A 115,343-nucleotide genomic window follows, 5' to 3' on the forward strand; every position below is an offset into this window, starting at 1 on the left:
GGGCATGTCCATTGCAGCCATGAAAACCGGCTGGACATGTCCCACTGCGCAGGCCAACACTGGGCATATTGGTGTTATGTCCATTCCTCGGACCAGCACTGAGCATGTCCCTTGCAGGGCTGGATGGCCGCTGGACATGTCCCTCGGCGCGGGCCAGGGATGGGCATGTTGGGTTATGTCCATTTCTTGTGGCCAACACCGGGCATGTCCCTCGGCAGCCAGCGAGCCCACGAGCCCCTACCAGCCTGCCGCCCTGCCGTCCGGCCGCACCGGCCCGCGGCCCCTCTCGCGGCGCTGAGTCGCACGAGCATCAACCTTCGTGGCAGAATTGGTTCTCGTGCCACAGGTCAAGCCCGGCACGGTCCGCTCTGGTGTAATGGCAGCACCCCGGCCTTTGGAGCCGTGGAGTATAGGTTCGAGTCCTATGGGCGGAACTGGCGAGACACACTGCGCAACCAAGCAAGGAGAGCCAATACGTGAACCCCGAGAACACTGGCCCAGCCGCCGTGATTGTCCTAGCTGCAGGGGCCGGTACCCGGATGAAGTCCCGTACCCCAAAAATTCTCCATGAGATCGGCGGCCGCTCCCTGGTCGGCCACGCGCTCCAGGCGGCCCGCAGTATCCACCCCCGCGAGCTGGCCCTCGTGGTCCGGCATGAACGCGACCTCGTGGCCGCCCACGTCACCGCCCTCGATCCGCAAGCCCTGATCGTTGACCAGGATGATGTGCCCGGCACCGGCCGCGCGGTCGAAGCCGCACTGGAAGCCCTCGACGCCGAAGGTCCGCTGAGCGGAACAGTCGTTGTCACCTATGGCGACGTCCCCCTGCTCACCGGCGGGCTCCTCGCCGAGCTCGTCGCCACTCACGAGGCCGAGGGCAACGCCGTCACTGTCCTCACCGCCGTGCTCGGCGACGCTGCCGGCTACGGCCGCATCCTCCGGGCAGACGACGGAACTGTCACGGGAATCCGCGAGCACAAGGACGCCACCAGCACCGAACGCGAAATCCGTGAGGTCAACTCCGGCATCTACGCTTTCGACGCCGCCGTGCTGCGCGACGCGCTGGTCCACGTCACCACGGACAACGCCCAGGGCGAAAAGTACCTCACGGATGTCCTCGCCCTGGCCCGCGCCGCGGGCGGGCGCGTCGCGGCCGTCATCACCGAAGACCGCTGGCAGGTGGAGGGCGCCAACGATCGCGTCCAGCTCTCGGCGCTCGGAGCCGAACATAACCGCCGCATCGTCGAAGCATGGATGCGCGCCGGCGTGACCGTCGTGGATCCCGCCACCACGTGGATCGACGCCACGGTGACGCTCGACGAGGACGTCCGCCTCCTGCCCAACACGCAGCTGTACGGTGCCACCACGGTGGCGCGCGACGCCGTCGTCGGTCCTGACACCACGCTGACCGACGTCACGGTGGGGGCGGGCGCGAAGGTGATCCGCACCCACGGCTCCGGCTCCACGATCGGTCCGCGCGCCAGCGTGGGCCCCTTCACCTACCTGCGCCCCGGCACCGTTCTGGGCGAGACCGGCAAGATCGGCGCGTTCTACGAAACCAAGAACGTCACGATCGGCCGCGGCTCCAAGCTGTCCCACCTCGGCTACGCCGGGGACGCGGAAATCGGCGAGGACACCAACATCGGCTGCGGCAACATCACGGCCAACTACGACGGCGAAAAGAAGCACCGCACGGTGATCGGATCGGGTGTGCGCACCGGTTCCAATACGGTGTTCGTCGCTCCCGTCCGCGTGGGCGACGGCGCCTACAGCGGTGCCGGCGCGATCATCCGCCAGGACGTCCCTGCCGGCGCCCTCGCCGTCTCCCTGGCCAAGCAGCGGAACTCCGATGGCTGGGTAGCGACCAACCGCCCCGGTTCCGTCTCCGCCGCCCTGGCCGAGTCCGCCCTGGCCGAGTCCACCAGCGGCGCGGGCCTCGCCCCAACATCCTCCACTACTCCGGCACCGACAGAAGAGGGCTAGCAATCATGAGCGAAATTACGGCACACGGCGAGAAGAAGCTGGTGCTGGCCGCGGGGCGTGCGCACCCTGAACTGGCCAAGGAGATCGCCAAGGAGCTGGGCACCGAACTGCTGCCCCTGGACGCCTACGACTTCGCCAACGGCGAGATCTACGTGCGGGCCGGCGAGAGCGTCCGAGGCACAGACGCCTTCGTGATCCAGGCCCACCCGGCCCCGTTGAACAACTGGCTCATGGAACAGCTGATCATGATCGATTCGCTCAAGCGGGCCTCCGCCAAGCGCATCACCGTCGTGTCCCCGTTCTACCCCTACGCCCGCCAGGACAAGAAGGGCCGCGGGCGCGAGCCGATCTCGGCACGCCTCGTCGCCGATCTGTACAAGACCGCCGGCGCCGACCGCATCATGAGCGTGGATCTGCACACTTCCCAGATCCAGGGTTTCTTCGACGGCCCCGTGGACCACCTCATGGCCATCCCGCTCCTGGCTGACTACATCCGCACCCGGGTCGGCTCGGACAAGGTCACGGTCGTCTCGCCGGACACCGGCCGCGTCCGCGTCGCCGAGCAGTGGGCCGAGCGCCTCGGCGGCGCGCCGCTGGCCTTCGTGCACAAGAGCCGGGACCTCACCGTGCCCAACCAGGCCGTCTCCAAGACGGTCGTCGGCCAGATCGAAGGCCGCACCTGCGTCCTGATCGACGACATGATCGATACCGGCGGAACCATCTCCGGCGCCGTCCAGGTGCTCAAGAACGCCGGCGCCAAGGATGTCATCATCGCTGCGACCCACGCGGTGTTCTCCGATCCGGCAGCCCGCCGGCTGTCCGAGTCCGGCGCCCGCGAGGTAGTGGTCACCAACACCCTGCCGATCACCCCGGACAAGCGCTTCCCGCAGCTAACCGTGCTCTCCATCGCACCGCTGATCGCCCGCGCCATCCGTGAAGTGTTCGACGACGGCTCCGTCACCAGCCTGTTCGACGGCCAGGCCTGAGCCCTGCCTCAGCCGGTCGGTGGCCGGCCCGGTTTTAGAAACCGGGCCCGCCGCTGGTAACCTTGTACCGAAACCTTGGCGAGGGAGAGCACCGGTAGGCCGTATTGATGGAAATTAATCGGCAAACCGGACTGCTGGTCTCCGTTATCGACTGGGTCTGAATCTCCTTCTGAAGGTCAGCTGCACGGCAGCCCGGCGTTGAAGGTCGCAAACAGACCTCCGCCCTTGCTGAACACCGTTTACACAGCTTGAATCCACTAGGAGATATCCATGTCTGAGCAGAAGCTCGCAGCAGAAGTACGCACCGAATTCGGCAAGGGCTTCGCCCGCCGCGCCCGCATGGCCAACCTGATCCCGGCTGTCATCTACGGCCACGGCGCCGAGCCGATCCACATCACCCTGCCGGCCAAGGCCACCACCCTGGCAGTACGCACCGCCAACGCCCTGCTGACCCTGGACATCAACGGCGAGCAGCACCTGGCCCTCGTCAAAGACATCCAGCGCAACCCGATCAAGCAGATCATCGAGCACCTCGACCTGCTGACCGTCCGCACCGGCGAGAAGGTCACCGTTGACGTCCCCGTTCACCTGACCGGCGAACTGGCTCCGGGCAACGTCCACAACCTCGAAATGACTGTCGTTTCCGTCGAGGCCGAGGCGACCCACCTGCCGACCGCCATCGAGGTCAGCATCGAAGGCCGCGGCGCCGGCGAGCACATCCACGCTTCCGATCTCGTCCTGCCGAAGGGCTCCACCCTGCTGGCCGACCCCGAAGCACTCGTTGTCAACATCTCCGAGGCCATCGAAATCCCCGAAGAGGGCGAAGAAGTCGCAGAGGCTGCCCCGGCAGCCGAAGCGGCAACCGAAGAAGCAGCAGCCGAGTAATTCCGGCGGTTTCAGCGGTGGCCGGGTCCCTCAGGGGCCCGGCCGCCGTCGTCTCCGGTGCTGTGCGCCCGGAGCCGGCTTCCCTGCCTGACACGTCCCGCCTGACCGTCCCACCCTGCCGCGTCCCACCGAAGGACTGATCCATGACCGACACCTGGCTGATCGTAGGCCTTGGCAACCCCGGACCCGAGTACAGCCACAACCGGCACAATGTCGGCCAAATGGTCCTGGACGAACTCGGCTCGCGCGTCGGCGGCGGCTTCAAGTCGCACAAGTCGCGCGCCCAGGTCCTGGAAGGGCGTCTGGGCATCGGCGGGCCCCGGATTGTGCTGGCCAAGCCGCTGTCCTACATGAACGTCTCCGGTGGCCCCGTCTCGGCCCTGGCCCAGTTCTACGGCATCGATCCCGCGCACGTCATTGCCGTCCACGACGAGATCGACATCCCCTTCGACACCGTACGGCTCAAGATCGGCGGTGGCGAAGGCGGCCACAACGGACTCAGGGACATCTCCAAGGCCCTGGCCACCAAGGACTACCTGCGCGTGCGGGTGGGCGTCGGGCGTCCGCCCGGCCGTATGGAGACTGCGGACTTCGTCCTGCGCGATTTTTCCGCCCCGGAGAAGAAGGAACTGCCTTTCCTCATCGACTCAGCGGCCGACGCCGTCGAAGTCCTGGTCCGGGACGGTCTGCTCGCCGCCCAACAGAAGTTCCACCCGGCCAAGGCCACCTAAACGCGACACGAACTTAACGCAACCAAAAAGCGCCCCCAACGTTGCCGTCCCGGCTCCGCGGCAGGCGCCGGGCGGTTTAGTTGCATGCGCATTACGTGTTTCCTTTCCAAGCTTTCTGCATTCCAGCTATGATCTGTCTACTCTCACGTCGGGGGATAGGGATACGCTACTTCTAAGTGGGCAGTCTGGGGTTGCTGTCTGCAAAGCGGTACGAAGGAAACTACATGTCGAGGGATTCGCTGGGCTGGGGAAATGTTTCCACTACATTGGCACCCGCCGAAGAAGAACATGCTGCCGGTCCGGTCGCGAGGCACGGCTGGTCCGGTTTGGCGCGGCACGGTGATGCCGAGCGTGTCCGGAAGGAACTGCTGGCGCAGGACCGGATGGGCGTTGTCATCACGGGTGACCGCGGTGTAGGCAAGACGCTTGTAGGCCGGACTGCCCTCGCGGGATTTGGCCCCGAGGTGTACACCATCCAGCTCCGCAGCACGGGGCCGGGTTCGGCAACCCCGTACGGTTGCCTCGCCTTCACCCTCGCGCGGCTCCCGCAGAGTTCCCTGGGCTCGCCGACCGCCATCCTGCACGGTATTACCTCGCTGATCCGCGACGACGCCGCCGGCCGCCAGTGCGTGATCCTGCTCGACAACGCCGGGTCCCTCGACGAACTCAGTACCGGGGTCCTGCTGAACCTCCTGCAGACCCGGACCGCCCGGCTGATCGCAACGGCCCAGCGCACAACTGACCTTCCGCCGGACTTTTACTGGCTCATCACCTCGGGCCAGCTTGCCGAGGTCCGGCTCGCCAACCTGACCGAACTCGAAACGCTGGAGGTTCTGCAGTCAGCCTTGGGCCATCGGGTCTCGACCGCCCTGGCAAGCCAGCTGCACCAGTTGGTCGGCGGCAGCCCCACGCTCCTGCAGGCTGTCGTCTCTGAGCAAATCGAACGCGGAAACCTCGTCTTGTCCGGATCTGTGTGGACACTCGTCGATGAGGTGGTGCTGGATGGCCGGACGGCGCTGGAGGATATTGTCCGGGCCAGGTATGCCAGGGAAACGCCCGAGGCCCGGGAGGTCATCGACGTCCTCTCATGCGCCCGGACGCTGCCCCTGTCCCGGCTCGCCAGGATGTACAGCCCCGGTGTTATCGCGGACATGGAAGAAGCCGGCCAGATCGTCGTTGAACGCACGGACCGGCACCTCGTCACGCTGGGCGACCGCTACCTCGGCGACATTGTCCGCAACTGGCTTAGCGTGGAGCGCCGGCTGGAACTCCGGGACAAGGTCCCCGGGCACCAGGAACATGAGTTGGACGAGCTGACAATCGAGGACCTGCTGGCCTACGCGGCGTGGACCCACGACTGCAACGCCCAGCTGGCGCCCGCCCACGCTGTGGCCGCTGCCAGCGCCGCCGTCAAGCTCTTCGACCCGAAGTTTGCGCTCAAATGCGCCGGCAGCCTGACTCCCTCGGACCCTGAGTGGGCCGAGGGACAGCTCCAGAAATCGGCAGCGTACCTCCAACTCGGCCTGCCGCTGCAGGCCATGTCCGCGCTGGACGATGTCTCCGAACGGCATGTCAACGACCTCGCGGCCGAGAAGTTCGCTGAATTCATTGCGGCGAAAGCTGACTGCATGACTTGGCTGGAGGACCGCTCCGACCAGGTCCCAGAGCTGCTCCGGCAGGCCAGGGTCCGGCTCCAGGACCTGAGCCTGGACGAGCCCCCCGCTGCCCCGGCGGCACTTTCCCGGGCGGGGCTGTGCCTGGATCTCTGCGAGTTCAGCTACTTCTCCTTCATCGGGGATTTCGAGCCGATCATCGCGCGGCTCACCACCGCGGCCACCACAAGCGTCCCCGGCGCGGACCCCGTGCACCGGCTCAGGTCGGCCATCATCCTGATGGAGGCCTGGTCCCTGACCGGTCATGAACTCGATGCCCGCAAACTCATGCGGGAGATTGGCGGACAGTTGGGCGAGTGGTCCAACGTGCCGCGCATCCGTGAAAACTTCGCCTGGCGCTCCTTCAATGTGCTGCTCGTCTCCGGCCTGTGGCGTCAGGCCATCGACATGCTCAAGGACGCCAGCGGCCGGGCAGGGCACGGGCTGCATTCCGGCAGCGCCGCAACCGACCTCGCCGTCGGGCTCGCCTACGTTTATGCCGGCCGCGGCTACATGGCACTGGACCCGCTGCTGGCCGCGATCGCCCAGCTGGAGGTCCGGGCCAGCCTGCAGTCCCTGCGCCAGGCCTACGCCGCCACCGCTTTTGCTTACGCGCAGACCGGCAACTCGGTCCAGGCCACCATCTACCTGGACCGGGCCCGTTCGGCTGACGGCCCGGCCCGCTTCACTGTCGGCACTTCCACGGAGTTCTGCCTGGACATGGCCTCGCGGTGGCTCGGTGACCCCGAGGCCAAAGACCGGCTGATACGGTCGGCGGAGGCACATTTCCGGAAGGGCCGCCACACCCTTGCCGGCATCTGCATGCTCGGAGCCACCGTCAACGGAACCGTCAAGGATTTTCATTTCATGGAGGAAATCGCCGGGCTGCGGCAGGGGCCGCTTGCCGAGCTCTCCCGAACGGTCGCCGTCGGCAGCCGGAAGAAGGACGCGACGATCATGCTCGAAGCCGCCGAGCAGGCCGCGGCCCTCGAACTGGACGCTGTCCAGGCCAGGTGCGCGGCACTCGCGTTCGACTTCGCGAAGGGCGCCGGACTGACCGCCAGCGCCAACGCCGCGTACAGCATGCTCGAGAGCCTCTCGGAATCCGTTCCGGCGCTGCCCGTCATGCCCCGCAATAAGGGCCCGCTGCTGACGGAACGGGAGCGGCAAATCGCCACCCTTGCCGGGAACGGGGTCTCCAACAAGGACATCGCCCTGGAAGTGGGCATTTCCGTCCGAACTGTGGAGGGCCACCTGTACCAGGTGTTCACGAAGCTCGGCGTTTCTTCGCGAAGTGATCTGCTTGGACTCATCTAGGGAGCCGGCGGGGAGCCCCGGCACGGCGCCGACCCGCGCCTTGACCGGGAGGTCCGAAGATTTGTTGTCGGCAGTCGAGGCCCTTCAAGGCGGCAGCCATGTGGCCGTTTTCGTCCTCGGCGACAGCGGGATGGGCAAATCCAGGCTCATCGAAGCCGTTGTGGCGGAGCTGGGCGCCGAGGTGACGCCGGTGCCGATCCACGGCAGCGCGTCCCTGACCAAGGTGCCGTACGGTGTCCTCGGCCCCTTCATCGTCGGACTGCCGGTCCAGGAAGCAACGTCGCAGCTGGCCGTGTTGAGGACGCTGTGGGCGCACCTGGAGGAGCAGAAGCGCGCTACCCAGAAGCCTCTGCTGCTCGTCGTCGACGACGCGCACGACCTCGACGAGGCGACGGCCGGGATCCTGGCGGAACTGGCTGCGGCCGGCTGGGCGAAACTGCTCGTGGGCGCGGCCGCCCGGCCCGGACTGCCGGAACCGCTCCTGCAGCTGTGGTTTGAAGGCATCGCCGAACGGCACGACCTGCGCCCGCTCACCCTCCCGCAGACCACAGAGATGCTGGAGGGCGAGCTCGGCTCGCAAGTGCTGCCGAACGTCGCCGAGATCCTCTGGGAGGCCTCCGGCGGCAATCCGATGCTCCTCAACGGGCTCCTCGACGACGCCAAGAACGACGGGACGCTCCTCCGGCGCAACGGTGTCTGGTTGTTTACCCGACACCTCAACAGCCACGGCGAACGGCTGACCGACGTCGTGCGCCGTCAGCTGCTGCTGCGCTCACCGGAAGAACGGCAGGCGCTGAATCTGGTGGCGCTGGCCGAACCCGTGTCCAGGGACCTGATCGAGTCTGTGACCGGCGAAGAGGCCGTGGGATCGCTGATCGACAGCGAACTGATCCGCGTGACGGACCGCGGAACCGGAGAACTGCGGCTGTGGCATACCGTGTACGGCGACACCTTGCGGAACCTGATCTCGCCGGCGAGGAGCCTGCAACTTCGGCAGAGCCTGCTGCGCAAGATGGACAGCGAGCCGACGTCGGCCGAAGGACTGCTGCGCCACGTGAGCTGGTCGATCGAATGCGGTGCGGAGGTCGAGGACCGGCAGCTCCTTCGGGCCGCCGTGCTGGCCAGCCGGCTCTACGAGGATGAGCTCGCCCGGAAGGCTGCCGCCCTTGTCAAGGATCCGGAACTGCAGATGGCGGCCCGTGCCGTGATGGCGCGGACCCGCTACAACGCCTCCGACTACCTTGCGGCGCGGGACATCCTCGACGCCGATTTCGGCAAGGGCGACAGCATCCCCGGCCTCTTGGCCGGATCGCTCCTGTGGGCCGCCGTGATGACAGCGTTGGGCCACACGCCGGCAGAGATCATGAAACGGGCACAGGTGCTCCAATCTGCCGCCGAACGCCTCGCCACGGCCCGGCCGGACGACGCCGAAGCCATTCAACGTGCCACGAAGGAGCGCCTGGACACCATGGAAGCCATGGTCCTGGCGCTGTCAGGCGAGTACGCGGCGGCTCCTGCCTCGGCGGACGCCCCGGCTGCGGAAAAGGCGGGCGCCGCTACCCGACCGGCGGCGAACACCCTCGAAAAGGCATTCCGGCTCTGCCTCGACGCGGACCGGCTCCTCGCCGGCGGCAAGGGACTGAGCGCCCTCGCCGTGATGTCCCGCGCAATCGAGGCCGCCGGAGCCGACCACGATGAGCTGTACTTCCTCACCGACTTCCTGGTGGTCCGCTCCGCCGCCGCCGCAATCCACTCCGGGGACTGGCCGGGGGCGGAAACGCTCCTGACCAGCTTTGTCGCCGGATCCGGGCCCAGCCTGATTTCCTTCGGCGGGGGAGTCCACGCGGCCCACGGCATCATCCTGCTCTACCAAGGCAAGGCCGCCCAGGCCCTGAACACCCTGAGTGCAGCACTCGAAGCCCTGCGGTTGACCGACCCCCAGCAGCTGTTCGCCCTCACGGCTGCCATGGCCTTCGCGGCGGCCGCCGACGTCGGTGCCCAGACGAAGGCGGAGCTTCTCCTCGCCGACTTCGCGGCCGCCCCCGCGGCTTTGCCGCGGTACATGCGCTCGCTGGCCGCGATGGCCGTGGTCTACGGAAAAGCCCGGCTCGGGAACTATCCCGGCGCCATCGCGGAACTGAAGCGGCTCGGACGCCCCGACCCGGACATGGACACTCCCGGCCTCGAACTCGACGCGCTGGCCTTTTGCCTGGCCCTGGGGGACACGGACTCGGCGCCGAGGCTGCTCGAACTCCGGGCCGGGCTTGAGGGCCCACGGCCCGCCGCGATCTGCGCTTACGCCGCAGCCATCAGCACGGACAACCCCGCAGACCACCTTGAGGCCGCGAAAACCTGTGAAGCTGCCGAACTGTGGGCCTTTGCCGCCCTTGCCTACGATGCCGCGGCGCACGCCTACCGGGCCGCGGGCGATACCCTGAGGGAGCGCATGGCGAACTCCCAGCGGAAGCGGTGCCTGGACCGGGCCGACGACCTCCCTGGCGAGGACGCGGCCAAGACCGATGACTCGCTCGGCATACTGACCCGCCGCGAGCGCGACATTGTGGCGCTGGCCGTACGCGGCCTCACCGACCGGCAAATTGCCGCCGAGCTCCAGGTGTCCGTGCGCACGGTTGAAGGCCATCTCTACCGCAGCTACGCCAAGCTCAACGTCAAGGGCCGTGAACAGCTTCCCGGTATCGGCGGACGCTAGCGGAGAAGCAGCCGGTCCTGCGTACAAGCAGCTTGCCGGGCGGCCCGCGTAGGGCGGCCAGCCGGGCCTGCGGTAGGCCGATTTCCCGGTTTCCGGGACGCTACGGTCAGGACACGTGAAACCGGGATACCGACTACTTGCTTTAGGCCTTGCGGCGGTGCGGGTCCAACTGAGTACAGGTACGTAGAGCGGGCCGAATACTCGCTACGTAATCGAGTACTACTTACGCATACCGAAAATACCCGCAGTCCCTACCGTTGAGGTATCACCGCTCACACTTTGATAGCGAAGGTCTCTCATATGTTCCAGCAAGACGCCGGCTTGCCTGCGGGCAGCGGCCAGACAGAAGCCATTTTTCCCGCGCCAAGAAACGGATATGCACGGAACAAAGACAAGCCCTTCGCCCGCCAGCAGATCGTTGCTGACATTGTTGAAACCCTGACGTCAGGTTCGGGCTGCGGCATAGTCCTCGTGGGCGACCATGGGGCCGGCAAGTCCTTTATCGCCCAGCGCGCCCTTGAGCAGCTCGGCGACGATTTTCTGGTTGTCCAGGTCAGGGGCAGCTCCATCTCCTCCAAGCTTCCGTACGGGGCCCTGAGCGTCCTCCTCAACGACCTCGACGCCTCCCACCTTGAGCACCCCCTGATGGTGCTGCGAGGACTGACGCAGCTGCTCCACAACAAATCGGACGGGCGGCGAATCGTCCTCTTCGTAGACAACGCCCATGACCTCGACGAGCTCTCGAGCATGATGGTGGCCCAGCTGAGCGCAGGGGCCCATGTCACCCTGCTGGCGGCGTGCGTGGACATGCCCCACGTCGGCGGCGACATCATGGGCCTGTGGAAGGATGACCTGCTCCGGCGGGTAGACCTTGGACCGTTCGACTTCGCCGAGACGGCAGCAACGCTGCATCACGAATACGGCGGCCGTTTCTCCCTGACCGCAGCCCGGGCGCTGTGGAGCGCGAGCGGGGGCAATGCCCTGTTCCTCCATTCGCTCGCCCGGGAACAGATCAAGCTGGGCACAGTGGTCCGCCAGGACGGCGTATGGTTCCTGGGCAACGGCCCCATTGCCCTGACCGGCGAGATCCGGGACGTCGTGAAGGCACGCCTGAACCGGCTTGGCACCGGCCAGCGCGACGTCTTTGAACTACTGGCACTTGCAGGCTCGGTGCCGCTGCAGACCCTCATGCTGATCGCCAACCCGCAGGACATGGACGCGCTCCAGGAGCGGGCCCTGATCCGGGTCACCCACGACCATCCGCCGATGGTCGGCGTCGCCAACCCCGTGACGGCCGGAATTGTCGCCAGCGTAGTCCCGCCCGGCCGCAGCGCCGAACTCCGCCGCCGGCTCACGGCCGTGCTCCAAGAGCCAGACGCCCTGGACGCCGGCAGCGCGACCGGCGTCGCCTGGGCGCTGGACTGTGGAGAGCAGGTGCGCCCGGAGGTGGCCCTGGCCGCGGCCCACACCGCGAACGGCGCGTCCGACCCCGCGGCGGCCCTGCGGTTCATCCAGGAGGCGGAAGGAAACGAACGCCCCGCCCTGACGGCCATCGAATCGGTGAATGCCCACATTTTGGCGAATAACGCGGAGTCCGCGCGTCGGGTTCTGGAAGCCTTGGATGACGCCGCCTGCCGGGAGCTTCCAGTGTCCGAGTGGACGGCCTTGCAGCTCCTGCGGGCAGAGCTGGAAAAGCGCAGCCCGGCCCCGGGAGCCGATCCCAAGGCCCGGCTGCGCGAGCTCGCGCAGCGGCTGGCGGCAGAACCGGAGCAGAACAGCCGCGCGATGGGAGCGGCCCGCGAGCAGCTGCGCCTGGCTGAGGCCGAGCTCGCCGCATTCCAGGGACGCTACGACGATGTCCTGGCCGCGACCGAGCATGTGGACACAACGGACTTGGGCAGCGAACTGCGCATCGTGACTGCCAGCGTGCGCTGCGAGGCCCTGGCCGTCACCGGCAACGTCGTGTTGGCGCTGGCCCTGGGAAAGCAGGTCTTGGCGGCTACAGCCAACGTGCACCTCACGGACCGGGCGGTCCGTGAGGTCAGGGGCAGGTTCCTGCTCCTGCTGCTGCTCTCGGCAAAGTTCCGGGAGGCGTCCGCCTATCTTGACGAGACCTACGGGGGCGTCGAGCCCCAGACCCGGCTCGGCGGGATGTTCGAGATTGTGCAGGGCGTCGTTGACCTGCACGCCGGACACCTGGACGACGCCCTGTCCCGGCTGCAGGCCGGCAGGTGGCAGCTCCGGGCCCAGGACCCCGATGCTTTGACCGGCCTGGCCACGGCAGTGTGTGCCTATGCCGCCGCGCTCCAGGGCGAGGAGGAGGCGGCAGGCCTGCTGCTGGACGACCTGGACCAGCCGCGACCCCCCGCGGCCTGGCTGGCGGAACGGCTCACACGCTATTTCGAACTCTCGGCCCAGGCCGAGCTCGGCCAGCGGGCAGCATCCATCCGCGCACTGGCAGCCGAGGCGGAGAAAGACACGGATTCCTCGGCCGTGGCCCCGGCGCTCCTGTTCCAGTCCGCCGCCACCAGGTTGGGAGACCGCCAGATGGGCCACAAGCTCGGCAGCCTCGGCGGCCGGGTGACCGGGCAATTCGCGGCCCTGTGCTCGCGGCTGGCCGAGGGCATGCGGGAGGCCGACAGCGAAGTCTTGCTGGAGGCGTCCAAGGACGCCGACGCATCCGGCAACGCCGTCTTCGCCCGGGATGCGGCCCGGAAGGCCGTCAGCTGCGCGAACGACGCCGGCAACCGGATCGCACTGCGGATCGCCCAGCGGACGCAGCAGTCGCTCGATGACAAGTTCGGCAGCTCCAAGAACGGTCTGCACTCGCTCACAACCTCGACCCTGACGGCGAGGGAATGTGAAGTGGCTGTCCGGGCCGCTGCCGGCACGGCGAACCGCAAGATCGCGGAACAGATGCATGTATCGGTCCGCACTGTGGAGGGGCACCTCTATCAGGTGTATTCGAAGCTGCATGTCGCCAGCCGTTCGGAACTCAAAGATGTCATCTCAACTCCGGCAGACAGCGCCCGGATCGGCTGACCCCGGCAGAATCCGGGCGGCTCCCCGGTCAGCTTTCCGGGGAAGGCAGAGGGCAGCAGGAAGAACCGGCAATGGAAAGCATGGCTGAGACCGCCCCGTTGATCGAGCGGTCAACAGTGCTCAAGGATCTGGTGCGTTGCCTGCGCGACGACACTCGCTCAGGTGCGATCGTCGTCGGCGGGGCAGGGACCGGCAAGACCGCCGTCGTCAAGGCCGCCCTCCGCGAACTCGGGACCCGCAAACACCTGATTCGGCTGACGGCCACCCCGGCCCTGGCGGCCGTTCCCTTTGGTGCCCTGGCGCCGTACCTGTCTCGGCTTCCCGACCGGGAACTGGACTCCTATGCCGCCGTCGTGCAGGCAATGGCGGCAAGCCTGAAAGCCGAGGCGGACCGCCCTCTGTTCGTCGTCGACGACGCGCATTGCCTCGACCCCGGGACCGTCGGGCAACTCGCGCAGGCCGCGGCCACCGGCGCTGCCAGTATCCTGGCGACCTGCAGGCCCGGGCCGATGATCCCGGAAGAATTCCTGTCGCTGTGGGACGACGGAATTATTGCGAAGCTCGATCTTGCCCCGCTCAGCCGGACCGGAACACACCAGCTGTGCGAGCAGGTCCTGCGGGCCGACGTCTCACCGTGGGTCAGCGCGCTGTTTCACGACGCTGCGGACGGGAACCCGCTGATGCTGATGTCCTTGATCCAGCATGCCCGTAGCACCGGCGCCCTGGGGTGCAGGCACGGAGTATGGTTCCTGTTGGCCAACCCCGACATGGCCCGGGTTCCTGCCGCCGACGTCGTTGACCGGCAGCTGCGCTCCATGACGCCGGAGGAAAAGACCGCAGCCACGATCGTTGCCCTGGCTGGGCCGCTTTCCCTGGCCCAGATCCTGCGGATCAGCGGTCCCAAAGCCGTCGATGCGCTGGACACGGCGGGAATAATCGCTGTCTCGGCCGGGCACCATCGGCTCGTCCGGCCTGCGAGCCCGATGGTCGGCGAGATTATCCGCCTCCGGGTCCCGGCCGGGCGCAGCTCGGCCCTGCGTTCGAGCGTGCTGTCGCTGCCCTCAGAGCGTGCCCCGGTCCCGGGAGCGGCCCTGAACCGGCTGCGCTGGTCCCTGGACTGCGGCGTGGAGATCCCGCCCGCGCAGCTGCTCCAGGCCGCCGTCGAAGCGAACACGGCCTTGGATCCTGTGACAGCTGCCCGGGCCGCCTGCGCCATCCGGGACGCCCGGTTCCTCTCCGAAGCCCGGGTCCAGCTGGCCTATTCCCACTTCATTGCCGGACGCCGGGGGGCGGCTGCGGCGTGCCTGGAGTCGGCGTACCCGGTGCCCGCCGGACGGTCCTCGTATCTGGCGGCCCTGCTCGTGGCCCGGCTCGGTTCCGCCACGCCGGACCGGGATGCCGTGACTTCCACGCACCCTCCGGGACATGCTCCGCAGGAAGAACAGCGGGACGAAGCGTCGGACGGCCCGTGGGATAAGGGGGCCGCTGCCCGGGTAGCCGCGGAATTCCTCAGCCGCACCGGGGACAGCCGGTTCATGGCTGTCGACTCCGGGTTGCGGGAACTGGTCGATACCCCCGGCACTTGTCCCGAAATTCGCGTCCCGGCCCTTTCCTTGCTCGCCGAACTGCTGACCGCGCAGGGTCAGCTGCGGACGGCCCTGCGCCTGGACTTGGAGGCGTGGAACGGCGCCTGCAGCGGGAGCCGCGGGCTTCCCCTGATGTATGAGGACTTGATGGTGGGACACTGCCTGAGCCTGATCCGGGCCGGTGACTGGGACGGGCTCGGCAGGGTCCTCGACGATTACGCGGCCCGGGAGCCGGGACGGCTGCTGTACAGCGGCGGCATGCTCCACCTCATGCGGGGATACTCGAGGCTGCGCCAGGGCCGGATGCGCGAATGCTTGGCCGAAGTGCGGCTGGGCGTAGAGGAACTTACCATCGCCGACCCCTTGAACCTGCTGCCGTTTGCACACGCGGTGGCAGCCTACGCGGCTGCCGCCGTAGGACGGCACTACGAGGCCGGCCAGCATTGTCTGGCCTTCCGGATTTCGGTCTACCGGGAGCCCAGAACCCTTCGCCTGCTGGCAGAGGCGTATTGTCGGGCGGCGGAACCCTTGGGCGGGCCGGATGGGAGCGGCTCAACGGCCTTGGCACGGCTGGCGGACGAAGCACTGAACGAGGGCCTGCGGGGCGTTGAAACCGAAATCAGGCGGCTCGCGTTCCGCAGTGGTGGCGTCTCCGAGGCCGAGGCCGAGGCCCTGGCCCTGTCCAGCAGGGCAGTGGACGGGCCAGAGGCGCGCCTGCTGGAATCCTACGCGCTGGCGGTATCGGCGTCCGACGCTCCCGACCTTATCGGCATTAGCGACGACGCACTCGGCGGCGGCCACGGGCTCCTGGCCCTTGAAGCCGCCCAGCAGGCCGAGAGGATCCTGGCAGATGACCCGGACCGGTGGAGGCTCACCGCGGTCCAGCGCCGGGTCCACCACCGGCTCGTGGAGGCCGGCATGTCGGCGCAGTTGGAGATCGTCCACAGCGATCACGGTGCCCCGCTGACCGGACGCGAAGCCGAGGTCTTGGAACTTGTGTCCCGCGGGGCCACGAACGCCGAGATCGCCTCGGCGCTGTGCGTATCGCAACGGACAGTGGAGGGGCACCTGTCCCGGATCTTCGCCAAACTCGGCGTCGGCCGGCGCGGCGACCTGCTGGGCCAGGGCTCCCTGAAGCCTGAACCCTGAAGCCAGAAATCCCAGGACCCTGCACGCCTGACCGGCGGCAGCGGCAGCGGCTGCGTACAGCCCGGGTGGCCCGGGGGACCGGCGGGAGTATCCCCAAGTAGTGCCATGGCACGTGGGCCTACAGAAATCGGGTAAACGCTACTCGTGTGCAGATCCGCTCCGGGCGATTGACTTAAGCCAGTCCCACGAAAAACTCACAAAGGTCTTAAGCACAAAGGTCTCAACCACAAAGGTCTCAAAACGAGGAATTTCAGGGAGGCAAACGACGGCTGGCATGATCTGCAGGAAAGTTTGGGCCCAAAGACCCTCTTGCCTGCTGAAGCAGCCACTGCCACCATTAGAGGTGGTCGGGCCGTAACCTCCCTACCCCCGAACTCCTTCGTTGGAATCGTACGGTGCCCTAGCCGGCAGCCGTGCGCCAAGGTCGGAGCCGGCGGCGTCAGAGCCTTCTGAGACCGAGGCTCTCCCCCCAGCCGCCGCCGGCTCCCTTAACGGGATTGCTCCCGGGTCCGCGCCCCAATGAGACGCGGACCCGGCGTGAGCGCCGCCGAGGAGCGGCACCGGCGATCACTCAGGGCACGAACCGGCTGTCCCATCGCAACCAGGTTCGGAGCGCAACCTTCTTCATCCGGGGTTACTGGAAATCTAGGCAGCTGGTGTTCGACCCCTGCTTTATGAACGACGCACCCCGGAATCCACAAGCGTCCGCCGCGACGACTTCGCTGTGTGCACGTGGGACTGCCAGTGCCCGACGGCGGCCAGCACCGCCTCAATTTCCTGAGAACACCAAGACCTCCCTCGCGAAGGTCCTGGTGTCGGACGTGTTTTGGACTGACCCGGGCCGCCCTATACACCCCGCGGGCTGCGCACTAAAGGCGTTCAAGGGAAAGCCATTCTCCGGGTACTCCGCCGGAAGCAGCACGTAGCGACTACTCGTGGGCTGCAACTCCAACGGGTAGTGCGCCGCGCCAGCCGCAAGAAAAGGGCCGGGAATTTAGGTGGAACGTACTCGTGTGCCCCCCGCGTCCGGCCCATAGGTTTGCGATAGCAATCAGTCAGTTACCGCAACGGCTACGAATTGGGTCTCAAAATGTGCTATTCTCTGCCTGCCGCCCCGCACGGCGTTGCATCCCGTGCCGGAGTCCGGCCGTGACTGCCGTCCGCGATACGGATGCCGCCCCGACCCTGACCAGGTCAAGTCTCGATTTCCCCGGGGTTGTCGCCCCTCAGCGGCTGCAGCGCCGGGCCCGCGTCATGGGGGAAGGCACTCGCTGGAGCAACAAGTACCGCCGGCTGCTGGTCGCTAGCGACGTCTGCGTCATCGTCTCCGTCGCCCTAATCGCCCAGATGGCCCGGTTCGGGCTCGAGGAGGCTCAGGTCGCGGTCGGATGGTTCGACGTCGGCTACTTCCAAATTTCGGTTCTCATTGCGGCGGCCTGGATGTTTGCCCTGGGCGCCTACCGAACCCGCGACCCCCGAATCGTGGGGATCGGTGTTGACGAGTACAAGCGCGTGGTCAGCGCAACGGTGGCCCTTCTGGGCGTTCTCGCCATCCTTTGTCTCCTGTTCCAGGTCGACATCGCGCGTAGCTACTTTGCCCTGGCCTTCCCTCTGGGAGTGGCCGGCCTCATCGCGTCCCGATGGGTGCTCCGCCGCTGGCTTAGCCGGCAACGCACCAAGGGGCATTACCTTTCACAGGTCCTGGTGCTCGGGAAATCCAAGGACGTGAACTATGTCGTCAACCAGATTGAAAAGAAGTCCGGAGCCGCGTATCACGTTGTCGGAGTATGCCTGACTGGAAATCCTGGGATGAAATGGCTGAACCTCGGCCGGCGGGCGGTTCCGGTCGTGCCGGAAGCCCGCCCCATAGTCCAGGCCGTCCGTGAGTTCGGAGCCGACGCGGTAATCGTGGCCGGCCCCGGCAAGGGCGGGGGTAAGTACATCCAAGAACTTGGCTGGCAGCTGGAGGAATCGGCCACCGAACTGATCCTCACCACCGGACTGACCAACGTCGCGGGCCCGCGGATCCATGCCCGCCCGGTCGAGGGCTTGCCGCTCATGCACGTTGAACTTCCGCAGTACACGGGAGCAAAGCACACCCTGAAACGCCTCTTCGACATCGTTGCCTCTGCCTTGGCTCTGCTTTTCCTGCTTCCGGTCTTCCTGCTGCTGGCCATCATGATCAAGCGCGACAGCCCCGGCAAGGTCTTGTTCGGCCAGGAACGGGTTGGCAAGGGCGGCAAGAAGTTCCTGATGGTCAAGTTCCGCTCCATGGTGGAATCCGCCGAGGAGGACCTGTCCGGGCTGCTGGATCAGAACGAGGGAGCCGGCATGCTCTTCAAGATGCAGCACGACCCCCGGGTGACTGGGGTCGGCCGCTGGATGCGCAAGTACTCCCTGGACGAGCTCCCGCAATTTTGGAACATCCTCAAGGGGGATATGAGCCTGGTCGGTCCCCGACCACCGCTTCAGCGCGAAGTCGACGGCTATAAGAGCCGGGTGCACCGCCGACTCTACATCAAGCCCGGACTCACGGGGATGTGGCAGACGAACGGCCGATCGGAATTGAACTGGCGGGACAGCGTACGCCTGGACCTGTACTACGTGGAGAACTGGTCACTGGCCGGGGACCTGATCATCATCTGGCGCACCGCACTGCAGATGATCAAACCCGTCGGCGCTTATTGAACGCCAGCGCCGGCACAAACTCCCCTTAGACAGCCACTGGAAGTAAGGACATCCAATGAACACTCGCATTGGCTACGCAGCCGGAGCTTTCGACTTATTCCACGTCGGACACCTCAACCTTCTGGCCCAGGCCCGTCAGCGCTGTGACTATCTCATCGCCGGAGTGGTTTCCGATGAGCTGCTCCGGGCAACCAAAGGCCGGGCGCCCGTTGTTCCGCTGGCCGAACGACTCGAAATCGTCAGGAACATCCGGTACGTGGACGAAGCGGTGGCCGAGGTTCATCCGAGCCGCCTCGACACCTGGCGGGACATCCACTTCGACGTCTTCTTCAAGGGTGACGACTGGCGAGGTACGGAGAAGGGCGTCTCGCTCGAACAGCAGCTGTCGAGCGTGGGCGTGGAAGTCGTCTACTTCCCATACACGATGCATACCTCCAGCACGGTTTTGCGCCGCGCGCTGGGGCAGATTCTGGAGTCTGAACAAGGCAGCGCGACAGCGAACTTCGCTTAGCTGCTCAATTACACATTTTCCGAGGGGGAAAATTTACATGGTCTCAACTGCACATTCCGGGCTTGATGGCGGCTCCGGTCTCCCATCATCAGACCCGAGGGTGGACATTCTGGGCATCCGGATAAGCGCGGTCAATATGTCGCAGGCCCTTGACCGCCTGGTTCGCCACATAAGCGGCGGCCACCGGGGCTACGTCTGCGTCACGGACGTCAACGCGTTGCTCCATGCCCGCCGCGACCCGGAACTCCGCCGGATCTTCAACACGTCCACCATGACCGTTCCGGACGGTGTGCCCCTGGTGTGGGCCGGTAAGAGTGCAGGTGCTCACTGGATGGGCCGCGTGTGCGGGCCCGACCTGATGCCGGAGCTCCTGGGCGCCGCGGCCGGGCACGGATGGTCATCGTACTTCTTGGGCGGCGCGCCGCACGTCGCCGAAGAGATGATCGAGAACTTCCGACGGACCATCCCCGGCCTCGAGGTTGCCGGATGCCAATCGCCGCCTTTCCGCGAGCTTACTCCGGAGGAGGAAACGGCTCTGGTCCAGGAGATAAACGCCTCGGGCGCCCAGATCGTATGGGTGGGTCTCGGTGCACCCAAGCAGGAAACCTGGATGGACTACTACCGCGGCCGTCTCACCGCGTCGCTGTTGGTCGGCGTCGGCGGGGCCTTCGACATGCACGCCGGGAGGGTCAGCCGGGCTCCTCGCTGGATGCAGCGGAACGGCCTCGAATGGGCCTACCGGTTCTCCCAGGAACCCCGCCGGTTGTGGAAGCGCTACACCCGGAACGTCCCCGTCTTCGCGCTGGCGTTGTGCCGCCGCGCTCCCAAGCTCGTGGACATTACGTGAAAGTCATGACCGGAGCCCACGCTGCGACCGGCGCGGTGGGTGGGCGTCGCGGCCGGTCGTGGCACGCCGGAGCGGTGAAACGGGTTGGCTGGGGGCTTGGAGATCAGGCGCTTAGCAGCTTGACCAACTTCGCAGTTGGAATCCTCGTGGCCAGATCCGTCAGCGTTCCGGATTTCGGCGCTTATGCGCTGGCCTTCTCGGCTTACTGCTTCATCCTGGGGATCTCCCGGGCCCTCGCAACGGAACCCTTCGCCGTCAGGTTCGTCATTGCCGAGCCGGAGCAACTTCACCGGGCCCGGGCCGCTGTTGCCGGAGTGGCGCTCCTGACTGGCATCGCTTTTCTGGCTCTAGCAATGATGATGAGCCAGATGCTGCCGCAGGAATACCGGTCACTGGCCGTCTGCCTGGGTGCCGTCCTCCCGGGTCTGCTGGTCCAGGACAGCGTCCGCCAGATACTCTTCGCGGCGGGACGGGGGCGGTCGGCCTTCAATAATGATCTGCTTTGGGCGGTGCTGATGGTGCCGGCCTTCGCTGGCGTCTTCCTCTCCGGAAGTGCCAGCTCAGCCACGTTGATACTCGCCTGGGGCGCCGCGGCAACCCTCGCTGCGGTTGTCGGATGTTTCCAGTGCCGGGTAGTGCCGGGAATCGGCCTGATCAAGTCTTGGCTCAACTCCCAGCGCGGACTATGGGCCCCCTTCCTCGTTGAAGGCGCCGCCATCAACGGCGCCCAACAGGTCGTGTTCTTCGCGATTGGGGCCTTCGTCGGGCTGTCGGCAGTGGGGGAGATGAAACTGGCCCTTGTTCTGCTGGGACCGGTCAACGTGTTGGTCCAGGGACTCGGTGTAGTCGCAGTACCGGAGGCCGCGAGGGCCATCGCCGCCGGACGTTCGCGGTTCCTGCGCGTCACATCAGTGTTTTCCCTGGCCGTGGCGTTCGGAGCTCTCCTCTGGGGGCTCACCGTCACGCTCCTCCCGGGATCCTGGGGTGCCGCGCTGGTGGGGCAGGGGTGGTTGACGGCGTCGGCGCTGGTGCTTCCTATGTTCCTCGTTCAGGTTTTCAACGGGGCAAAGACAGGCGCGGCGGTTGGCTTGCGCGGCATGGGGGCCGCAAGTAGGAGCATGTGGACACGGATCTCGACCTCGTCTTTGGTCGTCGTTATCTCGGTCGCGGGGGCGGCCATCGCCGGAGTGCAGGGAGCAGCATGGGGGCTTGTCGTGGCTGCCGCGCTCAGCACAGTTCTCTGGTATCTGCAGTTCAAGAACGTTTATTCGCAATATCCATTCACGACTGACAAACCTGAATTATCCCGCCACCTGGCGGAACGGTCTCAACCCAGAGAGGTGGCGGTCCCCGATGAATGAATCGTGGTCTGTTTGGCACGGAGCTAAGCAGGTAGTCACGGTGTACTGGCCCGTGATCATTTCGCTCATGCTGGTCGGGGGTCTTGTCGGCGTCGGATTCGCAATGCGGAACCCCACCAGATACACGGCGCGGGCAGAGCTGATCACCGGCAACTACTCGCTGCCGGCTGAAATGGCTTCCCAGCCAGCAATTGCCAAGTCGGGCGCCCTTGGCCTCGAGCTTCCCGCTGAGACCCAAGCCCGCATCCTGGCGAGCCCCGTCGTCGTGGACGTAGCTGCCCAGGCCCTGCGCCTCGACGACCGTGAGGCGGCGGCTCTTCGGTCCAGTGTGAAAGCAAGTGCGACGACCGATAATTCCTTGGCCGTCTTTGCGGACGGGGCAACTCCGGCGGAAGCGGCCGAGAACGTCAACGCAGTGGCCGCAGCTTTCCTGCAGTACCGCGCCGACATCGGCCGGGCGGACATGAACCTGCTCGCGGAGCGCGCACACGCGGCCGCGAAGGACAGCCTGGCCTCGGCGGCAGCTCTTGAAGGTCCGCTGGCTAAGGCGCAGGGCAACAACGTGGGCTACGCGGCCGGCATCCTGGCCAAGCGGGAAGAATTCGAGCACGCGGCGAGTACGGCGCAATCCATCGCAGCGGCACTCGATGACGCTGTCAAGAACTTCAACGGCGGCGGTTCCGTGGTCCGGCCGGGCAGCTCCACGGACGTAGATGGGTCACCCTCGATGCTGATGTTCATAGTCTTGGGACTCGCTGTGGGCCTGTTGGGGGGCGTGGCCATTGCCGTCATTCGTCGGCAAGTCAGCGATCGAATCATGGACCGGCGGGACATCATGCGAGCCACCGGCCTCACTGAAATCTTCGAACTAGGCGGCCAAAGGGGCTGCGGCGCCGGTGATTTGCTTCTCCGTTCCGTGCAGAAGTCGAGCGCGGAGCTCGGAATTTCCTCCGAGCAGGTGGCTGTCAGGCCGCTCACGCCCACCAGTCCCGGCGCCGCCGGGCTGCTGGAATTGGCTGCCGGTGGGCATACCAGCCTGGGGTCTGTGGCTGTCGTCGCCCTTCGCAAGGAGACTGGGGCCGACATCGCCCACCAACTTGGCACGAGCCACAGTCTCACACCTCTCAGTGCCCTGTCCGGCCGCGAGCTCGCAAGTGTCAACAGTGAAATCGGTTGTGAGGCGTCAGCGGTTTTCGGCACCACCCCGACGCCGACCGGAACCTACGATCTGCTACTGCTGGCAACCGGACCGCACTTCGAAGTCGGCGGAATTCACAACAGCCTGCCGGCAGGTTTCGCCGGTCCCACGGTCCTGGTTGTGCAACCGCGGAAGGACCGGGTCCAGAACTTGGAGCAGGCCGTGGATGAGCTAAATGCGGCCAATTTGCCAGTCGTGGCAATCCTCATCGCCGGCCAGGCCAGGGGAGGAGGCCGTTTTGGCCGGGCGGACGGCTCGAATGCGCGGAAGGCCAGGGGAAGAGGCCGTTTTGGCCGGGCGGACGGCTCGAATGCGCGGAAGGCCAGGGGAAGAGGCCGTTTTGGCCGGGCGGACGGCTCGAATGCGCGGAAGGCCAGCTCGGAGCGGACCGGCGCCACCCGAGCCCTGCGCTCCGAGACGCAGAACGCTGAGGCGGACCCTAAGTTGCGCACGACGGCGGGGACAAAGTCATGAACGTGCTCCTGGCCGCACCCAGTGCCGGCCAAATCCCCGCGCGAAATCCCCTGGATGCTCCGGTACCTGAACGATGGGCCCGGGCCGGCCGGCTCACTGACGGAACAGCCCTTATCGTGCTCGTCGTCGTCCTGGGCCTGCTGCTGCTGACAGTGCAGCCCTGGGCGCGGACGGACCCGGCCGCCGGGACAGACAGCAGCGGCAGCAGCGTCGTCAAGGGGGCCGTGCTGATGCTTTGCGTCGTTGCACTCCTGATGGTGCTGCCGCCGCGGGCAGCACTGCGAATCCCGCCACCCCTGGCCCTGTTCCTGCTCTACGGCACATACGTGGTGATTTCTTCTGCCTTTCAGCCCGACGCCTTCCAGGCCATGTTCCGCGGCACCCGGCTCGTTCTGGGTCTCGTGGTGCCCGTGTTGCTCTGGTCGGTCGTGCGCGGGCGCTTCCGGCTGATCGTGTACGCCAACGCGGCAGCCTATGCGGGTCTTGCCCTGACCGTTGTCGCCGGAGTTGTCCTGTCGCCGCAATTGGCCTGGCAGGAGGGGAAGCCCTTCCAGTCGGCACGGCTGGTAGGAGCTTACCTGCCAATGATGGCTCCCCGGGTCGGGGAAATAGGCGCCGTGCTGGTGGGCTTGACAGTCCTTTTGTGGGCCCAGCGGAAAATCGGCCTTCTCACGCTGGTTCCCGCAGTCATGGCAGGTACCGCCCTCATCGTCTTCAGCCACACGCGCACGGCGGCGCTGGCCCTGGTACTGGGTCTCCTCGTCGCTTTCGGAATGGCCGCGAGGTCGCCGGCCGGCCGTCGTGGCCTTTCCCTGGTGGCGGGAGCCCTCGCCCTGGCCCTGCCGTTCCTTCCCGGCATCATCGACTGGGTGGTCCGGGGCCAGGACACCGAGCAGCTTCAGAAGCTAAGCGGCCGCACCGCAGCGTGGGACTTCATCCTCAGCCAGCCCTACGATCCGCAGCTGTTCTGGCTTGGTCACGGGCTCGGAGACAAGCGGCTTCTACTTCGCCGGGGGCAGGGCGACATCAACGTGGTGCCGATCGATAACAGCTGGCTTGACAGTTTTTGGGAGACCGGGGCGGTGGGGGCGGCCCTCGTGGCCCTGGCCGTTCTCGCAGCATCGGTCTACGCCCTCAAAACACCCGGGTACGCCGCCAGGACGTTCGCCGGATTCCTCATGACTTACGTCCTGGTCGCATCTGTCAACGAGAGCGGTCTTTGTGACTTCTCCTCGATGACGCTCCTGGTTCTCGTCTCAGTCCTGATAAGTGCAGTGGACAGGGCTGACCAACGGGACCATGCCGCCGAAAATTCGGTCCGGCATGGTCACACCCGCCATCGGTTGCGCCGGTCTTCCACGCAGCCAGGGACAATCTAAGAAAGGTACGAGATGTACACGAGACACATATTGCGCCCTGCCGGAGTGGTGGCAGCTTTGCTGCTGCTGCTGGGAGGACTTGTTTCGCCGGCCTTCGCACGGGAGACAACGCTGTCAGCCACCAGCTCATCTATGTGGCAGACCAACAACACGGTCCGTGCCCTGGCCTACGCCAAAGGCAAAGTCTTTATCGGCGGCGAGTTCACTACGGTGAGGCCCCCGGGGGCAGCCGCTGGCACCCAGGAGACCTCCCGGACCTACCTCGCCGTCGTGGATGCCGCAAGCGGGAACCTGCTTTCCTTTGCGCCCCAACCCAACGGCAAGGTCTGGGCTCTTGCAGCGTCGGAGGACCAAAGCCGCGTTTACGTCGGCGGCGACTTCACCACGATCGCCGGGCAGTCCCGCCAGCGGATGGCGGCCTTTGACACCGCCAGCCTGGCCCTGGTTTCCAATTTCCGGCCCAATGTGAGCTACCGCGTGGCCACCATCGCTCAGCAGGGCAACAATGTCTACTTCGGCGGCTCCTTCGGAGCCGTCTCCGGCGCAGTCCGGAACCGGCTGGCTGCAGTGCAGGCCAGCGACGGAGCCCTCCTGCCCTGGAACCCGGACGCCAACGCGGACGTGAAGGTAGTGCGTCCAGCGCCCGACGGGACCAAGGTCTACATCGGCGGCGCGTTTGACACCCTCGGCGGAACTCCCTCCTGGGCCGTCGGCCTCGTAGACAGCGCGCAGGGCGCACTCCTGCCCTTCCCGGCAGGGGCGACGATTCCACCCAAGGCTCCCGGAGCCTGTGTCTCGATCGTCCGTGACATCATCACCGATCAGAACACCGTCTACTTTGCCAACTCCGGAGACGGCGGAGGCTGCTTTGACGGGACCTGGGCCGCGGACCTCACCAGCGGCGAGCTGAAGTGGAAAAACAACTGCCTCGGCGCCACGGAAGCAATCGCCCTCGTGGGAGGCTGGCTCTACAAGGGCTCGCATGCTCATGACTGCAGCAGCGAGGGAGACTTCCCCCAGGTGCCCAACCGCTACCTGCTGGTAGAGCGCCCCGATAACGGAAAGCTGGCTGGCTGGTACCCCCAGACAAACGCCGCGGGAGTGACCAAGGTTGGTCCTTTGGCCATGGCCACCGATGGCAAGCAGCTGTGGGTCGGCGGAGACTTCACCACGGTCAACGGGGCCGTCCAGCAGGGTGTCACATGGTTCCAGGCGGATCCGGAAACAGCCCCTGCCCGGCCATTGACTCCTTCTGCGTCGAGCACCCGCCCTGGCCAAGTCAAAGTCACGTTCAAGGCCACGACCGATAAGGACGACGAAAACCTAACCTACAACCTGTACCGGGCAGGGAGCACCCAGCCGATCCTCACGCAGGTCATCCGGTCCCGGTTCTGGGACATGCCGACGCTGACGTTTGTTGATAAGAATCTCGCTCCAGGAACGCAGGCGGCTTACCGGATTGAAGCATCCGACGGTACCGTTGCGGTCCAGTCCTACTGGACCCCGTATGTCACTGTTGCCTCACAGTCCGCGAACTACCAGGACACCGTGAAGGGCGACGGCGCCGGCAGCTTCTGGCGCTTTGAGGAGGCCAGCGGTACGACGGCGGCGGACTTCACCGGCAGCAACGCCGGCACCTACCAGACCATGAACCTGGGCGGGGCCGGGATCTTGGCTGGTACCACGTCTGCTGATCTGACGGACAGCAACAGCAGCATGGCGAGCAGCCTGTCCCAGGCCGGTCCGCAGACCTTTTCGGTGGAATCCTGGATCAAGACGACCACAACTTCCGGCGGCCGGATTGTCGGCTTCGGTAACAGCCAGGCGGACCAGAGCGGCAATTACGACCGCCACATCTTCATGCAGGACGACGGCAGGGTTGTCTTCGGTGTGTGGACCGGATCAGCCACTACGGTCACCAGCGGTGCCGCACTCAATGACGGTAAGTGGCATCACCTCGTCGCCACAATGGTACCGGGCCGCTCTGAACTGTTCGTGGACGGCGTCAGCCAAGGCACCAACACTCCGACGGTTGCGCAAGGATACGACGGTTATTGGAGGGTAGGAGCGGACAACCTCAACGGCTGGCCGAACCAGCCTTCATCGCGGGCCATGGTGGGCAGCATCGACGAAGTGGCCATCTACCCGATCCAGCTGACCTCATCGGATGTCCAGTGGCACTACAACCTCGGCAGCGGCAATAAGGCACCAGTGGCTTCCTTCAGCCCGGCATGCACCGGGTTGAGCTGCGGATTCGACGCCTCGGCTTCGTCCGATCCCGACGGAACGATCGCGGACTTCACTTGGGATTTCGGGGACGGACAAACCGCCACCGGAGCCACCCCGGCGCACACCTATGCCGCGCCGGGAACATACCAGGTCCGCCTCAACGTGACGGATAACCTAGGGGCGGGCAGTGTCGTGACGAACGCAGTGCCGGTCTCCGCACCGAACCGGGCACCGGTTGCCGCGCTGACGTCGACCTGCGCCGGGTTCAACTGTTCCTTTGACGGTTCCACGTCTTCGGACCCTGACGGCAGCGTGAGTTCCTGGGTATGGGACTTCGGTGACGGCCAGACCGGCACCGGCAAGACCACCACCCACACCTACAGTGCGGCAGGAAGCTACACTGTGAAACTCACCGTCACGGACGACAAAGGTGCTTCGAATCAGGCCAGCAAGGACGTTACGGCCGCGCCGCTCCCAGCCGGAACGGTGTTAGGAAAAGACACCTTCGCCAGGGTTCTTGCTCAGGGTCTGGGAACCGCAGATGTGGGCGGGACGTGGACTGCCAGTGGCGCCGCAAGCCGGTATTCAGTCTCCGGCGGAGCCGGGAATTGGATCATGCAGGCCCCGGGGAACGCGCCGACCGCGTACCTGAAGGATGTCCAAGCTGCTGACACTGACCTTTCGTTTCAGGTCTCGATCGACAAACCGGCCACCGGCGGCGGTGTCTACCTCGCCGCTATCGGGCGTTCGGTAGCCAACCAGGGCGAGTACCGGGCCAAGGTCCGCTTCACCTCAGCCGGCAAGATGTACCTCGCCATCGTGCGGACCGATGCCGCCGGTGCCGAGACCTATCTCACTTCTGAGACCCTGATAGCTGGGCTGACAGGAACGAACAACCAGCGACTCGGGGTGCGCGTTCAAGTAACTGGCCAGGGGACCACGGCAGTCAAAACTAAGCTGTGGGACGCCAGCGGGGCAGAACCGGCGGCCTGGCAGCTTGAAGTGACCGACACCACGGCAGCGCTTCAGGTGCCGGGCTACACCGGAGTTCTCTCGCTGCTTTCGGGCTCGGCGACCAATTCTCCTGTCACGGCCCGGGTGTCGAACTTGTCCCTCACCACCCCCCGTTGAGAAAGGACCGGACCGTGCAAACTGCCAACGATGCCCGCGGAACAGGTGTCCCCGGCTGGGGCCCCGTGTTCATTAGCGGTCCGGTGATGGGCGCGGAGGTCGGCGTCGGCCGGGAATTATCCCGGCCGACCGCCGAGCACCGCGAGGATTGGGTGAGAACCAGGGGGGTGGGACGCCTTGTTCCGTAGCGATCTTCCTGAGAACGTTGCCGCGACTCGGGCCTTCTCCCGACGTCAACTGTTGACCGCCCTGGGAACTGGGGCGCTGCTCACTGCCTGTAGTGGAGGTGAAGTCCCAAACCGCGGAGGCGGCCGTGCCGGCCTGTCACAGCCAGCGGAGGTGCACACACTGACTGACCTGATGTCCACCACGCCGTTCTACATCGCCCATCGCGGCTCGGGGGACAACTGGACCGAACACACAGCCGAGGCCTATTCAAACGCAATTCAAAACGGTGCTGCGGCAATCGAGGTCTCCGTCTCCGCCACAAGTGACGGAGTCCTGGTCTGCCATCACGACCTCAATACCGAACGAATGACGGGCCGGAACCTGCAGATCAGCGAGGTGACCTTTGAGGAACTGAGCGCCTTGCGCAATGACTCGCGATCCTGGATCGGACCGAAGGCGCCGCTGCCGCCAATCCCTCGAGCCAAGGACGTGCTGGATGCGCTCGCGGCCACCAGCGTCATCTTCCTCGAGGACAAACAAGGCACGAATACGGCTGCCCTGCTGGATCTTATGGACAGTTATCCCAATTCCAAAGAGCACTTCGTGTGGAAGCAGACTGCGGGCGGCAAACACTTTGCCGAGGCCAAAAAGAGAGGATACAAGACCTGGGGCTACTTTGTTGACAACGTTCGAATTCGGTTTGCGGACTTCGCGGAGCGCTTTGATTATCTGGGCATTTATCACGGCGCCTCGGACGACGAGATCAAGGCCCTCGTTGGCTACGGCAAGCCCGTAATCTGCTGGGAGATCCACACACGGTGGATGCGGGAAAGGGTGAGGGCGTTGGGGGTGACCGGGCTAATGTGTTCGAACTATCCCTATGTTTTAGGCAACACCCCCATCAGCACTCGGGACGATTTCGCATCCGGTGTGCGGGCCGCAGGGGATTTGCCCTGGATCCTGGCGCCGACCTACCAGCCCACGCTGCAGCCCGAGTTTTCCTCCGTCAGCCTGAACAATGAGGCCAGCTCCAGCTACACGCTTGGATCCATGTGCCCCATCACGAAAGACACCTACTCGCTGTCCTTCGACATGAGGTGGCCGATGGCCGTTCCGGACAAGAGCGGAAGCGCCGGAATCGCGTTCGGTCAAGCCAATGATCAGCCGTACCGCCCCACCGTCCCAGCCACGGTGGCGGGCTATCATCTGACAGTGGACCGCGCGGGCACCATGCGGCTCTTCGCCCGGGGCGCTGGATCGCTGGACGGGGAACTGCTGGGCGAGCAGCGATCGGACGCGCCCAGGGCAGGTGCGTGGATGCGCTTCCGGGTGGATGTCAGCCCGCGGGAGATCACCTTTACTCGGCTTGACGGGACCGTGACCAGCGCGGTCGCGCGCACTTCGTCCCACCGTGGTGGTTACTTCGGGCTCACCAAGAACTATCAAGGAAAGCAGCCGGTGGAATTCCGGCAGGTCGAGGTGAGCTGAACCGGACGACCGGCAACCGGCAAATTAGGGCCGGGATGTCGGCGTGCGAGCAATGGCCTCGGAGTAGATTCTCTCCAGCGCGCTCAAGTTGTTCTCCGGAGTGAAGTGGGAGAGATAGTCCTGACGGGCTACCGAACCAGTGCGTACAGATACCGCAGGATCATTAATTTTCTGCAGCGCCCTGCGCAAGGACAGCGGATCCCCGGGCTGGAACGTGAAGCCGTTCTCTCCATCGCGAACTAGTTCCGGAAACACCCCCTGATTGGGCACTACCGCGGGAACGCCATGGGCAAACGCTTCCACTACGCTCAATCCGAAAGTTTCAAATGCCCTCGACGAGTTGACCAGATAGCGGGCGTTCAGCAGCAGTTCCAAGGCGGCTGAGCGGTCAAGCGAACCGAGAAAGCGGACGGAGTTCCCGTGCCCGGCTGCCTGCTCTTCCAGCTCCCGGCGCAGCGGGCCGTCACCCGCAACCATCAAGGTCCCGAGGGAGGGGTCCCAGGACTCGATGAGGGTCGAAACGCCCTTCTCCACAGAGAGCCGTCCGAGGTAGAGCCCATATGATCCCGGGCCTTCCCGGACTTGGACAGGAGAGGGAATGAAATGGGGCTTGATGGTGATTTGCTCGGCCGGCAAACCAGCCTCCGCCATGATCCCGTGGGCAAATTTGCTCATCACGATGAAGCGGTCGACGCCCCGCTGCCAGGTCCCCAGCGCGCGGTGCGTCCCAATCGAGAAGGCCAGTGGAGCGGTGGCGAGGCGGCTGTCGCGGTAACACGAATGGGTGAGCGCAGGCATCGGGGACCCGTGGAGGCATTCGAAGCAGGGACGGCCGTCGCGCAACAGGGTGCCGGCGGCGCATACGAGGCGGTAGTTATGGAGAGTCGCGACAACCGGAACATGGGTTTGCCGTGCAGCGGCCAAAATGGACGGACTAATCAGGGGAAACGAATTGTGCAGATGAATAACATCGAATTGCCGTCGCCTCAATTCATTCTTCATCGCCGTCTGGTCTTGCAGGGACCAGGTGACCCGCAGCGGCAACTCTGCTTTCCGGGCGGCCGACATGCCTGAAATGTCGTCGCTGCGGCGAATATATTCGCCCACCTCATGCCCGGCATCCTCAAGCAGCTTCCGCTCCTGATCTACTACCATGTCCTCTCCGCTAGGATGATCCGAACGGTAGCGGTTGTGGACCAATAAGACGCGCAAATGGTTCCGTTCGCTTGGTGGGCTGAATTAGCTCGCATGCTACCGGATCCGATCTGTTCTTGCTAGAGAAGGATGGCGACATGGTCCGTGCCGGATGGGGGTATCCAGGTGCATTGTTGCTGGCCATTGCACTGACGCTGTGCGGCTGCAACGGGGGCGATTCGACGAGTCCGCCAACGGCACGGCCAACGACGACCTCGGTGCAGCCCGGCGGCGACGCGGGGCCCAAAAAGGGCGGCAGTAGCCCGTCAACACCCTGCACCGTTTCAGTGGAACCTGGAGCAGATCTGGCCGCCGTGGCGAACGATCAGCCCGAAGGTGCCGTAATTTGCCTGGCCGCGGGGACTTTCAATGTGGCCCGGGCCATCCGGCCCCAGGCGTCGCAAACCCTCCGGGGTAGTGACAATACGGTGCTGGCTGGCGACGTCCCGCTGGAGCGCTGGAATCGGGAGGGGGCCATCTGGGCTGCCCGAGGCTACTTGCCGCCTGATTATGAGAAGTCCGGACAGTGTGAAGACACTGATTCCAATCCGTGCCAGGTCGCCGAGGACCTCTTTTTGGACGGAAGGCCGGTGCGGCGCGTCATGAACAAAACCGCCGTCGACGCAACGACGTTTTATGCCGATTATGCTGCCAATGTTGTCTATCTGGGGCAGGATCCGGCGGGCCGGGCTGCGACGCTGGCCCGCACCAGAACGGCAGTCACCTCCGATGCGCCGGGGGTTGTCATCGAGCACCTGACCATTCGCGGATTCGCCAATTTGGCCCAGCAGGGCGCCATTGTGATCGGGGGCAGGGGTTGGACCGTTCGGGATTCCGTCATCACCGCTAACCATGGGGTGGGGGTCATGATCGCGCAGGCCGATAATGCGCACGTCACGGGGAACGCCATAACGGAAAACGGACAGCTGGGCTTAGGCCAGTACCGCTCGCAGGGCGGCCGCATTGACAACAATAGAATTCTCCACAACAACACTGCAGATTTTTGGCGTGCCGACTGGGAAGCGGGCGGTATTAAGGTCACCAGATCGTCTTCAACCATCAGCAACAACGATGTATCAAATAACCTGGGCATCGGTGTCTGGATAGACGTGGCCGGGGATGGCGTGGCCATCACTGACAACAACATAGGCGGAAACGCGGCTTGTGGCATCCGGTACGAGATCAGCCGCAATGGGCGCATTGCCGGCAACACCGTGACCGGCAACGGACTCGCCCTGAAACGGGGAGCGGGAACCGGGCTGCTCACGGGGGCGGGAATCACCGTGAACACCAGCAGCGATGTCACGATCGAGAACAACTCCGTCTCCGGGAACCTCAACGGGATCGGAGTTCAGGCCCGGCCGAGGGGCAATGGGCCATGGGGCGAATACGTCCTCGAAAAGGTGGTGGTAGAGGGCAACCTCATCGACCTCGGCGCTCCGGCCACCGCGACCACGGGCTATGTCGAGTCCGGTTCGCTGACGCGATCGCCCGGTCCGCGTGGCATCAGATTTCAAAGCAACCGGTACGTCCTCGCGGACGCCGACGCGCGCAAGTTCACCTTCAATGGCGGGACCCTGGATTTCAAGGAGTGGCAGAGCGCGGGAAACGACACCACCGGAACGGCCATTCCTGGCTGAACCGCCCGTCCTTGGCGCTCTTCGGCGCCCCAATATATACGCCGCGGACGCTTGTCAAGGACCAATCGGAGACTGTTGTGCAACGATTTCTTGCTAGAGTGTGCAACCGTAATGCCCTTTGCATGCCCGGGACGCGCTTTTCGCTGGGTTAGTCGCGGCCAAAGGTGCATGGATGGGGCTCGCCAACAGAAAGTAATTTCCCATGTTCCCCCCACTTACACCCATGCCCGATATGAAGCCCATGCCCGGACGGGGCCACCGTGCCGTCGCCGTCGCGGCGCTCGTGGCTGTGTTCGCCCTCGGATTCGCTGCGCCGTCAACTGCCGCGACGCCCGTGGTGGATGCCACCGTTCCGGCCGGCGGATCCATTCAGGCGGCGATCAATGCTGCTCCGGAAGGCGCGCGCATCGGTGTGTCGGCCGGTACGTACCGCATCGACAGTGCCCTCAGCCCCAAGCGCGGCCAGAAACTGCTCGCACTGGGCGGCGCAGGGACCGCCGTCATCAAGGGCTCGAAAGTTGTGACCGGATGGGTCAAAGACGGCTCCAACGCCCGCTGGTACAAGAACGGCCTGCTGCCGGCAGCTTATTCCGACCCGGGCCAGTGCGAGGTGAACAGCGGCACGGCAGCCAATCCGTGTCAGAAGCGGGAGCAGGTGTACCGGAACGGCGTCGCCATGAACCGTGCCATGCAGCTCTCCGATCTGCGCTCCAATGGTTTCTTCCAGGATTACCAGAACAACCGCACGTGGCTGGGGAGTGATCCCGCTAATACGACGATGGAGATCGCCCGCACACCGCACGCCGTCAATTCCTCGGCCTACGGTGTGACGTTGAGCGGCCTGACGTTTACCAATTTTGCCACCCCGTCCCAAAAGGGGGCGGTGATGGCGGGCGGGGCCGACTGGGTTATTGAAGGGTGCGTCTTCACGAGGAACCATGCCATTGGATTGCAACTCGCTAGGGCAGCCCGGGCTCAGGTCCGGAACAACACCATGATCGAAAACGGCCAGCTCGGCATGGGGCACTACTCATCGAACAACACAATTGTGGAGAACAATGAGATCGCGAGGAACAACACGGCCGGTTACTGGGGCGCCGACTGGGAATCCGGCGGATTCAAGAGCACCTATTCCAACGGTGTGATGTTCCGCGGCAACAACGTCCATGACAATCGGGGCACAGGTGTTTGGTTTGATATCAACAACATCAACGCCAGCATTCTCGGGAATTCCATCAATAATAATTATGCCGACGGAATCCGGTATGAGATCAGCTACAAGGCGCTTATCAGCGACAATAAGCTGGCCGGCAACGGCTATGGCTTGGCGACCGGCGGCGGACGGGGAAGTGACTACTCGCTGTACGCTGTGGCCGCTATCAACGTCAACTCCTCACCCGATGTCGAGATCCGGCAGAACGTTGTCGGGAAAAACCAGAACGGCATCACCGCGCAGATGCGCAACCGGGGCACCGGTACCTACGGCGCCTGGGACCTGCACAACCTAAGTGTCCACAACAACGATGTAACACTTGCCACCGGAGCCCGGACAGGCGAAGGCGTTCAGGGCCTGGGCACCCTGTCACCCATTTCGCCCACGACGTACTACACCGCCAAGAACAACCGCTTCGACTTCAACACGTACCGGATGGACGCCACGGGCGCCAAGCGCTTCTCGTGGAACAAGTCGTACATGACGTTCCCTTCGCTTCAGGCCGCCGGCCAGGAACGCAACGGGCGGGTGGTTCCGGCCACCTAGCTGCCGTACGGCTATGCGGCGGGTGCGCGATCGCTCCGCCGCATAGCCGTGGTGGGCTGCGCCAATCCCGCGCAGCCGCCCATCTTGAATTCTGAGAAGTGCTCGCAAGTGTGATCTGCCTCATCTATCATGACAGCACAGATCGTGTGGAGCCCATTGACCGGGGTCCGGACATTTGCCGTTCATCATCGTTCGAGACTTCGGGGGACCTTGTGACTAAACGCGCGCTTATTACCGGTATTACGGGCCAGGACGGTTCGTATCTGGCCGAACTTCTCCTCAAGAAGGGCTACGAGGTCCACGGCCTCATTCGCAGGGCTTCCACCTTCAACACGGTGCGGATAGAGCACCTGTACGTTGATCCGCATGAGCCCGATGCGAGGCTCTTTCTCCACTACGGGGATCTCAGTGACGGGGCCCGGCTTGTCACCCTGATCGCGAAAATCAGGCCCGACGAGGTCTACAACCTGGCGGCCCAGTCGCATGTCCGGGTCTCGTTTGACGAACCGGAGCACACAGCTGACACCACGGGCGTGGGCTCCGTGCGCATGCTCGAAGCCGTGCGTTTGGCGGGAATCGAAACCCGGTTTTACCAGGCATCCTCGTCGGAGATGTTCGGCGCTACGCCGCCGCCGCAATGCGAGGAAACGCCGTTCTACCCGCGCTCTCCCTACGGAGCTGCAAAGGTCTACAGCTACTGGGTGACGAAGAACTACCGCGAAGCCTACGGAATGTACGCCGTGAACGGCGTTCTGTTCAACCACGAGTCCCCCCGACGCGGCGAAACCTTTGTCACGCGCAAGATCACCAGGGCCGTGGCCGCCATCAGCGCCGGGCTTCAGGACACGCTCTATATGGGGAACCTCGACGCGGTCCGTGACTGGGGTTACGCCGCCGAGTACGTCGAAGGCATGTGGAGGATGCTGCAGGCCGATGAGCCCGACGATTTTGTGCTCGCTACCGGGGCCGCCTACACGGTCCGGGATTTCCTGGAGATTTCCTTCAGTCACGCAGGGCTCAACTGGGAAGACCACGTCGAGTTCGACGAGCGCTACCTTCGTCCCACCGAAGTGGATGCGCTCGTGGGCGATGCGTCCAAGGCACGAGACAAACTCGGATGGAAAGCCACAGTCGAAACCCCTGAACTGGCCCGTCTGATGGTCGAAGCCGATACGGAAGCATTGAAGCATCCCGGTGGATGGATCGACACCGTTGACCTCGGCAGCTGGGGCAGCAGGGATGACTGAGGCTACTCGCTTCACGCCGGGCCCGCTTGACCGCGAGGCCCCTTTCTACGTTGCTGGCCACCGCGGCCTGGCCGGATCGGCGCTGTGGCGCGCCCTGGCCAATGCAGGGTTCACAAACCTGATCGGCCGTGACTCGCATGAGCTGGATCTGAAAGACCGCAACGCCACTTTCGCCTTCTTTCGCGAAGCGAAGCCGAGGTACGTGGTCCTGGCTGCCGCGAAGGTCGGCGGGATCATGGCCAACAACACCTATCCCGCGGATTTTCTGAGCCAAAACCTCCAGATCCAGGTCAACGTGCTGGATGCGGCCCAGCAGGCGGGGGTGGAGCGGCTTCTATTCCTCGGATCGTCCTGCATCTACCCCAAGCTGGCACCCCAGCCCATCAAGGAGGAATACCTCCTCACCGGTCATTTGGAGCCGACCAATGACGCTTACGCTATTGCGAAAATCGCCGGCATCCTCCAGGTCCAAGCTGTCCGGCGCCAGCACGGGTTAGCCTGGATCTCGGCCATGCCTACAAACCTCTACGGCCCGGGCGACAACTTCTCGCCCCAAGGCTCGCACGTGCTGCCCGCCCTGATCCGACGTTATGCGCAGGCCGTGGCCGCGGGCTCGGAGTCGGTGACGAACTGGGGCACCGGGTCACCCCGCCGGGAGTTCCTGCACGTCGATGACATGGCAGAGGCTTGCCTGCACCTGATGGAACACTATGACGGCCCGGAACAGGTCAACGTGGGCACCGGGACGGATGTGAGCATTGCCGAACTGGCCACAATGGTGGCGGACGCCGTCGGCTTCACGGGAACGACAGTATGGGACACGGCCAAACCCGACGGGACGCCGCAGAAGCTCCTCGATGTCTCCAAACTGGCGGACTCCGGCTGGAGGTACCGTATTCCCCTCGAGAAGGGAATCGGCGGAACCGTGGAGTGGTACCGGATGCAGGAGTCGGTCCGGGAATAGCGCCAACGGACAGTGGACAAATGCAGGGGCCCGCGGCCGCCCGCATCCGGTGGATTCTACCGGTGGCCGCGGGCCTTTCCCGTCCTCAGAGTTCTGCGGGGGGCGCTGCCTGGGCCGCGTCGGCTGCGCCATAACTTCGCATTTCACCGTACCAGCGCGGTAGCGCCAACAGGAAAAAGCACGCGTTGATTCCGAAAAAGACCGCATAGACAACCGAAAAAACCGGCGGGATCGACCACAGGAAAAATGCCAGGCACAGCACCCCGTACTCAGTAGGCAGCACGGCCAGGGAATAGAGAACGGATGAGCTGCCTTCCCCGGCCAATCGGGTCGAGGTGGATCCGCGGTGCGCCCGTCTCATCTGGTCGGTCAAGATGATCGCGAAAAAAAGCACCACGGCAAGCAGTTGGTAGAGCAAGGGAATGGCCAGCCATGCGCCCCTCTCGACGTAGCCCTGGTACCACGCCACTAGCACCGCCAAGTGGAGGGAAGCCATCTTGACCGCGTCGACAACGTGATCCAGCCACTCGCCGGCAAAGCTTCCGCCTCCGCGGAGCCTTGCCAGCTGGCCGTCCGCCGAGTCCAAGGCGTAGCCGAGAACGAGCAGCAGGGCAACCAGCACACTGATGACCGGGGTCGCCGGAGCAAACGCGATCAGCCCAATCCCGGAGAAACTGCACAGGGCGCTCACCGCCGTCACGCCGTTGGGCGTCATATGCAACTTGTACGCCAGCGCGGCAAGATGGCGGCCCGCGGGACGGTTCAGGAAGCGTGCGTAGGCAGATGCACCTTTTGATGTTTTTTGCTTCGACCGCAGGGCCTGAACCAGTTGACGGTGGGAAGTTGAGGGGGTCAGCGGCTGCTGGGCCTGTTCTACCTGCATGGCGAAGTTTCGGTCGCGGCCCAATTCCGAAGCCCGGATACTGCGTTTTTCCACTGCATGAAGTCATCGTAGCGGCCAAGACCTGCAGGAACTATAAATATGCTTAGTGGATTATCTGCATTTCGCGGGGCGCAATTCCGTACTCGGCCGGATTGCGTCGGTTCTACGGGCCGCCGCACTGTAGGGACATCCACTCATGGGATAATTAGGTTTAATCTGCGTGACGTAATGGCGCCGCCTGCCTTCCGGCAGGCGCGCTCGAGGCGCCGCAGCGAACGCCGATCCAGGAGTCTCCGCCATGGTTGCCACCCCAGCCCACCTCCGCCGCTCTGCCATCGCGCTCGGAAACGACGAAGTCCTGAGGATCCGCAACGACTTCCCGATCCTGCAGCAGCACGTCAACGGCAAACCGCTCATCTACCTGGACTCCGGGGCGACCTCGCAGAACCCGCTCAGCGTGCTCGAGGCCGAGCAGGAGTTCTACGAGCAGCGGAACTCCGCGGTCCACCGCGGGGCCCACCACCTCGCCGTCGAGGCCACCGAAGCGTTCGAAAACGCCCGGGAAACAGTGGCGGACTTCGTCGGGGCGGAGTGGGATGAACTGATCTGGACCTCCAACGCCACGGAGGGCCTGAACCTGCTCACCTACTCCTTCCTGAACGCGTCCCTGCCCGGAGCCGCCCCCGAAGCGGCCCGGTTCGCCCTGGCCCCGGGCGACGAACTCGTGGTCACGGAGATGGAACACCACGCCAACCTGATTCCCTGGCAGGAGCTGGCGGCCCGGACCGGCGCCGTCGTGAAATTCATCCCCATCGACGACGCCGGCGCCCTGGACCTGGAGGCCGCCGCTGGCATCATCGGCCCCCGCACCCGCGTCCTGGCGTTCACCCACGCGTCCAACGTCCTGGGCACCATCAACCCGGTGGCCGACCTGGTGGCCCTGGCCCGCTCCGCGGGCGCCCTGGTAGTGCTCGACGCCTGCCAGTCGGCGCCGCACCTGCCCCTGGACGTCAAGGCGCTCGACGTCGACTTCGCGGTATTCTCCGGCCACAAAATGCTCGCCCCCACCGGAATCGGCGCCCTCTACGGCCGCTCGGAGCTCCTCAACGCGATGCCGCCGTTCCTGACCGGCGGCTCCATGATCACCACCGTCACCATGGAACGGGCGGGTTTCCTGCCGAGCCCCCAACGCTTCGAGGCCGGAACGCAGCGCATTTCGCAGGCGGTGGCACTCGCCGCGGCGGTGAACTACCTCCGTGAAACCGGGATGGACCGGATCCACGCCTGGGAAGCCGAACTCGGCCAGCGCCTCGTGCAGGGCCTGGAATCCATCCCCGGAATCCGTGTGCTGGGTTCCGCGGCGGGGCAGGAACGGATCGGCCTGGCGGCGTTCGACGTCGCGGGCGTCCATGCGCACGACGTCGGCCAGTTCCTGGACAGCCGGGGCATCGCCGTGCGGGTCGGCCACCACTGCGCCCAGCCGCTGCACCGCCGGCTCGGGCTGACGGCCACGACGCGCGCCAGCACATACCTGTACAACACCACGGACGATGTGGACGCGTTCCTCAACGCGGTCGCCGATGTCCGTGCCTACTTCCACGCCTAGGACGGACATCCATGAGTCTTGACCAGCTCTACCAGCAGATCATCCTGGAACACGCCAAGGCCCGGCACGGCAGCGGCCTGGCCGCCGCGGCCGCGCCGGAGGACGCGAGCAGCGGCCAGTCCCACCAGTTGAATCCGACCTGCGGCGACGAGATCACCGTCCGGGTGTCCGTGGCCCGCGGGAAAGTCAGTGAGCTGCGCTGGGACGGCGATGGCTGCTCCATCTCGATGGCCTCGGCATCCGTGCTGACGGACCTCGCCGAGGGCATGAGCGTCGGGGAACTCCGCACCGTCATTGACAGCTTCCGCGAAGTGCTGCGTTCGCGCGGCAAGGTGCCGGCCGATCCGGAGGTGCTGGGCGACGCCGCCGCGTTTGAGGGCGTGTCCCGCTACGCCGCCCGGGTCAAGTGCGCCATGCTCTCATGGGTGGCCGCGGAAGACGCTCTCGGCCAGGCGCTGGCAGCCTGAGGGCAGCCTCACAGAACCGCGTTACGGCCGGCCCAGGCCCTTGTAGGTCCAGCCGGCAGCCCGCCACTTGGCCGGGTCCAGCACGTTGCGGCCATCCAGGATGCGCGGCGCCGACACGAACGCCTTTGCCGCGTGCGGGTCCAGTTCCCGGTAGGCCTGCCACTCGGTCAGCAGCAGCACGGCGTCGGCCCTGTACAGCGCCGTCTCCAGATCCGGTTCGAGCGGAAGCTCCGGGAAGCGCTTGGCGGCGTTGGCCAGCGCCTGGGGGTCGGTGACCGTCACCACGGCGCCCTGCAACTGCAGCTGCGCCGCGGCGCTCAACGCGGGGGAGTCCCGGACGTCGTCGCTTTCGGGCTTAAAGGCCGCCCCCAGCACGGCGATCCGTTGTCCCATCAGGGTGCCGCCACAGAGTTCCCGCGTGAGTTCCACGACGCGGGTCCGGCGCCTCATGTTGATGGCGTCAACCTCCCGAAGGAAGGTCAGCGCCTGGTCCGCGCCTAGTTCGCCGGCGCGGGCCATGAAGGCACGGATGTCCTTGGGCAGGCAGCCGCCGCCGAAGCCGATGCCCGCGTTGAGGAATTTCCTGCCGATCCGCTCATCGAGGCCGATGGCATCGGCAAGCCGGGTGACGTCGGCCCCCGTGGCTTCGCAGACCTCGGCCATGGCGTTGATGAAGGAAATCTTGGTGGCCAGGAACGAGTTGGCGGCAGTCTTGACGAGCTCTGCGGTGGCGTAGTCCGTCACAAGCCGGGGCCTCCCGCCGGCGAGCGGCTGAGCATAGACCTGGTCCAACACGGCAACGGCGGGGTGGTCCTCGCTCCCGTCCGGCACGCCGTAGACGAACCTGTCCGGATTCAAGGTGTCCGTCACTGCGTGGCCCTCGCGCAGGAACTCAGGATTCCAGGCCAGCATCGCACCGGGCTCTGACTCCGCCAGCATTTCGGCCAGCCGCGCCGCGGTGCCCACCGGCACCGTGGACTTTCCTGCAATCACGTCGCCCGGGGACAGGTATTGAGCGAGGGATGCGACCGCCGCATCGACGAATCGGAGGTCGGCGCCGTTCTCGCCGCGCTTCTGTGGGGTACCAACGCAGACGAAGTGGACCTCAGAACCGCGGGCCGCCGCCATGTCGGTGGTGAACCGCAACCGACCTGATTCCTCAAGCTCTGAAAGGAGCTCGTCCAACACAGGTTCGTAGAAGGGGGCATGGCCCGCTGACAGTTGCGCAACCTTATGTTCGTCGACGTCGATGCCGACAACGTCATGGCCCAGCTTTGCCATGCAAGCAGCATGGACTGCACCGAGATAACCGCATCCGATAACCGAGATCCGCACAGTTCCGATGTCCTCCCGTTGTGGCCTGTTCACAGCGTACGCGGTAGGCGTGGCGATCACACAGTCTCGTGGCGTGCCATGAGGAGCAAGGCCGAGAGGGCCCCAACCATGGCGCCGAAGGTGTTCGCGGCAACGTCAATGACAGAGGGAAAGCGCGCCGGGAGGAAGACAAGCTGGGCGAGTTCAACAAGGACGGAGAGCAGGAAACCGACAGCAACCCCGCCCCACCAGAGCCGCGCGCCGAGGATCCGGGTGACCAAGGCGCCCAGCGGCAAGAACAGGATCACGTTTGAGGTCAGCTCCACGACCCCGTAGTTGAACCATGGAGGGACGCCCCAGCGGTGCAGTTGCCGCAGCGACCGCATCAGGAAATCAGATGCGCCCTGGTCCACGGGAACGGGCCAGAGGGCAATAAGGCCAAGGGCCAGCAGATAGGCGCCCAGTGCCCACATGGCCGCACGACGGGGTGGCAAGTGGCGTCCCCCTTTCAGCGGTCCACTTTTTGCCGATTCTAGCCGCCAGCACGCCACCAGGGCAGAGATTCCGGCACACCGGCAGGTTTTGCCGCCGGTGTGCCGGATCCTAGCTGACCAGCCCGGCGATGCCGATCGCCGCCGTCGCAGCCCCCAGCAGCATGGAGATGCTGACGAGGACCACGTGAACGGTCAGGAAGCGCGTGGCCTTGCCCTCGGCGTCGCGGGCGCGCGGGTCCTTCATGACCCGGCGCAGGAACTGCGGCCAGACCACCAAGGACCAGGCGCCGGCAATGATCAGGACGACGGCGAGGAACGCTGGCACCTCCACGACGCTAGTGGCTCTCGAGCCAGGCCTGGGCCTGCTGGGACTGAAGGTTCAGGGCCTTGCCGACCATGGGCTCGGCGGCGTCGGCGATCTTGCCGCCAAGGAACGGCACCGAGGAGGTGACGTTGCCCTCGAGCTCGATCCGGGTGCTGCCGCCGTCGGACACGAGACGCTGGACAGCGTTCACGTCCAGCGGTGCGCCGGAGACCTTGAGAGAGATCTTGCTCTGCCGGGAGCCGTCAGCGGCGGGAGCCTCCCAGGCCTCGAGCTGGGTCACCTTCAGGCTTTCGCCGACAAATTTCCGGGCGATGTCGGGCATCCGTGTGGTGGGGATGGTCCGCACGGTGGTGGTGCTAAAGACGCCCGCGGGATCTCCGTCAATGGCAAAGGATTCCAGGGTGCCGCCGACGAGTTCGCTCGTGTGGCGCAGGAAGTCTTCATTGACGAAAACCGCGGTAACGCGGTCGACGCTGTGCGGGACGGTGGTGGATGCACTCAGGGCCATGGGGGGTCCTCCGGGATATGGAAGTGGACGTTTCGGGCTCCAACATCCTACGGCGTGTGCCCGGCAGTCTCCGATTCGAGATTTTCCAGCACCCGGGCAGCGGCGGTGATGTTCCGCGACATGGCGGGAAATATGACGCTGTGGAACGGCAGGACGGCGAGCCAGTAAAGGCGGCCGCTGAGGCCCTTGGGGAAGAAGATGGCGCGCTGGTGGTAGCGGCTGCCCGTCCCTTCCGGCTCCACGGAGAGTTCCAGCCAGGCCCGGCCCGGAGCCCGCATTTCGGCCCGCAGCCGCAGCAGCCGTCCGCGGTCGATCTGCTCGACCCGCCACCAGTCCACCGCTTCACCCTCCGCGAGCAGATGCGGGTGCCGGCGGCCGCGCTGCAGCCCGGCCCCGCCGGTCAGCTTGTCCAGCCAGCCGCGCACCTGCCAGGCAAGCGGCAGGGAGTACCAGCCGTTCCGGCCGCCGATTCCTTCGATGATGGTCCATACGTGCTTCGGGTCCACGTCGCTGGGAAAGCTGCGCTCGTCCACGAACACTCTGTGGCCAGACCAGTCCGGGTCGCTCGGCAGGGGATCGGCGTCGACCCCGGCGCTTGCCCAGGTGGTTTCCACCTGGCCGTCGCGTTCCTTTCCCAGGGCGAGGGCCACAGCACGACGGTAGGAGGTCAGGCCGCCCTCAGGCACACGGATGTACGCATCGATGTCGTGCTCCCGGGAAACGGCGTCGTGCTGGAGCGATTCCACGAGCGGCAGGGACATGGAGAGCGGGATCGGCGTTACAAGCGCCACCCACAGGCCGGCCAGCTTGGGGGCCGGCACGGGCAGGGCCAGCACCACGCGGTGCGGCAGGCCCGCCTCGGCGGCGTATTCCTGCATCATGCCCGCGTAGCTGAGCACCTGGCGGCAGCCGATATCGAACGCCCGGTTGATAGTTCCGTCCAGCGACGCAGCGGCCACGAGGTAGTACAGGACGTCGCGGACGGCGATCGCCTCGATCTTGTTGCGGACCCAGCTCGGCGCGGGCATCAGCGGGAGCGTCTCGGACAGGTGCCGGATCATTTCGAACGACGCCGAGCCTGAGCCGATGACGACGCCGGCCTGGAAGACCACCGCGTCCACCGGACTGTCCAGGAAGACTTTCCCCACCGCCTCGCGGGAACGCATGTGAGTGGACAGCTCGGCACCGGCCGGGTGCAGGCCGCCGAGGTACACAATCCGGCCCACCCCCGCCGCGTCAGCCGCCCGGGCAGCCGTCCCGGCCATCGCCTTTTCCTTGGCCTCGAAGCCCGCGCCGGCCGCCATGGAGTGGACCAGGTAGTACAGGACGTCGACGCCGTCGAGCGCCTCCCGCAGGGCCACGCCGTCGTCGAGGCTGCTTTGGACCACCTCGACGTCGTCCAGCCACGGCACGCCGGCGATCTTGGCGGGCGTCCGGACCACGACTTTGACCCGGTGCCCTGCTTCCAAGAGCCGGGGCGCCAGCCGCCCGCCGATGTAGCCGGTGGCCCCGGTGACCAGCACGGTTTTCGGGGAGGCGGCTTTGGCGGAGGCTGGCTGCGGGGCTGGAGCCGGCGTTCCACCGGATTCAGGGGTTGCGGTTGTGCCGTTCATGGTGACTCCTTGTCGGCCAGCGGTTGGCGGGTGGCCTACCAAGCCATTCGGTGCCCAGGCCACTTCGGATGGGCCGCCCGCTCCTCCCGCCAGCCTAGCCCCGTCGGCCTGGCCGTGGGCTCCGCGGTAGGCTTGGAGGACCCGGGATTCTCACGAATTTCGGCTATTCGTGTTGCCTGCACCCCGTGATCACATCAGGAGCAACAGCTATGAGCCTCAACGGCCCCTCTCTCACCGGTCTGCGCCGTGTCCTCGCCGAAGACCGGAATTTCGCGCGGATCCAGGCCGAGGCCGCCCGCGGGTTCGCCGCCCGCAGCGAGGATTACCAGATCAGCGCCCCCGCCGGAATGCGGTCCACGCTGCTCGCCGAAATGGCGGACGGACTCACGGCGCACGCGGCCAACGAAACTGGCCCTGCCGAAACTGACCCTGCCGAAGCTGGCTCTGCCAGAACTGGCCCTGCCGGGGCCGGTCGTCCGGTGCCCGTGGTCCTGGCCGTCACCGCGACCGGCCGTGAGGCCGAGGACCTGACCGAGGCCCTGCGCGCCTTCCTGCCGGCCGACGCCGTGGCCGAGTTCCCCAGCTGGGAGACCCTGCCGCATGAGCGGCTCTCCCCGCGCTCGGACACCGTGGGCCGGCGGCTGTCCGTGCTGCGGCGGCTCGCCCACCCTGAATCGTCCACCGCCGGTGCGCTGCGCGTGGTGGTGGCCCCCGTGCGCGCCGTCGTCCAGCCGATCGTCGCCGGCCTGGGCGAACTGGTGCCCGTGACCCTGAAGCTTGGCCAGGAGGCCCCCTTCAGCAGTGTCGTCAAGAGCCTCGCCGACGCCGCCTACGCCCGGGTGGACATGGTGACTCGCCGCGGCGAGTTCGCCGTCCGCGGCGGCATGCTGGACGTCTTCCCGCCCACCGAGGATCACCCCATCCGGGTCGAGTTCTTCGGGGACGAGGTGGACCAGATGCGCTGGTTCGCCGTCGCCGACCAGCGCTCGCTGACCGCACCGGGCCTGCACCATCCCACCGAACTCCACGCCCCGCCGTGCCGCGAAATCCTGATCACGCCCTCCGTCATGTCCCGCGCGGCCACCCTGAAGTCCCAGCTCCCGGCCGCCGCGGACATGCTGGAGAAGATCGCCGGCGGCATCGCCGTCGAGGGCATGGAATCGCTGGCTCCTGTGCTGGTGGACGCCATGGTGCCGTTCCTGGACCAGCTCCCGGCGGGCTCCATCTCGGTGGTGATCGAGCCGGAGAAGGTCCGCACCCGGGCCCACGACCTCGCCGCCACCAACGAGGAATTCCTCGAGGCCGCCTGGTCCACGGCGTCCGACGGCGGGACGGCGCCGCTCGACTTAAGCTCCGCGGCGTCTGAAGCGCTGCACTCGGCCAGCTTCCGTTCGCTGACCGAAACCCGCACCGCCGCCCTGGAGCACGGCGTCTCCTGGTGGTCCATCACCTCGCTGGCCAGCGACGAAGAGCTGCTGCCCGACGTCGACGTGCTTAACCTGCACGCCCGGGAACCCCGCGGCTACCAGGGCGACGTGGCGGAAATGATGGATTTCATCGGCTCCCGCGTCCGGGACCAGTGGCGGATCGTCGTGGTCACCGAGGGCCCCGGCCCGGCGCAGCGCCTCGCGGAACTCTTCCACGACAACGACATCCCCTGCGCGCGGGTGGACACCCTTGAAGCAGATCCGCAGGCCGGGCTGATCGAGGTGACCACCGCCGCCGTCGGCCGCGGTTTTGTCCTGGATCCGCTCAAGCTGGCGCTGCTGACCGAGGCGGACCTGCTGGGGCGCACCTCCGCGGGTTCCACCAAAGACATGCGCCGGATGCCGTCCAAGCGGCGGAACGCCGTGGACCCGCTCCAGCTCGTGGCCGGGGACTCCGTGGTCCACGAACAGCACGGCATCGGCCGGTTCGTGGAGTTGATCCAGCGCCGGGTGGCCGGTGGCGGCGATGGGGTGCGCGAATACCTGGTCCTGGAATATGCGCCGTCCAAGCGCGGAGCCCCGGGCGACCGGCTCTTTGTGCCCACCGACCAGCTGGACCAGGTCACCCGGTACGTCGGCGGGGACACCCCAGCGCTGAGCAAGATGGGCGGCGCGGACTGGGCCAGCACCAAGTCCAGGGCCCGCAAGGCGGTCAAGGAGATCGCCGGCGAACTGATCCGGCTCTACTCCGCCCGGATGGCATCCCGCGGTTACGCCTTCGGCCCGGACACGCCGTGGCAGCGGGAATTGGAGGAGGCCTTCCCGTACGTGGAGACCCCGGACCAGCTGACCACCATCAACGAGGTCAAGGCCGACATGGAGCGCGAGATCCCGATGGACCGGCTGATCTCCGGCGACGTCGGCTACGGCAAGACCGAGATCGCGGTCCGCGCCGCGTTCAAGGCCGTCCAGGACGGCAAGCAGGTCGCGGTGCTGGTGCCCACCACCCTGCTCGCCCAGCAGCACTACGAGACGTTCACCGAACGGTTTTCCGGCTTCCCGCTCGTCGTCAAGCCGCTGTCCCGCTTCCAGAGCGGCAAGGAGGCCAAGGAAACCTCCGACGGCGTCAAGAGCGGTTCCGTGGACGTCGTGATCGGCACGCACCGGCTGTTGTCCAAGGACTTCGGCTTCAAGGACCTCGGCCTGGTGATCGTGGACGAGGAGCAGCGCTTCGGCGTCGAACACAAGGAGGCGCTCAAGAAGATGCGCACCAACGTGGACGTCCTGGCCATGAGCGCCACCCCGATTCCGCGGACCCTGGAAATGTCCCTGACCGGCATCCGCGAGACCTCCACCCTGGCCACCCCGCCGGAGGAACGGCACCCCGTGCTGACCTACGTGGGCCCGTACACGGACAAGCAGACCTCCGCCGCGATCCGCCGCGAGCTGATGCGCGAAGGCCAGGTGTTCTTCGTCCACAACCGGGTGTCCACGATCGACCGCACCGCGGCGAAGATCCGCGAACTGGTTCCGGAGGCCCGGGTGGAGGTGGCGCACGGGCAGATGTCCGAGAGCCGGCTGGAACAGATCATCGTGGACTTCTGGGAAAAGCGCTTCGACGTCCTCGTCTGCACCACCATCATTGAGACCGGCCTGGACATCTCCAACGCCAACACCCTGATCGTGGACGGCGCGGACAAATATGGCCTCTCCCAGCTGCACCAGCTGCGCGGACGTGTGGGCCGCGGCCGGGAACGCGCCTACGCGTACTTCCTCTACCCCTCGGAAAAGCCGCTCGGCGAGGTGGCACTGGAACGGCTCAAGGCCGTCGCGACGCACAACGAGCTCGGGGCAGGCATGCAGCTGGCCATGAAGGACCTGGAGATCCGCGGCGCCGGCAACCTGCTTGGCGGCGAGCAGTCCGGCCACATCCAGGGCGTGGGCTTCGACCTCTACATCCGGCTGGTCGGCGAGGCCGTGGCCGAATACCGGGGCGAGGCCGAGGAGAAGGCCGCCGAAATGAAGATCGAGCTGCCGGTCAACGCGCACCTGCCGCACGACTACGTGCCGGGCGAACGGCTGCGCCTGGAGGCCTACCGCAAGCTCGCCAGCGCCATCACCTACGAGGCGATCGACGAGGTCCTTGCGGAGCTCGTGGACCGTTATGGCGAACTGCCGCTGCCCGCCACAAACCTGATCGACGTCGCCCGGTTCCGGGTGGGCGCCCGCGAGGCCGGATTGTCCGACGTCGCGCTGCAGGGCAACTTCATCAAGTTCTCCCCGGCGCAGCTGCCCGAGTCCAAGCTCATGCGCCTGACCCGGATGTACCCCGGCGCGCAGGCGAAGCCGGCCCTGGATGCGGTGCTCGTCCCGAAGCCAAAGACCGCCCGGATCGGCGGCCGGGACCTGCAGGACGCCGAGATCCTCGAATGGGCCAACGGCGTCATCCGCAACATCTTCTCCGATGCCCCTGTATCTGCCACACCGGCGGTGAAATAAACGAATGATGGGAGCACATCACGCCGCGTCGGGAGCCGCGGCGTGGGTAGCCATTGCCTCGACCGGCCCGTATGCGCTCGGCTGGTACCCCCTGGATCCCACGGGAATCGTGATCGGCGCCATGGCGACGGCGGGGACCGCGCTGGTCTGCGACTGGGACCACCGCGCCAGTACAGTGGCGCACGCGCTGCCGCCGCTGTCCAATCTGGTGGCGCGCGGCATTGAGAATGTCAGCGGGGGCCACCGGCAGGGCACGCATTCGGTGCTGGGCGCGGCGTTCTTCGTGCTGCTGGCCACCATCGCCGGGCAGTTGCAGGTGCAGACCCAGTGGGGGCTGCTGTCCGTCGGGGCCGGCCTGCTGTGCATGTTCATGATCAACATCGCCGCGAAGGCACTGAAACTCTTTCCTAAGTCCGGCTGGATCAGCAACTGGGTCTTGGCGCTGCTCATGGCAGGAGTGGTGACGTGGTTTGCGCCGCACCAGTGGACCTGGCTGCCGGTCTCGATGCTCACCGGGGTGCTGGTGCACATTGTCGGGGACATGATCACCACCGGGGGAGTGCCGCTGCTCTGGCCACTGGTGATCAAGCCGCCGAAGGTCCTGCGGAAACTGCCGCTGCTCAAGAACATCTGGAAAGCCAACGGGGCGTTCTCCATCCCGCTGCTGGGCCGGGCGGGCTCACGGCGGGAATGGTTCGTCCTCATCCCGGTGAGTGGCTACGCGATGATGGGGATGTTTGGCGCCGGCCTGGCTGTGGCCAAGGCGCACTTCCCGGCGGCCCTGGCGTTGGGGACAGGGCTGGTCAAGGGCCTGTTCGCGCTGGTGCCCGGGTAGGCCGAGTTCGTTAACTGACCCAAAGCACCTTAAATGACTGAAGCTCCGGAATATCCCGGAGCTTCAGTCATTTAACAAAGGGAAAGCCTAGTTTTCGCCGGCCGAATCCGAGCGGCCCAGCAGCGTCTGCGGGATCCAGAACGCGGCTGCGAAGAGGATCAGGCAGACGGCCATCGGCCAGGGGTTTTCCAGCGTGAGGAAGGACAGCGAGTAGAGCGCGCCGCCGAACAGGATCATCATCGGCACGAACAGGGCGATGCTCGATCCGAGGCTGTTCTCGACCTGCCGGGACTGGGTGTTGTTGCTGGACATTCGTTCCTCCTCGGCCCCGGGGGGCTCAAAACTGTGGCGCTGCCGGCGTGGATCAGTACGCGGACGAACCCTGTTCACCCTTGACGATCGCAATGCCGGAGCTGGCGCCAATACGTGTTGCACCTGCAGCAATCATAGCCTGCGCATCGGCCACGGAACGCACGCCGCCGGAGGCCTTCACGCCCAGGTCCGGACCGACGGTGCGGCGCATGAGCGCGACGTCCTCGGCCGTGGCCCCACCACCGTTGAAGCCGGTGGAGGTCTTCACGAAGTCCGCCCCGGCCTGAACCGCGGCCTCGCAGGCGAGCACTTTCTGATCATCGCTGAGCAGTGCCGTTTCGATGATGACCTTCAGGATGGCTCCGCCCTCGTGCACCACGTCGGCGACGGCGGCGATGTCATCCACCAGTGCGCCCTTGTCATTGGCGCGGGCAGCGGCGATGTTGATGACCATGTCCACCTCTTCGGCACCGTCCAGGACCGCGCCGCGGGCCTCGAAGGCCTTGACGTCGCTCGGCGTGGCGCCCAGCGGGAATCCCACCACGGAGCACGTCAGGACGCCGGAGCCCTTGAGCGCGGTCTTGACCGTCTTGACCCAGACCGGGTTCACGCAGACCGACTTGAAATGGTATTCGGCCGCCTCGGCGCACACCTTTAGGATCTCCGCCTCGCTGGCCTCCGGCTTGAGCAGCGTGTGGTCGATGTAGGAGGCGATGTTGGGCGTGCCCGCGGTGGCGGCTTCGTGGCTCATGGTGGTCCCTTTCGTGGCGGGCCGGGGACGCGGCGGTCCTTCCCGGGCCTTGTGGGCCTGCGGGCCCTGGCGGCGCCGCATGGTGCGCGGCTTATCAGGTGACCATCTTGCCATAGGAACATGCCCGTTGGATGCCTCCGCCGGGGCGCCCGCGCACGCTCAGGCGGCGGCCGCCAGGGGCCGGGCAATCGTGGCCTGAAGCAGCTGGGAGGCACACACCGACGCGGCGGAACCGGAGGCCACGAGCAGTCCCAGCCGGACGCCGTCGTAGGCTGCGGCGTCACCGACCGCCCAGATGCCCGGTACGGAGGTGCGGAAGTCCTGGCCGATGACAATGCCGCCCCGCGGCGCGGTGGTAAGCCCGGCCGTGGCGGCCAGTTCGTCACGGGCGATGCGCTCCTCGGCGAGGATCACGAGGTCACCGTTCATGCTGGAGCCGTCCTCGAAGACGACGCCGGACGCCGGCAGGACGGACCCGGCGACGGTGGGAACGACCGCGGCGGGGCGGACGGTGGTGCGGACCGGGCGGACGCCGCGGGCCCGGAGCACGGCCTCGGCCTGGCCGGCGGCGGAGCCCGTGCCGACCAAGATGCCCAGCGGACGCCGGCCGAGGACCCGGGTGACGTCCTTGACGGCCTCGCCCAGCCGGGCGGCGTCGTCGATCGTGGAATAGCTCAGGCACCGCGCGGCGCCTTCCACCGGCGCCTCGGCGGGAGCGGAACCGGTGGCGATGACGAGCTCGTCGTAGTCGAATTCCATGCCGTCGGCGGTGGTCACACGACGGTTTTCCGCGTCGATGTAGCTGGCCGGCTGGCCAAAGCGGACGGACACCTGGGGCAGGACGGCCAGCTCCAGCAATTCCTCGGGGGCGTCGTCCCGGTTGCTGAGGACCGTGATGGCGCCGGCAAACGGGGTCCGGGTGAGTTGCCGGACGAGGGCCTGGGCGGCCGTGCCGGCGCCGGCGATGACGATCCTGGGCCGGGCGGCCGTGGTGGCGGTGGTGGAAGCGGCTGCCGTCGAGGCGGATGTGCCGGAGGTGGGAGAGAATGCCGGAGCGGACATGTGCAGGCCCTTTCGCTGGGGTGGCCATCGTGTGGCCGGTGTGCTTGATGAACCCCAGCGTAGGCGTCCGATTTTTCCGGGGTGTTTCCCGGGTGTTGCCGCTTTTGCCCTGCCTGTTCGCCAGTATTTACCGGCCGGTAATGCCGTGCGTCACACCCCCGCGGCGGGCCTCCTTGGAGACAGCTCAGACACCTCCGTTACACCCGGATCCGGTAGCCGCGCTTCACCACGGTTTCCACGAGACGGGTGTCCGGCAGCGCGGACCGCAGCCGGCTGACGGTCATGTCCAGGGCATGCACGGAACCGCGCAGTTCCAGGAGGTCCGAGAGCGCCTCGCGGGACAGCACGGCCCCGCCAGCGCCGATGAGCGCCCGCAGCAGCAGCAGGGGTGCCGGTGCCATGTCGACCGCCTCGCCGTTGATCCGCAGCGAGCGGCCGCGCAGCTCCACGGAACCGGAAACTGTATCGAGCCGGCGGACGTGGTTGAGCGCCAGGTGCTCGCAGACCAGCCGGATCAGGGCGCCCATCCGGAAGCGTTCCGGGATCAGCGGGTGCAGCCCGGCGTCCAGCAGCGGCTGCGCGGTGATGGGCCCGACCACGGCGGTCGCCACAGTGGTCTTCAGGCTCTCCACGAGCTGTTTGTAGACGCCCATCTCATGCGCCGTGCTCCACATCGCGTCCACGGCGGGGGCGCTCGTGAAGGTCAGGACATCCAGGTTGCCGCTGCACGCGGCTTCGATGAGCTTGGGCAGCCGGTCGGCGCCGTCGGGTTTGACCCAGCGGTAAGGGGTGACGGTCAGGACGGTGGCGCCGGACATGCGCAGGCGCTCGAGCTGGCGGACATCGGTGTAGCCGTGCAGCTGCACCGCGACTGTCTTGCCCCGCACACCCTCGGCAAGGAGCATGTCCACGAGCGTGGCCGTGGTTTCGTCGCTGCTGATTCCGACGTCGGCAAGCCCGGCCGCACGCACGGCGCCGCGGGCCTTGGGCCCGCGGACGAACATCCGGGTGGCGGAGAGGGTCTCGAGCAGCTGGTCGCCAATGCCAAACGTGTCCGCGGCCTCGCACCAACGGCGCATGCCGTAGGCGGTGGTGGCGATGCAAAGTTCGGGCCGGGCGGCGATGATCGCCCGGGTGTCCTCGATCAGGCTCTGGTCCTCCCGGACCGGGGCGATCTTCAGTGCCGGGGCGTGAAGCACCTCGGCACCGCGGCGCTCGAGGGCCTCGATGAGGTCCTGCGAGCGGCGGTGCGAGGTGACGCCGATCCGGAAGCCGTCCAAAGGAAGGTCCCGTTCGGTCGCGTCCTCTGATGCTTCCGGCGCGGGTGCTCCGGAAGTTGCGGGGACCAACGGTGTTAAGGGTGCGCCGGGCTCCGGGAATGTTGCGGCGACGGCGTTCAATGCGCTCATGGGAATCCTTACGCCTCCATCAGTGATGCGGCCAGTCGGTCGAGCTCTGCCGTGGCCTCGGCACAGCCCCGGTTGGCCTCGGCCACCCGGACAACCTCCCCGATCACCAGGACGGCGGGGTTGCTGCAGCCCGCGGCTGCGGACGTGATGGTGCCCAGCTCGGCGATTGTGGTGCGCTGGCCGGGGCGGTAGCCGCGTTCGACGACGGCCATCGGCATGTCTGCCCGCATCCCTGCCCGGCGGAGTCCGGCCGCGAGGTGGTGCAGGGTGCCGATCCCCATCAGGACCACAATGGTTCCGCCGAGCCCGGCCAGGTGCGTCAGTTCTTTCTCGGTCAGCGGGGCGTGGCCTGAAACGACGGTGAACATGTGGCTGACTTCGCGGTGCGTGACGGGGATGCCGGCGGCCGCCGGCACCGAGATGGCGCTGGTCACTCCCGACACCACCCGGACCGGAACCCCGGCCGCGACGCAGGAAGCGACTTCCTCACCGCCGCGCCCGAACACGTAGGGGTCCCCGCCCTTGAGGCGGACCACATTGTTCCCGGCCAGCGCGCTTTCCACCATGTGCCTTTCGATGTCGGCCTGGCTGACCTTGTGGTGGCCGGGCTTCTTGCCCACATCCACGAGCGCAGCCGAGGTCAGGGACGGCAGCTCCTGGTACGGGGCGAGCCGGTCGTAGAAGACGACGTCGGCATCCCGCAGCGCCGCAACGGCGGCGACGGTGAGCAGCTCGGCGGTCCCGGGGCCGCCGCCGACTAGCGTGACGTGTCCCACCGGGCCGGCAGCGGGCTCGGCCGCCACCGGAATGCCGGTGGCCTGGCACCGGCCCAGGAGAGCCTCCCAGCCGGGCTGGCCGTCGTCGACTGCCGCCACCAGGAACGGGCGCTCGGGCAGCGGACCGTCAATTCCGGCGCCCTGCGGGGAGCTGAGGCGGAACACGATGGCGCCGGCCGCTTCATAGCGCCGCACGGCCTGCCGCGCGGCGTGGTCCGCGCCCGTGACCAGGACTTCGCGTCCGGTCAGGTCAATGGTGAGCTGCATGGCTATACCTCGTTCTCGTCAGGCAGTTCCGGGGTGGTGGCACGGACCGGGATGGAAGCGCCGATCAGCACTGGCTGCTGACCGGCCAGCGCCTTTTCTTCTGCCGTGGCGGGGCGCATCTGGCCGCGCTCGTCGGAGACGAAGGTGATGGAATCGTCCTTCTGGTCCGGGGCGTTGACGAAGGAGCGGAAGCGGCGGAGGCGCTCGGGATCCTTCAGGGTGTCGGCCCATTCGTCGACGTAGGTGTCAACGTGCTTGGCCATGGCGGCCTCGAGGTCCTCGGCGATGCCCAGGGTGTCGTGTACCACCACGTCCTCGACGTGCTTGATGCCGCCGTCGAGCTCTTCCTGCCAGCGCGCGGTGCGCTGCAGCCGGTCGGCGGTGCGGATGTAGTACATGAAGTAGCGGTCGATGTACTTGATCAGGGTTTCGTCGTCGAGGTCCTTGGCCAGCAGCTGGGCGTGCGCCGGGGTGGCCCCGCCGTTGCCGCCGACGTACAAGTTCCAGCCGTCCGCGGTGGCGATGACGCCGACATCCTTGCCCCGGGCCTCCGCACATTCGCGGGCGCAGCCGGAGACACCCATCTTCAGCTTGTGCGGGCTGCGGAGACCGCGGTAGCGCAACTCGAGCGCGATGGCCATGGCCACCGAGTCCTGGACGCCGAAGCGGCACCATGTGGAGCCGACGCAGGACTTCACCGTGCGCAGGCTCTTGCCGTAGGCCTGGCCGGATTCGAAGCCGGCATCCACGAGTACCTTCCAGATTTCCGGAAGCTGCTCCAGCCGGGCGCCGAACATGTCGATCCGCTGGCCGCCGGTGATCTTGGTGTAGAGGCCGTACTGCTCGGCGACCGCGGCGATCACGCCGAGTTTCTTGGGGGTGATCTCGCCGCCGGCGATGCGCGGAACCACCGAGTAGGTGCCGTCCTTCTGCATGTTGGCCAGGGCGCGGTCGTTGGTGTCCTGCAGGGTGCCGCGGCCGGCGTCCAGGACGTAAGCGCTGTTCTGGCTGGCCAGGATGTTGGCGATGGTCGGCTTGCAGATATCGCAGCCGGCGCCGGTGCCGTATTTGGCCATGATCTCCTCGAAGGAGGTCAGTTCCAAGACGCGGATGGCGTCGAAGAGTTCCTGGCGGGACAGCTCGATGTGTTCGCAGAGTGCCTTGGAGACCTCGACGCCGGATTTGGTCAGTTCCGTCTCGAGCAGCTTCTTGAGCATCGGCACGCAGGAACCGCAGCTGGTTCCGGCGCGGGTGCAGCCCTTCAGCTCGCCGAGTTCCCGGACGGGCGCGTTGCCGTCGCAGGCCCCGCAACCGTTGACGGTGTCGCGGATGGTTCCCGCGGAGACGTTGTTGCAGGAACACAAAATGGCATCGTCCGGCAGTTCGGTCTCCGGGGCGTCGCCGCCGCCGGCCGCGGTAAGGTAGGCGCCGGGCTCGGCCGCCAGTTCGCGGCCCAGCATGGGGCGCAGGGAAGTGTAGGGCGAGGCGTCGCCGACGAAAATCCCGCCGAGCAGGGTCTTGGCATCGTCCGTGGTGACGATCTTCTGGTAGACGCCGCGGGCGGGGTCGGCGTAGACGATTTCGAGCGCGTGTTCCGTGCGGGCGAAGGCGTCCCCGAAGCTGGCGACGTCGACGCCGGAGAGCTTGAGCTTGGTGGCCGTGTCGAAGCCGGGGAAGGTTGCGTCGCCGCCATGCAACCGGTCCGCGACGATTTCGGCCATTGTGTTGGCCGGCGCCACGAGGCCCAGGCACATGCCGCCGAAGTTGGCGACCTCGCCGATTGCCCAGATGCCGGGAACCTCCGTGGAGCAGTCCTCGGAGATGACAACGCCGCCGCGCTGGCCGAGCTGGAAGTGCTGCTGTGCGCCCTCAGCGGCCCGGAACAGCTCATCGCGGGGCCGCACACCGATCGCAACGATCACGATGTCGGCGTCGATGATCCGGCCGTCGGCCATGAGGACGCCGGTGACCTGGCCGGCGTCGTCGGAGAGGACCTCGGAGGGGAACACCCCGCCGTGGACGGTGAAGCCCTTGGCCTCGATGAGGCGGCCGAGCGCCTGTCCGGCACCCTCGTCCAGCTGGGTGTTCATGAGCCACGGCGAGCCGTTGATGACGATCGGGGTGGCGCCGAGCTGTTCGGTGCCGGCCGCTGATTCCAGGCCCAGGAGACCGCCGCCGATGGTGACTGCGTTGACCTTGCGGCCAAGCTTCCCGGTGAGGTCCGCGATCGCCTTGTTGATGGACCAGACGTCCTCAAGGGTGCGGTACACGTGGGTGAGTTCGGAGCCCGGGATGGGCAAACGGGCCGCGTCCGAGCCCGTCGCGACCACGAGCTCGTCATACGGATAGTCCGTTCCCGTCGCGGTCTTGACCGTCTTGCCGGCGGCGTCGATGCTGATGACGCGCTCGCCGGTTTTCAGGTTCAGGGCCGTGTGGTCCCACATGGAAGCGCTGCCCAGGGTGAGGTCGACGTCGCTGTCGGTCAGTGCCTTGCTCAGCGCAACGCGGTCGTAGGGGAGGTGGGCTTCCTCGGTGAGGACTGTAACGTGCCAGCCATCAAGTCCGCGGGCGTGCATGGCATCGGCGAAACGGTGCGCTGCTGGGCCGCCGCCGGCCACCACAATACGGCGCGGGGCGGCGCTGGCTGCGTCCTGGTTCGGGTGGCTTGAGGGGTGTCCGGTCACGGTGGGCCTTTCGCATGGGCCGCAGACGGTGCTCTGCAGCTTGTCGTCCCAGACTAGGCAAAGGGAATTTCGCTTCAGTTTCCCTTATGTTTCGTGATCTTAACTTCTGCATCACGAATGCATTTCCGGCCGTGTGAGCTCTCTTTTACGCGCCGGACACATCCGGCGCGTCCGGATGAAACACCGCGGGCCTAGCTTGAATATGTGGCCGCAGCAGCGGTTGAGCCCGTAAGGGATGTATCAGAGAGGGGCCGGGATGACCGCCGTACTTGAAACCGCAATACACGAGATTGAGGATCAGGCCGCTGAGCCGGCTGTTGGATCCGCGGCCCGCTGGCACCGGGTGTGCGCCGTGGCTGACCTGGAACCCGCGTGGGGCGAGGCGGCACTGATCGCGGGCCGGCAGGTTGCCCTGTTCCGCACCGTGTCCGGTGAGGTTTTCGCCGTGGCACAGGAAGACCCGGCGACCGGGGCGAACGTCATGGCCCGCGGCATCACGGGGTCCCGCGGGGACCGCCCCACGGTGGCTTCGCCGTTGCACAAGGAGGTCTACGACCTCGCTACGGGGCAGTGCCTCGGCAGCCCGGAGCTTCGGCTGGCCACCTTCGTTACCCGGATTGCGGGCGGATACATTGAGGTAGAACTCTAGAGGCCCAGGGCCTCGCGGACGTCCGCAAGGACGCTGTCCAGCGCGGCGCGGGCCTCGTCCCGGGCCGCCGGAAGCTCGGCGGCCGAACCGACACTGCGTATGACTTCCAGGTAGCACTTGAGCTTCGGTTCCGTGCCGCTGGGACGGATGATGACGCGGCTGAGGTCCCTCGTCAGGTACAGCAAGCCCTCAGTCGGCGGGAGGTGCTCGCTGCCCACGGCCAGGTCCGTGACGGCCTCGACGCTGGAGCCGCCGAACGATTCCGGCGGGCTGACCCGCAGCCGGTTCATCATCGCGTCCAGCAGGCCGAGGTCCGCCACCCGGATGCTGAGTTGGTCGCTCGCATGCAGCCCGTGCACCAGGTAGAGCTCGTCCAGGGTGTCGAAGATGGTCTTGCCCCCGGCCTTTGCGGCGGCCGCGAGTTCGGCGATCAACACCGCCGCCGAAATGCCGTCCTTGTCGCGCACCAGCGACGGGGCGACGCAATAGCCCAGCGCCTCCTCGTAGCCGTAGACCAGCCCCGGCACGCGGGCAATCCACTTGAAGCCGGTCAGGGTTTCCTCGTGGGCGTAGCCTGCCGCGGCCGCGATCCGCGCCAGCAACCGGGAAGACACAATCGAGTTTGCGAATACGCCGGCCGGCGCCTCGCCGCTTGCGGCCTGCCGGGCCACGACGTGGGCACCGAGCAGGGCGCCCACCTCATCGCCGCGCAGCATGCGCCACGCGCCGGTGGCAGGGTCCTTCGCCGCCACGGCTGCCCGGTCGGCGTCGGGGTCGTTGGCGATCACGATGTCGGCGCCCTCGCGCGTCGCCGCCTCGAGGGCCAGATCCAGCGCCCCGGGCTCTTCCGGGTTGGGGAAGTTCACCGTGGGGAAGTCCGGATCCGGCTGCGCCTGTTCCGTGACAAGCGTGACGTCGGCGAAACCGGCGGCGTTCAGCACAGCCACCGCCGTTTCCCCGCCCACGCCGTGCATGGGGGTCAGGACGATCTTCAGCCCGCGGGCCGGGAAGTGCTCCGGAACCGCCAGGGCCGCGATGGCGCCCTGGTATTCGGTGGCGATCGAGGGCTCCAGCACGGTCCACCCGTCCGCGGCCAGAACGATGGAGTCCAGGGCGCCGACGGCGTCGATCTTCGCCGCTATCAGGGCGTCGTAGGGCGCCACGATCTGGGCGCCGCGGCCGCTTTCCTCAACCGCGTGACGGCCGAGGTACACCTTGTACCCGTTGTCCTGCGGCGGGTTGTGGCTGGCGGTGACCATGACGCCGCCGTCGCAGTCCAGCGCCCGCACCGCGTACGCGAGCAGCGGGGTGGGCAGCGCGGCCGGCATCAAAAAGGTTTCAACGCCGGCCGCGGTGAGGATCGCGGCGGTTTCTTCGGCGAAAATATCGGAGTTGTAGCGGGCGTCGTAGCCGACGACGGCGCGCGGCCGGGTGCCGGGGGAGGTCTGCTCGACGGCGTTGGTGAGGAAGGCGGTGAAGCCGGCGGCGGCGCGGCGGACCACTGCGCGGTTCATCCGGTTCGGTCCCGGACCGAGGGCCGCCCGCAGTCCGGCGGTGCCGAACTCGAGGGTGCCGCTGAAGCTGTCGGCCAACTCCTGGCGGGCCCCGGCGACGCCTCCATCGGTGAGGCGGATCAGCTCAGACAGGGTGGCGGCGGTGGCGGGGTCCGGGTCCTGGTTTGCCCAGTCGCGGGCATCGCTCAGGAGTCGGGCCAGTTCGGCATCAGAAGACGTCATAAGAACCAAACTATCGCCAATCGCGAGCGATTCCTGCCCAGAGAATCGAGAGTTGGGGTTTCAGTTCCATCTCAAAGCCTCAGGCGGCACCTTGACACCCAAATTTCCGGACACGTAACGTCTGGAATATGAAGATGGGCCGTGGCGTGGAATGGGCCGTGCACAGTTGCGTCAACATGGCATGGACACCGCCGGGTGAGCCGGTGAACAGCGCACGGCTGGCCGAGTTCTACAAACTCCCGGCCGCCTATCTCAACAAGCAGTTTCAGTCGCTGGTCCGGGCCGGTGTGCTGGAGTCTGTCTCGGGGCCCCGCGGCGGATTTCTTTTGGCGCGCAGGCCGGAAAACATCTCGGTGCTGGACATCGTGCTGGCGCTGGAGGGCCAGGAGCCGGCCTTCCGGTGTGAGGCGATCCTCGGGAATGTCCCGGAACCACATCGGCAGGAGAACTTCGCGCGGACGTGCCTCATTTCCCAGACCATGCGTCAGGCCGAACTCGCCTGGCGCCAGGCCTTGGCGCGCCAAAGCGTCGCCGGGATTGCGGACTCGATGGAGCGGCGGTTCCCGGCTGACAAGGCAAAAGTCCTGGACTACCTGGCTGTGGAATAACCGCAGCGAGGTAGTCCAGGACTTTTGGCGTGGACCGGGTGGGTCCCCGAGGGGCCCGCCGGTTCCTGGATCAGGGCCCAGATCAGAGCTTGGCGATGATCTCTGCGAGCAGCTTGGAAATCCGCGGTCCGGCCGCCTGGCCGGCCTCAAGGACCTCCCCGTGGCTGAGCGGTACCGGACTGATCCCGGCGGCGAGGTTGGTCACGAGCGAGATGCCGAAGACCTCCATGCCGGCGTGGCGGCCGGCTATGGCCTCCAGTGCCGTGGACATGCCCACCAGATCAGCGCCGATCCGCTTGGCGTACTGCACCTCGGCGGGCGTCTCGTAGTGCGGGCCGGTGAACTGGGCGTAGACGCCTTCGTCCAGCGACGGGTCCACCTCGCGGGCCAGGCCGCGGATCCGTGAGGAGTACAAGTCCGTCAGGTCCACGAACTTCGCCCCTTCCAGCGGAGAAGTGGCGGTGAGGTTGATGTGGTCGCTGATGAGCACCGGCGTGCCGGGCGTCCAGTTCTCGTTGAGCCCGCCGCAGCCATTGGTCAGCACGAGGGTCTTGCAGCCGGCGGCCGCGGCGGTGCGCACGCCGTGAACCACGGAGCGGACGCCCTTGCCCTCGTAGTAGTGTGTGCGTGCGCCCAGGACGAGGGCCCGCTTTCCCTCTTTGGTCAGTACCGAGCGGATGGTGCCCACGTGCCCCACCACAGACGGTGCGGAGAAACCGGGGATTTCGCTGGCGGACAGGGTTGCGGTGGTCTCGCCGATCAGCTCGGCCGCGTCACCCCAGCCCGATCCGAGGACCAGCGCGACATCGTGGGAGTCGACGCCCGTCTCTTCGGCGATGTAGTTGGCGGCGTCTCGTGCGGCGTCGAAGGGGTCCGCGTTCAGGAATTCTGTATAACTCACTGGTACAAGTTATCGCGTGCCGGGCCTGCTGCCCAGCATGCACGGCTGGACCCGCGCGCGGCCCGGATTCTTGGTGGCTCCGGTTCGGATGGTGGACAATAGTTGTTTGTGACTACGCATCCTGACTTCAGCTCACCCCGCATCGCAATTCTCGGCGGAGGGCCCGGCGGCTACGAAGCCGCCATGGTCGCCGCCTCGCTGGGGGCGCAGGTCACCATCATCGAGCGTGCGGGACTCGGCGGCTCCGCGGTGCTGACCGACGTCGTTCCTTCCAAAACCCTGATCGCGACGGCGGACCTGATGACCCGCGTAGCTGAGGCGGGGGAGCTGGGCGTCAAGTTCGACGTCGACGGCGGCGACTTTGCCCCGGCGATGCGCGCGGACCTCAAGCACATCAACGACCGCCTGCTCCGCCTGGCGCGCAAGCAGTCCGAGGACATCCAGGCCGGCCTGGAACACCAGAACGTCCGCATCGTGATCGGCTCGGGCCGACTGGTGGACAACCACACGATCGAGGTCCTGACCGCCGAGGGCACCGAGACGGTGGAAGCCGACACGATCCTGCTGGCGGTCGGCGCCCATCCGCGCGAGCTGCCCACCGCGCGTCCGGACGGTGAGCGCATCCTGAACTGGGCCCAGATCTACAACATGGACGAACTCCCCGAAGAGCTCATCGTGGTGGGGTCCGGTGTCACGGGAGCAGAATTCGCCTCGGCCTACAACGGCCTGGGCTCCAAAGTCACCCTGATTTCCAGCCGCGACCGCGTGCTGCCGGGCTCGGACACCGACGCCGCGGAGGTCCTCGAGGGCGTCTTCGAACGCCGCGGGCTGAAGGTCCTCTCCCGGGCCCGCGCCGAGACCGTGGAGCGCACGGAGGACGGCGTCGTTGTCACCCTCGGGGACGGTTCAAAAGTGACCGGCAGCCACTGCCTGGTCTGCGTCGGCTCCATCCCGAACACCGCCGGAATCGGCCTGGAGGAAGCCGGCGTCGCGCTCACCGAGAGCGGCCACATCAAGGTCGACGGCGTCTCGCGCACCACGGCGCCGAACATCTACGCCGCAGGCGACTGCACCGGTGTCCTGGCCCTGGCCTCCGTGGCCGCGATGCAGGGCCGGATTGCCGTGGCCCACTTCCTGGGCGACGCCGTCATGCCGATCAAGCTGCACCAGGTGGCATCGAACATCTTCACCTCGCCCGAGATCGCCTCCGTGGGCGTCTCCGAGGCCGAGATCGACTCCGGCAAATACCAGGGCGACATCATCAAGCTGTCCTTGCGCAGCAACGCCCGCGCCAAGATGCGCAACCACCGCGACGGCTTCATCAAGATCTTCGCCCGCAAGGGCTCGGGCACCGTCATCGGCGGCGTCGTCGTGGGCCCGAACGCGTCTGAGCTCATCTTCGCGATCTCGATCGCCGTGACGCAGAAACTGCATGTCGACGACATTGCCAGCACCTTCACCGTGTACCCCTCGCTGAGCGGCTCCATCTCCGAAGCAGCCCGGCGGCTCCACGTTCATATGTAACTCAACGGAGGCCCGCCCGAATCCGGAGGCTGATGCCATGCAGAGTCCCCAGGCCCTGATCGACGCCGTCGAGCGGGCGGCCCAACCGCCTGCCGGGGACGAGGAACAATTCGTCGGGTACGGCGTGACCGGTGTTCCGTTCAGTTCCGGCTACGTTCTGGCATTGCGGCGATTCGCCACGTCGTCGATCGGGCCGGGGTACACCTCGGTCTGGATCCGCAACCCCGCCGGCGCGTGGTCAATGCATGGCACCGTGGACCCCGGACTCTCCTGCCCCCGGTATTTCGGCACGGCACTCGAATCCGCGTCGATGTCCCGCATTTCCATCACGTGGAGCGAGGATCACGCCTTTACAGTCGATGTCGACGGCGGGGCTGTTCTGCACTGGGAGCTCACGTTGCGTCCCACGACGGTCACCCGGCTCATGTCGGCGGTGTCCGGCGCAGCACCGGAGGGGCTCTGGCGAAACCGCCATTTCCTGCGGTCCATGGGGGCCGTCGCCGGTCCGTTCCTGGGGGCCGGCCACATCGGGCTGACGGGCCAGGTTACCAACGGCCAAAGTTTCGCGGTCCGCCCCCGGTGGATGTGGATCGTCGCGGGCAGCCGGGCCGTGCTGGGGGGACAGGACCTGGGAAAGCCGTCGGCCCTGCCGGTCCAGGACAAGTTGGGGGATTTCTGGATCCCCCAGCGCGGCATCCTGATGCTCGGAACGGTGGCGTTCGAGCCCGGAGCCTGAGCCGGCGGCAACGGCCGCCGGGAACCTCCTTTTTACTTGGTCCTAGAACGGGTACGGTGCAATGTCCGGCCGCACGGTCAGCCACTGGATTTCCGTGAAGGATTCCATGTTGGCGTGATGGCCACCGACCCGCGAGCCGTTGCCCGAGTTCTTGACCCCGCCGAAGGGCGAGTTGGCCTCGTCGGACACGGTCTGTTCGTTGATGTGGACTTTGCCGGAGTCGAGCCGGTCGGCGATCGTCATGGCCATGCCGACGTCGCCCAGAATCCCGATGGCGAGCCCGTATTCGTTGTCGTTGGCCAGAGCCACAGCCTCGTCCACGGTGCAGAACTTCATCACCGGGGCCACGGGACCGAAGATTTCGTCCTTCCACGCCGGGCTGGCGAGGGCGAGGTCGGCGAGCACGGTGGGCCGGTAGAAGCGGCCGTCATGGCTGCCGCCGGCTGCCAGCCGCGCGCCGCCCTGCACCGCGTCCTGGACGATCGTGTCCACCCGGTGGAGCTGCTTCTCGTCGATCACCGGGCCCAGCGCCACCGTTCCGCTCTTGGGGTCGCCCACCGGCAAATGGCGAGCCTTTTCCGCCAGGGCGCTGACGTAGTCCTCGTAGATGTCCTCGTGCACGATATGCCGGCCGGACGCCATGCAGATCTGCCCCTGGTGCATGAAGGAGCCAAACGCGGCGGCGGAAACAGCCTTGGGGAGGTCGACGCCGGGCAGCACGATCATGGCGCTGTTCCCGCCGAGTTCCAGGTGGGCATGCTTGAGCAGCCTGCCGGCCGCCTCGCCCACTTTGCGGCCGGCCGCCGTCGACCCCGTGAAGGCGATAACGCGGACCTCGGGCGCCTCGACGGCGGCGGCACCGATCTCGGCGCCGCCGGGCAAGAGGGACAGCAGGCCGGGCGGAAGCCCCGCCTCCTCGAACACCCGGACCAGGGTGACGCCACCACAGACCGCCGTGCGCGGGTCAGGTTTGAGCAGCACGGCGTTGCCAAGGGCCAGCGCCGGGGCGACAGCGCGGATGGAGAGGATGAGCGGAAAGTTGAAAGGCGCGATCACCGAGACGACGCCGACGGGCCGGCGCCGGGCGAAGGACCAGCGGTTCTCGTTCGAGGTCAGCACGTCCCCTGCCGGGAGGGAGGGCAGGGCGGAGGCGTCGTAGCATTCGTTGGCCGCGATATGGGTTTCCAGCCCTGCTTTGGGTGGGATGCCGCCGGATTCCCTGACGATCCAGTCCTGGATTTCCGCCGCATGCTCCTCCCAGAGCTGTCCCGCGCGGCGCAGCACGGCGGCGCGGTCCTCCGGGTTGCGGGCGGCCCATTCCTTTTGCGCTTTCGCGGCCACGGCGGCGGCCTCGCGGACGTCCTCCACGGAGGCCACGCCGTAGTGGCCCAGTGTTTCGCCGGTGGCGGGTTCGACGGCGTCGCCGGTCCCGCCGCTGCCGGGCCGCCAGCCGTTGAGGTAGATCTTGCCCTCCCACAGGGAGGACTCGAGCAGGGACATGTGGTGTCCTTTCGTCGTGGACTCATGCTTGTGTACCGGCCGGTCGAATGCGAACCGGACCGGGCCTAGGTCCATCTCACGTCGGCGGGCCACCTTCGTCAAGAGCGCGGTCGTCAAGAGCGCGGTCGTCAAGGGCGCGGTCGTCAAGGGCGCGGTGCCGGGACGGGCTCCGCGGGCCTTTCGGCCGTATCGCGTCGCAGCCGGGCGCCGACACCATGGATCATGACCAAGATCTATATCCCCTACGGGAGCGTTGAAGGACAGACCTCCCAGATCGCGGAGTACATGGCCGAGCTGCTCCGGGCGCACGGGCACCAGGCAGAGACGGCGGACCTCAAACATTCCCGTGGCACACTTCCGGACGGCTACGACGGTGTGATCGTCGCGGCCTCCGTCCACATGGGCAAACACGAGGGGCACGTCACGGACTTCGTGAAGAAGAACCGCGGCGAGCTCGAGCGTTTGCCCTCCGCCCTGGTTTCGGTCAGCCTGGCTGCCCACGGAGACGAGGAAAACGCCGAGGGTTACGTGGAGAAGTTCGAGGAGGAAACGGGATGGCGGCCCGCGCACGTCGGGTTGTTTGCCGGTGCGCTGCTCTACACCCACTACGGCTTCATCAAGAGGCACCTGATGAAGAAGATCGCCAAAGACAAAGGTTCCCTGGACACGGACACCACCCGTGACTACGTCTACACCGAGTGGGACGGCGTCCAGCGTTTCACCGAAGACTATCTGGCGTGGTTGGCCAAGCCGGGCAGTCAGGCATAGGCGTCGGGCTCAGGAGTGGGGGTAGGGCTCAGGAGTAGGCGTACGGCGGAACCGTGTCGCCGGGGGCAAAGGGCCGGAACCAGTGCTCGAAGCCCAGCGCCCCGGCGTCGGCGCGGTCCAGACCGTCGCCGTCGTCGTCGGAGTAGAGCGCTTCGCTGTCGGCATCCTCCAGAAGGACTTCCTCGACGGCGGCCCGCCAGTTCTCCGGAAGGTCCAGTTCGTAGATCTCCTCGGTGATTTCCGCCTGATCGAGCAGGCAACGGACGGCCAGTGCCGCTGCGAGGCAACCGGGGGCGGTCCAGCCCCGGACCAGGGATGCGGTGACGTCGGCCGAGACCACGATGAACTTCTGGGTGAACTTCGCGTCGTAGCTCGCGGCGAACTGTGGCGGCAGTGAGGACAGGACGGAGGTGCCGGCGATGTCGGCCGGCGTGAGAACGTCAAGCGTGCTGAGCGTTCCGAGGTCGCGGAACAGCTGGTCGATGAGGATGCTGGACGAGTTCCACAGGAGTCCGGCCAGCAGGCGGGTCTGGCGCACGGCTTTGTGACGGTCCTCCGGTGAGACGGCGGCCATTTCGGCCAGGTCCTCGGGATCAAACTGGAGCCTTTGCTCGGCCGTCATCTCGTCCGGGTGCGGGTCGAGTCCGAGCAGTTCCAGGCTCAGCCCGGTGAGTTTCCCGGCGTCGGCCAGCAGTTCTTCGGTGATGTCGTCGTCTTCGTCGATCATGGCCCCGATGCTACCTGCCGCTGGGCCGTGGTCCGATTCGCGTTACGCGGCAGGGGTCTGCAGCGGCCGGCAGCTTTTAGGCGGCGGCCGCCCGGTGATCTCCCGATGCCGTGCTTTCGATCACCATCCGGGCGGATACCAGATAGGCGATCCCGCAGACCAGGGGGACCACGCTGGCCGCGACTAGCGATCCCACGGGGCCGGAACTTGCGATGAGCGTGATTACGAGCGGCAGGACGCCGAGGGCTACGAGCAGCCACCCTGCCAGTGCGGTGCGTTTCAGGCCGAGTACGGCGGCCGGGAAGGCAAGCGCGACGACGCTGACGGCAATGATGGGACCGTTTTCGCTGACGAAGCTGCGCAGGGCCGTGGGGTCGAAAGCGAGCCATACGCAGGCGGCGATGAAGGCGGACGCCAAGGCGAGCAGCAGGGGAGCGGTGGCCGCCGGCCAGAACCAGGCCGCGACCGCCAGGATGAGCATCGGCACCAGCCACACGAGGGTGATGATCAGCCCGGCATTGCCGCCCGGATCCTGCATGACGTAGCCGACGATGAAGATTCCCGCGACGACGGTGAACACGGCCATGACGGCCGCGCCGGTGCGCGTCAGCGCGGTGGCCCGCTCCTGCGGCTCCTTGGCGCGTGTCATGACGATGACGACGGCGAACACAACGATCGCGCCGAGCGCCAAGATGACCGGGACGTTCATGGGAAGCCTCCTGCTGACGAACGGGCCCTACGTTCATTGCATCCCCGCCCCAGCGGCTGTGGCAAGGGGAGAACGGCCCGCTTCGGGTTGTAGGGGATCCTGATCGTCCTGAACTCCGGCTTCGATCGGGCCTTACATTCGTCAACGGCGCTCACGATGGACGAGCTGGCGCGGTTCCTGCTCATTGTCCGCAACGACGGGGTGAGGACGATACGGACGACAACCCCCGCACGGGCGATCAGGGAGTAAGACCTCTATCTCCGGCGTGTCGCATGTGCAATAGTGTCGCTATGTGGATCGTCGTGCTATTGGCCATTGCGCTGGTGGTCGTATTCTGGAACTACATCTTGATTGGGCTCGGCCTTTGGGTATGTGCGCGCATTGTGCGCGCCTTCATCATTTTGACGGTGGCTGATTCGAAGCCGAACCGCCGCCCCGCACCCAGGCCCGTCCAGACCCGGCCCGTGGCCAAGCCCGTCCACTCCCGGCCCGTGGCCAAGCCTGCCCGCGCGCTCCCCGCGGCTGACTACCTGCCGAGGTGGAATGCCGACCGCCGGCTGGACGCCCGCCGGGAGCATGTCGAGTGGCAGAAGGAGTTCGACCAGGCGTCGTATCTTAGTGAAACCGCCATGGGCCGGGGGTCCACAAGGGGGTAGCGCGGCCGCTCAGGTGTCCGGCTGAGAAGTGCATCCCGCCCCCGGGCGTCAGAATGTGTACCGTCCACGACTGATCAAGCACCTGGCTGACGTCGAGATTCACCGAAGAAGGGCTGCGGGGGCGCTCGGCAGACCGCGGAACTACTCTTCAGCGCCGCCGTGGAGGCCGTCGTCGCTGCTGTCGCTGGAGGGAGAGCTTTCAGCGTCCTCGGGCGGCAGGTCCATGTTCCCGCGTGCTTCCGCCATCGTGGGTCCGCCGCTGGGGACGTTGTAACGCTCCGGGCGGATGCCGTGGGCCTGTTCCTCGATGAGGGCTTGCTCTTCACTGAAGCGGATCACGTTGGCCTCATCGCCGGCGTCGCCTGGAATGTCCTCCCGGATCTTCGAAGGGTTCGGAATGATGAAGCCGTCTTCGCTGCTGCCGTTCTTAGCCATTGGTTCGTCCTCTCAAACTGTGCCGTTGGTGACATCGTAAGCCTACTTCCTATCCAGCGCCCCCGGAAATCTGGGCAGCTAAGGGCTCAGCGCCATCCCGCGGCGAGGCGTCAGGCAACCGCCCCCTGAAAGTGCGCCTCGATGATCCCCCTAATGTCCTCGTGGCAACCGCCGCAGCCCGTGCCGGCCCGGCTGGCCGCTGAAACCTCTGGCACCGTCGCGCATCCGTCAATAACGGCAGACGCAATCTCCGTCCCGCTGACGCCGGCGCACCGGCAGACCGTCCGGGAGGGGTCCACCGCGCCCGCAGCAGCGGCCTGGTCCGGCCCGTCCAGGCGCAGCAGCAGAGACCTGTCCGCCGGCAGCTCGGCGCCGCGTTCGAACAGTTGCACGAGCTCTGCCGAGGTGCGGGGCATGCCCACAGCCACGAGGCCCTCGAGCACCCCGGCGCGGGTCGTCATCTTCACGTAGCGGCCGTGCTCGGGATCGGCCCACTGGGCAATATGCAGCCTGGCCCGGCCGTTCACGGCGCCGGCGGTCAGGGCTTCCTCGTCCCACGGGTCAGCAGATACATCCCCGGCCACGGCCATGTTCATGCCGCGGGCTTTGAGCACGATCACTCCCGGCAGTTCCGCCGGAAGGGGCGGCAAGGCCTCGGCCTCCGCCTCGGCGCCGGACGCCAAGAGGGTCAGATAGTCGGCGAGCCATTCGGCCTGCCGCCAGCCCGGGCCCACCAGCCCGGAGGGCCCCCGCGCGGTCCGGCACTGAACGCACTCGGGGTCCGGGCAGCGGACCTCGGCGCAGTCGCCGATCGCAAATATGTGGGGCTCGTGGTGCGCCCTCAAACGGTGGTCCACCAGGATCCCGGTGGCGGTGGAGAGCCCGCAGCCTTCGGCCAGCTCGGTCCGCGGCCGGACACCGCAGGAGAGCACCAGCAAGTCGCCGTCGATCGCGGAGCCGTCATCGAGCAGCAGGGCCGAGAAACCGCCGTCGGGGCCGTTGTGCTCCACGCCGACAGAGCGGGCGTTGCCGGCCACCCGCACGCCGCAATTCCGCAGGGACGCCGCGAGTACGGCGCCGCCGCCGCGGTCGATGTTCCGGCCCAGGGGGTGCGGACCGTTGTGCACCACGGTCACGGTGGCGCCTTCCTCGGCCGCGGCGAGGGCCGTCTCCAGGCCCAGCACGCCGCCGCCCAGGACCACCACGCGCTTGCCGCCCGCCACAGCAGAGTGGAGCACGGACGCGTCGCGGAGATCCCGCAGCGCGGTCACGCCCGGCGGCAGCACCGGCGCGGCCGGGTCCGGGTTGAGCCCGGTGAGGTTGGGGATGACAGGCCGCGAACCGGTGGCGAAGACGAGCCGCTCGTAGCCGGGCGAGGTGCCGTCGCTCAACAAAACCCGCTGGCGGGCGCGGTCCACACGCCGGACGCGGACGCCCAGCCGGACGTCGATGCCCTCGGCCACCAGCGCGGCAGCGTCCGAGAGGGCCAGGGCGGCCGGCGTGGTCCGGCCGACGCCGAGATCCGCCACCAGCACGCGGTTGTACGCGGCCTCGGACTCCTCGCCGATCACGGTCAGGTGGGCGAGCCCGCTGCGCACGGCCGGCAGCAGCTCGTCGATCAGCCTCGCCGCGACGGGCCCGAAGCCCACCACCACAATCCGCTCAGTCATGAGGCCTCCTCTGCTTGAAGAACGCGGGCTTGGGCACCTGCGTGAACATTGGTCTGCGGATCCGCCGACGCCGTCGGGCGGATCCACACCTTGCTGGTCTTGAACTCGGGCATCCCGGAAATGGGGTCCGTCGCCGCCTCGGTGAGCCGGTTGGCGCTCTCGAGTTCCGGGAAGTGGAACGGCAGGAACACCGTCTCCGGGCGGATGTCGGTGCTGAGCTCGGCGCGGCAGCTGACCTCGCCACGTTCGTTGGAAATGGAGACGAAGTCGCCGTCGGCGATACCCTGGGCGGCCGCCGCCGCGGGGTGGAGTTGCAGCCGTGCCTCGGGCTGGGCCTCGGCCAGGGCAGCGACCCGGCGGGTCTGCGCCCCGGACTGGTAGTGCTCCATGAGCCGGCCGGTGATGAGGGTCATCGGCGTTCCGGACTGGTCAGAACCGGCCCGCTTGGCCCCGGACGCGGAGGCAGAAGAAACAGTACGACGCCGGGGCGTCACCGCCGTGAACACCGCCCGGCCGTCGCCGTGCGCAAAAGCGTCCAGGAAGAGCCGCGGCGTTCCTTCGCTTCCGGCGGGGTAGGGCCAGTAGGCGGCCTCGCCGCGGTCCAGCATGGCGTAGTCGATCCCGGAGTAGTCGGCCAGGCCGCCGGAGGACGCGAGCCGGAGTTCCTCGAACACGGTTTCCGGGTCCTCGCTGAACGTGGACGGTGCCTCCAGCAATTCGGCCAGCCGGGTCATGATCCACAGCTCGCTGCGCACCCCGGGCGGGGGAGTGAGGGCCCGGCGCCGGCGCAGCACACGGCCCTCGAGGTTGGTCAGGGTTCCTTCTTCCTCGGCCCACTGGGTGACCGGCAGGACCAGGTCCGCCTCGGCGGCCGTTTCGGAAAGGAAGAAGTCGCACACCACGAGGAAGTCCAGGCTGCGCAGGCCCGCGATCACGGCGTTCGCATCCGGGGCAGACACCGCCAGGTTGGCGCCATGCACGAAGAGGCACCGGACGCCGTCGGGCTGTCCAAGGGACTTGAGGAGTTCGACGGCGGGGAGGCCGGGGCCGGGGATCAGGGTTTCGGGCACGCCCCAGACCTTGGCCATGTGGGCGCGGGCGGCGGGATCGGTGATCTTCCGGTAGCCGGGGAGCTGGTCCGCCTTCTGGCCGTGTTCGCGGCCGCCCTGGCCGTTGCCCTGGCCGGTGAGGGTGCCGTAGCCGCTGCGCGCGGAGCCCGGCAGGCCCAGCAGGAGGGAGAGATTGATGGCGGCCGTGGCGGTGTCAGTGCCGTCGACGTGCTGTTCGACGCCGCGGCCGGTGAGGATGTAGCTGCCGCCCTTGCGGGCGCCGTCTGCCAGCCGCCGGGCGGTTTCACGGATCAGCCCGGCGGGGACACCGGTGATCGACTGGACCCGTTCCGGCCAGAAGCTTCCGACGCTGCGCACCACGGCGTCGTAACCGGTGGTCCGGTCCGCGATGTAACCGGCGTCGGCCAGGCCCTCGTGGATCACCGCGTGGGAGATGCCCAGCAGCAGGGCGAGGTCGGTGCCGGGCAGCGGCTGCAGGTGCAGGCCGCCGCCGTCGGATGTGAACGCCGCGGTGGCGGAGCGCCGCGGGTCGACGACGATCAGCCCGCCGGCGTCGCGTGCCCCTTGGAGGTGCTGGACGAAGGGCGGCATTGTCTCGGCAACGTTGGAGCCGAGCATCAGGATGGTGCTGGCGGCGTCGAGGTCCGCCAGCGGGAACGGGAGCCCGCGGTCCAGGCCGAATGAGCGCATGCCGGCCGCGGCGGCCGAGGACATGCAGAACCGTCCGTTGTAGTCGATCCGCGAGGTGCCCAGGGCCAGCCTGGCGAACTTGCCCAGCTGGTAGGCCTTCTCATTGGTGAGGCCGCCGCCGCCAAACACGCCGACGGCGTCCGCGCCGTGCCCGGCGCGGGCCCGCTTCACGGCCGCGACGATCCGAGCGAGGGCCTCGTCCCAGCTGACCGGGCGGTGGACGCCGTCGGCGCCCCTCAGCAGGGGCTCCGTGACGCGGCCGGGGTGGTCCAGCAGCGAGGCGGAGGTCCAGCCCTTGCGGCAGAGGCCGCCGCGGTTGGTGGGGAAGTCCCGCCCACTGACCGTCAGGAGCGGGATTTCCCCACCAACCGCGGCGGCCGGAGCCGGCGCGGCGGGCACGGGGTCTGACCCCGGCCGGACAGCCGGGGTTAGAGCCGCTTCAGATGTGAGCGTCATGGCGCACTGCAGGGCGCAGTAGGGGCAGTGCGTGTCGGCGCCGGTGGTCATGTTAGACGTGTCCCATCGCGTTTCGGTTGGCGTTGCGGATGTAGAAGAACCAGCAAACGGCGAGCATCAGGACGTAGGCCCCCACGAATCCGTAGAACGCCGGGGTGTAGGAGCCGCTGGCGGAGTTCGAGGCGTTGAGCACCTGTGGGATGACGAATCCGCCATAGGCGCCGATGGCCGAGATCAGGCCCAGGGCCGAGGACGCGAGCCGCTGGGTGGTCACGGTGCTGGCACCGGCGCGGGCGGCCCGGCTGGTGGTGGCGAAGATGACCGGGATCATGCGGTACGTGGCGCCGTTTCCGAAGCCGCTGGCGGTGAAGAGGAGCAGGAAAAGGACCAGGAACAGCCAGAAGTTCTTCAGCGGCAGGGTCCAGATCATGGTCAGGGTGATGACGGCCATGGCCGCGAAGGCCCTGACGGTCATCCGGGCCCCGCCCATCCGGTCCGCCAGGCGTCCGCCGTAGGGGCGGGCCAGGGATCCGACCAGCGGGCCCAGGAAGGCCAGGGACAGTGCCACGGTGCCGACGCCGATCGAGGAGAACGCCGGGAAGTAGTCCTTGATGAGCTTGGGGAACACCCCGGCGAAGCCGATGAAGGATCCAAATGTGCCGATGTACAGCAGCGCCATGATCCACAGGTGCGGTTCCTTCAGCGCGGCCAGCGAACCTGCGACATCGCCCTTGGCGCTGGTGAGGTTGTTCATGTACTTCCAGGCACCGAAGGCTGCCAGGAGGATCAGCGGAACCCACATGAAGCCGGCGACGGGCAGGTTCACGGTGCCGGCCGCCAGCAAGGTGATGGCGATCGGAACGGCCAACTGTGCGACGGCGGCACCGAGGTTTCCGCCGGCGGCGTTCAGGCCCAGGGCCCAGCCCTTTTCCCGTACGGGGTAGAAGAAGGTGATGTTCGCCATCGAGCTGGCGAAGTTGCCGCCGCCGAATCCGGCGAGCGCGGCCACGAACAGCATGACGCCGAACGGGGTGGTCGGGTTCGCGACACAGAGCCCCAGGCCGATCGTGGGGATCAGCAGCAACAGGGCCGAGACGATGGTCCAGTTGCGGCCGCCGAAGCGCGGAACCATGAACGTGTAGGGGATCCGCAGCGTGGCGCCGACGAGGCTCGGAATGGAGATCAGCCAGAAGATCTCGTTGGTGGAGAACTTGAAGCCCGCGGCGGGAAGCTGGACCACCACAATCGACCAGAGCTGCCAGACCACGAAACCCAGGAACTCGGCGAAGATGGACCAGTTCAGGTTGCGCCGGGCGATCGAGCGGCCGGCCGATTCCCACTGCTCCTTGTTTTCTGCATCCCAGTTGGCGATCCAGCGGCCGGGCCGGTGGTCGAGGGTAAGAGTGTCAGTGCGGGCAGCACCGGCATCTGCGGTGCCGATTTCGGCTGTGCGTTCAGCAGTCACGGGGGAGACCTCCTTGGGGGTGTTGTCTTTCCAAGGTAGGGACGGCGCGTTTCAGGGACGGTCGCGGTTTATTAACGCGCTGTGACTTTTGCCTATCGGGGCTTTTATGACGGTGTGAGAATGGCTGTGACGACCACCACGTGAGACAACGACACGATGTCCAAATAACGGACTATTTGTCCATTGGCTGGACGGTGGGAACTAATATCAGACATATACGAATCCCTAGCCGGCGGCCCCGGGCATCGGGCTCTTGGGGAACATCCGACCGGTCTTCATGAAAGCGTTACTACATGTCATCCACTGCAACCTCCGCGGAGCGTGGGTCCACCAAGCAGGTGAATTCGCGCGGCCGCGTGATTGTCGCCAGCCTGATCGGCACCACCGTCGAGTTCTATGACTTCTACGTGTATGCCACCGCTGCCGTGCTGGTTTTCCCGAAGCTCTTCTTCCCCGGGCAGAACGAGACCACCCAGCTGCTGGCGTCCTTCGCTGTGTTCGGCGTCGCGTTCATCGCCCGCCCGCTCGGCTCGATCGTCTTCGGCCACTTCGGTGACAAGTTCGGCCGCAAGGGCACGCTCGTTGCCTCGCTGCTGACCATGGGTATTGCCACCTTCCTGATCGGCTGCCTGCCGACGGCGACCGTCCCGGGCTGGGCCTTCTGGGCCCCGGCGCTCCTCGTGGTCCTGCGCTTCGCCCAGGGCCTGGCCCTCGGCGGCGAATGGAGCGGGGCGGCCCTGCTGGCCACCGAAAACGCCCCGTCGCACAAGCGAGCCATCTACGGCACGTTCCCGCAGTTGGGAGCCCCGATCGGCTTCATCATCGCCAACGTGATCTTCCTGGTCTTCAGCTACACGCTGACGCCGGAAGCCTTCATGGAATGGGGCTGGCGGGTGCCGTTCCTGCTCAGCGCCGTCATGGTCATCATCGGCCTCTACGTGCGCCTCAAGCTGATCGAGACCCCGGCCTTCACCAAGGTCCTCGAATCCAACGAGGTTGCCAAGCTGCCGCTGGCACGGGTCTTCAAGACCAGCTGGCGTCCGCTGATCCTGGGCACGTTCATCATGCTGGCCACCTACGTGCTCTTCTACCTGATGACCACGTTCACGCTGACCTACGGCACCCGGGCGTCCAGCCTGGACACAGCGAAGGCAGCTGCAGAAAAGGCCGGTAAGCCGATGACCGAAGCCGCCGCGGCAGCGTTCGTCCCGGGCTTGGGCTTCAGCCGGAACGACTTCCTCTGGATGCTGATCGCCGGCGTCGTATTCTTCGGTATCTTCACGCTGGTCTCCGGCCCGCTGGCCGAGAAATTCGGCCGCCGCAAGATGCTGATCGCCGTCACCACCGGTATTTTGGTCTTCGGCCTGCTGTTCGTTCCGCTGTTCAGCGCCGGCTTCGTGGGCACCATGGCGCTGCTGATCATCGGCTTCTCGCTGATGGGCCTGACGTTCGGTCCGATGGGTGCGCTGCTGCCGGAGCTGTTCCCGACCAACGTCCGCTACACCGGCTCCGCCATCAGCTACAACGTCTCCAGCATCCTGGGCGCAGCCGTGGCTCCGTTCATCGCCGTCTGGCTCTGGGAACTGGCCGGAGGCAGCACCGTGCTGGTGGGCGTCTATCTGGCGTCCATGGCCGTGCTGACGCTGATTGCCCTGTTCGTGAGCAAGGAAACCCGGGACCTCGACTACGAGAACAACGTGGCCTAAGCCTCGCCGATAACGCAGAAGCCCGGCGTGCGCCGGGTTCTGGCGGTCGTTGCAACACCCTGGATTTTGGGGAGTTGCAACGGCCGTGTCGTCTTTAACAGATGAAACAGGGTTTGAGTGAGGAGAACCGGTGGAGGCACGTCGGGGTTGGGCCGGCCCGAGGTCTTAGCCCAGCAGGGAGACTGCGTGGGCGATGACGAGGGCCAGCAGGACGAATCCTCCGGCGGCTTCGAGACCCATCATCATTTTGGCCCGGGGAGACAAAGGCATGGTGTCCGTGGGACTGAATGCCATGGAATTAGACAAGGAGAAGTAGGTGTAGTCGACGAAGGAAGCCACCCACCCGCTCTTGACTGACGACCGCGTCGCAACTTCCGTGACAGCGTCATGGTCTTCGTCCTGGGGAAACCGGAAGTCAGCAGCCGGAAGACTGTCCCGGTGGGCATTCCGCCGTGCGACCGGCCCGCCGCGGTCCAATTCCCAGAAAACCAGGGCGAACGCGATGATGTTAGTTACCCAGATCTGCAGTGCTGCCAGGAGGAGCGTGCGCCCGTTGCCGCTGCCGGAGGAGGTCAGCAGAATGATGAGTTGCACCAAGGCAACACCATTGGCGGCGACGAGGAGGAGTGCCTGGCCCGTGGCCAATTTTTTTGACCATCGTGTCTCTTTGCGCAGGCGGCGCGGGTTAAGGATCAGCAAGGGAATGAGCATCACGAGTCCAGTTCCCACGACTGTGTAGCGGATGACCGGGAGGAAGGCGCTGGGAAGGGCGGCGTAGAGACCCAGTGCAATCAGCAGGCCGGTTACGGCCGGCCAACGGTGTTGGGAGCGGTCCTTCGCGTTTGCCGTGTCAGGCATCCACCGATTCTAGGCAAACCGCCCAGCATTCCGGCTGGGCGCGCCATGGAAGCTAAGACATGGTTCTAAGCTTACATACCATTGCGCAGGCGCAAGCACTCCAGTTAGATTGTTATCAGGGGGGACCACGTCGGCCCTGGAAATTTGGCGGGATGCTGACGTAATTGCTGACACGCTAAGGAGTTGCCTTCTATGGAAAAAGCCGGGCGCATCGTCGTCATTACGGGATCCACTGGCGGAATCGGACGCGCTTCGGCAGTCGCCTTCGGCCGTCAAGGCGCCGTGGTGGCGTTACTTGCCCGCGGTGAGGCGGGCCTGGCCGGAGCCGCGCAGGAGGTGGAGGCTGCTGGCGGCCGGGCGTGGACCATAAGTGTCGATGTCGCCGACGCTGAAGCGGTCGATGCCGCCGCCGAGCGGATTGAGCGCGAGCTGGGACCCATCGACGTCTGGGTCAATGTTGCGTTCACCTCTGTATTCTCCCCATTTTCCGAAATCACTGCTGGGGAGTTCAGGCGCGTTACCGAGGTCAGCTATCTCGGTTATGTCTACGGAACGATATCGGCCTTGAGGCGCATGCGGCCTCGGAACCGGGGAGTCATTGTGCAGGTCGGCTCGGCCCTTGCCTACCGCGGCATCCCACTTCAGACTGCTTATTGCGGCGCCAAGCACGCCATTCAGGGGTTCAATGAATCCCTGAGGTGTGAACTGCTGCATGAATCGAGCGGAATCCACACCACAATGGTGCAAATGCCGGCGGTGAACACACCCCAGTTTTCCTGGGTGCTGTCCCGTCTTCCGCATCACGCGCAGCCCGTGCCACCCATTTACCAGCCAGAAGTTGCCGCGCGGGCGGTGGTCTATGCAGCGGACCATCCACGGCGACGCGAGTACTGGGTGGGCGGCAGCACCGCCGGAACACTCATTGCGAACTCCTTCGCTCCTGGCCTGCTGGACCGTTACCTGGCCAAGACGGGCTTCAAGGCCCAGCAGACCTCGGAACCTCGCAGAGCCGACCAGCCCGTGAACCTTTGGGAGCCCGCAGACTCCGAGAAGGATTTCGGAACGCATGGCATTTTTGATAGCCGGTCCGCCCGGCACAGCGCGCAGCTTTGGGCCTCCCAGCACCATACAGCCGTCGGCGCTGCCGCGGCCGGGCTCCTCGCGGCCGCTGCCGGAGTGCTGTTCCGGGCGGCGCGCCGGTGAAGCCGCTGGAAGTGGTCCGGGCGGCCTACGGCATGAGCGAGTTGCTGGCACCGGACTTCGTGTCGGGCCGGCTGCTCGGTGAGGCGCCGGACGGCAGGGCGCGGGCGGTGATTCGGGTACTCGGCGCGCGGCATTTGCTTCAGGCGGTGCTGACGGCACGGGCCGGGCGGACTGCCCACCGTGTGGGGGGCAGCGTTGATGCGGTCCACGCTGCGAGCATGATTGTTCTTGCCGCGTTGGATGGCCGCCATCGGCGGTCCGCGGCCGCTAACGCCGCCCTTGCATTGGTCTTCGCGGCGGGGGAGTTCAAGTGATCATCTCGTGCGGTGCTGGGTTCGGGCATCGAAGCACTGGCGCTCACCTCTGGAGATCGATGGTGAACCGGCCGTCCTCGCTGCCGTCGCCGCCGTCGGCCTCGGCAAACGCGTTCATGCCCTGCGCCGCAATGTCGCGCAACTCCTTCGGCAGCCGTCCCATTACCGCGGCGACGGCTGTCCGCCGGTGTTCCAGGACGGTGTTGACCAGAGAGGCGCCCTCGGGGGTCAGGGACAGTGCCCGGTACCGCCTGTCCCCGGGGTCATCGCGCCGGGCGATCAATCCGGCGTTGACCAGGCGGTCGCAGATGCGGGTGGCGTTGGATGGATGGACCCCCAGTTCGGTGGCAATGGCGCCGGGATTCTGCGGCCCGCGCGTGGCAATCAGGACAAGCACCCGCAATTGGGGGGTGGTGACAACGTCTTCGACTTCGATCACCGACTGCGCCACGACGCGCAACAGTACGTTCGCGGCCCGAAGGACCGCATCGACATGGGCATCGGCGGCGCCGCCGTCTTCAAATCTCTCCACGAACCCCAGTATCACCCCGGTACTTGCGCGGCAGCAAAGTTTGCCCTGCGGCACATGTCTTTCCGATTGAGGAGGAGCGCCGCCCCTGCCGACGCGCGCCGGGCGTACGCGGTCCTGCGCGGGATGACGAGCTCGACCGGAGCCATGGCCGCAGCCGCCACTCTTGGGCTGCCGGAGCGCGACGAGGCAAAACGGAATTACGACTAGCGCTGGGACGGACAAGGTCGGCAACTGGGTAACGGGCAATTCCAACTGGATATTTTTGGTGAAGCCCTGTTGCTTTACACCACGGCCGCCCGCCACGACCAGCTCGATATGACGCGCTGGCAGGCCGTCGAGCAGGCCGTGGCTGGAATTGAAGCGAAATGGGCCACCCCCGATGCCGGTGTCTGGGAACTCCACAACGAACAGTGGACCCATTCCCGGCTGATGTGCGTCGCCGGTCTCAGGGCCATCTCCCGGTACGCCCCCGCCACCCAGGCCGCCGTCTGGGGATCACTGGCCGACAGGATCCTGGCGGAAACGGCAGCCACATGCACGCACTTCAGTGGCACGTGGCAGCGATCAGCCGCCGACGCCAGGATCGATGCGGCGCTGCTTATTCCCACCGTCCGTGGAGCTGTCCCGGGCCACCACTCCCGTTCCCTCGCCACGGCAGAAGCCGTGAGGAAAGAACTCCTCGACGATGGCTACGTCTACAGGTTCAGGCACAAGCCCGGTCCTTTGGGTGATGTCGAAGACGCCTTCCTCCTGTGCGGGTTCTTCCTGGCCCTAACGGAATATCAGCAAGGCAATGTCAAGGATGCGTTCAGGCTCTTCGAACGCAACCGGGCCGCCTGCGCTTCCCCGGGATTGTTCACCGAAGAATTCGACATCGAACAGCGCCAGCTTCGCGGTAACTTCCCTCAGGCCTTCGTCCACGCCGCCATGCTCGAAACAGCCCACTGGCTCGCCCGGCCACCAGGAGCGTGAAGCCCGGTGTGTTCAGTGAACACACCGGGCTTTTTCGCGCCGTTGTGGGTACCTACTTCCCCGAGTTGTTGTTGCCGTTCCCGGCGTTGGTGATGGAGGCCACGGCGCCGGTCTGTTCGTTGAGCAGGACCTTGTCGTTGCGCCGCTTATCGAAGTTGAACATGGCGCTCACCGAGCCCGCGGTGGCATCGGCGGAGGCGTCGCCGATTTGGCCGGTGTGCCAGTTGTCTTCGATGAAGCGCAGGATCGAGGCCTGGTCGGTTTGGGTGTGGTCCACGAAGTTCTTCTTCGCATAGGGGGAGATGACCACGAGCGGCTGGCGCGGGCCGGGGCCGCACCGGTCAGCGTAGCCGCCGGCCATCGGAATTCCACTGGCTGCCGCGTTCTGGCACCAGGCGGCGTCGTCGTCGGCATTGGAAGAGTTCTTGACCTTAGCAGCGACGTGGTCGTACCAGCCGTCCGAATCGTCGTACGCGAGCACCACGGCCGTGTTTTTCCAGTTCTTGGATTTCTGGATTTGGTTCACCGCGTTGGTGATGAAGTTCTGCTCGTCGACCGGGTCGGAGTAGGCGGCGTGGCCGTCCTGAAACATTCCGGCCTTCAGGAAGGACACTGCGGGCATGTTGTCGGTATTGACCACCTTATTGAACGCGGTGAGATCGTACTCGTGGTTCGCCTGGCCGTTGTGGCCGATTTCCGCGTCGGACGCCGGCGCCAGGTGGTGGGGGTTGGCGGTGGAGGCGTAGTACTGGAACGGCTGGTGGTGCGGGGAGTAGTCAACGACGCTGGCGCCGGCGGCGTTCGTGTGGCTGGACAGGCACGACGCCGGGGTGGTCGCTGTCGCGGCAGTCGTCGGTGTGAAGCCGCCCTGGAACCAGCCCCAGGACGTGCCCCGGGCGTTGAGCAGGTCGCCGATGTTCTTGCCCGCCATGCCGGCCAGGTTGCCGGTTTTGGCGTGGCTGTTGTTCGAGCAGTCATCGTGGACCGGATCAGGGTCGTTGATGACCGTGCCGACGCCGTTCACATCCGGCTGGCGGACAGCGCTGCTTCCCGCCGCCGCAGTGGCCACGGGCTGTCCGGCGGGAGTGTATTCGGTGGCCCCGTGCGTCTGGCCGGCGATCAGGTTCAGGGCACCCGGTGTGGAGGGGCCGAAGACGGTGCTGAAGTGGTTGTCGCTCATCGAGTAGTTCTGGGCGTAGTTCCAGATGCCGGTGACGGTGTTGCCGTCGTAGTAGTCCATGGTCAGGCCGGGGCGTCCGTACTGGTTGGTGCCGCAGGCGTCCCGGCTGGTGAACTGGACGAACTTGTCCATCGCCCCGCCGTTGTATGCATTCTGCTCAGCGGCGTATCCGTGGTCCTGGTCGCACGTGACGGCCTGCATCGGTGAGAGCCGGGCCGGCTGCGCCGAGTTGGGGTTGTTCGGTGCCAGCAGTCCGGCGGTGGCCAGAGTGTTGATGTCCTTGGGCGTGTTCCTCGCAGCGGTGAAGGAGGCCGCCTGGGTGCCGGTGCCCTGCTGGACTTCTCCGGGGGTGTTGGCGGCCTTGGGGTAGGTGGCGAAGTAGTGGTCGAAAGAGACGTTCTCCTGGAAAATCACCACTACATGCTTGATCGGCGTCGCGGTGCTGTCGTGATTTTCGCCGGCGGTGGCGGGGCCGGCGCCGAAGCCGAAGAGTCCGGCTGTCAGCGCCGAGGCCGCCAGGGCTCCGGCGCCCGTGGCGGCGGCGACCCGCTTCCGGGTGAATAGTCGTACTGGGTGAGGATGAGGCATGGAGTTACCAATCGTTGCTGTTTAGGGGTGCCGGAAGCTGATGGCCGGCTTTCGTATGTTGCTAGGGAAGGAATGCGGCCGGCATGCGGCGTCGCGGCAGGCATGCCGCGTCGCGGGCCGGCGTCGCGGTTCCATTACTTTGCTGGGGTGACGGTGGCCTCGTAGGTGAGGATTTCGGTGCCGTTGCCTTCGTCGCCATTGTCGGGCGCCACCTTCATGGTGAGGTGGTTCCCGTCGGCGGTCATTTTGAACGGGTTTCGGGTGGCCACATGGCCGGCGGTGGACCACTGCTGGAACGGTACGTCGCGGATCACGCTGTGGGATTTGAGGCCGATCATCGCCATGCCGCCGAGTTCGTAGATGGCACCGGTGCCGCCGGCCGCCGGGGTCTGCGGGAGGTTGGTGATGCCGGCGCAGAGCATCTTGGAGTTGGGCACGTACTGGCAGTCCTGGTAGTCGATGAAGAAGTTTGGGTTCTGCCAGGTGGATAGCTGCCTGCCCTGCAGATCCCACTCCGCGAAGCGGCGCGAGCCCCAGGTGTTGCCGACCAGATGGCCGGTCTGCCTGTCCATCACGATGCCGCCGAAGTGGTCCTTCACCTCGAACTGCTTGTGCACGTCGAGGGTATTCGCGTCGACGCGGTAGACGATGGCGCTGCTGTCCGGCCGGTACTGGGCCACGGGAACCCAGACGTTGGTGCCGTCAAAGTCGATGCCGCCGGGGTGGTACATGTCGCCCTCGCCCAGAATGACGTCCTTTTGCAGGTTTCCGGACTTGTCCATGACGAAAAGATGGCCTATGCCCTTGCCGGGGGTGCGATCGAATCCGTTCTGCGGGGACGGGAACTTCTTGGTCGGTTCGATGATCTGAACGGCCGAGAGGAAGATGTGGTCCTGGCTGTAGGCGATTCCCTCGGTGTGGTAGGTGGGGAAGTTCAGCTTCAGCTTGGACGTCTGCTGCCAGTTCGTGTTCCGGTCGACACCGTTGAAGGCGTCGGCCAGGGCCGTGGTCGATTCACTGTGGTTGCCGGAACCGGCGGCGTTTCCGCCGTGCTGATCGTTGTTGCCTGCAGCCTGTGCGGCCGCGGTGCCTCCGATTGCGGACGCGGCCAGGATGATGGCCGCAGCGGAAGTGAGGATGCCTCGGGTGCGAGTCGCGCTCATGGGTGAGCCTCTCAAAGGTTGGGACTTATCAAGAGCTCGCGACGTTACTGGGCGGTAATGAACGCCCGGGGCGGGTGGGTGAACAGCAGGTTGCGGCAAAAGCCGACTTGGGGAAATCGGAGCCGCCAACCCGCGGGTTGAGCTTGGGCGTCTTCCTCGCGTCCATGGCAGTGCTGACGCTGATCGCCCTGTTCGTGAGCAAGGAAACCCGGGACCTCGACTACGAGAACAACGTGGCCTGACGCTCCTTCCCGGTTCCTACTGCAAATGCTCGGCGTGTTCCTCGGACACGCCGGGCATTTGCGTGTCAGACGGAAAGCAATCGGGCGGGAACGCGGGGCGCGGCAGGGCGGGACGGTAGGCGGGCAGGGGCTTAGTTTGCGTACCGCTCCACGAAGTTCCGCAGGATCTTCATCGGCTCCGTGGCGGTGAACCGCCGGGCGTCCTCCATCAGCATTTCGGCGGATTCCGGCGGGAAGTAGCCGGCGTGGCGGTAGATGTCGATCCTCGTCACGAGCCCGTCGGCGTCGAGCTCGGGGTGGAACTGGGTGGCGTACAGGTTGGTCTTGATCCGGAACATGTGCACCGGGCAGGCGGCGGAGCTGGCCAGGAGCACCGCGTGGGCGGGCAGGACGGTGCAGGCTTCCTTGTGGCCGGTGAACGCCGTGAAGCTCTCCGGCAGCCCCCGCAGCAGGGGATCAACCAGCCCGTCTGCCGTCAGTTTGATGGTTACGCCGCCGAGCCCTTCACCATAGGTCCGGTCGATCACGGCGCCCTGGTGCAGTCCGAGTGTGCCGACCCCGTAGCAGGCGCCAAGGAAGGGGAAATCCTCGGCAACGATCCAGTCCAACAGCGTGGCGAGTTCGTGCTCCACACGGTGCTGGGTGTCAGTTTTGTGCTCGGGAGCGTCGCTGGACGTGAAGGGGCTCCCGCCGACTATCACGCCCGAGTAGCGGGAGAGCACCAGCTCCGGCAGCGGCCCCGCTTCCATCCGAATGCGCCTCAGCTGCGCGGGTTCGAGCCCGCCGTAGCGCAGGTAAGCCCGGTATTCGTCCTCGGCGGCATCGTCTTCGGCGCGGGAGGCGAGGAGCAGAAATGGCTTCACAGACCAAGTTTGCACGGGCAGGACGCGGGGGCGCCAGAGGCGCGCCCGCGTCCCGCCGGGGCCGCGTGCCTACTCGGGCGCGCCGTCCTCGATCATGGCGATCACGGCGCCGGCGGACACAGTCTCGCCGGCCGCCGCGGCGAGGCCGATCACGATCCCGGCGCGGTGGGCGGTGAGCGGCTGTTCCATCTTCATCGCTTCGAGCACGACGACGAGATCGCCCTCGGCGACGGCGTCGCCTTCGGCCACGGCCACCTTCACGATGGTCCCCTGCATGGGGGAGGTCAGGGCGTTGCCGCTCGCGGCCACGGCTGCGCCGCCGCCGCGGGAGCGCTTCTTGGCCTTGGCCGGCTTGGCGCCGGCTGTGTTGCTGACCGAGCCCAGTGACGCCGGCAGCACGACTTCCAGTCGCTTGCCGCCGACCTCGACGACGACGCGCTGGCGCTCGCCGGCGTCGGCCGCTTCTGCCTCAGCGCCGGTCGGGGTCCAGGCCGGAATGTCGTTGACGTAGGCTGTCTCGATCCAGCGGGTGTGCACTTTGAACGCGCCGTCGGCCGGTGCGAAATCGGGGTTGGAAACAACCGCGAGGTCGAACGGGATGACGGTGGGGATGCCTTCCACCACCATTTCCTCAAGCGCCCGCCGGGACCGCTGCAGGGCCTGGCTGCGGGTGGCGCCGGTAACGATCAGCTTGGAGAGCATGGAGTCGAAGTTGCCGCTGATGACATCTCCCTGCTCCACGCCGGAATCGATGCGGACGCCGGGCCCGGTGGGGTTCTTCAAAAGGGTGATGGTGCCCGGGGCGGGCATGAAGTTCCGGCCCGGGTCCTCGCCGGTGATGCGGAATTCGATCGAGTGGCCGCGTACTTCCGGGTCGCCATAGCCGAGCTCTTCGCCGCACGCCAGCCGGAATTGTTCGCGGACGAGGTCAATCCCGGTGACTTCCTCGGAGACGCAGTGCTCCACCTGGAGGCGGGTGTTGACCTCGAGGAAGGAGATGATGCCGTCCTGGCCGACCAGGAATTCGCAGGTGCCGGCGCCGAGGTAGCCGGCCTCCTTGAGGATGGCCTTGGAAGATTCGTAGAGCCGTCGGTTCTGCTCTTCAGTGAGGAAGGGTGCCGGTGCCTCCTCGACGAGCTTCTGGTTGCGGCGCTGGAGCGAGCAGTCGCGGGTGGAGACCACCACGACGTTGCCGTGGGCGTCGGCGAGGCACTGGGTCTCGACGTGCCGCGGGGCGTCCAGGAAGCGCTCAATGAAGCACTCGCCGCGGCCGAAGGCGGCGGTGGCCTCGCGCACGGCGGATTCGAAGAGTTCGGGGATTTCTTCGCGGGTGCGGGCCACCTTGATGCCGCGTCCGCCGCCGCCGAAGGCCGCTTTGATCGCGACCGGCAGGCCGAATTTGTCCACGAACTCGAGGATTTCCTCCGCGGATTCGACCGGGTCGGCGGTGCCGGGGACCTGCGGGGCGCCGACTTTCTCGGCGATGTGCCGGGCCTGGACCTTGTCGCCCAGGGCAGAGATCGCTTCGGGGGAGGGGCCGATCCACGTGATGCCGGCGGCGATCACCTTGGCGGCGAACTCGGCGTTTTCGGCCAGGAACCCGTACCCGGGGTGGATGGCGTCCGCGCCGGACTGGAGGGCGACGTCGATGATCTTGTCCATCACGAGGTAGGACTCCGCGGCGGTGTTGCCACCGAGCGCGTAGGCCTCGTCAGCGAGCCGGGCGTGCAGCGCGTCGCGGTCGGGGTCCGCGTAGACAGCCACCGAGGCGATGCCTTCATCGCGGGCGGCGCGGATGATGCGCACCGCAATTTCTCCACGGTTGGCGATCAGCACCTTGGTCAGCCGGCGGGTGCCCCCGGCTGTAGATGACTGTGTTGATCCCGACACGGTGGGTGCGGACTGCTCCGAATTTGCTGACAAGGCGTCTCCTTCTTTCCTTCAGGGAGCCTAGCGCGGTTTTGAGGGTTCCGCCGATATTACTTGCGGATTCCGCGCGTAAACGGCCCCTCCTTTGTAGGGTTGCCACAAAGAGCGGCGAATTGGCTCACTCCGCGCTCACTCGGCTCCTACTCGGCTCTCACTCGGTGATTACTCGGCGCGGACGTCCGCCGGATCCACGGCCCCGCCGGTCCAGAGCTCGGTGATCCCGACATTTGCCTGACCGAGCAGCGCGCGCAGGGTGGAGATGGAGAGCCCGACGACGGTGTGGGGATCGCCGTCGACCTTGCGGATGAACGCCCCGCCGTAGCCGTCGATCGTGAAGGAGCCGGCGCACTGGAGCGGCTCGCCGGTCGCGATGTAGGTCTCGATTTCCTCGGCGCTCATCTCCATGAAGTGAACCTCGGCCGAGGATACCGAGCCCAGGGTGGCGCCCGTGCCGCGTGCGGTGACGCCGCCGCCGTCCGTCCCTTCGCCGTCGGTGATTATGTTGGTGTCTGCGACGGCGGTGTCGCGGCAGTCCACGAGCCAGTGGCCGGTGTGCAGGACGCCCATGCTGCCGCTCATGCGGAGCATGCGTTCGCGGGCGACGTCGGCCGTGTAGGGCTTGCCGTGGGCCTCGCCGTCGAACTCAAAGACCGAGTCGCAGCCGATCACGATTGCGCCGTCCGCCTCGGGCAGCGAAGCGACGGCCTCGGCCTTGGCCCGGGCGAGCAGGAGGGCCGTATCGTGCGGATCCGTCACGCCGTAGCGGGCCTGGACGGCGTCCTCGTCCACGTCCGAGACGAGGACCTCGTGCCGGATGCCGGCGTGGCTGAGCAGCTTGGTGCGGGCGGGGGACTGGGAGGCAAGAATGAGGCGGTTCACCGATCCAGCCTAATTGACCATAGACGGGCTGGGGAGGTGCCAGAGCGCCGCTGGGCGGGGCGAAAGCCTCTGGCCACGGAAATTTGATCATGTTGGGGTTGAACCAGGGTCTTTCAGAGAATCGAGAAAGCCATGGCTGGTTGTCTAGTCGCGGGCGCCGTCTCGGTGGGCGCCGGAACATATTTTGGCTGGGACGGCTTCACCATCCAGTCGGGAAACCTGATTGTGATCGTAGTGATGATCATCCTGTTCGTCTTGGCCCTCGTCCTTCCCTTTCCCGGTGGGAAGCGGCGGAAATGACCGCCCAGACCACACCGGGGCACGGTGCGCCGGTCGATGAAACGGACGCCCACACCTGGACCGGCAGGGCCCGCCGGTGGCTCCTGAGGAAGCTTCCGCCGGATAAGCTCTTGCCCGAGGACCAGCCAAGTTTTGTGGCATCCTGGGCGTACGTATTCGGCATGGGCGCCATCGGTTCCCTGCTGTGGATCATCGTTTCCGGGATCGTGCTGGGACTGAACGGACCCCAGTGGTATCACGTTTCCTCGCTGGGGAGCTTCGTCAACAGCACCCATTTGTGGAGCGTGGAGCTCTTCTTCATCTTTATGGTGGTGCACCTGTGGCTGAAATTCTGGATGGCGGCCTGGCGCGGGGGCCGGCTCCTGACCTGGATCACCGGCGTGATCTCCTTTGTCGTTTCCATCGTGGCGGCCTTCACCGGGTATCTGCTGCAGACGAACTTCGATTCCCAGTGGATTGCCTTTGAAGCGAAGGATGCGCTAAACGCCGTCGGAGTGGGCGCCTGGTTCAATGTGGCCAACGTCGGCCAGCTCTTCACCTGGCACGTCACGCTTCTGCCCGTGGCCGTGGGCGCTGTGGTGGTCCTGCACGTCCTGCTGGTCCGGGTCCACGGCGTTGCGCCTCCACTTGAGGCCGCGGAGTCCGACGCCCAGCTGCTTCACAACCGGCCGGGGGCCACCGAACCTCCGGAGCCGGCCGAACCTCCAGAGGCCACCGAACCCAGGGGCACAGTGCAATGACCAGGAAAAGCAGCAGTATCTCTTGGCGGAAGACGGACGACGTTGCCAGCCGGCCTTGGACAGGCAGCGTCCGCGAATATGACCTCATCAAGGAGCTGATCATCGGTGTTGTCGTGGTTGGTCTGCTCGTGCTCGGTGTTTCCGCCATCTTCGGGTCCCCCGATGAGCCCAGCGTCAGCCTCAAGGCGTGGGCCACCGCCGCCCCGGCGGATTTCACTGCCACCGCCGCAAAAGAACTTGCCGGCACCAGCGATACTGCCGGATACGGGCCGCCCTACAACTCGACCCAGGACGCGACCCAGAAGATCGGCCCCGTGGACCTTCAAAGCCTCTCCGGCATCCGCCTTCCCGTTGATACCGCCAATGACTTCGTGATCGCCCCGTTGGCGACGCTGCCGTCGCCGCCAGCAGACCTGGCACGTTGGACTGCCGCCACGGATCAGCAACGCTCAGCCTGGGCAGCCACCTATTCCGACGCCCTCGCCGCTGCGCCTGACAGCGACCCCGCCAAGGTAGCCGACGGCGACTATGGTCCCGTCCCTGCGCTGACCGCAGCACTTCTGGACATGGCGCGCCAAGGCAGTCTGGACGGTGTGCTGCAGAGCGGCGGTAACTTCTACAACATGGACTACACGCGCAGCCTCCTCTTTCTGGGAGACGGCGGCTACTTCCCGGATCTTGCGGCCAGCCAGCACCTCTCCGGGGACCAGTGGGGCGTGATGAACGAAACCGGCGACACGCCGGGGCAGTCCTGGCTGTGGCTCTTCTCGCTCCTCTACCAGATCGAGCCGTTCAAGTCCGCCCCCAACGCCGACGCCCTCGTCGTCGTCACGATGCTGGTGCTGACGGCATTGCTGGCCCTGCTGCCGTTCATCCCTGGTCTGAGGTCGCTGCCGCGGATGATCCCCCTTCATCGCCTGATCTGGAAGGACTACTACCGCAACCGCTGAGGGAGCCGGCGGCTGTTGACTGTCGCGGTAGATGTTCTGCCCAGAGGGGTGCAATAGTGGCGGGATGATCAACCAGCAACAGCTCTGGGACGAGGAAGCGGCGAAGCAGTACGACACGCCGGGAGAGGGAATGTTCTCGCCCGAGGTATTGGGCCCCACAGTGGAGGTGCTGTCAAAGCTGGCGGGTAACGGCCCGGCCGTTGAGTTTGCCATCGGCACGGGTCGAGTCGCCATCCCCCTCTGGGAGGCGGGGGCGCAGGTCAGCGGCATCGAACTGTCCCACGCGATGATCTCCCGCCTGCGTGAAAAGGTCGGCGAGGACCACATCCCCGTCGTTCAGGGCGACATGACCGAGGCCGCGGCGGGCGAAAATTTCTCGCTTGCGTTCCTGGTGTTCAACACCATCGCCAACCTCTTGACACAGGACGAACAGGTCCGGTGTTTCCAGAACGCGGCTCGGCACCTGGCACCTGGCGGACGCTTCGTCATTGAGCTCTGGGTGCCGCAATTGCGTTCGCTGCCACCCGGACACCGCGGGACAGTCGAGGTCAGCCAGCCCGGGTATCTCCTGATCGATACCTATGACGTGCTCCGCCAGCACGTCGTCTCGCACCATGTGCGGTTCGGCCCAGAACTGTCGGATGGGCGCGATGCGCGGATTGGACGGACACCACACCGGTACATCTGGCCCAGCGAGCTCGATCTCATGGCACGGCTGGCCGGATTCAGGCTGGAATCCCGGTGGGCCGGCTGGGACCGCGGCGACTTCACCGCGGAATCCCGCAGTCAGGTGTCGGTGTACCGGCTGGCCCCACCCTGAGGATCCCAGGCCGCTGGCTGTCGATTAAATTGTCGTAGGTCGCCGGGAGACTGGATTCATGGACGGCAAGCAGGAGCTCGATGTGGCTCTCGGGCCAGGGGCGGGATCCCGCGGCAGCGGGCCGTTTACCGCCGCCGTGCCGATTGCTGGATTGCTGTCGGCCCTCCCGCCGGCGACGGATTGTGCCGGGATGATCGACCGGATCCGCGAACTCGAAGACGCCAAATCCGCCGCCGCCGCCGAACAGGCCCGGCTTGAACTCAACGAATGGCGGGCCACGCTCCTGGTCCGCGAAACCGCTTGCCTGACCGCCGCGGACCGGGCCGCCGTCGACGAGCACCTCGCCGCCGACACCGGGATCCTGGCGGGTAAGGGCGACCGGGCCATTGTTGCCGCGGCGCGGGCCGCCGCCTACCGGCTGGACCCCCGCTCCGTCGCCCGGCGCGCAGCACACGCCGCCACCGAACGGCACGTCAGCCTGCGCCCCGCCCCCGACACCATGTGCCACCTGACAGCGTTCCTGCCCGTCGCCGAGGGCGTCGCCGTCCACACAGCCCTGACCCGCCTCGCGGATTCCCTGCGCAACGCCGGGGACCCCCGCACGCGCGGCCAGGTCATGGCTGACGAGTTAGTGGAACGCGCCACCGGCACCCCCGGCGGGATCAGCGGCATCGAAATCCAGGTCGTCATGACCGACCGCACCCTCTTTCAGGCCGACTCCGAACCGGCCGCCCTGTCCGGCTACGGTATCGTCCCAGCCGAATGGGCCCGCACCCTCGTTACCAGGCGGCCCCCCAAACGGTCCGCAGACCCTGGCCACGCCGGAGACCGGCCCCCGCATCGGGGCGGTTCCCCGGACCCCGGTGGCGGCGCTGGCGCTGCCGGTGAGGTTGCTGCCGGCCCGGGAGGCCAGGACCCTGCCTTCGCCCTTTGGCTCCGGCGCCTCTACACCCACCCCGGCAGCGGCGACCTCATCGGCATGGACTCCCGCGCCCGGATTTTCCCGACCGGACTGCGCCGCTTCATTGAAGCCCGGGACGACACCTGCCGCACCCCGTTTTGCGATGCCCCGATCCGCCACATGGACCACATCGTCCCGCACCACGGCGGCGGCGAAACCACCAGCACCAACGGCGCCGGACTCTGCGAAGCCTGCAACCACACCAAAGAAACCCCCGGCTGGACCGCCCGGACCGTCCCAACAACAAGCGGCAACGGCAACAGGCACACCATCAAACTCACCACCCCCACCGGCCACACCTACTGCTCCACCGCACCAGCCCTACCGGGCACAGTCCTGCCGGACACTGTCCTGCCCGACACAGCTTCAGCGGGCACGCCTGACCGCTCAGCCGGCCAGCCTGGCTCTGGCTCCCGCCGTCGGCTCCTGCATCGCGCCAAAACGCTCAAGCGCGCACGGCGAGCACCAGCGGCCATCACCTGATACGGAAGCTGCCCGCCGATCAGGTGATCGGCGGGCAGCTCGTCCGGCGCTTCGTCAGGGCGCTTCGTCAGGGCGCTTCATCAAAAGCACCGCGCGATCAACGACCCGCGCGCAAGCGGTCACATTAGCGCGCGGCGACCTCTTCGGGCTCGGCGTCGGGTTCGGCCGCCGCGGCGGGTGCCGGCTGCCGGAGCTTCGAGCCTTCAACATCCACGTCCGGCAGGATCCGGTCCAGCCAGCGGGGCAGCCACCACGCCTTGTTGCCGAGCAGGTACATCACGGCCGGGACGATCGTCATGCGGACCACGAACGCGTCCACCAGCACACCGAACGCCATCGCAAAGCCCAGCGGCCGGACCATATTCAGGTGCGAGAAGATGAAGCCGGCGAACACGCTGACCATGATGATGGCGGCCGCTGTGACCACGGAGGCGGCATGGCTGAAGCCGGTGCGGACCGCGTGCTTGGCCGATTCGCCGTGCATGAACGATTCGCGCATTCCCGAAGTAATGAACACCTGGTAATCCATGGCCAGGCCGAACAGCACGCCGATCAGGATAATCGGCAGGAAGCTCAGCACCGCGCCCGGGTTTTCGACCCCGAACACGCTCCCCAGCCAGCCCCACTGATACACCGCGACGACGGCTCCGAAGGCGGCCGCGAGCGAGAGCAGGAAGCCGCCCGTAGCCAGCAGCGGCACCACGATGGAGCGGAACACGAGCAGCAACAGGATCAGCGACAGTCCGACGACGATGCCCAGGTACGGGGGCAGGGCGTCGCCGAGCTTCGTGGAGACGTCGACGTTGCCGGCCGTTTGGCCCGTGAGGCCGATGCTGACGCCGGTGGAATCCTTGATCTGTTCCTTTTCGGCACGCAGCTCGGAGACCACCTTGACGGTGCTGGCGCTGGCGGGGCCCTCCTTGGGAATGACCTGGAACACCGCGGTGCGGCGGTCCTCGCTGAGGGCCACGGGAACGGCGGCGGTGACGTTGGCCGTGCCGCGGAGGATGTCGGCGACGTCGAGCTGCTTGGCCGCGGCTTCGGCCTCGTTCAGGCCGGCGGGGAAGTCGCCCACCACCACGATCGGGCCCGTCATGCCTTCGCCGAAGCTGCGGCCGGTGACGTCATAGGCCTTGAACGCCTGCGACTCAACGGGCTCGGACCCGCCGTCGGGCAGCGCGAGCCGCAACTGGCTGGCCGGTAGCGCCACGATGCCCAACAGCAGGACACCGACCAGCAGTGCCAGGACCGGGTGCCGGGTGACGAGGCCGCCCCAGCCGCGGGTGCTGCGGCGTTCGTCGCGGGCGCGGTCCTCCCTCTCGTGGCCCGGGGCGGCGTTGTGCTTCTCCGCCTTGGCCCACGCGCGGCGGGAAATGAGCCGGGGAGCGATGAGGGACAGCACGGCGGGCGTGAGGGTCAGGGCAACGACGACGGCGACTGCCACCGTTGCGGCGGCGGACAGGCCCATGACGGCCAGGAAGGGCAGGCCCGGAATGACGAGGGCCGCGAGGGCGATGATGACGGTCAGGCCCGCGAACAGCACGGCGTTGCCGGAGGTGCCGGTGGCGAGGGCGACGGATTCCTCCCCGTCCATGCCGGCCAGGAGCTGGCCGCGGTGCCGGTTGACGATGAAGAGCGAGTAATCGATGCCAACGGCGAGGCCCAGCATGAGCGCCAGCATCGGGGAGATGGAACTCATGTCGATGGCGCCGCTGAGCGCGAAGGTGCCGCCGACGCCCACTGCCACGCCGACGAGAGCCATCAGCAGGGGGAGCCCTGCGGCGATGAGCGTTCCCAGCATGACGATGAGCACCAGGGCCGCGATGGCGATGCCGAGGATCTCGGAGATGCCGAACAGCTCCGAGACGTCCTCGGTGATTTCCTTGCTGGCCAGGGCGGTCACGCCGGCAGAGGAGACTCCGTGGGCGATGTCCTGGACCTGTTGGCGCACAGCGGGGGCCAGCCCGTTGATCGAGGTCTTGAACTGCACCTGGGCGATCGCCGCCGTGCCGTCCTCGGAAACGAACCGCATGCCCTGCGAGGCCTCAAACTGGCGTTTGGCGAGCGCGAGTTTGGCCGCACCGGCCTCGAGTTCTTTGGTTCCGGCGTCGAGCTTTTCCTGGCCGGCGGCGAGGGCGGCCTTCTGCTGGCCGAGCTGGGCGTCGATGGCCTCGGCGGACATGCCGGCCGCGGTCATCTGCTGCTCGGCCGCAGCCAGCTGGGCCTTGCCCGCGGCCAGCTGGGCGGCCGACGCGTCCAGCTGCGCCTTGCCTGCGGACGCCTGCCGCTCGCCGGCGGCGAGGTCCGCGACGGCCTTGTCCAGCTGGGCCTGGGTGGCGAACGGGTCCACGGTGCCTTGAACGTCGGGAAGGGCTTTCAGCTTGGCCAGCGCCGCCGAGACCGCGTCCTTGCCGGCCTGGGTGAACTGGCCGTCCTTGGATTCGAACACGATGCCGGCCGAGCCGCCGGAGGACTTGGGCAGGTCCCGCTTCAGTTTGTCCGCCATCTGCTGGGTTTCAGTGCCGGGGATCTGGAAGTTGTTGGACATGGTGCCGTGAAAGGCCGCTGCTGCGCCGCCAACGGCCACCAGGACGGCGAGCCAGAGGGAGATGACGAGCCAGCGGTGGCGGTAGGAGAACTTGCCGAGACGGTAGAGCAACAGGGCCATGTCAGTGCCGATCTGGGGAAGGGGCGGCGGGGGAGTGTGATGCGAAACCGGAGCCGAGGAGGCTCATGGAATCGATGAGGAGCTGGCGCAGGATGGACAGGGAAGCCGGGCTGAGGTCGCCGCCGCACCGGGCGAACCAAACATCCATGGCGGCCTTTCCGCAGGAGATGATGGAGCCGGCGAGGGCGCGGAGGTACAGCTCGTCGACCTCGACGCCGGAGCCCTGGGCGAAGCGCTCACGGGCGGCGTCGATGATCTCAACGGTGCAGTGGTCCCAGGCTTCCAGCTCGGACCGGCTGAGCATGGGGTTCGCCTGGCCCATGCTGTACAGCTCGGCCATGGGAGCCACTGTCATCGGGTCGGCGAGTTCAACCAGCGCCGCCCGCGCAGATTCCAGGATGGGCTCGCCTGCCGGGCGGAGCCGGAACTGCTGGAGTGCCTTGTCCAGGAACCCGTGGGTCACCGAGGCAATGACCACTTCGGTGCTGGCGAAGTAGTTGAAAAACGTGCGGCGGGATATGCCGGCGGCCTCGGCAATGTCCTCCACCGTGAAGTTTCCGGGACCCCGCGTGCGGAGCAAGTCCATGGCGGCGTCCGTGATGGCCTGCCGGGTGGCGGCCTTTTTTAATTCGCGACGGCTCAGTTCGCGCCGTGAGGTCGGTGCGGTGCCGGGCTCGGCGGGTTCGCCGGATTCACCGGATTGGGCAGCCTGGGCGGCGGAAGGAGATGACGATGAGGGCACGCGCTTACACTACGTGCATGTTTGCACTCTGCGCAAGTATTTTCAGGGGTCCGGTCAGTCGGGATTCAGGGGTTGAGCTGGGGCGTCGCTGCGCCGGAATTGGTCAGGCCGCCCGAATCGCCCGTCCCGCCGGAATTGGTCAGGTAGATCGACTGGCCTGTGGCCCCGGGCTCGTTGTGGGGGAGGGGAATGGCAAAAACGGCCGTACCGTAGGCGCAGGTCTCCGTCCAATTCGGCCCGATCGCTGACGTGTCGAAGCGCATGGCGATGATGGCGTTGGCGCCGCGCTGTTCGGCCTCGACCACCATCCGGGCCATGACATCCTGCCGGCTCTCGTAGAGGGCCCGCGTCATTTCCGGCACCTCACCGCCGCCCAGGGAACGGAAGCCTGCCATGACCTGGGCGGTGAGGTCCCGGGAGCGGACGGTCAGGCCCATGACTTCGCCAAAGACGGCGTCGATCCGGTGGCCCGGAATGTCGTTCGATGTCACGATCAGCATGCCCAGAGCCTATCCACTTTTGCCTCCCGCGCGACCGGTGCCATGCAGCGGTATCCCTGCCGGATTCACAGGAAAGTGAAAGCTGGGAAACAGCCATCTCTGCTGGGGCTGGTGCAGACTGGAGGTGCTCGCGGAGCAGAGTTCCCCGGAAGAACCATCAGCTTCAAGCGCCGTCACCACTCGGCAGATCCAGGAGACAGCACATGTCACGCACAACCAGAATCGCGCTCGGCCTCGGGGCGGCGGCCGTGGCACTGGGCGCCGGGCTCGGAGTCGCCGGGATGGCGTCCGCCACCACGACGCCGAGCCCCACCCCGACCCCCAGCGCCAGCGCCCCCGGAAGCAACCCCGCCGACGGCTACGGCATGCGCGGTGGACGCCACGGCCACGGCGGTGCGGAATTCGGCGCCCGCGCCAAGGAACTCGCGGCCAAGCTGGGCGTCGACGAGGCCAAGGTCACCGACGCCCTGAAGGCCCTCCGCGAAGCCAACAAGCCCACCACCCCGCCGGCCCAGGGTCAGAAACCGGACCGTGCCGCGAAGGAAAAGGCCCTCGCCGCGTCCCTGGCGAAATCGCTCGGCATCGATGAAGCCAAGGTCACCGCTGCCCTGGGCGAGCTGCGCACCGCCGAGCAGGCCAAGCACGCCGCAGCGCTGAAGCCCCGGCTGGACCAGGCCGTCAAGGACGGCACCCTGACCCAGGCAGAGGCGGATGCCGTCACCAAGGCTGCCGAAAAGGGTGTGATCGGCGGCCGCTAGGCCACCGTGTATTCGGACCGATGGATTCGGGCCGACGTCGGTTAAAGCCCACGTCGGCTGAAGGCGTCGGTTAAACCGGAGAAGTCCCCGGGAGTTCCCGGGGACTTCTCCTGTAAACGCGAGTTCAGTACTTACGCCTTCGCGTCCGCCAGTTCGCGCTCTTCCCGGCCAACAGCGGGAGCCGACGCAGTGGACGGATCGACGGCGGCCGTGTCGACGTCGTCGCTGAACGGGTCGCCGTTCCGCGGCGCGTTGTACAGCGTTTCGTCCAGAATGCCCTGGCGCTTGGCCACGATCGCGGGGATCAGGGCCTGCCCGGCCACGTTGACGGCGGTGCGGCCCATGTCCAGGATCGGGTCGATGGCCAGCAGGAGGCCGACGCCGGCCAGCGGCAGTCCCAGCGTGGAGAGCGTCAGCGTCAGCATGACGACGGCGCCCGTGGTGCCGGCGGTCGCGGCCGAGCCGAGCACCGATACCAGCGCGATCAGCAGGTACTGGGTGAAGTCCAGCTGGATGCCGAAGAACTGGGCCACAAAGATCGCCGCCACAGCCGGGTAGATCGCGGCGCAGCCGTCCATCTTGGTGGTCGCGCCCAGCGGCACCGCGAACGAGGCGTAGGCGCGGGGGACGCCCAGGTTCCGCTCCGTAACGCGCTGGGTCAGCGGCAGCGTGCCGATCGAGGAGCGCGAGACGAAGGCCAACTGCACGGCCGGCCACACGCCGGAGAAGTACTGCCTGACGGACAGCCCGTGGCTGCGGACCAGGACGGGGTAGACCACGAACAGCACAAGCGCCAGGCCGATGTAGATTGCCACGGTGAACTTGCCGAGCGAGCCGATGGTGTCCCAGCCGTAGACGGCCACAGCGTTGCCGATCAGGCCGACGGTGCCGAGCGGCGCGATCCGGATGATCCACCAGAGGACCTTCTGGATGACGGCGAGGGCGGACGCGTTAAGGGCCAGGAACGGCTCGGCCGCCTTGCCCACCTTGAGCGCGGCGATGCCGACGGCGATCGCGATCACCAGGATCTGGAGGACGTTGAAGCTCACGGCGGTGGTGGCGACGCCGTCGGTGACAGTGGTGCTCGCGCCGAGGCCCAGGAAGTTCTTCGGGAACAGTCCGGTAAGGAAGGCCCACCAGTCACCGGACTTGCCGGCGTACTCGGCTTCCTGGCTGATGCCGGTGCCGGCGCCGGGCTGCAGCAGCACGCCCAGGCCGATGCCGATCAGCACGGCAATCAGCGAGGTGATCGCGAACCAGAGCAGCGTGTTCCAGGCCAGCCGGGCGGCGTTGGACACGGCGCGCAGGTTGGAGATTGAGCTGACGACGGCGGTGAAGATGAGGGGGACCACGGCGGTCTGCAGCAGCGAGACGTAGCTCGAGCCGATGGTCTGCAGCGTGGTGCCAAGGGCGTTGGGGTTTGCCTTGGTGCTGCCGGTGTACTTGGCCAGCAGGCCAAGGCCCAGGCCGACGATCAGGGCGGCGATGATCTGGAAGCCGAACGAGCCGGCCCATTTGGGCAGCAGGAACCCGGTCTTTCCAGCAGGTGCGGGGGTGCTTGTCTGAGTGGTCACCGGAACACGCTAGGACCGTTACCAATAGCATGACCAACGGATGTTGAGAAATGTTACGCGGCGGTATCTTTGCCTCGACGGCTAAATCCCGGGAATTCCGCCGAAAGACAGCCCAATTGTGAAGTTATTCCCAGGCAGAATGTGGCGATTGTCTCGCTTGGGCTGGCCCCAATCACGCGAGTTGACAGCTCGCGGCAGTGTTTTTGGGAAACACTGCCGCGAACTGCGCTCACGCCGATGGCCCCGCTGGGCCCACGCCGTCCGGGTTCCCTGACCGTGGGCCCACGCCGGCGGGGGACCCGGCCTGAGCTTGTGAAGGCTGGGAGCCGGTGGGGAGTTGCGAGGTTAGGGGGACGGTGGGGACTACCCCAGCAGCGCGCGCTTGAGGGTGTCGAGGCCCACCGAGCCGATGTTCAGGGCCTTCGTGTGGAAAGCCTTAAGGTCGAAACCGGGGCGGGATTCCAGCTCTGCCCGGATCTGTTCCCAGAGCCGCTGGCCCACCTTGTAGGACGGTGCCTGTCCCGGCCAGCCCAGGTAGCGGGTGAACTCGAACTTCAGCTGTCCCTCGCTGATCGGCAGGTTGGCGCGGAGGAAGTCAAAGCCCTTGTCCGCTGTCCAGATGCCGCTGCCCCAGCGCTCCGGGACCTCAAGCTCCAGGTGCACGCCGATGTCGAACACCACGCGGGCCGCACGCATGCGCTGCATGTCCAGCATGCCCATGTGGTCGCCCGGATCGCTGAGGTAGCCGAGTTCCTGCATGAGCCTCTCCGCATAGAGCGCCCAGCCTTCCCCGTGCCCCGAGGTCCAGCACACACTGCGACGCCACTTGTTCAGCAGCTCGCGGCGGTAGGTGGCCGTGGCGACCTGGAGGTGGTGGCCGGGTACGCCCTCGTGATACACGGTGGTGGTTTCGGCCCAGGTGGTGAAGGTGTCCTCGCCGGCCGGCACGGACCACCACATCCGGCCGGGGCGGCTGAAGTCCGCCGAGGGGCCTGTGTAGTAGATGCCGCCTTCATCGGTGGGCGCGATCCGGCACTCCAGCGTTTTCATGACGTCCGGGATCTCGAAGTGGACGCCGGCGAGCTCCGCAACGGCTTTGTCGGAGAGTTCCTGCATCCAGGCCTGGAGGGCGTCGGTGCCTTTGAGCTGGCGGGCGGGATCGTTGTTCAGGATCTCCTTGGCTTCCTCGACCGTGGCGCCGGGCCGGATTTCCCCGGCCACGCGCTCCTGTTCGGCGATGAGGCGGTCGAGCTCCTGGACGCCCCACGCGTAGGTCTCCTCCAGGTCCACGGTGGCGCCGAGGAAGTCCCGGGATGCCAGGGCGTAGCGCTCGCGGCCCACGGCGTCCTTGGCCGGGGCGACGGGCAGGAGCTCGGACTCGAGGAACCCTGCGAGCCGGGAGTACGCCACCCGGGCAGCTGCCGTGCCGGCGTCGAGCCTGGACTGCAGTTCCGCCGGGAGCGGGCCATCCGCGGTCTTGGCGCCGGCGGCGAGCTTCGCGAAGAAGCCGTCGTCCGCGGCGTGCTTGGTGGCCTGCTCGATCACGATCGACACCTGGCGGGCCGCGGCCACCTTGCCCTCCTGCATCGCCGAACGCAGCGACTCGATGTACCCGTCGATCGCCGCGGGGACATTGTGGGCCCGGCCTGCGATGTGATCCCACTGCCCGGCGGTATCCGTCGGCATGAGGTCAAAGATCGCGCGGATGTCCTGGGACGGGGACGCGATGTTGTTCAGATCGGCCGTGTCCCAGCCCGATTCGTGGATCTCCAGCTGCAGGCCCAGCCGCTCGTGCATGGCGTCGAGCGTGACGGCGTCGACGTCGTCAACCGGCTCCAGCCCGTCCAGCGCTGCGAGTGCCTCGCGCGCGGCGGCCGCGAATTCCTCGTGGCCGGAGGGGGAGAAGTCCTGGTACTCGGTCTCGTGCCCCGGCAGGCCGAGCTCGGTGGCGAAGCTCGGGTTAAGCCGGATGAGGGTGTCCGTATAGGCGTCGGCGACAGCATCAATGGCGGTCTGCTGGCGCGCGGGGGCGGTGTTGTCTGAGGCGATGATTTCGGTAGTCACCCGACGAGACTAGCCGGGCCGCGGTGGTTATGAAAGAGTTACTGAACTTTTTTCCGGGCCCGGTTCAGGAACCGGCTGGCCGCCCAGCAGGGCCCGCTCAGCCGAGGCTGCGGCGCCAGGCTTCCGGACCGGGCCTGGGCGCCAGCCGAAGCTGCTGCCGGCGGACCCAGTGTCGGACGCCGGGGCTTTCCGGTGCGGCCCGCTCGGCCTGCCCCAGGGACAGCACGACGGCGGTTAGTGCCGCCAGCTCTTCCGGCGTCGGCTCGCCCTTGGCAACCGAGAACAGAACCTCGGGCGGGGTCTCCGGCCCGGTGGCTGGTTCGAGGGGGTCGGTGGGGATCACAGCGGGATGTTCCCGTGCTTCTTGGCGGGCAGGGCGGCCCGCTTGTCCCGGAGGGCGCGCAGGCCCTTGATGATCTGGACCCGTGTCTCGGACGGTGCGATGACGGCGTCCACGTAGCCGAGCTGGGCGGCCTGGTACGGGTTGAGCAGCTCTTCCTCGTACTGGCGGATGACCTCGGCGCGCTTGGCCTCGACGTCGCCGCCGTTCTCTGCCACCGCGGCGAGTTCGCGGCGGTACAGGATGTTCACGGCGCCCTGGGCGCCCATGACGCCGATCTGGGCGGTGGGCCAGGCGAGGTTGAGGTCCGCGCCGAGCTTCTTGGAGCCCATCACGATGTAGGCCCCGCCGTAGGCCTTGCGGGTGATGACGGTCAGCTTGGGCACCGTGGCCTCGGCGTAGGCGTAGAGCAGCTTCGCACCGCGGCGGATGATGCCCTGGAACTCCTGGTCCTTGCCGGGCAGGAAGCCCGGGACGTCCACGAGCGTGATGATGGGGATGTTGAAGGCATCGCAGTGCCGGACGAAGCGTGCGGCCTTTTCCGATGCAGCGATGTCCAAAGTGCCGGCGAACTGCATGGGCTGGTTGGCCACGATGCCCACCGTGTGCCCCTCCACCCGGCCGTAGCCGATGATCACGTTCGGGGCGTAGAGGGACTGCATCTCCAGGAAGTGCGCGTCGTCGACAATCTGCTCGATGACCTTGCGCATGTCGTACGGCTGGTTGGCCGAGTCCGGGACCAGCGCGTCCAGGGCGAGGTCGTCGTCGTCGACCTCAAGCTCCTGCTGGTGCTCCAGCACCGGGGCCTCGGCGAGGTTGTTGGAGGGCAGGAAGTCCAGCAGTTCGCGGACGAACTCGACCGCGTCGGCCTCGTCGGAGGCCAGGTACGTCGAGGTGCCGGTGTTGGCGTTGTGCTGGCGGGCGCCGCCGAGGGTTTCCATGTCCACGTCTTCGCCGGTGACGGTCTTGATGACATCCGGGCCGGTGATGAACATGTGGGAGGTCTTGTCCACCATGACCACGTAGTCGGTCAGGGCGGGGGAGTAGGCCGCGCCGCCGGCGGAGGGGCCCATGATGAGGGAGATCTGCGGGACGACGCCGGAGGCGTGGACGTTGTTGCGGAAGATGTCCGCGAACATGGCCAGGGAGGCGACGCCCTCCTGGATGCGGGCACCGCCGCCGTCGAGGATGCCGACCACGGGGCAGCCGTTGCGCAGCGCGAATTCCTGGACCTTGACGATTTTTTCGCCGTTGACCTGGCTGAGTGAGCCGCCGTAGACGGAGAAGTCCTGGCTGTAGACCGCGACCGGGCGGCCGTCCACCGTGCCGTAGCCGGAGACGAGCCCGTCGCCCAGCGGCTTCTTCTTTTCCATGCCGAACGCGGTGGAGCGGTGCACAGCCAGCGCGTCGAATTCGACGAAGGAACCGGCGTCCAGCAACAGGTCGATGCGCTCGCGGGCGGTGTTCTTGCCGCGCGCGTGCTGCTTGGCGATCGCTTCCGGACCGGAGGGCTGCTCGGCACCGGCCTGGCGGTCGCGGAAATCTGCAATCTTTCCCGCAGTCGTGGTCAGATCGTGGCTCATCAAGTGTCTCCGGCTCTGTCGCTGGTCGTTCGGTCGCTGTAGCTCGCTGGCCCTGGTCCGTGTGGCGCTTTAGTTGGAATGCACAAAAGCAAGGCCTCGATGGCAAGTCTAGTGACGCCATCGGCCCACGCCGCTGTAGAAAACCTACAATTTTCGCTCCATCTCCCGCCGTGCCCGCTAAAGATGTCCGCGGACAACTCGGCCGAGCCCGAACGCGGCGCTCCTTCCCGGTTGCTGCCGGACAGCCCGGAGTCAGCCCCCGGATTTCCAGGGGACGGCAGGGCTTCTTTGCCCTTACGCGGGAAGCAACCGGGCAGGAATGCCGGGAGTTCTTGTTACTCACCAGTAACAACGGTCCGCTAGAGTGTGGGCATGACTTCAAGCAATGATGCTTCGGGCACCGCCGCAGGGCCGTACCAGGCCGCCGGTTCCCTCCAGGGCCGCACCGTCCTCATCTCCGGTGGCAGCCGCGGCATCGGCCTGGCCATCGCGCTCCGCGCAGCCCGGGACGGCGCCAACATCGTCCTGATGGCCAAGACCGGCCAGCCGCACGCCAGGCTGGAGGGCACCGTCTATACGGCCGCCGAACAGATCGAGGCCGCCGGCGGCCAGGCGCTGCCGCTGGTCGGCGACGTGCGCAACGACGCCGACGTCGCGGGCGCTGTTGGCGCCGCCGTGGACCGCTTTGGCGGGATCGACGTCGTCATAAACAACGCCTCGGCGATCGACCTCTCCACGACCGACGACGTGGACATGAAGCGCTACGACCTCATGCAGGACATCAACGTCAGGGGCACCTTCCTGCTCTCGAAGATGGCGCTGCCGGCCCTGCGGGCATCCGAGGCCGGGCACATCCTGACGCTCTCCCCGCCCTTGAACCTGGACCCCAAGTGGGCCGGCCTGCACCTGGCCTACACCATGGCCAAATACGGCATGAGCCTGACCACGCTGGGGCTGGCCGAGGAGCTCAAGGCCGACGCCGTCACCGTGAACTCGCTCTGGCCATGTACCTTGATCGACACCGCGGCGATCCGCAACATGCCCGGCGGCGACATGATCGTCAAGGGCGCCCGCAGCCCCGAAATCATGGCCGACGCCGCCCACGCCGTGCTGACCGGCAGCAATGTGGTCCCCGCGCACGGCAACCGGAGCGGAAACTTCTACACGGACGAAGAAGTTCTCGCAGCGGCAGGGGTGAGGGACTTCAGCCCGTACAGCCTCGGCGCGCCGGAGGACCAGCTGGTCGCGGACATCTTCCTCTGAACTTGCTGAGTGTTTTTCGGCCGCCTGCCCTGCGGAAATTCCCCTCGTTTGAGGATCGGACGCCGAAAATCCCCGGCGTGTCCGGCCGACCCGCCGGACATGCCGGCCAAAGGTGGGAGTTTCCGCGGAGGTATTTGAGTCAACAGGGGCGGGAGCCTCGGTGCGCTTTCCTCGGTAGGATTCAAGCATGGAAGCCGTGCAGGAAACCCCGGACCGTCCGCCCCTGGACCTGAGTGCCCTCAGCGATGCGGCGTTCCTGTCCGCCAACGGAATTCCGCGCCTGACGGTGGTCGAGTCCACCGGCTCCACCAATGCCGATCTACTCCACGGTGTGACCGAGGATCCCGCGGCCTGGCCGGATCTGTCGGTGCTGACCGCCGAGTACCAAAGCGCCGCGCGCGGCCGGCTCGACCGCCACTGGGAGGCGCCGGCCCGCAGCTCCGTCTCCGTCTCGCTCGTGCTCCGACCGGTCAACGCGTCCGGCCGCCCGCTGCCGACCCACCGCTACTCCTGGCTCTCCCTCCTGGCCGCCCTCGCCTTGCGTGAGGCCCTGACGGAAACGGCTGGCCTTCCGGCGGAACTCAAATGGCCCAACGACGTCCTGGTGCGGGGCCGGAAGATTGCAGGCATCCTGGCCCAGCTCGGCCCGCTCGGCGGCGCCGGCACGCCGCCGGTCATTCTCGGCACCGGCCTGAACGTCACCCTGACCGAGCCCGAACTTCCAGTCCCCACCGCAACGTCCGTGTTGCTGGAAAATCCGGACACCGTGGACCGGACGGAACTCCTGAAGAGCTATCTGTCCCGCTTCGCCACCCTCTACCGGAGTTTCTGCAACGCCGACGGCGACCCCACTGCCGGCATGGCCGGCGGCCCGTCACTGCACAAGAGGGTGGAACACCTGCTAACGACCCTCGGCAAGCAGGTCCGTGCCCAGCTCCCCGGAGACCACGAGATCATTGGCCACGCCACCCGCCTGGACGAATACGGTTCGCTCCTGGTGGTCGACGCCTCGGGCCATGAACATGTGGTGACCGCCGGCGACGTCGTGCACCTGAGGCCGTGGACCCCGGCCGGGAGCGGCGGGCAGGGCGACGGCGGAGCAGAAAGCGGTTATGCGTAGAGTGCTCCTGCCGGGAGAGCAAGTGATTGTGGTGACCCGGCCCCAGCCCAGGATGCTCATTGTCCCGGCGCTGATGTTCATTGTTGTTCCGGCGTTGGCCGCCTACGCCTGCGCCTGGGTCCTTAAGGGCGGTCCAGCGCGGCTCATCCCCCTCATCCCCAAGGAATGGACGCCCTGGCTGGTCGCCGTGTGCCTGGCGCTGGCGGCGTGGGTGCTGCTGGGCTATTGCCTCCCGCGGGTCATTGCGTGGCACGCCACCCGCTACGTCCTGACCAGCCAGCGCTTAGTTACCCGCTACGGCATGTTACGGCGGCGCGATGAACAGGTCCCGCTCGCCGCCGTCCGCCACGTGGCCATTGAGCAATCGTTGTTGCAGCGCCTATTGCGCTCCGGGAATATATCCTTGGAGACCGGGTACCCCGTTGGAATGGTGGTTCCCGATGTCCCGGAGGTCGCGACATTCCGTAACTTCATGCTGGACGCCATCGGCGATCTCCCCAGGGACGAGGTGTTCAGAGCCGATGGCATGACCTACAACCCGGGCGAGGCCTGGCCGTGGGAGACGAGAGAAGGTGGAAGAGATGAACGCTGAGAACGTCCACCAGGACATCGACCTCGCCGCCCCGGATTTGCCCCGGGACCCCGAGGACATCGCCGGCCCGGTTGCGCCCGACGGCGGTACCGGGTCCGCCTTCGACCCTGAAGCCGGCGCGCCCATCGAACCCGCCGCCGAGCCCGCACCCGAATTCGAACCCGCCGAACTCGAACCTGACCCGGAACCTGCGGCTCCGGAACCTGCCGCCCCGCACACTGGAACGATGTCCGCCGAACGGCTCGCGGCCAAGGCCCTCGAAGCCCGGCTGCTGGGCGGCGAACGTAAACTCAGGCGCCGTGAAATCGCCGCCGGCGCCGGACTCTCGCTGCTCTCTGCCCGGAAACTCTGGCGCGCCCTCGGCTTTCCCAACCTCGGGGATGAAGATGTTGCCTTCACCGAGCGCGACCAGTCCGCTCTGTCCACCATCGTGGACCTGGTGCGTGACGGCAAGCTCACCGAGGAAGCCGCCATATCCATCACCCGCGCCATCGGCCAGATGACCGACCGGATGGTCGTGTGGCAGATCGAGGCCCTGGTGGAGGACATGGTCCAGGAACACGGCGTGCCGGACGCCGTCGCGCGCAAGCGGCTCGTCAGCGAGCTGCCGAGCCTCATTGACGCCCTCGAGGAAATGCTCGTCTATTCCTGGCGCCGGCAGCTCAACGCCGGTGTGCAGCGCCTGGCCGTCCGGGCCGAGGCCGGACTGCAGTCCAGCGAAGAGGGCCGCGAAGGCGACGAGGACGATTCGCCGCTGCCGTTGGCCCGGGCCGTTGGCTTCGCCGACCTCGTGTCCTACACCAGCCTGTCCCGCCGGATGAACGAGAAAACCCTCGCCCAGCTGGTGCAGCGCTTCGAGAACAAATGCGCCGAAATCATCTCCGTCGGCGGCGGCCGGCTGGTCAAGACCGTCGGCGACGAAGTCCTCTACATTGCCGAGACCCCCGCGGCCGGCGCCGAGATTTCCCTGGCCCTGTGCCGCGCCTTCACCGAGGACGAAATCCTGCCCCAAGCCCGCGTGGCCATGGTCTGGGGCCGCATCCTCTCCCGCCTCGGCGACATCTACGGACCCACCGTCAACCTCGCCGCCCGCCTGACGGCCCTCGCGGACCCGGGAACCGTGCTGGTGGATTCGATGACCGCGGCCGCGCTGGAGCCGGACGAACGCTTCGTCCTGGTGCCGCGCCCGGCCCAGGACGTCCGCGGGTTCGGTGAAATCCACCCGGTGCAGCTGCAGCCCGGCAGCGGCCGGGGCCTGATCCTGGACTGAGCTGCAGATCAGCCCGGCGGTAGACCGTGGCGGGCTTCTCAGTTGTGCGGCGCATATGCAATAGTCGGACCGGCAGTTGCCTATCTGCCGGGTTTGTGACCGCCGTGAACCCTCGCGCACCACTGCAGCCGCGCACCACTTTATTGAGGACCGCCATGAACCCAACGCCAGACGCCCCCTTCCCGCCGTCGGACGGGAAACGGGGACCTCGCCTGCGCTGCGGGTACGGCACGGACCGGGGACTGCGCCGCGAGGCGAACGAGGATTCCTTCATTGCCGCAGACCCCGTCTTCGCCGTGGCGGATGGCATGGGCGGGCACGAGGCGGGCGAAGTTGCCAGCGGCATCTGCGTGCGCACCCTGGCCGAGCTGCCACAGTTCAAGACCGGCAGCCGGGACGCGACGGCGGACATCCTCCAGGAGTACCTGCTCATGGCTGACGCGGGCATCCGTCACGCCACCGGATCCCGCGCCGGAACCACCCTGTCGGGCGTCGTCGTGGTGGAACAGCTGAACGTTCCGTACTGGCTGGTCCTCAACATCGGTGATTCACGCACCTACCGGTACAGCCACGGCCAGCTCGCCCAGATCAGCGTGGACCATTCCGAGGTACAGGAACTCCTTGACACCGGCCAGATCAGCGAAGCCGAGGCTGCTGTGTATCCGCGCAGGCACGTCGTGACGCGAGCATTGGGAACCGGAGACGACTCCGAGGCCGATTACTGGCTGCTTCCCCTGGAGGACGGCGACAGGATCCTGGTCTGCTCCGACGGTCTCAACGGGGAACTGAGCGATGAGCAGATAGCCGGCATCCTTGCGGCCGAGGCGGACCCTCAGGCGGCCGTGGACGAACTGATCCAGGCGGCGTTGCGCAGTGGCGGCCGGGACAACATCACGGCGATCGTTGTCGACGCCCGGACTGCCAGCGAGGATGCGCCCGCCTGACCGGCCCCGAACCCGGACGCTGGACCGGACAATGTCGTGGATCTAGGGCAGGATAGGTCTGTGAGCACAGGGAAGACCGCAGCAGAGACCGAAAAAGCAGCCGAAGAAGCCCCCGGGCACGCCACGGATCCTCAACGTCCAGACGGGGAGCAGGTCCCGTCCGGGGACGTCCGCGCGGAGTATGAGGACCTTGTCGAAGAGGTTCGCAAACACCGCTTTGCGTACTACCAGGAGGACGCTCCGATCATCTCCGACGCCGAGTTCGACGAGCTCTACCGGCGGCTGGAAACCATCGAAGCCATGCATCCGGAACTGGTGGCAAACGATTCGCCCACGCAGGAAGTCGGCGGCGAGGTGTCGGCGGCGTTTACCGCCGTCCAACACCTGCAGCGCATGTACAGCCTGGAAGATGTCTTCTCGCTCGGGGAGCTTGAGGCCTGGATGGTGAAGGCCGAGGCAGGCGTCGCCAAGCTCGGCAACGGCGGCAACCCGCCGTCGTGGCTCACCGAACTGAAGATCGACGGCCTGGCCGTCAACCTGCTCTACCGCGACGGGGCGCTGGTCCGGGCCGCCACCCGCGGCGACGGCACCACCGGCGAGGACATCACGCACAACGTCCTGACCATCAAGGAGATCCCGCAGCAGCTCAGCGGCACCGGCTTCCCGGCGGAGATGGAAGTCCGCGGCGAAGTCTTCATCCCGTCCCAGGCCTTCGCCGAATTTAACGAGGCCCTGATCGAGGCCGGCAAAGCGCCGCTGGCCAACCCGCGCAACGCCGCCGCCGGTTCGCTGCGGCAGAAGGACCCCGCCGAAACCGCCAAGCGTCCGCTGCGGATGTACGTCCACGGCATCGGCGTCCGCGAGGGACTCGAAACTGCCAGCCAGTCGGAGACCTACCGCAAGCTCGGCGAGTGGGGACTGCCCACGAGCCCCTACTTCGAGGTCCTCGCCGGACTGGCCGACGTCCTGGACTTCATCAAACGCTACGGCGACCAGCGGCACAGCCTCACCCACGAGATCGACGGCATTGTGATCAAGGTGGACGACTTCGCCACACAGCGGGCCCTGGGCTACACCACCCGGGTGCCGCGCTGGGCCGTGGCCTACAAGTACCCGCCTGAAGAGGTCCACACCAAGCTGCTCGACATCGCCGTCAACGTCGGCCGCACCGGCCGGGTCACCCCGTACGGCGTGATGGAACCGGTCAAGGTTGCCGGCTCCACCGTGGAAATGGCCACCCTGCACAACCAGGAAGTGGTCAAGGCCAAGGGCGTGAAGATCGGCGACATCGTGGTGTTGCGGAAGGCCGGAGACGTGATTCCGGAAATTGTGGGCCCGGTCCTGGCGCTCCGTGACGCCCAGGACCCGCCCGTCCGCGACTTCGTCATGCCCACGGAATGCCCCGCCTGCGGCACGCCGTTGGCCCCCGGGAAGGAAGGGGACGTGGACATCCGCTGCCCCAACTCCCGGTCCTGCCCGGCGCAGCTGCGCGAACGCGTCTTCCACCTCGCCGGCCGCGGCGCCTTCGACATCGAGGCCCTCGGCTGGGAAGCCGCCATCGCACTGACCCAGCCCGCCGAGCCCGCAACGCCGCCGCTGACCACCGAGGCGACACTGTTCGACCTCACTCCGGAGCAGCTCGCCGACGTCCGCGTCCGCCGCGAGAAGCGCTCCAAGGGCGTGGGCACGGGGGAATTCGAACTGGTGCCCTACTTCTACACCAAAGCCACCACCAAGACCCCCTCCAAGCCCACGGCCACCACCGACAAGCTCTTCCGGGAACTGGAGAAAGCGAAGTCCCAGCCGCTGTGGCGGGTCCTCGTGGCCCTGTCCATCCGGCACGTCGGTCCCCGGGCCTCGCGTGCCCTCGCCACCGCGTTCGGCAACATGGACGCCATCCGCGGGGCCTCCGAGGAGGAACTCGCCAGCGTCGACGGCGTGGGTCCGGTCATCGCCCAGGCTCTGACTGAATGGTTCGCCGAGGACTGGCACCGCGACATCGTGGACCGCTGGGCGGACGCCGGCGTCCGGATGGCCGACGAACGGGACGAGTCCACGCCCAGAACCCTGGAGGGGCTGACCGTGGTGGTCACCGGAAGCCTCGAGGGCTTCAGCCGCGACGAGGCCAAGGAAGCCATCCTGATCCGCGGCGGCAAGGCGGCCGGTTCGGTCTCGAAGAACACCAGCTACGTGGTGGCGGGCGAGAACGCCGGCACCAAACTGGACAAGGCCGAACAGCTCGGCGTCCCGGTCCTGGATGAGGACGGCTTCCGGGCGCTGCTAACGAACGGGCCGGCCGGCAGCGTTGCGGCCGGCGCGGACGGCGCTGCGGACGGCGCGGACAGCATCCAGGACTCGGACGATGACGGCGAGGCCCTCGGCGTCGATGCTGCGGCGGCCGAATGAGCGCCCACCCGGGCGTCCCTCCCGAGTCCGCACCCGGCATTCCGGCGTTGCTGGAACTGGCCAAATCGGCCGCGGCGGCGGGAGCCGCCGTCCTGGCCACCCGCGAAACCGCCGCCCTGGACGTCAGCAACAAGGGCGACTCAGGAGACTGGGTGACGGCCTTTGACCTCGCCGCCGAAGCCGCCGTCCGGGACGTCATCACCGCCGCCCGGCCGCAGGACATCACCACGGGGGAGGAGGGCGGCACCGTCGTGCCGGCGGAGCCCAGCGGCTACCGCTGGTCCATCGACCCGCTCGACGGCACCACCAATTTCATCCGCAACATCGTCTACTACGCCACCTCCGTGGCGGTGGCGGACCCCGACGGCGTCTGGCTGGCCGGCGTCGTCAGCGCACCGGCGCTGGGGCGCACCTACTACGCGTCCCGCGGCGAGGGGGCCTGGCTCCAGGAACAGGGCCGGCTGACCGCCCTGTACGGCCCGGTCCCCGGACGGGCCGGCCAGATCCTGGCCACAGGCCTCAGCTACGATCCCGACGTGCGGGCGGAAGAGGCCGCCGGCCTGGGCGCCCTGTTGGACGGCTTCGCCGACATGCGCCGGCTGGGCTCGGCGGCGCTGGATTTGTGCCTCGTGGCGGACGGCACCCTTGACGCCTACGGTGAGCGGGGGCTCAACGAACACGACTTCGCGGCCGGGGCCTTGATCGCCGAGGAGGCAGGCTGCTGGGTGCGCCGGCCGAGGCTCACCAGCCCCCTGGCCGGCGGCCCTTCCGACGACGAGCGCCTGGCGGCATGGACGTGCGCCGGACCGCTGGAACTCTCCGGCAAGTTCCCCCTCTAACCTCGCTTCCCAGGCCGGCTCCTGGCCTGAGTGCCCATACCCTGATTGATAGTTCAGTCACGGAAACGGCCCTTCCGGCCCAGACCCGGGTCAACCGCCCGTACCATTGACAGGTGCCTTCGCAGATCCTCATTCGCCCCGCCGTTCCGGCCGACTACGACGCCATAGCGCGCATCACCCGGGACGCCTACCTGGCGGCGGGCTACTTTGAGAGCGCTGACCATCCGTACATGCGGCAGATCCAGAACGTCGAACAGCGTGCGGCGGACGCGACGGTCTGGGTCGCGGAACGGGACGGCCGGATCCTGGGCTCGGTGACGCTGGCGGTCGAGGGCGAGCCCTACGCGGACATCGCCCAAAGCGACGAGCTCGAGTTCCGCATGCTCGTGGTGGACCCGTCCGTCCAGCGCAGCGGTGCCGGCAAAGCCATGGTCCAGGCCATCATCGACCACGCCAGGTCCCTGCCCAAAATCCACGCCGTGGCCCTCACCACGGGTGAGAGCTGGGAAAGTGCCCACGGCCTCTACAGGAAGACCGGCTTCCTGCGGGCGCCGGAGCGCGACTGGCTGGTGCCGGGCACGGACATCAAACTGCTCGTTTACCGCCAGGAGCTCTAGCCAGGGCAGTGGCCCCCTGGGAACAGGCCCTCGGCTAGGTCGAACTCGTCGCCCAGAAGAGCGCCCGGTAGAAACCCTCTCAGGGGGCCGCCGGGACTCTGGCGAAACGGCCGGACGTGGGGTATGACTGGCGCATGAAGAGGGCGCAAGGCAGGGGCCCGACCCAGGTTCCCCTCATCGGCCAGTTCCGCTCCTATGACCGCACGTGGCTGCGCAGCGACCTGATTGCCGGCGTCACGGTCGCGGCCCTGATCGTTCCGAAGAATCTGGGATACGCAGGAATTGCGGGGATCCCGCTGCAGAACGGCCTGTATGCGGCCGCCGCCGGCGCCATCGTATACGCGATCTTCGGCACGTGCCGGCAGATCTCGATGGGGCCGAGCTCGGGCCTGGCGGCTGTGGCCGCGAGTGCCGTGCTCGCGGCAGGCATCACCGGCGACCAGGATGTCGCCTCCTTCGTTGCCGGAATCACCCTTGCCTCCGGAATCCTGTTCCTGCTTCTTGCCGTTTTCAAGATGGGCTGGATTGCGCAGTTTCTCTCGAAGGCCGTGGTCACCGGCTTCCTTTTCGGCGCGGCGATCGACGTCGTCATCGGGGAGCTTCCCAAGCTCACCGGGACCGAGGTCACCGGCTCCAACCCGATCCAGGAACTGCGGTCCTGGCTGGGCACCCTGGGCGAGGCGCAGCCGACCACGGTGGTGGTGGGCGCCGTCGCGCTGGCCGTCGTCTTCGGACTGAAAGCCATCGCGCCTTCGGTCCCCGGCGCCCTGGTCCTGGTGGTGGGCGGTTTGCTGGCTTCAGCGCTGTTCGATCTCGGGGCCAAAGGGGTGGCACTGGTGGGCGAAGTGCCCAGCGGGCTGCCCTCGCTTCAGGTCCCGGACGGGCAGCTGATGTGGGACCACGTGGGCACCGTGGCCCTCGCGGCAGTGGCGCTGGTCCTGATCGGCTTCTCCCAGACCGCCGGGGACGCGAGGGCCTTCGCTGCCAAGCACCGCTACCAGATCGACATCAACCAGGAATCGGTTGCCCAGTCACTGGCCAACATCACCGCAGGACTCTTCAAGGGGATGCCTGTCTCAACGAGCCTGTCAGCGAGTTCGCTGAACGACCACTCCGGGGCGAAGACCGGCCTTGCCTCCCTCACTTCGGGGGTCACAGTCCTGTTGACCCTGCTCTTCCTGGCGCCGCTGTTCTCGATCCTGCCGAAGCCTGTGCTGGCGGCGCTGATCATCGAGGCCGTGGTCATGGGCATGATGAACGTGCCCGAGCTGCGGCGGCTTGCCCGGGTGCAGAGGTTCGACTTCTGGATTGCGGTCGCCGCGATCGTCGGCACCCTCATCTTCGGCGTGCTCGCCGGAGTCGTGATCGGGATCGGCCTCTCGCTCGTCTGGCTCGTCCGGGTGGCCACCCACCCGCAGATGCCGTCCCTCGGCCGCGAGCCGGGCACCCAGGTCTTCCGGGAAACCGGTGAGCACCCCGGCGACGAGACCGTTCCCGGCATCGCCGTGATCCGCTTCGACGGCGGCCTCTTCTTCGCCACCGCCGACGCACTGGAGGACCGTCTGCGCGAGGTCATCCAGTCCACGCCGGGGCTCACCGGGATTGTGCTCGACTGCGGCGGGATCAACTTCGTCGACTCCCAAGGGGCAGCAAAGATGGCGGACATCGCGCGCCTCGCCCGCGAGTCGGACGTCAACCTGCGCCTGACCCGGCTCAAGCCCGCGGTTCGGGCGGTCCTGGAGCGCGACGGCGTGATCGAGCGCATCGGCGCGGAGATGATCCACGGGAACATCCACCGGGCCGTGCAGGCGGAGCAGGCGGCGGCCCAGAAGCGGACCGACGGCGCCTAGCGGCCCGTTCCGGCCGGGATCCCGTAGCGGTGCTCGGGCCGCCCGGTGGTGCCGTAGCGCAGCTGGATGTCGACGGCGCCGTCGTCCGCCAGCGCGGACAGATACCGCTGGGCGGTGGCCCGGGACACGCCTACACGGGCGGCGACGTCGGCGGCCGAATACTGCTCCCCGGGAACCAGGGATTCGAGCACCGCGGCCTCGGTGGCCGAGCGGGGCCGCGCGGAAGCGACGACGTCGCCCGGGATCAGGGCGCGCTTGGCGCGTTCCACCGTCTCCTGGTTGACGGATCCCGGCTGCGCCAGGATCCGTCGGTAGCGTGCATAGGAGCGCAGCTGCTGGGAGAGGGCTTCGGCGGTGAAGGGCTTGAGCAGGTAGCCCAGTGCCCCGCGGCGGAACGCGAGGCGCAGAGAGGCCGTGTCCGAGGCCGCGCTGAGGATCACGGTGTCCACGTCCAGTTGGTGCAGCAGGTCCAGGCCCGACGCGTCCGGCAGGTAGACATCCAGCAGCACCAGGTCCGGGCGCAGGCTGTGGATGGCCTGCAGCGCCAGCGACGCCGAACCGGCCGGCGGCAGCGCCAGGAACCCGGCCACCGAATCCACGTAGGCGGCATGCAGCTTGGCGACGTGGAAATCATCATCGACAATCAGCACCCTCAAATCCTCAGACATCGTTGTCCTCTCCGCGTGCCTCAGTGGATCCCGGTTCAGTGGTTCCCGGTTCAGTGGCTCCCAGTTCAGTGTTTCCCGGCAGCGTTGGCCCCGGTTCGGTGGTTCCGGGCAGGGTGGCGACGAACACGGCGCCGGGGCCGCCGGGGGAGCCCGCTTCCAGCAACCGCACGTCTCCGCCGCGGCGGCGCGCGAACTGCCGGGACAACGCCAGCCCCAAGCCTTGCCCGGCACCCGTCCGCGCCGGCCGATCCGAGGTCGTATAGCCTTCCGCGAAGACCGCTTCGGCCTCCGCGGCTGTCATTCCGGCGCCCAGGCCGTCGCCGGAATCCGCGACCACAATGTGAAGTGTGCCGGCACCGCCATTGATGCCCGGTTCGTCCAGCACTTCCACTTCCACCCAGCGCTCGGCGGCAGAACCGGCGACGGCGGCGTTCACGGCGTTGTCGATCAAATTCCCCAAGACGGTGGTGACGTCCTGCGGCTCGGTGACGTGGCCGCGGACCACTGATTCCGGGCCGAGGCGCAGGCTCACACCGCGCTCGTCCGCCTCGACGCCCTTGGCACCCAGGAAGGCCTGCAGGTAGGGATCCTGGAGCAGCTCGGCCTGGTCCACCGGGAACGCCAGCGGCCCGGTGCCGGCCAGTTTGGCGAGGTAGTCCTGGGCCTGCTGGGACTGGCCGATGCTCATAAAGCCAGCGATCGTGTGCAACTGGTTGGCGAACTCGTGGCGCTGCGCCCGCAAGGCCGCGGACATGGTGCCGACGGCGTCGAGCTGGCGGGTGAGCTGCTGCAGCTCGGTCCGGTCCCGGAGCATCACCACCCAGCCCAGGTCCTCGCGGCGATGCAGGGCCTTGCGGGCGCTCGCCACCAGGACCCGGCCGCCGGCCACGAGTTCGACCGCCTCACCTTCCGCTGCGTCGGTCCGGGTCAGGGCCTTCAGCTGTGCTGGCACCGGCGCGGTTGCCCAGGTGCTGCCCGCGAGGTCGGGAACGTCGAGCAGCCGCTGGGCAGCGGCATTGAAAACACTGACCCTGCCGTCGGCCGCAACGCCGATCACGCCGTCGTCGACTCCCTGCAACACGGCCACCTGGTCGTGCACCAGAGTGCTGATCTCCTCGGGCTCCAGCCCGAGCGTCAGCCGGTGGAGCCGCCGCCGCAGCAGGAACGAGGCCAGCACCCCGGCCAGCAACGCCCCGGCGGCCGTGGCGGCGATGGGGATGATGTCCCGGGCCAGGCTTTGGCTGATCGTTTCGGTGGAGTACCCCACGCTCACCTCACCCACCACCGCTCCGGAGTCCGGGGCGTACACCGGGACCTTGGCACCGGCGGACGGTCCCAGCGTGCCCGTGTTGCGCGTGGTGACTTCCCTGCCGGCGAGGGCCTCCGAGGGGTCGGTACTGACCTTTTCGCCGAGCCGTTCCGCGTCCGGGTGTGCCAGCCGGATACCGGTCTCGTCCGTGATGACCACGAACAGGGCCCCGGTGCGGGTGCGGGCACTCTCCGCGACAGCCATCAACGGACCGGACAACAGCTTGGCCGCCGGGGGAGCGACGGGAAGGGCGCTGATGGACTGGACCTGTGCCCGCACGGACGGGTCCGACGCCACTGTCCGGGCCAGGGTCAGCGCCTGGTTCTCCGCCTCGCGGCCCAGCCGGTCGTAGGTCAGCCAGGCGTGCACGGCGCTGCTCAGGAGCACCACCAGCGCCACGACGCCGAGTTGCAGCAACAGCGTCTGGGTCGAAAAGCGCAGGGCCGGCAGAGCTGTGCGGCGCTTCATCGGGTTCCTGCCTGGGGTTAGTACGGTGGTGAGCAAAATGCGCAAAATGCATCCAATAAGCAGTATGCCAATCAATTGAGCCAAAGGCCCAGTCGTGACGGAGGCCACTCTAACGTCTGTAGTGCGCATCACACCGGAGTGGTGCTATTCAACGAAGAAGGAGCCGGCCGTGCTGGTATTACTAGGATTCGCCATGATCGCGGTATTCATGGTGCTGATCATGACGAAGAAGGTGACGCCTGTGCTGGCGCTCATCATCATTCCCACAATTTTCGGGCTTTTCGCCGGCGCCGGTCTAGGCATCGGCCCGATGGTCATGGACTCCATGAAGTCCATGACCTCCACGGCAGCGCTGCTGATGTTCGCCATCATCTACTTCGGCTTGATGATCGACGTCGGACTTTTTGACCCGCTGGTCCGGTTCATCCTGCGCAAGCTCGGCAACGACCCCGCCAAGGTGGTCCTCGGCACGGCCATCCTCGCAGCGGCTGTTTCGCTCGACGGCGACGGCTCCACGACCTTCATCCTCACCACCGCGGCGATGCTGCCGGTCTACCTGCGGCTCAAGATGAGCCCCGTGGTCCTGACCTGCGTGGCGGGCCTGGCCAACGGCACCATGAACATCCTCCCGTGGGGCGGCCCCACGGCCCGCGCCGCAACCGCGCTGAAGCTCGACGTCAACGACGTCTTCGTTCCGATGGTCCCGTCCCTCATCGTAGGCCTCATTGTGGTGCTGGTCTTCTCCTGGCTGCTCGGCCTGCAGGAACGCAACCGCCTCCGCAGCACCGTCCCCGAAATCTGGGGACAGGGTGTCGAGTTCGACGGCGGCACATTGGCTGCCGGCTCCACCGGCACCGGCCGCTTCGGCTTCGGCCGCAATGGCTCCGGCCCCCGCGTTTCCGGCCCGCGTGTTTCCGGCCCTGCCGGTGGCGGACTCCCCGCCGGCGACGGTTCGGTAGCAGTCCTGGAGCGCACTGAAGTCCTCGTTGACGACCGCGACACCGCCATGGCCGACACCGCACTGGACCCCAACCGCAAGACCCTGCGTCCCAAGCTGTTCTGGTTCAACCTCGGCCTGACGGTTGCAGTCATGGTGACGCTGGTCGCCAACGTCATTCCGCTCCCGTTCGTCTTCATGGTCGGGTCCGCCATCGCCCTGCTGGTCAACTTCCCCAAGGTCAAGGACCAGGGCGCCCAGCTGATCGCCCACGCACCCTCTATCGTCGCCGTCGTCAGCATGGTCATGGCCGCCGCGGTCCTGACCGGTGTCCTCAACGGCACGGGTATGGTCAAGGCAATGTCGGAATGGCTCGTCCAGATCATCCCGGCGGACATGGGGCCGTTCATGGCCATCATCACCGGCGTCCTGAGCATCCCGATGACGTTCTTCATGAGCAACGACGCCTTCTACTTCGGCGTCCTGCCGGTCCTCAGCGAGACGGCAGCCCACTACGGCGTCAGCGCCGCCGACATGGCCCGCGCCTCCATCACCGGCCAGCCCTTCCACCTGCAGAGCCCCCTGGTCCCGGCCATCCTGCTCCTGGTCTCCCTGGCCAAGGTGGATCTGGGCGACCACCACAAGAAGGTCCTCTGGCGCACGGCCGTGATCTCCCTGGTCATGCTCGGAGTGGGAGTCCTCACCGGAGCCATCGGCATCGGCTAGGCCCCAACGGCACCGCCAAAACAATGCGGGGTCACTTACCGCCCATTCCGGCCCTCCGGATGGGCCGTAAGTGACCCCGCGTTGCTTTTTTGCCCGGCGGTAACCACGGTTCAACCCACGTAGACTGGGACGGAAAATAATCCTTTACTTGCAGGGGAGATCCATGGCTGCGATCAACCGCGACGACGTCGCGCATCTCGCGCAACTCGCGCACATCGAGATGAGTGCTGAAGAGCTCGACAGGATGGCCGGCGAACTCGCCGTCATCGTCGATTCAGTGAAGTCCGTCAGTGAAGCTGCCGGTGATGACGTCCCGGCCACGTCCCACCCGATTCCGCTGACCAATGTGTTCCGCGAGGATGTCGTGGGCCACACGTTCACGGCCGAACAGTCCCTCAACGGCGCCCCCGACGCGTACGAAGGCCGTTTCAAGGTCCCGGCAATCCTGGATGAGGACTAAGACCATGACTGAGAACAACGAACTGATCCGCCTCTCCGCCGCCGCCCTCGCGGAGAAACTGGCCGCCCGCGAGGTCACCGCCGTCGAGGTCACCCAGGCCCACCTGGACCGCATCGCCGCCGTCGACGGCAAGGTCCACGCCTTCCTGCACGTCAACACGGATGAGGCGCTCGCCGTCGCCGCCGAAGTGGACGCGATCCGCGCCGCCGGAGGCGCCGCCGCCGAAGAGCTGCACGCCCTCGCCGGCGTGCCGATCGCGGTCAAGGACCTCATCGTCACCATCGGCCAGCCCACGACCGCCGGCTCGAAAATCCTCGAGGGCTGGCACAGCCCCTACGACGCCACGGTCGTGGAGCGCCTGCGCGCCGCCAAGATGCCGATCCTGGGCAAGACCAACCTCGACGAATTCGCCATGGGCTCCTCCACCGAGCACTCCGCCTACGGCCCCACCCGCAACCCGTGGGACCTGGACCGCATCCCCGGCGGCTCCGGCGGCGGTTCCGCTGCCGCCGTCGCGGCCTTCGAGGCCCCGCTGGCCCTCGGCACGGACACCGGCGGCTCCATCCGCCAGCCCGGCGCCGTCACCGGCACGGTCGGCGTCAAGCCCACCTACGGCGGCGTCTCCCGCTACGGCGCCATCGCCATGGCTTCCTCGCTGGACCAGATCGGCCCGGTCTCCCGCACCGTACTGGACTCGGCCCTGCTGCACCAGGTGATCGGCGGCCACGACCCGCGCGATTCCACCTCGCTCCCGGACCCGCTGGAGGACCTCGTCGCCGCCGCCCGGACCGGCCACGTCGAGGGCATGAAGATCGGCATCATCAAGGAACTCCACGGCGAGGGCTACCAGGCCGGCGTCGAAAACCGCTTCAACGAGTCCCTTGAGCTGCTCAAGGCCGCCGGTGCCGAAATCGTCGAGGTCTCCTGCCCCAACTTCAAGTACGCCCTGGGCGCCTACTACCTGATCATGCCCTCCGAGGCGTCCTCCAACCTGGCCAAGTTCGACGGCGTCCGGTACGGCCTGCGGGTCCTGCCCGAACAGGGACCGATGACGATCGAACGGGTCATGGGCGCCACCCGCGCCGCCGGCTTCGGCGATGAGGTCAAACGCC

Annotated in this window: 91 protein-coding genes and 1 tRNA gene (1 of these 92 cut by a window edge); 54 read left to right on the forward strand and 38 right to left on the reverse strand. The window is 66.8% G+C overall.

Annotated features, from left to right (window positions below; genetic code table 11):
• The first annotated feature begins 362 nt into the window (after positions 1 to 362).
• From BLQ10_RS00770 to BLQ10_RS00850, 17 genes are all read left to right on the forward strand, one after another.
• Positions 363 to 434 (forward strand) — tRNA-Gln (locus BLQ10_RS00770).
• 42 nt (positions 435 to 476) lie between these two features.
• Positions 477 to 1,982 (forward strand): bifunctional UDP-N-acetylglucosamine diphosphorylase/glucosamine-1-phosphate N-acetyltransferase GlmU, encoded by a 1,506-nt coding sequence (gene glmU, locus BLQ10_RS00775; RefSeq protein ID WP_091557184.1) that lies wholly within the window; start codon positions 477 to 479, stop codon positions 1,980 to 1,982.
• Between the two features lie 5 nt (positions 1,983 to 1,987).
• Complete coding sequence (locus tag BLQ10_RS00780) at positions 1,988 to 2,968, forward strand: ribose-phosphate diphosphokinase (protein WP_026537748.1); 981 nt, start codon at positions 1,988 to 1,990, stop codon at positions 2,966 to 2,968.
• 270 nt (positions 2,969 to 3,238) lie between these two features.
• Positions 3,239 to 3,853, forward strand: a complete 615-nt coding sequence (locus tag BLQ10_RS00785; protein WP_091557187.1) for a 50S ribosomal protein L25/general stress protein Ctc — start codon at positions 3,239 to 3,241, stop codon at positions 3,851 to 3,853.
• A gap of 143 nt (positions 3,854 to 3,996) precedes the next feature.
• Entirely contained in the window at positions 3,997 to 4,584 is a 588-nt protein-coding gene (gene pth, locus BLQ10_RS00790; RefSeq protein ID WP_091557188.1) for an aminoacyl-tRNA hydrolase, read from the forward strand.
• Between the two features lie 224 nt (positions 4,585 to 4,808).
• The gene (locus BLQ10_RS00795) at positions 4,809 to 7,553 is read left to right on the forward strand and encodes a LuxR C-terminal-related transcriptional regulator (protein WP_091557191.1); all 2,745 of its coding nucleotides are present in this window, start codon (positions 4,809 to 4,811) and stop codon (positions 7,551 to 7,553) included.
• Positions 7,531 to 10,263, forward strand: coding sequence for a LuxR C-terminal-related transcriptional regulator (locus BLQ10_RS00800; RefSeq protein ID WP_368086483.1), 2,733 nt, complete (start codon positions 7,531 to 7,533; stop codon positions 10,261 to 10,263). The genes BLQ10_RS00795 and BLQ10_RS00800 overlap by 23 nt, the downstream gene beginning before the upstream one ends.
• A gap of 300 nt (positions 10,264 to 10,563) precedes the next feature.
• Positions 10,564 to 13,305, forward strand: a complete 2,742-nt coding sequence (locus BLQ10_RS00805) for a helix-turn-helix transcriptional regulator (protein WP_091557195.1) — start codon at positions 10,564 to 10,566, stop codon at positions 13,303 to 13,305.
• A gap of 80 nt (positions 13,306 to 13,385) precedes the next feature.
• The gene (locus tag BLQ10_RS00810) at positions 13,386 to 16,040 is read left to right on the forward strand and encodes a helix-turn-helix transcriptional regulator (RefSeq protein ID WP_139164150.1); all 2,655 of its coding nucleotides are present in this window, start codon (positions 13,386 to 13,388) and stop codon (positions 16,038 to 16,040) included.
• A 1,149-nt stretch (positions 16,041 to 17,189) separates the two neighbouring features.
• Positions 17,190 to 18,728 carry a sugar transferase gene (locus BLQ10_RS00815; RefSeq protein ID WP_254785335.1) on the forward strand — a complete coding sequence of 513 codons (1,539 nt, stop codon included), beginning with the start codon at positions 17,190 to 17,192 and terminating at the stop codon, positions 18,726 to 18,728.
• Between the two features lie 55 nt (positions 18,729 to 18,783).
• The gene (locus BLQ10_RS00820; RefSeq protein ID WP_091557200.1) at positions 18,784 to 19,239 is read left to right on the forward strand and encodes an FAD synthase family protein; all 456 of its coding nucleotides are present in this window, start codon (positions 18,784 to 18,786) and stop codon (positions 19,237 to 19,239) included.
• A gap of 37 nt (positions 19,240 to 19,276) precedes the next feature.
• Positions 19,277 to 20,086, forward strand: a complete 810-nt coding sequence (locus BLQ10_RS00825) for a WecB/TagA/CpsF family glycosyltransferase (protein ID WP_091557203.1) — start codon at positions 19,277 to 19,279, stop codon at positions 20,084 to 20,086.
• A gap of 119 nt (positions 20,087 to 20,205) precedes the next feature.
• On the forward strand, positions 20,206 to 21,447 hold the full coding sequence (locus BLQ10_RS00830) for an MATE family efflux transporter (RefSeq protein WP_139164151.1): 1,242 nt from the start codon (positions 20,206 to 20,208) through the stop codon (positions 21,445 to 21,447).
• Positions 21,440 to 23,119, forward strand: a complete 1,680-nt coding sequence (locus tag BLQ10_RS00835) for a chromatin target of PRMT1 protein (RefSeq protein WP_139164152.1) — start codon at positions 21,440 to 21,442, stop codon at positions 23,117 to 23,119. Before BLQ10_RS00830 ends, BLQ10_RS00835 begins: the two co-directional genes overlap by 8 nt.
• Positions 23,116 to 24,498, forward strand: coding sequence for an O-antigen ligase family protein (locus BLQ10_RS00840; RefSeq protein ID WP_139164153.1), 1,383 nt, complete (start codon positions 23,116 to 23,118; stop codon positions 24,496 to 24,498). The genes BLQ10_RS00835 and BLQ10_RS00840 overlap by 4 nt, the downstream gene beginning before the upstream one ends.
• Positions 24,499 to 24,630: 132 nt before the next feature.
• Complete coding sequence (locus BLQ10_RS00845) at positions 24,631 to 27,858, forward strand: PKD domain-containing protein (RefSeq protein ID WP_217635763.1); 3,228 nt, start codon at positions 24,631 to 24,633, stop codon at positions 27,856 to 27,858.
• Between the two features lie 360 nt (positions 27,859 to 28,218).
• Complete coding sequence (locus tag BLQ10_RS00850) at positions 28,219 to 29,514, forward strand: glycerophosphodiester phosphodiesterase (RefSeq protein ID WP_139164154.1); 1,296 nt, start codon at positions 28,219 to 28,221, stop codon at positions 29,512 to 29,514.
• A 24-nt stretch (positions 29,515 to 29,538) separates the two neighbouring features.
• On the opposite strand, the gene BLQ10_RS00855 is transcribed toward BLQ10_RS00850, so the two are convergent.
• The gene (locus BLQ10_RS00855; RefSeq protein WP_091557217.1) at positions 29,539 to 30,669 is read right to left on the reverse strand and encodes a glycosyltransferase family 4 protein; all 1,131 of its coding nucleotides are present in this window, start codon (positions 30,667 to 30,669) and stop codon (positions 29,539 to 29,541) included.
• Positions 30,670 to 30,806: 137 nt separating this feature from the next.
• On the opposite strand from BLQ10_RS00855, the gene BLQ10_RS00860 reads away from it, so the two are divergent.
• The 4 genes from BLQ10_RS00860 to BLQ10_RS00875 all read left to right on the forward strand — a co-directional run bounded on the left by BLQ10_RS00860 (position 30,807) and on the right by BLQ10_RS00875 (position 36,318).
• On the forward strand, positions 30,807 to 32,348 hold the full coding sequence (locus tag BLQ10_RS00860; protein WP_091557218.1) for a right-handed parallel beta-helix repeat-containing protein: 1,542 nt from the start codon (positions 30,807 to 30,809) through the stop codon (positions 32,346 to 32,348).
• Between the two features lie 223 nt (positions 32,349 to 32,571).
• Positions 32,572 to 34,107: a right-handed parallel beta-helix repeat-containing protein gene (locus BLQ10_RS00865; RefSeq protein ID WP_175558428.1), complete on the forward strand. Its 1,536-nt coding sequence runs from the start codon at positions 32,572 to 32,574 to the stop codon at positions 34,105 to 34,107.
• A gap of 212 nt (positions 34,108 to 34,319) precedes the next feature.
• Positions 34,320 to 35,354, forward strand: coding sequence for a GDP-mannose 4,6-dehydratase (gmd, locus tag BLQ10_RS00870; RefSeq protein ID WP_091557900.1), 1,035 nt, complete (start codon positions 34,320 to 34,322; stop codon positions 35,352 to 35,354).
• Positions 35,347 to 36,318 carry a GDP-L-fucose synthase family protein gene (locus BLQ10_RS00875; RefSeq protein WP_175558429.1) on the forward strand — a complete coding sequence of 324 codons (972 nt, stop codon included), beginning with the start codon at positions 35,347 to 35,349 and terminating at the stop codon, positions 36,316 to 36,318. Before gmd ends, BLQ10_RS00875 begins: the two co-directional genes overlap by 8 nt.
• An 85-nt stretch (positions 36,319 to 36,403) precedes the next feature.
• Here BLQ10_RS00875 and BLQ10_RS00880 read toward each other — a convergent pair whose 3' ends face one another.
• Positions 36,404 to 37,255: a CDP-alcohol phosphatidyltransferase family protein gene (locus BLQ10_RS00880; RefSeq protein ID WP_254785336.1), complete on the reverse strand. Its 852-nt coding sequence runs from the start codon at positions 37,253 to 37,255 to the stop codon at positions 36,404 to 36,406.
• A gap of 244 nt (positions 37,256 to 37,499) precedes the next feature.
• Here BLQ10_RS00880 and BLQ10_RS00885 point away from each other — a divergent pair, with 244 nt between their 5' ends.
• Positions 37,500 to 38,807 (forward strand): aminotransferase class V-fold PLP-dependent enzyme, encoded by a 1,308-nt coding sequence (locus tag BLQ10_RS00885; protein WP_091557227.1) that lies wholly within the window; start codon positions 37,500 to 37,502, stop codon positions 38,805 to 38,807.
• Between the two features lie 11 nt (positions 38,808 to 38,818).
• Positions 38,819 to 39,274 (forward strand): Fe-S cluster assembly sulfur transfer protein SufU, encoded by a 456-nt coding sequence (sufU, locus tag BLQ10_RS00890; protein ID WP_091557229.1) that lies wholly within the window; start codon positions 38,819 to 38,821, stop codon positions 39,272 to 39,274.
• A gap of 21 nt (positions 39,275 to 39,295) precedes the next feature.
• On the opposite strand, the gene BLQ10_RS00895 is transcribed toward sufU, so the two are convergent.
• From BLQ10_RS00895 to BLQ10_RS00915, 5 genes are all read right to left on the reverse strand, one after another.
• The gene (locus BLQ10_RS00895) at positions 39,296 to 40,609 is read right to left on the reverse strand and encodes a UDP-glucose dehydrogenase family protein (protein WP_091557231.1); all 1,314 of its coding nucleotides are present in this window, start codon (positions 40,607 to 40,609) and stop codon (positions 39,296 to 39,298) included.
• 56 nt (positions 40,610 to 40,665) lie between these two features.
• Positions 40,666 to 41,082, reverse strand: a complete 417-nt coding sequence (locus tag BLQ10_RS00900) for a VanZ family protein (RefSeq protein ID WP_139164155.1) — start codon at positions 41,080 to 41,082, stop codon at positions 40,666 to 40,668.
• Positions 41,083 to 41,191: 109 nt separating this feature from the next.
• Positions 41,192 to 41,413 (reverse strand): SCO4848 family membrane protein, encoded by a 222-nt coding sequence (locus tag BLQ10_RS00905; protein ID WP_091557236.1) that lies wholly within the window; start codon positions 41,411 to 41,413, stop codon positions 41,192 to 41,194.
• A 4-nt stretch (positions 41,414 to 41,417) separates the two neighbouring features.
• Complete coding sequence (locus BLQ10_RS00910; RefSeq protein ID WP_091557239.1) at positions 41,418 to 41,915, reverse strand: DUF2505 domain-containing protein; 498 nt, start codon at positions 41,913 to 41,915, stop codon at positions 41,418 to 41,420.
• Positions 41,916 to 41,962: 47 nt separating this feature from the next.
• On the reverse strand, positions 41,963 to 43,528 hold the full coding sequence (locus BLQ10_RS00915; protein ID WP_254785337.1) for an SDR family oxidoreductase: 1,566 nt from the start codon (positions 43,526 to 43,528) through the stop codon (positions 41,963 to 41,965).
• Positions 43,529 to 43,737: 209 nt separating this feature from the next.
• On the opposite strand from BLQ10_RS00915, the gene mfd reads away from it, so the two are divergent.
• Positions 43,738 to 47,454 carry a transcription-repair coupling factor gene (gene mfd, locus BLQ10_RS00920; RefSeq protein ID WP_091557242.1) on the forward strand — a complete coding sequence of 1,239 codons (3,717 nt, stop codon included), beginning with the start codon at positions 43,738 to 43,740 and terminating at the stop codon, positions 47,452 to 47,454.
• Positions 47,455 to 47,458: 4 nt separating this feature from the next.
• Positions 47,459 to 48,289 carry a metal-dependent hydrolase gene (locus tag BLQ10_RS00925; protein ID WP_175558430.1) on the forward strand — a complete coding sequence of 277 codons (831 nt, stop codon included), beginning with the start codon at positions 47,459 to 47,461 and terminating at the stop codon, positions 48,287 to 48,289.
• An 87-nt stretch (positions 48,290 to 48,376) separates the two neighbouring features.
• On the opposite strand, the gene BLQ10_RS00930 is transcribed toward BLQ10_RS00925, so the two are convergent.
• From BLQ10_RS00930 to nirB, 6 genes are all read right to left on the reverse strand, one after another.
• Complete coding sequence (locus BLQ10_RS00930) at positions 48,377 to 48,601, reverse strand: hypothetical protein (RefSeq protein ID WP_091557245.1); 225 nt, start codon at positions 48,599 to 48,601, stop codon at positions 48,377 to 48,379.
• Positions 48,602 to 48,653: 52 nt separating this feature from the next.
• A complete protein-coding gene (deoC, locus tag BLQ10_RS00935; protein WP_091557248.1) occupies positions 48,654 to 49,352 on the reverse strand; it encodes a deoxyribose-phosphate aldolase in 699 nt (232 codons plus the stop codon).
• Between the two features lie 159 nt (positions 49,353 to 49,511).
• The gene (locus tag BLQ10_RS00940; protein ID WP_091557249.1) at positions 49,512 to 50,414 is read right to left on the reverse strand and encodes an FAD-dependent oxidoreductase; all 903 of its coding nucleotides are present in this window, start codon (positions 50,412 to 50,414) and stop codon (positions 49,512 to 49,514) included.
• Between the two features lie 197 nt (positions 50,415 to 50,611).
• Positions 50,612 to 51,823 (reverse strand): uroporphyrinogen-III synthase, encoded by a 1,212-nt coding sequence (locus BLQ10_RS00945; protein WP_091557252.1) that lies wholly within the window; start codon positions 51,821 to 51,823, stop codon positions 50,612 to 50,614.
• A gap of 8 nt (positions 51,824 to 51,831) precedes the next feature.
• Positions 51,832 to 52,866: a uroporphyrinogen-III C-methyltransferase gene (gene cobA, locus BLQ10_RS00950; protein WP_091557254.1), complete on the reverse strand. Its 1,035-nt coding sequence runs from the start codon at positions 52,864 to 52,866 to the stop codon at positions 51,832 to 51,834.
• A gap of 2 nt (positions 52,867 to 52,868) precedes the next feature.
• Positions 52,869 to 55,550 (reverse strand): nitrite reductase large subunit NirB, encoded by a 2,682-nt coding sequence (nirB, locus tag BLQ10_RS00955; protein ID WP_091557257.1) that lies wholly within the window; start codon positions 55,548 to 55,550, stop codon positions 52,869 to 52,871.
• A gap of 256 nt (positions 55,551 to 55,806) precedes the next feature.
• Here nirB and nirD point away from each other — a divergent pair, with 256 nt between their 5' ends.
• A complete protein-coding gene (gene nirD, locus BLQ10_RS00960; RefSeq protein WP_091557259.1) occupies positions 55,807 to 56,199 on the forward strand; it encodes a nitrite reductase small subunit NirD in 393 nt (130 codons plus the stop codon).
• Here nirD and BLQ10_RS00965 read toward each other — a convergent pair.
• Positions 56,196 to 57,935 carry a phospho-sugar mutase gene (locus BLQ10_RS00965; protein ID WP_091557261.1) on the reverse strand — a complete coding sequence of 580 codons (1,740 nt, stop codon included), beginning with the start codon at positions 57,933 to 57,935 and terminating at the stop codon, positions 56,196 to 56,198. The genes nirD and BLQ10_RS00965 overlap by 4 nt on opposite strands.
• Positions 57,936 to 58,063: 128 nt before the next feature.
• Here BLQ10_RS00965 and BLQ10_RS00970 point away from each other — a divergent pair, with 128 nt between their 5' ends.
• Complete coding sequence (locus BLQ10_RS00970; RefSeq protein ID WP_091557263.1) at positions 58,064 to 58,543, forward strand: RrF2 family transcriptional regulator; 480 nt, start codon at positions 58,064 to 58,066, stop codon at positions 58,541 to 58,543.
• An 82-nt stretch (positions 58,544 to 58,625) separates the two neighbouring features.
• On the opposite strand, the gene BLQ10_RS00975 is transcribed toward BLQ10_RS00970, so the two are convergent.
• A complete protein-coding gene (locus BLQ10_RS00975) occupies positions 58,626 to 59,444 on the reverse strand; it encodes a purine-nucleoside phosphorylase (RefSeq protein WP_091557266.1) in 819 nt (272 codons plus the stop codon).
• A 108-nt stretch (positions 59,445 to 59,552) separates the two neighbouring features.
• Here BLQ10_RS00975 and BLQ10_RS00980 point away from each other — a divergent pair, with 108 nt between their 5' ends.
• Positions 59,553 to 60,968 (forward strand): NAD(P)H-quinone dehydrogenase, encoded by a 1,416-nt coding sequence (locus BLQ10_RS00980; protein WP_091557910.1) that lies wholly within the window; start codon positions 59,553 to 59,555, stop codon positions 60,966 to 60,968.
• 37 nt (positions 60,969 to 61,005) lie between these two features.
• The gene (locus BLQ10_RS00985) at positions 61,006 to 61,704 is read left to right on the forward strand and encodes a hypothetical protein (RefSeq protein WP_091557267.1); all 699 of its coding nucleotides are present in this window, start codon (positions 61,006 to 61,008) and stop codon (positions 61,702 to 61,704) included.
• Between the two features lie 42 nt (positions 61,705 to 61,746).
• Here the strand turns inward: BLQ10_RS00985 and BLQ10_RS00990 are convergent, their stop codons facing one another.
• Positions 61,747 to 63,204, reverse strand: a complete 1,458-nt coding sequence (locus tag BLQ10_RS00990) for a benzaldehyde dehydrogenase (RefSeq protein ID WP_091557270.1) — start codon at positions 63,202 to 63,204, stop codon at positions 61,747 to 61,749.
• Between the two features lie 222 nt (positions 63,205 to 63,426).
• Between BLQ10_RS00990 and BLQ10_RS00995 the strand changes: the two genes are divergently transcribed.
• Complete coding sequence (locus tag BLQ10_RS00995; protein WP_091557272.1) at positions 63,427 to 63,972, forward strand: flavodoxin domain-containing protein; 546 nt, start codon at positions 63,427 to 63,429, stop codon at positions 63,970 to 63,972.
• A gap of 28 nt (positions 63,973 to 64,000) precedes the next feature.
• Here BLQ10_RS00995 and BLQ10_RS01000 read toward each other — a convergent pair whose 3' ends face one another.
• On the reverse strand, positions 64,001 to 64,699 hold the full coding sequence (locus BLQ10_RS01000) for a hypothetical protein (protein ID WP_091557274.1): 699 nt from the start codon (positions 64,697 to 64,699) through the stop codon (positions 64,001 to 64,003).
• Positions 64,700 to 64,775: 76 nt separating this feature from the next.
• Complete coding sequence (locus tag BLQ10_RS01005) at positions 64,776 to 65,408, reverse strand: hypothetical protein (protein WP_091557277.1); 633 nt, start codon at positions 65,406 to 65,408, stop codon at positions 64,776 to 64,778.
• Between the two features lie 290 nt (positions 65,409 to 65,698).
• On the opposite strand from BLQ10_RS01005, the gene BLQ10_RS01010 reads away from it, so the two are divergent.
• Positions 65,699 to 66,064 (forward strand): hypothetical protein, encoded by a 366-nt coding sequence (locus BLQ10_RS01010; RefSeq protein ID WP_139164156.1) that lies wholly within the window; start codon positions 65,699 to 65,701, stop codon positions 66,062 to 66,064.
• 141 nt (positions 66,065 to 66,205) lie between these two features.
• On the opposite strand, the gene BLQ10_RS01015 is transcribed toward BLQ10_RS01010, so the two are convergent.
• The 4 genes from BLQ10_RS01015 to BLQ10_RS01030 all read right to left on the reverse strand — a co-directional run bounded on the left by BLQ10_RS01015 (position 66,206) and on the right by BLQ10_RS01030 (position 71,826).
• Entirely contained in the window at positions 66,206 to 66,499 is a 294-nt protein-coding gene (locus BLQ10_RS01015) for a hypothetical protein (protein ID WP_091557280.1), read from the reverse strand.
• A 110-nt stretch (positions 66,500 to 66,609) separates the two neighbouring features.
• A complete protein-coding gene (locus BLQ10_RS01020) occupies positions 66,610 to 68,169 on the reverse strand; it encodes an FAD-dependent oxidoreductase (protein WP_091557283.1) in 1,560 nt (519 codons plus the stop codon).
• Positions 68,166 to 70,436 (reverse strand): molybdopterin oxidoreductase family protein, encoded by a 2,271-nt coding sequence (locus BLQ10_RS01025; RefSeq protein WP_091557284.1) that lies wholly within the window; start codon positions 70,434 to 70,436, stop codon positions 68,166 to 68,168. The genes BLQ10_RS01020 and BLQ10_RS01025 overlap by 4 nt, the downstream gene beginning before the upstream one ends.
• A gap of 1 nt (position 70,437) precedes the next feature.
• Entirely contained in the window at positions 70,438 to 71,826 is a 1,389-nt protein-coding gene (locus tag BLQ10_RS01030; RefSeq protein WP_254785357.1) for an MFS transporter, read from the reverse strand.
• A 317-nt stretch (positions 71,827 to 72,143) separates the two neighbouring features.
• On the opposite strand from BLQ10_RS01030, the gene BLQ10_RS01035 reads away from it, so the two are divergent.
• A complete protein-coding gene (locus BLQ10_RS01035) occupies positions 72,144 to 73,556 on the forward strand; it encodes an MFS transporter (protein WP_091557289.1) in 1,413 nt (470 codons plus the stop codon).
• A gap of 165 nt (positions 73,557 to 73,721) precedes the next feature.
• Here BLQ10_RS01035 and BLQ10_RS01040 read toward each other — a convergent pair whose 3' ends face one another.
• Positions 73,722 to 74,414, reverse strand: coding sequence for a hypothetical protein (locus BLQ10_RS01040; protein ID WP_091557291.1), 693 nt, complete (start codon positions 74,412 to 74,414; stop codon positions 73,722 to 73,724).
• 192 nt (positions 74,415 to 74,606) lie between these two features.
• Here BLQ10_RS01040 and BLQ10_RS01045 point away from each other — a divergent pair, with 192 nt between their 5' ends.
• Both BLQ10_RS01045 and BLQ10_RS01050 read left to right on the forward strand, forming a co-directional pair.
• Positions 74,607 to 75,617: an SDR family oxidoreductase gene (locus BLQ10_RS01045; RefSeq protein WP_091557294.1), complete on the forward strand. Its 1,011-nt coding sequence runs from the start codon at positions 74,607 to 74,609 to the stop codon at positions 75,615 to 75,617.
• Positions 75,614 to 75,931, forward strand: coding sequence for a hypothetical protein (locus tag BLQ10_RS01050; RefSeq protein ID WP_091557296.1), 318 nt, complete (start codon positions 75,614 to 75,616; stop codon positions 75,929 to 75,931). The genes BLQ10_RS01045 and BLQ10_RS01050 overlap by 4 nt, the downstream gene beginning before the upstream one ends.
• A gap of 43 nt (positions 75,932 to 75,974) precedes the next feature.
• Here the strand turns inward: BLQ10_RS01050 and BLQ10_RS01055 are convergent, their stop codons facing one another.
• On the reverse strand, positions 75,975 to 76,463 hold the full coding sequence (locus BLQ10_RS01055) for a MarR family winged helix-turn-helix transcriptional regulator (RefSeq protein WP_091557299.1): 489 nt from the start codon (positions 76,461 to 76,463) through the stop codon (positions 75,975 to 75,977).
• A gap of 231 nt (positions 76,464 to 76,694) precedes the next feature.
• On the opposite strand from BLQ10_RS01055, the gene BLQ10_RS01060 reads away from it, so the two are divergent.
• Positions 76,695 to 77,435 (forward strand): glycoside hydrolase family 15 protein, encoded by a 741-nt coding sequence (locus tag BLQ10_RS01060; RefSeq protein ID WP_368086487.1) that lies wholly within the window; start codon positions 76,695 to 76,697, stop codon positions 77,433 to 77,435.
• A gap of 52 nt (positions 77,436 to 77,487) precedes the next feature.
• On the opposite strand, the gene BLQ10_RS01065 is transcribed toward BLQ10_RS01060, so the two are convergent.
• Entirely contained in the window at positions 77,488 to 79,203 is a 1,716-nt protein-coding gene (locus BLQ10_RS01065; protein WP_091557301.1) for a phospholipase C, read from the reverse strand.
• 134 nt (positions 79,204 to 79,337) lie between these two features.
• The gene (locus BLQ10_RS01070; protein WP_091557304.1) at positions 79,338 to 80,366 is read right to left on the reverse strand and encodes a DUF6454 family protein; all 1,029 of its coding nucleotides are present in this window, start codon (positions 80,364 to 80,366) and stop codon (positions 79,338 to 79,340) included.
• 74 nt (positions 80,367 to 80,440) lie between these two features.
• On the opposite strand from BLQ10_RS01070, the gene BLQ10_RS22230 reads away from it, so the two are divergent.
• Positions 80,441 to 80,608 (forward strand): hypothetical protein, encoded by a 168-nt coding sequence (locus BLQ10_RS22230; protein ID WP_175558416.1) that lies wholly within the window; start codon positions 80,441 to 80,443, stop codon positions 80,606 to 80,608.
• 131 nt (positions 80,609 to 80,739) lie between these two features.
• Here the strand turns inward: BLQ10_RS22230 and BLQ10_RS01075 are convergent, their stop codons facing one another.
• The 3 genes from BLQ10_RS01075 to BLQ10_RS01085 all read right to left on the reverse strand — a co-directional run bounded on the left by BLQ10_RS01075 (position 80,740) and on the right by BLQ10_RS01085 (position 84,279).
• Positions 80,740 to 81,471 (reverse strand): glutamine amidotransferase, encoded by a 732-nt coding sequence (locus tag BLQ10_RS01075; protein ID WP_091557307.1) that lies wholly within the window; start codon positions 81,469 to 81,471, stop codon positions 80,740 to 80,742.
• A 69-nt stretch (positions 81,472 to 81,540) separates the two neighbouring features.
• The gene (locus tag BLQ10_RS01080; protein WP_091557913.1) at positions 81,541 to 83,361 is read right to left on the reverse strand and encodes an acetyl/propionyl/methylcrotonyl-CoA carboxylase subunit alpha; all 1,821 of its coding nucleotides are present in this window, start codon (positions 83,359 to 83,361) and stop codon (positions 81,541 to 81,543) included.
• A gap of 201 nt (positions 83,362 to 83,562) precedes the next feature.
• On the reverse strand, positions 83,563 to 84,279 hold the full coding sequence (locus BLQ10_RS01085) for a Maf family protein (protein WP_091557308.1): 717 nt from the start codon (positions 84,277 to 84,279) through the stop codon (positions 83,563 to 83,565).
• A 132-nt stretch (positions 84,280 to 84,411) separates the two neighbouring features.
• On the opposite strand from BLQ10_RS01085, the gene BLQ10_RS22235 reads away from it, so the two are divergent.
• The 5 genes from BLQ10_RS22235 to BLQ10_RS01105 all read left to right on the forward strand — a co-directional run bounded on the left by BLQ10_RS22235 (position 84,412) and on the right by BLQ10_RS01105 (position 88,533).
• Entirely contained in the window at positions 84,412 to 84,579 is a 168-nt protein-coding gene (locus tag BLQ10_RS22235) for a hypothetical protein (RefSeq protein ID WP_175558431.1), read from the forward strand.
• Positions 84,576 to 85,319, forward strand: a complete 744-nt coding sequence (locus tag BLQ10_RS01090) for a cytochrome b N-terminal domain-containing protein (RefSeq protein WP_091557311.1) — start codon at positions 84,576 to 84,578, stop codon at positions 85,317 to 85,319. Before BLQ10_RS22235 ends, BLQ10_RS01090 begins: the two co-directional genes overlap by 4 nt.
• The gene (locus BLQ10_RS01095; RefSeq protein WP_254785338.1) at positions 85,316 to 86,269 is read left to right on the forward strand and encodes a hypothetical protein; all 954 of its coding nucleotides are present in this window, start codon (positions 85,316 to 85,318) and stop codon (positions 86,267 to 86,269) included. Before BLQ10_RS01090 ends, BLQ10_RS01095 begins: the two co-directional genes overlap by 4 nt.
• Positions 86,270 to 86,333: 64 nt before the next feature.
• Positions 86,334 to 87,089: a class I SAM-dependent DNA methyltransferase gene (locus tag BLQ10_RS01100; RefSeq protein WP_091557313.1), complete on the forward strand. Its 756-nt coding sequence runs from the start codon at positions 86,334 to 86,336 to the stop codon at positions 87,087 to 87,089.
• 58 nt (positions 87,090 to 87,147) lie between these two features.
• Complete coding sequence (locus BLQ10_RS01105) at positions 87,148 to 88,533, forward strand: HNH endonuclease (protein ID WP_254785339.1); 1,386 nt, start codon at positions 87,148 to 87,150, stop codon at positions 88,531 to 88,533.
• Positions 88,534 to 88,657: 124 nt separating this feature from the next.
• Here BLQ10_RS01105 and BLQ10_RS01110 read toward each other — a convergent pair whose 3' ends face one another.
• The 3 genes from BLQ10_RS01110 to BLQ10_RS01120 all read right to left on the reverse strand — a co-directional run bounded on the left by BLQ10_RS01110 (position 88,658) and on the right by BLQ10_RS01120 (position 92,443).
• Positions 88,658 to 91,201 carry an MMPL family transporter gene (locus BLQ10_RS01110; protein ID WP_091557315.1) on the reverse strand — a complete coding sequence of 848 codons (2,544 nt, stop codon included), beginning with the start codon at positions 91,199 to 91,201 and terminating at the stop codon, positions 88,658 to 88,660.
• A gap of 1 nt (position 91,202) precedes the next feature.
• Positions 91,203 to 91,844 carry a TetR/AcrR family transcriptional regulator gene (locus tag BLQ10_RS01115; RefSeq protein WP_302847276.1) on the reverse strand — a complete coding sequence of 214 codons (642 nt, stop codon included), beginning with the start codon at positions 91,842 to 91,844 and terminating at the stop codon, positions 91,203 to 91,205.
• Between the two features lie 164 nt (positions 91,845 to 92,008).
• A complete protein-coding gene (locus tag BLQ10_RS01120) occupies positions 92,009 to 92,443 on the reverse strand; it encodes a YbjQ family protein (RefSeq protein WP_254785340.1) in 435 nt (144 codons plus the stop codon).
• 203 nt (positions 92,444 to 92,646) lie between these two features.
• On the opposite strand from BLQ10_RS01120, the gene BLQ10_RS01125 reads away from it, so the two are divergent.
• The gene (locus BLQ10_RS01125) at positions 92,647 to 93,201 is read left to right on the forward strand and encodes a hypothetical protein (RefSeq protein WP_091557318.1); all 555 of its coding nucleotides are present in this window, start codon (positions 92,647 to 92,649) and stop codon (positions 93,199 to 93,201) included.
• Between the two features lie 131 nt (positions 93,202 to 93,332).
• On the opposite strand, the gene BLQ10_RS01130 is transcribed toward BLQ10_RS01125, so the two are convergent.
• The 4 genes from BLQ10_RS01130 to BLQ10_RS01145 form a co-directional block, all read right to left on the reverse strand.
• Positions 93,333 to 94,775, reverse strand: a complete 1,443-nt coding sequence (locus BLQ10_RS01130; RefSeq protein WP_091557321.1) for a dicarboxylate/amino acid:cation symporter — start codon at positions 94,773 to 94,775, stop codon at positions 93,333 to 93,335.
• 363 nt (positions 94,776 to 95,138) lie between these two features.
• Positions 95,139 to 96,824: a DUF885 domain-containing protein gene (locus BLQ10_RS01135; RefSeq protein ID WP_091557923.1), complete on the reverse strand. Its 1,686-nt coding sequence runs from the start codon at positions 96,822 to 96,824 to the stop codon at positions 95,139 to 95,141.
• A 112-nt stretch (positions 96,825 to 96,936) separates the two neighbouring features.
• The gene (locus BLQ10_RS01140) at positions 96,937 to 97,182 is read right to left on the reverse strand and encodes an acyl-CoA carboxylase subunit epsilon (protein WP_254785341.1); all 246 of its coding nucleotides are present in this window, start codon (positions 97,180 to 97,182) and stop codon (positions 96,937 to 96,939) included.
• Complete coding sequence (locus BLQ10_RS01145; protein WP_091557323.1) at positions 97,179 to 98,762, reverse strand: acyl-CoA carboxylase subunit beta; 1,584 nt, start codon at positions 98,760 to 98,762, stop codon at positions 97,179 to 97,181. Before BLQ10_RS01145 ends, BLQ10_RS01140 begins: the two co-directional genes overlap by 4 nt.
• 372 nt (positions 98,763 to 99,134) lie before the next feature.
• Here BLQ10_RS01145 and BLQ10_RS01150 point away from each other — a divergent pair, with 372 nt between their 5' ends.
• The 9 genes from BLQ10_RS01150 to BLQ10_RS01190 all read left to right on the forward strand — a co-directional run bounded on the left by BLQ10_RS01150 (position 99,135) and on the right by BLQ10_RS01190 (position 109,663).
• The gene (locus BLQ10_RS01150) at positions 99,135 to 100,025 is read left to right on the forward strand and encodes an SDR family oxidoreductase (protein WP_091557325.1); all 891 of its coding nucleotides are present in this window, start codon (positions 99,135 to 99,137) and stop codon (positions 100,023 to 100,025) included.
• 187 nt (positions 100,026 to 100,212) lie between these two features.
• Complete coding sequence (locus BLQ10_RS01155) at positions 100,213 to 101,145, forward strand: biotin--[acetyl-CoA-carboxylase] ligase (RefSeq protein ID WP_091557328.1); 933 nt, start codon at positions 100,213 to 100,215, stop codon at positions 101,143 to 101,145.
• Positions 101,138 to 101,737 carry a PH domain-containing protein gene (locus BLQ10_RS01160; protein ID WP_091557330.1) on the forward strand — a complete coding sequence of 200 codons (600 nt, stop codon included), beginning with the start codon at positions 101,138 to 101,140 and terminating at the stop codon, positions 101,735 to 101,737. Before BLQ10_RS01155 ends, BLQ10_RS01160 begins: the two co-directional genes overlap by 8 nt.
• A complete protein-coding gene (locus tag BLQ10_RS01165; RefSeq protein ID WP_091557332.1) occupies positions 101,727 to 103,007 on the forward strand; it encodes an adenylate/guanylate cyclase domain-containing protein in 1,281 nt (426 codons plus the stop codon). Before BLQ10_RS01160 ends, BLQ10_RS01165 begins: the two co-directional genes overlap by 11 nt.
• Before the next feature lie 155 nt (positions 103,008 to 103,162).
• Positions 103,163 to 103,951 carry a PP2C family protein-serine/threonine phosphatase gene (locus BLQ10_RS01170; RefSeq protein WP_091557334.1) on the forward strand — a complete coding sequence of 263 codons (789 nt, stop codon included), beginning with the start codon at positions 103,163 to 103,165 and terminating at the stop codon, positions 103,949 to 103,951.
• 60 nt (positions 103,952 to 104,011) lie between these two features.
• Complete coding sequence (gene ligA, locus BLQ10_RS01175; RefSeq protein ID WP_091557336.1) at positions 104,012 to 106,357, forward strand: NAD-dependent DNA ligase LigA; 2,346 nt, start codon at positions 104,012 to 104,014, stop codon at positions 106,355 to 106,357.
• Positions 106,354 to 107,196 carry an inositol monophosphatase family protein gene (locus BLQ10_RS01180; protein ID WP_091557338.1) on the forward strand — a complete coding sequence of 281 codons (843 nt, stop codon included), beginning with the start codon at positions 106,354 to 106,356 and terminating at the stop codon, positions 107,194 to 107,196. The genes ligA and BLQ10_RS01180 overlap by 4 nt, the downstream gene beginning before the upstream one ends.
• Before the next feature lie 113 nt (positions 107,197 to 107,309).
• Positions 107,310 to 107,813, forward strand: coding sequence for a GNAT family N-acetyltransferase (locus BLQ10_RS01185; RefSeq protein WP_091557340.1), 504 nt, complete (start codon positions 107,310 to 107,312; stop codon positions 107,811 to 107,813).
• A gap of 134 nt (positions 107,814 to 107,947) precedes the next feature.
• Positions 107,948 to 109,663, forward strand: coding sequence for a SulP family inorganic anion transporter (locus tag BLQ10_RS01190; protein ID WP_091557343.1), 1,716 nt, complete (start codon positions 107,948 to 107,950; stop codon positions 109,661 to 109,663).
• On the opposite strand, the gene BLQ10_RS01195 is transcribed toward BLQ10_RS01190, so the two are convergent.
• Both BLQ10_RS01195 and BLQ10_RS01200 read right to left on the reverse strand, forming a co-directional pair.
• Positions 109,660 to 110,331: a response regulator gene (locus BLQ10_RS01195; protein ID WP_091557346.1), complete on the reverse strand. Its 672-nt coding sequence runs from the start codon at positions 110,329 to 110,331 to the stop codon at positions 109,660 to 109,662. The two genes, BLQ10_RS01190 and BLQ10_RS01195, sit on opposite strands and share 4 nt — an antisense overlap.
• Positions 110,324 to 112,108 (reverse strand): sensor histidine kinase, encoded by a 1,785-nt coding sequence (locus tag BLQ10_RS01200; protein WP_091557349.1) that lies wholly within the window; start codon positions 112,106 to 112,108, stop codon positions 110,324 to 110,326. The genes BLQ10_RS01195 and BLQ10_RS01200 overlap by 8 nt, the downstream gene beginning before the upstream one ends.
• Before the next feature lie 121 nt (positions 112,109 to 112,229).
• On the opposite strand from BLQ10_RS01200, the gene BLQ10_RS01205 reads away from it, so the two are divergent.
• From BLQ10_RS01205 to gatA, 3 genes are all read left to right on the forward strand, one after another.
• Positions 112,230 to 113,771: a CitMHS family transporter gene (locus tag BLQ10_RS01205; protein WP_368086484.1), complete on the forward strand. Its 1,542-nt coding sequence runs from the start codon at positions 112,230 to 112,232 to the stop codon at positions 113,769 to 113,771.
• A gap of 163 nt (positions 113,772 to 113,934) precedes the next feature.
• Positions 113,935 to 114,231 (forward strand): Asp-tRNA(Asn)/Glu-tRNA(Gln) amidotransferase subunit GatC, encoded by a 297-nt coding sequence (gene gatC / locus BLQ10_RS01210; protein ID WP_091557354.1) that lies wholly within the window; start codon positions 113,935 to 113,937, stop codon positions 114,229 to 114,231.
• 4 nt (positions 114,232 to 114,235) lie between these two features.
• Positions 114,236 to 115,343 carry the 5' portion of an Asp-tRNA(Asn)/Glu-tRNA(Gln) amidotransferase subunit GatA gene (gene gatA / locus BLQ10_RS01215; RefSeq protein ID WP_091557356.1) on the forward strand. The gene runs 470 nt beyond the window's last position, so only the first 1,108 of its 1,578 coding nucleotides appear in the window; the start codon lies at positions 114,236 to 114,238; the stop codon falls past the right edge of the window.

This window comes from Arthrobacter sp. ok362, from assembly GCF_900102785.1.
Taxonomy (GTDB): domain Bacteria; phylum Actinomycetota; class Actinomycetes; order Actinomycetales; family Micrococcaceae; genus Arthrobacter.

Coding starts and splice junctions, on each gene's coding strand:
- BLQ10_RS00780 (WP_026537748.1), top strand. CDS start 1,988: ATGAGCGAAATTACGGCACACGGCGAGAAGAAGCTGGTGCTGGCCGCG.
- BLQ10_RS00785 (WP_091557187.1), top strand. CDS start 3,239: ATGTCTGAGCAGAAGCTCGCAGCAGAAGTACGCACCGAATTCGGCAAG.
- pth (WP_091557188.1), top strand. CDS start 3,997: ATGACCGACACCTGGCTGATCGTAGGCCTTGGCAACCCCGGACCCGAG.
- BLQ10_RS00795 (WP_091557191.1), top strand. CDS start 4,809: ATGTCGAGGGATTCGCTGGGCTGGGGAAATGTTTCCACTACATTGGCA.
- BLQ10_RS00805 (WP_091557195.1), top strand. CDS start 10,564: ATGTTCCAGCAAGACGCCGGCTTGCCTGCGGGCAGCGGCCAGACAGAA.
- BLQ10_RS00810 (WP_139164150.1), top strand. CDS start 13,386: ATGGCTGAGACCGCCCCGTTGATCGAGCGGTCAACAGTGCTCAAGGAT.
- BLQ10_RS00820 (WP_091557200.1), top strand. CDS start 18,784: ATGAACACTCGCATTGGCTACGCAGCCGGAGCTTTCGACTTATTCCAC.
- BLQ10_RS00825 (WP_091557203.1), top strand. CDS start 19,277: ATGGTCTCAACTGCACATTCCGGGCTTGATGGCGGCTCCGGTCTCCCA.
- BLQ10_RS00835 (WP_139164152.1), top strand. CDS start 21,440: ATGAATGAATCGTGGTCTGTTTGGCACGGAGCTAAGCAGGTAGTCACG.
- BLQ10_RS00840 (WP_139164153.1), top strand. CDS start 23,116: ATGAACGTGCTCCTGGCCGCACCCAGTGCCGGCCAAATCCCCGCGCGA.
- BLQ10_RS00845 (WP_217635763.1), top strand. CDS start 24,631: ATGTGGCAGACCAACAACACGGTCCGTGCCCTGGCCTACGCCAAAGGC.
- BLQ10_RS00850 (WP_139164154.1), top strand. CDS start 28,219: ATGTCCACCACGCCGTTCTACATCGCCCATCGCGGCTCGGGGGACAAC.
- BLQ10_RS00855 (WP_091557217.1), bottom strand. CDS start 30,669: ATGGTAGTAGATCAGGAGCGGAAGCTGCTTGAGGATGCCGGGCATGAG.
- BLQ10_RS00860 (WP_091557218.1), top strand. CDS start 30,807: ATGGTCCGTGCCGGATGGGGGTATCCAGGTGCATTGTTGCTGGCCATT.
- BLQ10_RS00865 (WP_175558428.1), top strand. CDS start 32,572: ATGCCCGATATGAAGCCCATGCCCGGACGGGGCCACCGTGCCGTCGCC.
- BLQ10_RS00875 (WP_175558429.1), top strand. CDS start 35,347: ATGACTGAGGCTACTCGCTTCACGCCGGGCCCGCTTGACCGCGAGGCC.
- BLQ10_RS00885 (WP_091557227.1), top strand. CDS start 37,500: ATGGTTGCCACCCCAGCCCACCTCCGCCGCTCTGCCATCGCGCTCGGA.
- sufU (WP_091557229.1), top strand. CDS start 38,819: ATGAGTCTTGACCAGCTCTACCAGCAGATCATCCTGGAACACGCCAAG.
- BLQ10_RS00910 (WP_091557239.1), bottom strand. CDS start 41,915: ATGGCCCTGAGTGCATCCACCACCGTCCCGCACAGCGTCGACCGCGTT.
- BLQ10_RS00915 (WP_254785337.1), bottom strand. CDS start 43,528: ATGAACGGCACAACCGCAACCCCTGAATCCGGTGGAACGCCGGCTCCA.
- mfd (WP_091557242.1), top strand. CDS start 43,738: ATGAGCCTCAACGGCCCCTCTCTCACCGGTCTGCGCCGTGTCCTCGCC.
- BLQ10_RS00925 (WP_175558430.1), top strand. CDS start 47,459: ATGATGGGAGCACATCACGCCGCGTCGGGAGCCGCGGCGTGGGTAGCC.
- BLQ10_RS00930 (WP_091557245.1), bottom strand. CDS start 48,601: ATGTCCAGCAACAACACCCAGTCCCGGCAGGTCGAGAACAGCCTCGGA.
- deoC (WP_091557248.1), bottom strand. CDS start 49,352: ATGAGCCACGAAGCCGCCACCGCGGGCACGCCCAACATCGCCTCCTAC.
- BLQ10_RS00940 (WP_091557249.1), bottom strand. CDS start 50,414: ATGTCCGCTCCGGCATTCTCTCCCACCTCCGGCACATCCGCCTCGACG.
- BLQ10_RS00945 (WP_091557252.1), bottom strand. CDS start 51,823: ATGAGCGCATTGAACGCCGTCGCCGCAACATTCCCGGAGCCCGGCGCA.
- cobA (WP_091557254.1), bottom strand. CDS start 52,866: ATGCAGCTCACCATTGACCTGACCGGACGCGAAGTCCTGGTCACGGGC.
- nirD (WP_091557259.1), top strand. CDS start 55,807: ATGACCGCCGTACTTGAAACCGCAATACACGAGATTGAGGATCAGGCC.
- BLQ10_RS00965 (WP_091557261.1), bottom strand. CDS start 57,935: ATGACGTCTTCTGATGCCGAACTGGCCCGACTCCTGAGCGATGCCCGC.
- BLQ10_RS00970 (WP_091557263.1), top strand. CDS start 58,064: ATGAAGATGGGCCGTGGCGTGGAATGGGCCGTGCACAGTTGCGTCAAC.
- BLQ10_RS00985 (WP_091557267.1), top strand. CDS start 61,006: ATGCAGAGTCCCCAGGCCCTGATCGACGCCGTCGAGCGGGCGGCCCAA.
- BLQ10_RS00990 (WP_091557270.1), bottom strand. CDS start 63,204: ATGTCCCTGCTCGAGTCCTCCCTGTGGGAGGGCAAGATCTACCTCAAC.
- BLQ10_RS00995 (WP_091557272.1), top strand. CDS start 63,427: ATGACCAAGATCTATATCCCCTACGGGAGCGTTGAAGGACAGACCTCC.
- BLQ10_RS01000 (WP_091557274.1), bottom strand. CDS start 64,699: ATGATCGACGAAGACGACGACATCACCGAAGAACTGCTGGCCGACGCC.
- BLQ10_RS01005 (WP_091557277.1), bottom strand. CDS start 65,408: ATGAACGTCCCGGTCATCTTGGCGCTCGGCGCGATCGTTGTGTTCGCC.
- BLQ10_RS01010 (WP_139164156.1), top strand. CDS start 65,699: ATGTGGATCGTCGTGCTATTGGCCATTGCGCTGGTGGTCGTATTCTGG.
- BLQ10_RS01015 (WP_091557280.1), bottom strand. CDS start 66,499: ATGGCTAAGAACGGCAGCAGCGAAGACGGCTTCATCATTCCGAACCCT.
- BLQ10_RS01020 (WP_091557283.1), bottom strand. CDS start 68,169: ATGACTGAGCGGATTGTGGTGGTGGGCTTCGGGCCCGTCGCGGCGAGG.
- BLQ10_RS01025 (WP_091557284.1), bottom strand. CDS start 70,436: ATGACCACCGGCGCCGACACGCACTGCCCCTACTGCGCCCTGCAGTGC.
- BLQ10_RS01035 (WP_091557289.1), top strand. CDS start 72,144: ATGTCATCCACTGCAACCTCCGCGGAGCGTGGGTCCACCAAGCAGGTG.
- BLQ10_RS01040 (WP_091557291.1), bottom strand. CDS start 74,414: ATGCCTGACACGGCAAACGCGAAGGACCGCTCCCAACACCGTTGGCCG.
- BLQ10_RS01045 (WP_091557294.1), top strand. CDS start 74,607: ATGGAAAAAGCCGGGCGCATCGTCGTCATTACGGGATCCACTGGCGGA.
- BLQ10_RS01065 (WP_091557301.1), bottom strand. CDS start 79,203: ATGCCTCATCCTCACCCAGTACGACTATTCACCCGGAAGCGGGTCGCC.
- BLQ10_RS01070 (WP_091557304.1), bottom strand. CDS start 80,366: ATGAGCGCGACTCGCACCCGAGGCATCCTCACTTCCGCTGCGGCCATC.
- BLQ10_RS22235 (WP_175558431.1), top strand. CDS start 84,412: ATGGCTGGTTGTCTAGTCGCGGGCGCCGTCTCGGTGGGCGCCGGAACA.
- BLQ10_RS01090 (WP_091557311.1), top strand. CDS start 84,576: ATGACCGCCCAGACCACACCGGGGCACGGTGCGCCGGTCGATGAAACG.
- BLQ10_RS01095 (WP_254785338.1), top strand. CDS start 85,316: ATGACCAGGAAAAGCAGCAGTATCTCTTGGCGGAAGACGGACGACGTT.
- BLQ10_RS01100 (WP_091557313.1), top strand. CDS start 86,334: ATGATCAACCAGCAACAGCTCTGGGACGAGGAAGCGGCGAAGCAGTAC.
- BLQ10_RS01105 (WP_254785339.1), top strand. CDS start 87,148: ATGGACGGCAAGCAGGAGCTCGATGTGGCTCTCGGGCCAGGGGCGGGA.
- BLQ10_RS01110 (WP_091557315.1), bottom strand. CDS start 91,201: ATGGCCCTGTTGCTCTACCGTCTCGGCAAGTTCTCCTACCGCCACCGC.
- BLQ10_RS01120 (WP_254785340.1), bottom strand. CDS start 92,443: ATGCTGATCGTGACATCGAACGACATTCCGGGCCACCGGATCGACGCC.
- BLQ10_RS01125 (WP_091557318.1), top strand. CDS start 92,647: ATGTCACGCACAACCAGAATCGCGCTCGGCCTCGGGGCGGCGGCCGTG.
- BLQ10_RS01145 (WP_091557323.1), bottom strand. CDS start 98,762: ATGAGCCACGATCTGACCACGACTGCGGGAAAGATTGCAGATTTCCGC.
- BLQ10_RS01150 (WP_091557325.1), top strand. CDS start 99,135: ATGACTTCAAGCAATGATGCTTCGGGCACCGCCGCAGGGCCGTACCAG.
- BLQ10_RS01155 (WP_091557328.1), top strand. CDS start 100,213: ATGGAAGCCGTGCAGGAAACCCCGGACCGTCCGCCCCTGGACCTGAGT.
- BLQ10_RS01160 (WP_091557330.1), top strand. CDS start 101,138: ATGCGTAGAGTGCTCCTGCCGGGAGAGCAAGTGATTGTGGTGACCCGG.
- BLQ10_RS01165 (WP_091557332.1), top strand. CDS start 101,727: ATGAACGCTGAGAACGTCCACCAGGACATCGACCTCGCCGCCCCGGAT.
- BLQ10_RS01170 (WP_091557334.1), top strand. CDS start 103,163: ATGAACCCAACGCCAGACGCCCCCTTCCCGCCGTCGGACGGGAAACGG.
- BLQ10_RS01180 (WP_091557338.1), top strand. CDS start 106,354: ATGAGCGCCCACCCGGGCGTCCCTCCCGAGTCCGCACCCGGCATTCCG.
- BLQ10_RS01190 (WP_091557343.1), top strand. CDS start 107,948: ATGAAGAGGGCGCAAGGCAGGGGCCCGACCCAGGTTCCCCTCATCGGC.
- BLQ10_RS01195 (WP_091557346.1), bottom strand. CDS start 110,331: ATGTCTGAGGATTTGAGGGTGCTGATTGTCGATGATGATTTCCACGTC.
- BLQ10_RS01200 (WP_091557349.1), bottom strand. CDS start 112,108: ATGAAGCGCCGCACAGCTCTGCCGGCCCTGCGCTTTTCGACCCAGACG.
- gatC (WP_091557354.1), top strand. CDS start 113,935: ATGGCTGCGATCAACCGCGACGACGTCGCGCATCTCGCGCAACTCGCG.